The 111,374-nt window shown below is 66.2% G+C and carries 104 protein-coding genes and 1 tRNA gene (1 of these 105 running past the window's edge); 60 read left to right on the plus strand and 45 right to left on the minus strand.

Translation table 11 applies throughout. From position 1 onward, the window contains the following. Positions 1 to 157: 157 nt before the first annotated feature. Complete coding sequence (locus ACSFBF_RS20265) at positions 158 to 1,084, minus strand: LysR family transcriptional regulator (protein ID WP_435470081.1); 927 nt, start codon at positions 1,082 to 1,084, stop codon at positions 158 to 160. 96 nt (positions 1,085 to 1,180) lie between these two features. Here ACSFBF_RS20265 and ACSFBF_RS20270 point away from each other — a divergent pair, with 96 nt between their 5' ends. The 4 genes from ACSFBF_RS20270 to ACSFBF_RS20285 are packed head-to-tail and all read left to right on the plus strand — an operon-like array spanning position 1,181 to position 5,603. Beyond that, positions 1,181 to 2,152 carry a Bug family tripartite tricarboxylate transporter substrate binding protein gene (locus ACSFBF_RS20270; RefSeq protein WP_435470083.1) on the plus strand — a complete coding sequence of 324 codons (972 nt, stop codon included), beginning with the start codon at positions 1,181 to 1,183 and terminating at the stop codon, positions 2,150 to 2,152. Between the two features lie 25 nt (positions 2,153 to 2,177). Continuing rightward, positions 2,178 to 3,791 carry a gamma-glutamyltransferase family protein gene (locus tag ACSFBF_RS20275; protein WP_435470085.1) on the plus strand — a complete coding sequence of 538 codons (1,614 nt, stop codon included), beginning with the start codon at positions 2,178 to 2,180 and terminating at the stop codon, positions 3,789 to 3,791. Between the two features lie 33 nt (positions 3,792 to 3,824). Next, positions 3,825 to 4,772 carry a DMT family transporter gene (locus tag ACSFBF_RS20280; RefSeq protein ID WP_435470087.1) on the plus strand — a complete coding sequence of 316 codons (948 nt, stop codon included), beginning with the start codon at positions 3,825 to 3,827 and terminating at the stop codon, positions 4,770 to 4,772. A gap of 39 nt (positions 4,773 to 4,811) precedes the next feature. After that, positions 4,812 to 5,603, plus strand: coding sequence for an SDR family oxidoreductase (locus ACSFBF_RS20285; protein WP_435470089.1), 792 nt, complete (start codon positions 4,812 to 4,814; stop codon positions 5,601 to 5,603). Positions 5,604 to 5,678: 75 nt separating this feature from the next. On the opposite strand, the gene ACSFBF_RS20290 is transcribed toward ACSFBF_RS20285, so the two are convergent. Further along, a complete protein-coding gene (locus ACSFBF_RS20290; RefSeq protein WP_435470091.1) occupies positions 5,679 to 6,587 on the minus strand; it encodes a DMT family transporter in 909 nt (302 codons plus the stop codon). 107 nt (positions 6,588 to 6,694) lie between these two features. Here ACSFBF_RS20290 and ACSFBF_RS20295 point away from each other — a divergent pair, with 107 nt between their 5' ends. From ACSFBF_RS20295 to ACSFBF_RS20305, 3 genes are all read left to right on the plus strand, one after another. Beyond that, complete coding sequence (locus ACSFBF_RS20295) at positions 6,695 to 7,678, plus strand: quinone oxidoreductase family protein (RefSeq protein WP_435471228.1); 984 nt, start codon at positions 6,695 to 6,697, stop codon at positions 7,676 to 7,678. A gap of 101 nt (positions 7,679 to 7,779) precedes the next feature. Continuing rightward, positions 7,780 to 8,181, plus strand: a complete 402-nt coding sequence (locus ACSFBF_RS20300) for a response regulator (RefSeq protein ID WP_435470093.1) — start codon at positions 7,780 to 7,782, stop codon at positions 8,179 to 8,181. Between the two features lie 184 nt (positions 8,182 to 8,365). Then, positions 8,366 to 9,370 carry a bile acid:sodium symporter family protein gene (locus ACSFBF_RS20305; RefSeq protein ID WP_435470095.1) on the plus strand — a complete coding sequence of 335 codons (1,005 nt, stop codon included), beginning with the start codon at positions 8,366 to 8,368 and terminating at the stop codon, positions 9,368 to 9,370. Between the two features lie 46 nt (positions 9,371 to 9,416). Here ACSFBF_RS20305 and ACSFBF_RS20310 read toward each other — a convergent pair whose 3' ends face one another. From ACSFBF_RS20310 to ACSFBF_RS20365, 12 genes are all read right to left on the minus strand, one after another. After that, the gene (locus ACSFBF_RS20310) at positions 9,417 to 11,606 is read right to left on the minus strand and encodes a phosphocholine-specific phospholipase C (protein ID WP_435470097.1); all 2,190 of its coding nucleotides are present in this window, start codon (positions 11,604 to 11,606) and stop codon (positions 9,417 to 9,419) included. Between the two features lie 35 nt (positions 11,607 to 11,641). Next, positions 11,642 to 11,836 carry a hypothetical protein gene (locus ACSFBF_RS20315; RefSeq protein WP_435470099.1) on the minus strand — a complete coding sequence of 65 codons (195 nt, stop codon included), beginning with the start codon at positions 11,834 to 11,836 and terminating at the stop codon, positions 11,642 to 11,644. 402 nt (positions 11,837 to 12,238) lie between these two features. Beyond that, positions 12,239 to 13,900, minus strand: a complete 1,662-nt coding sequence (locus ACSFBF_RS20320) for a Na/Pi cotransporter family protein (protein WP_435470101.1) — start codon at positions 13,898 to 13,900, stop codon at positions 12,239 to 12,241. A gap of 64 nt (positions 13,901 to 13,964) precedes the next feature. Beyond that, positions 13,965 to 14,822, minus strand: a complete 858-nt coding sequence (locus tag ACSFBF_RS20325; protein WP_435470103.1) for a phosphodiesterase — start codon at positions 14,820 to 14,822, stop codon at positions 13,965 to 13,967. Next, positions 14,819 to 15,880, minus strand: coding sequence for an ABC transporter ATP-binding protein (locus ACSFBF_RS20330; protein WP_435470105.1), 1,062 nt, complete (start codon positions 15,878 to 15,880; stop codon positions 14,819 to 14,821). The genes ACSFBF_RS20325 and ACSFBF_RS20330 overlap by 4 nt, the downstream gene beginning before the upstream one ends. After that, positions 15,870 to 16,670: an ABC transporter permease gene (locus ACSFBF_RS20335; RefSeq protein ID WP_435470107.1), complete on the minus strand. Its 801-nt coding sequence runs from the start codon at positions 16,668 to 16,670 to the stop codon at positions 15,870 to 15,872. The genes ACSFBF_RS20330 and ACSFBF_RS20335 overlap by 11 nt, the downstream gene beginning before the upstream one ends. A gap of 11 nt (positions 16,671 to 16,681) precedes the next feature. Then, on the minus strand, positions 16,682 to 17,512 hold the full coding sequence (locus ACSFBF_RS20340; RefSeq protein WP_435470109.1) for an ABC transporter permease: 831 nt from the start codon (positions 17,510 to 17,512) through the stop codon (positions 16,682 to 16,684). Between the two features lie 15 nt (positions 17,513 to 17,527). Continuing rightward, positions 17,528 to 18,538: an ABC transporter substrate-binding protein gene (locus ACSFBF_RS20345; protein WP_435470111.1), complete on the minus strand. Its 1,011-nt coding sequence runs from the start codon at positions 18,536 to 18,538 to the stop codon at positions 17,528 to 17,530. Positions 18,539 to 18,590: 52 nt separating this feature from the next. Beyond that, positions 18,591 to 19,613 (minus strand): LacI family DNA-binding transcriptional regulator, encoded by a 1,023-nt coding sequence (locus tag ACSFBF_RS20350; RefSeq protein ID WP_435470113.1) that lies wholly within the window; start codon positions 19,611 to 19,613, stop codon positions 18,591 to 18,593. Positions 19,614 to 19,761: 148 nt separating this feature from the next. Continuing rightward, on the minus strand, positions 19,762 to 20,277 hold the full coding sequence (lspA, locus tag ACSFBF_RS20355; RefSeq protein ID WP_435470115.1) for a signal peptidase II: 516 nt from the start codon (positions 20,275 to 20,277) through the stop codon (positions 19,762 to 19,764). After that, positions 20,277 to 23,126, minus strand: a complete 2,850-nt coding sequence (gene ileS, locus ACSFBF_RS20360) for an isoleucine--tRNA ligase (protein WP_435470117.1) — start codon at positions 23,124 to 23,126, stop codon at positions 20,277 to 20,279. The genes lspA and ileS overlap by 1 nt, the downstream gene beginning before the upstream one ends. A gap of 122 nt (positions 23,127 to 23,248) precedes the next feature. Further along, positions 23,249 to 24,286, minus strand: a complete 1,038-nt coding sequence (locus tag ACSFBF_RS20365) for a bifunctional riboflavin kinase/FAD synthetase (RefSeq protein ID WP_258350854.1) — start codon at positions 24,284 to 24,286, stop codon at positions 23,249 to 23,251. Positions 24,287 to 24,451: 165 nt separating this feature from the next. Here ACSFBF_RS20365 and ACSFBF_RS20370 point away from each other — a divergent pair, with 165 nt between their 5' ends. Then, positions 24,452 to 25,012: an HNH endonuclease gene (locus ACSFBF_RS20370; RefSeq protein ID WP_093048940.1), complete on the plus strand. Its 561-nt coding sequence runs from the start codon at positions 24,452 to 24,454 to the stop codon at positions 25,010 to 25,012. Between the two features lie 2 nt (positions 25,013 to 25,014). Here ACSFBF_RS20370 and ACSFBF_RS20375 read toward each other — a convergent pair whose 3' ends face one another. The 4 genes from ACSFBF_RS20375 to ACSFBF_RS20390 form a co-directional block, all read right to left on the minus strand. Further along, positions 25,015 to 25,803, minus strand: a complete 789-nt coding sequence (locus ACSFBF_RS20375; RefSeq protein ID WP_435470119.1) for an enoyl-CoA hydratase — start codon at positions 25,801 to 25,803, stop codon at positions 25,015 to 25,017. A 13-nt stretch (positions 25,804 to 25,816) separates the two neighbouring features. Next, the gene (locus ACSFBF_RS20380; RefSeq protein WP_435470121.1) at positions 25,817 to 27,181 is read right to left on the minus strand and encodes an alpha/beta fold hydrolase; all 1,365 of its coding nucleotides are present in this window, start codon (positions 27,179 to 27,181) and stop codon (positions 25,817 to 25,819) included. Between the two features lie 95 nt (positions 27,182 to 27,276). Then, the gene (locus ACSFBF_RS20385; RefSeq protein WP_435470123.1) at positions 27,277 to 28,392 is read right to left on the minus strand and encodes an acyl-CoA dehydrogenase family protein; all 1,116 of its coding nucleotides are present in this window, start codon (positions 28,390 to 28,392) and stop codon (positions 27,277 to 27,279) included. Between the two features lie 12 nt (positions 28,393 to 28,404). Next, positions 28,405 to 29,586 (minus strand): acyl-CoA dehydrogenase family protein, encoded by a 1,182-nt coding sequence (locus ACSFBF_RS20390; protein WP_435470125.1) that lies wholly within the window; start codon positions 29,584 to 29,586, stop codon positions 28,405 to 28,407. Between the two features lie 132 nt (positions 29,587 to 29,718). Here ACSFBF_RS20390 and purN point away from each other — a divergent pair, with 132 nt between their 5' ends. After that, positions 29,719 to 30,315 carry a phosphoribosylglycinamide formyltransferase gene (gene purN, locus ACSFBF_RS20395; RefSeq protein WP_435470127.1) on the plus strand — a complete coding sequence of 199 codons (597 nt, stop codon included), beginning with the start codon at positions 29,719 to 29,721 and terminating at the stop codon, positions 30,313 to 30,315. Between the two features lie 37 nt (positions 30,316 to 30,352). Then, on the plus strand, positions 30,353 to 30,667 hold the full coding sequence (locus tag ACSFBF_RS20400; RefSeq protein WP_435470129.1) for an I78 family peptidase inhibitor: 315 nt from the start codon (positions 30,353 to 30,355) through the stop codon (positions 30,665 to 30,667). 68 nt (positions 30,668 to 30,735) lie between these two features. Here the strand turns inward: ACSFBF_RS20400 and ACSFBF_RS20405 are convergent, their stop codons facing one another. Then, entirely contained in the window at positions 30,736 to 30,969 is a 234-nt protein-coding gene (locus ACSFBF_RS20405; RefSeq protein WP_435470131.1) for a DUF1653 domain-containing protein, read from the minus strand. A 50-nt stretch (positions 30,970 to 31,019) separates the two neighbouring features. Here ACSFBF_RS20405 and ACSFBF_RS20410 point away from each other — a divergent pair, with 50 nt between their 5' ends. From ACSFBF_RS20410 to ACSFBF_RS20420, 3 genes are all read left to right on the plus strand, one after another. Further along, positions 31,020 to 32,873, plus strand: coding sequence for a M48 family metallopeptidase (locus ACSFBF_RS20410; RefSeq protein ID WP_435470132.1), 1,854 nt, complete (start codon positions 31,020 to 31,022; stop codon positions 32,871 to 32,873). 41 nt (positions 32,874 to 32,914) lie between these two features. Beyond that, positions 32,915 to 34,186: an RsmB/NOP family class I SAM-dependent RNA methyltransferase gene (locus tag ACSFBF_RS20415; RefSeq protein WP_435470134.1), complete on the plus strand. Its 1,272-nt coding sequence runs from the start codon at positions 32,915 to 32,917 to the stop codon at positions 34,184 to 34,186. A gap of 132 nt (positions 34,187 to 34,318) precedes the next feature. Next, positions 34,319 to 35,533, plus strand: coding sequence for a DesA family fatty acid desaturase (locus tag ACSFBF_RS20420; protein ID WP_435470136.1), 1,215 nt, complete (start codon positions 34,319 to 34,321; stop codon positions 35,531 to 35,533). A 133-nt stretch (positions 35,534 to 35,666) separates the two neighbouring features. On the opposite strand, the gene rpmG is transcribed toward ACSFBF_RS20420, so the two are convergent. The 3 genes from rpmG to trxB form a co-directional block, all read right to left on the minus strand. Further along, the gene (gene rpmG, locus ACSFBF_RS20425) at positions 35,667 to 35,840 is read right to left on the minus strand and encodes a 50S ribosomal protein L33 (protein WP_007830291.1); all 174 of its coding nucleotides are present in this window, start codon (positions 35,838 to 35,840) and stop codon (positions 35,667 to 35,669) included. A gap of 11 nt (positions 35,841 to 35,851) precedes the next feature. Next, positions 35,852 to 36,085 carry a 50S ribosomal protein L28 gene (rpmB, locus tag ACSFBF_RS20430; RefSeq protein ID WP_007830293.1) on the minus strand — a complete coding sequence of 78 codons (234 nt, stop codon included), beginning with the start codon at positions 36,083 to 36,085 and terminating at the stop codon, positions 35,852 to 35,854. Between the two features lie 172 nt (positions 36,086 to 36,257). Continuing rightward, the gene (gene trxB, locus ACSFBF_RS20435; protein ID WP_093075748.1) at positions 36,258 to 37,217 is read right to left on the minus strand and encodes a thioredoxin-disulfide reductase; all 960 of its coding nucleotides are present in this window, start codon (positions 37,215 to 37,217) and stop codon (positions 36,258 to 36,260) included. 180 nt (positions 37,218 to 37,397) lie between these two features. Between trxB and ACSFBF_RS20440 the strand changes: the two genes are divergently transcribed. From ACSFBF_RS20440 to ACSFBF_RS20475, 8 genes are all read left to right on the plus strand, one after another. Next, positions 37,398 to 38,072 carry a Crp/Fnr family transcriptional regulator gene (locus ACSFBF_RS20440; protein WP_093048975.1) on the plus strand — a complete coding sequence of 225 codons (675 nt, stop codon included), beginning with the start codon at positions 37,398 to 37,400 and terminating at the stop codon, positions 38,070 to 38,072. 100 nt (positions 38,073 to 38,172) lie between these two features. Beyond that, complete coding sequence (locus ACSFBF_RS20445; RefSeq protein ID WP_435470139.1) at positions 38,173 to 40,608, plus strand: DNA translocase FtsK; 2,436 nt, start codon at positions 38,173 to 38,175, stop codon at positions 40,606 to 40,608. Positions 40,609 to 40,763: 155 nt separating this feature from the next. Continuing rightward, positions 40,764 to 41,396 carry an outer membrane lipoprotein periplasmic chaperone LolA gene (gene lolA, locus ACSFBF_RS20450; protein WP_435470141.1) on the plus strand — a complete coding sequence of 211 codons (633 nt, stop codon included), beginning with the start codon at positions 40,764 to 40,766 and terminating at the stop codon, positions 41,394 to 41,396. Between the two features lie 10 nt (positions 41,397 to 41,406). After that, positions 41,407 to 42,699 (plus strand): replication-associated recombination protein A, encoded by a 1,293-nt coding sequence (locus ACSFBF_RS20455; RefSeq protein ID WP_435470143.1) that lies wholly within the window; start codon positions 41,407 to 41,409, stop codon positions 42,697 to 42,699. A 268-nt stretch (positions 42,700 to 42,967) separates the two neighbouring features. After that, entirely contained in the window at positions 42,968 to 43,897 is a 930-nt protein-coding gene (locus ACSFBF_RS20460) for a branched-chain amino acid ABC transporter permease (protein ID WP_258350841.1), read from the plus strand. 10 nt (positions 43,898 to 43,907) lie between these two features. Then, on the plus strand, positions 43,908 to 45,116 hold the full coding sequence (locus ACSFBF_RS20465) for a branched-chain amino acid ABC transporter permease (protein WP_435470146.1): 1,209 nt from the start codon (positions 43,908 to 43,910) through the stop codon (positions 45,114 to 45,116). Between the two features lie 20 nt (positions 45,117 to 45,136). Next, positions 45,137 to 45,910, plus strand: a complete 774-nt coding sequence (locus tag ACSFBF_RS20470; RefSeq protein WP_435470148.1) for an ABC transporter ATP-binding protein — start codon at positions 45,137 to 45,139, stop codon at positions 45,908 to 45,910. Between the two features lie 16 nt (positions 45,911 to 45,926). Beyond that, positions 45,927 to 46,694 carry an ABC transporter ATP-binding protein gene (locus ACSFBF_RS20475; protein ID WP_435471230.1) on the plus strand — a complete coding sequence of 256 codons (768 nt, stop codon included), beginning with the start codon at positions 45,927 to 45,929 and terminating at the stop codon, positions 46,692 to 46,694. 1 nt (position 46,695) lies between these two features. Here the strand turns inward: ACSFBF_RS20475 and ACSFBF_RS20480 are convergent, their stop codons facing one another. Next, the gene (locus ACSFBF_RS20480) at positions 46,696 to 47,673 is read right to left on the minus strand and encodes a Bug family tripartite tricarboxylate transporter substrate binding protein (RefSeq protein ID WP_435470150.1); all 978 of its coding nucleotides are present in this window, start codon (positions 47,671 to 47,673) and stop codon (positions 46,696 to 46,698) included. Positions 47,674 to 47,703: 30 nt separating this feature from the next. Further along, complete coding sequence (locus tag ACSFBF_RS20485) at positions 47,704 to 48,768, minus strand: CDP-6-deoxy-delta-3,4-glucoseen reductase (protein ID WP_435470151.1); 1,065 nt, start codon at positions 48,766 to 48,768, stop codon at positions 47,704 to 47,706. A gap of 77 nt (positions 48,769 to 48,845) precedes the next feature. Here ACSFBF_RS20485 and ACSFBF_RS20490 point away from each other — a divergent pair, with 77 nt between their 5' ends. Next, positions 48,846 to 49,778, plus strand: coding sequence for an NAD-dependent epimerase/dehydratase family protein (locus tag ACSFBF_RS20490; protein WP_435470153.1), 933 nt, complete (start codon positions 48,846 to 48,848; stop codon positions 49,776 to 49,778). Positions 49,779 to 49,908: 130 nt separating this feature from the next. Here the strand turns inward: ACSFBF_RS20490 and ACSFBF_RS20495 are convergent. After that, a tRNA-Leu gene (locus tag ACSFBF_RS20495) sits at positions 49,909 to 49,993 on the minus strand. Between the two features lie 42 nt (positions 49,994 to 50,035). On the opposite strand from ACSFBF_RS20495, the gene cysM reads away from it, so the two are divergent. The 3 genes from cysM to ACSFBF_RS20510 all read left to right on the plus strand — a co-directional run bounded on the left by cysM (position 50,036) and on the right by ACSFBF_RS20510 (position 51,795). Continuing rightward, positions 50,036 to 50,938: a cysteine synthase CysM gene (gene cysM / locus ACSFBF_RS20500; protein WP_435470155.1), complete on the plus strand. Its 903-nt coding sequence runs from the start codon at positions 50,036 to 50,038 to the stop codon at positions 50,936 to 50,938. Positions 50,939 to 51,002: 64 nt separating this feature from the next. After that, complete coding sequence (locus tag ACSFBF_RS20505; protein WP_435470157.1) at positions 51,003 to 51,578, plus strand: NUDIX domain-containing protein; 576 nt, start codon at positions 51,003 to 51,005, stop codon at positions 51,576 to 51,578. Next, positions 51,568 to 51,795: a sulfurtransferase TusA family protein gene (locus tag ACSFBF_RS20510; protein WP_056509850.1), complete on the plus strand. Its 228-nt coding sequence runs from the start codon at positions 51,568 to 51,570 to the stop codon at positions 51,793 to 51,795. The genes ACSFBF_RS20505 and ACSFBF_RS20510 overlap by 11 nt, the downstream gene beginning before the upstream one ends. 87 nt (positions 51,796 to 51,882) lie before the next feature. Here ACSFBF_RS20510 and galU read toward each other — a convergent pair whose 3' ends face one another. Continuing rightward, entirely contained in the window at positions 51,883 to 52,773 is an 891-nt protein-coding gene (galU, locus tag ACSFBF_RS20515; RefSeq protein ID WP_435470159.1) for a UTP--glucose-1-phosphate uridylyltransferase GalU, read from the minus strand. Between the two features lie 96 nt (positions 52,774 to 52,869). Continuing rightward, positions 52,870 to 55,749: a valine--tRNA ligase gene (locus ACSFBF_RS20520; protein WP_435470161.1), complete on the minus strand. Its 2,880-nt coding sequence runs from the start codon at positions 55,747 to 55,749 to the stop codon at positions 52,870 to 52,872. 106 nt (positions 55,750 to 55,855) lie between these two features. Here ACSFBF_RS20520 and yaaA point away from each other — a divergent pair, with 106 nt between their 5' ends. From yaaA to ACSFBF_RS20570, 10 genes are all read left to right on the plus strand, one after another. Next, a complete protein-coding gene (yaaA, locus tag ACSFBF_RS20525; protein ID WP_435470163.1) occupies positions 55,856 to 56,638 on the plus strand; it encodes a peroxide stress protein YaaA in 783 nt (260 codons plus the stop codon). Further along, positions 56,638 to 57,480: a 2OG-Fe(II) oxygenase gene (locus ACSFBF_RS20530; RefSeq protein WP_435470165.1), complete on the plus strand. Its 843-nt coding sequence runs from the start codon at positions 56,638 to 56,640 to the stop codon at positions 57,478 to 57,480. The genes yaaA and ACSFBF_RS20530 overlap by 1 nt, the downstream gene beginning before the upstream one ends. 19 nt (positions 57,481 to 57,499) lie before the next feature. Then, entirely contained in the window at positions 57,500 to 58,411 is a 912-nt protein-coding gene (locus ACSFBF_RS20535; protein WP_435470167.1) for an alpha/beta fold hydrolase, read from the plus strand. Beyond that, positions 58,408 to 59,277, plus strand: a complete 870-nt coding sequence (gene queF / locus ACSFBF_RS20540) for an NADPH-dependent 7-cyano-7-deazaguanine reductase QueF (RefSeq protein ID WP_435470169.1) — start codon at positions 58,408 to 58,410, stop codon at positions 59,275 to 59,277. The genes ACSFBF_RS20535 and queF overlap by 4 nt, the downstream gene beginning before the upstream one ends. Positions 59,278 to 59,393: 116 nt before the next feature. Next, positions 59,394 to 60,323, plus strand: a complete 930-nt coding sequence (locus ACSFBF_RS20545) for an SDR family NAD(P)-dependent oxidoreductase (protein WP_435470170.1) — start codon at positions 59,394 to 59,396, stop codon at positions 60,321 to 60,323. A gap of 79 nt (positions 60,324 to 60,402) precedes the next feature. Beyond that, entirely contained in the window at positions 60,403 to 61,293 is an 891-nt protein-coding gene (locus ACSFBF_RS20550) for a LysR family transcriptional regulator (protein WP_435470172.1), read from the plus strand. Between the two features lie 13 nt (positions 61,294 to 61,306). Further along, on the plus strand, positions 61,307 to 62,194 hold the full coding sequence (locus tag ACSFBF_RS20555) for a LysR family transcriptional regulator (protein ID WP_097199882.1): 888 nt from the start codon (positions 61,307 to 61,309) through the stop codon (positions 62,192 to 62,194). A gap of 99 nt (positions 62,195 to 62,293) precedes the next feature. Then, positions 62,294 to 63,448: a mandelate racemase/muconate lactonizing enzyme family protein gene (locus ACSFBF_RS20560; RefSeq protein ID WP_435470174.1), complete on the plus strand. Its 1,155-nt coding sequence runs from the start codon at positions 62,294 to 62,296 to the stop codon at positions 63,446 to 63,448. A gap of 36 nt (positions 63,449 to 63,484) precedes the next feature. Then, entirely contained in the window at positions 63,485 to 64,468 is a 984-nt protein-coding gene (locus ACSFBF_RS20565) for a Bug family tripartite tricarboxylate transporter substrate binding protein (RefSeq protein WP_435470176.1), read from the plus strand. A gap of 321 nt (positions 64,469 to 64,789) precedes the next feature. Beyond that, positions 64,790 to 65,509, plus strand: coding sequence for an arylmalonate decarboxylase (locus ACSFBF_RS20570; RefSeq protein ID WP_435470178.1), 720 nt, complete (start codon positions 64,790 to 64,792; stop codon positions 65,507 to 65,509). 6 nt (positions 65,510 to 65,515) lie between these two features. On the opposite strand, the gene ACSFBF_RS20575 is transcribed toward ACSFBF_RS20570, so the two are convergent. From ACSFBF_RS20575 to ACSFBF_RS20585, 3 genes are read right to left on the minus strand one after another with little or no spacing between them, the layout of a single operon-like run. Then, positions 65,516 to 66,877 carry an MmgE/PrpD family protein gene (locus ACSFBF_RS20575; RefSeq protein WP_435470180.1) on the minus strand — a complete coding sequence of 454 codons (1,362 nt, stop codon included), beginning with the start codon at positions 66,875 to 66,877 and terminating at the stop codon, positions 65,516 to 65,518. A gap of 14 nt (positions 66,878 to 66,891) precedes the next feature. After that, positions 66,892 to 68,055 carry an acyl-CoA dehydrogenase family protein gene (locus ACSFBF_RS20580; RefSeq protein WP_435470182.1) on the minus strand — a complete coding sequence of 388 codons (1,164 nt, stop codon included), beginning with the start codon at positions 68,053 to 68,055 and terminating at the stop codon, positions 66,892 to 66,894. A 17-nt stretch (positions 68,056 to 68,072) separates the two neighbouring features. Further along, the gene (locus tag ACSFBF_RS20585) at positions 68,073 to 68,858 is read right to left on the minus strand and encodes a citryl-CoA lyase (RefSeq protein WP_435470183.1); all 786 of its coding nucleotides are present in this window, start codon (positions 68,856 to 68,858) and stop codon (positions 68,073 to 68,075) included. A 107-nt stretch (positions 68,859 to 68,965) separates the two neighbouring features. Between ACSFBF_RS20585 and ACSFBF_RS20590 the strand changes: the two genes are divergently transcribed. Genes ACSFBF_RS20590 through ACSFBF_RS20600 form a run of 3 tightly spaced genes read left to right on the plus strand, consistent with a single transcriptional unit; the run spans position 68,966 to position 73,829 of the window. Beyond that, positions 68,966 to 71,293, plus strand: a complete 2,328-nt coding sequence (locus tag ACSFBF_RS20590; protein ID WP_435470185.1) for an acyl-CoA dehydrogenase family protein — start codon at positions 68,966 to 68,968, stop codon at positions 71,291 to 71,293. Between the two features lie 43 nt (positions 71,294 to 71,336). Further along, the gene (locus ACSFBF_RS20595; RefSeq protein ID WP_435470187.1) at positions 71,337 to 72,323 is read left to right on the plus strand and encodes a Bug family tripartite tricarboxylate transporter substrate binding protein; all 987 of its coding nucleotides are present in this window, start codon (positions 71,337 to 71,339) and stop codon (positions 72,321 to 72,323) included. Between the two features lie 3 nt (positions 72,324 to 72,326). Beyond that, positions 72,327 to 73,829, plus strand: coding sequence for a class I adenylate-forming enzyme family protein (locus ACSFBF_RS20600; protein WP_435470189.1), 1,503 nt, complete (start codon positions 72,327 to 72,329; stop codon positions 73,827 to 73,829). Positions 73,830 to 73,834: 5 nt separating this feature from the next. Here ACSFBF_RS20600 and ACSFBF_RS20605 read toward each other — a convergent pair whose 3' ends face one another. Further along, positions 73,835 to 74,251: a nuclear transport factor 2 family protein gene (locus ACSFBF_RS20605; protein WP_435470191.1), complete on the minus strand. Its 417-nt coding sequence runs from the start codon at positions 74,249 to 74,251 to the stop codon at positions 73,835 to 73,837. 220 nt (positions 74,252 to 74,471) lie between these two features. Between ACSFBF_RS20605 and ACSFBF_RS20610 the strand changes: the two genes are divergently transcribed. Continuing rightward, a complete protein-coding gene (locus ACSFBF_RS20610) occupies positions 74,472 to 75,152 on the plus strand; it encodes a hypothetical protein (RefSeq protein WP_435470193.1) in 681 nt (226 codons plus the stop codon). Here ACSFBF_RS20610 and ACSFBF_RS20615 read toward each other — a convergent pair. Next, positions 75,095 to 76,321, minus strand: a complete 1,227-nt coding sequence (locus ACSFBF_RS20615) for a DNA topoisomerase IB (protein ID WP_435470195.1) — start codon at positions 76,319 to 76,321, stop codon at positions 75,095 to 75,097. The two genes, ACSFBF_RS20610 and ACSFBF_RS20615, sit on opposite strands and share 58 nt — an antisense overlap. A 121-nt stretch (positions 76,322 to 76,442) precedes the next feature. On the opposite strand from ACSFBF_RS20615, the gene ACSFBF_RS20620 reads away from it, so the two are divergent. Continuing rightward, complete coding sequence (locus ACSFBF_RS20620; protein ID WP_435470197.1) at positions 76,443 to 77,486, plus strand: purine-nucleoside phosphorylase; 1,044 nt, start codon at positions 76,443 to 76,445, stop codon at positions 77,484 to 77,486. Between the two features lie 10 nt (positions 77,487 to 77,496). Here the strand turns inward: ACSFBF_RS20620 and ACSFBF_RS20625 are convergent, their stop codons facing one another. Genes ACSFBF_RS20625 through ACSFBF_RS20645 form a run of 5 tightly spaced genes read right to left on the minus strand, consistent with a single transcriptional unit; the run spans position 77,497 to position 82,140 of the window. Next, the gene (locus ACSFBF_RS20625; RefSeq protein WP_435470199.1) at positions 77,497 to 78,183 is read right to left on the minus strand and encodes a TIGR02117 family protein; all 687 of its coding nucleotides are present in this window, start codon (positions 78,181 to 78,183) and stop codon (positions 77,497 to 77,499) included. Between the two features lie 7 nt (positions 78,184 to 78,190). Beyond that, positions 78,191 to 79,438 (minus strand): Y-family DNA polymerase, encoded by a 1,248-nt coding sequence (locus ACSFBF_RS20630; RefSeq protein ID WP_435470201.1) that lies wholly within the window; start codon positions 79,436 to 79,438, stop codon positions 78,191 to 78,193. Positions 79,439 to 79,491: 53 nt separating this feature from the next. Continuing rightward, entirely contained in the window at positions 79,492 to 80,100 is a 609-nt protein-coding gene (locus ACSFBF_RS20635; protein WP_435470203.1) for a YiiX family permuted papain-like enzyme, read from the minus strand. Positions 80,101 to 80,130: 30 nt separating this feature from the next. Next, the gene (locus ACSFBF_RS20640) at positions 80,131 to 81,618 is read right to left on the minus strand and encodes a TRAP transporter large permease subunit (protein WP_435470205.1); all 1,488 of its coding nucleotides are present in this window, start codon (positions 81,616 to 81,618) and stop codon (positions 80,131 to 80,133) included. Next, positions 81,619 to 82,140, minus strand: a complete 522-nt coding sequence (locus ACSFBF_RS20645; protein WP_435470207.1) for a C4-dicarboxylate ABC transporter substrate-binding protein — start codon at positions 82,138 to 82,140, stop codon at positions 81,619 to 81,621. It abuts the gene before it with no gap. Positions 82,141 to 82,236: 96 nt separating this feature from the next. Between ACSFBF_RS20645 and ACSFBF_RS20650 the strand changes: the two genes are divergently transcribed. Next, on the plus strand, positions 82,237 to 82,800 hold the full coding sequence (locus ACSFBF_RS20650; RefSeq protein WP_435470209.1) for a putative glycolipid-binding domain-containing protein: 564 nt from the start codon (positions 82,237 to 82,239) through the stop codon (positions 82,798 to 82,800). On the opposite strand, the gene ACSFBF_RS20655 is transcribed toward ACSFBF_RS20650, so the two are convergent. Together ACSFBF_RS20655 and ACSFBF_RS20660 are read right to left on the minus strand one after the other, a co-directional pair. Continuing rightward, entirely contained in the window at positions 82,801 to 83,790 is a 990-nt protein-coding gene (locus ACSFBF_RS20655) for a Bug family tripartite tricarboxylate transporter substrate binding protein (RefSeq protein ID WP_435470211.1), read from the minus strand. It abuts the gene before it with no gap. Beyond that, a complete protein-coding gene (locus tag ACSFBF_RS20660) occupies positions 83,787 to 84,707 on the minus strand; it encodes a LysR family transcriptional regulator (protein WP_435470213.1) in 921 nt (306 codons plus the stop codon). The genes ACSFBF_RS20655 and ACSFBF_RS20660 overlap by 4 nt, the downstream gene beginning before the upstream one ends. Positions 84,708 to 84,825: 118 nt before the next feature. Here ACSFBF_RS20660 and ACSFBF_RS20665 point away from each other — a divergent pair, with 118 nt between their 5' ends. The 4 genes from ACSFBF_RS20665 (at position 84,826) to ACSFBF_RS20680 (ending at position 90,492) form a co-directional block, all read left to right on the plus strand. Next, entirely contained in the window at positions 84,826 to 87,561 is a 2,736-nt protein-coding gene (locus ACSFBF_RS20665; protein WP_435470215.1) for a tannase/feruloyl esterase family alpha/beta hydrolase, read from the plus strand. A 50-nt stretch (positions 87,562 to 87,611) separates the two neighbouring features. Continuing rightward, on the plus strand, positions 87,612 to 88,904 hold the full coding sequence (locus tag ACSFBF_RS20670; RefSeq protein WP_435471232.1) for an alpha/beta hydrolase family protein: 1,293 nt from the start codon (positions 87,612 to 87,614) through the stop codon (positions 88,902 to 88,904). Positions 88,905 to 88,948: 44 nt separating this feature from the next. Further along, complete coding sequence (locus tag ACSFBF_RS20675) at positions 88,949 to 89,926, plus strand: tripartite tricarboxylate transporter substrate-binding protein (RefSeq protein WP_435470217.1); 978 nt, start codon at positions 88,949 to 88,951, stop codon at positions 89,924 to 89,926. A gap of 143 nt (positions 89,927 to 90,069) precedes the next feature. Next, positions 90,070 to 90,492, plus strand: a complete 423-nt coding sequence (locus tag ACSFBF_RS20680) for a hypothetical protein (protein ID WP_435470219.1) — start codon at positions 90,070 to 90,072, stop codon at positions 90,490 to 90,492. A 78-nt stretch (positions 90,493 to 90,570) separates the two neighbouring features. On the opposite strand, the gene ACSFBF_RS20685 is transcribed toward ACSFBF_RS20680, so the two are convergent. Continuing rightward, entirely contained in the window at positions 90,571 to 91,422 is an 852-nt protein-coding gene (locus ACSFBF_RS20685) for a class I SAM-dependent methyltransferase (RefSeq protein ID WP_435470221.1), read from the minus strand. Between the two features lie 75 nt (positions 91,423 to 91,497). Between ACSFBF_RS20685 and ACSFBF_RS20690 the strand changes: the two genes are divergently transcribed. After that, on the plus strand, positions 91,498 to 91,938 hold the full coding sequence (locus ACSFBF_RS20690; protein ID WP_435470223.1) for a helix-turn-helix domain-containing protein: 441 nt from the start codon (positions 91,498 to 91,500) through the stop codon (positions 91,936 to 91,938). 9 nt (positions 91,939 to 91,947) lie between these two features. Here the strand turns inward: ACSFBF_RS20690 and ACSFBF_RS20695 are convergent, their stop codons facing one another. Next, the gene (locus ACSFBF_RS20695) at positions 91,948 to 92,727 is read right to left on the minus strand and encodes an IclR family transcriptional regulator (RefSeq protein ID WP_435471234.1); all 780 of its coding nucleotides are present in this window, start codon (positions 92,725 to 92,727) and stop codon (positions 91,948 to 91,950) included. Positions 92,728 to 92,916: 189 nt separating this feature from the next. On the opposite strand from ACSFBF_RS20695, the gene ACSFBF_RS20700 reads away from it, so the two are divergent. The 8 genes from ACSFBF_RS20700 (at position 92,917) to ACSFBF_RS20735 (ending at position 100,347) form a co-directional block, all read left to right on the plus strand. Next, a complete protein-coding gene (locus ACSFBF_RS20700) occupies positions 92,917 to 93,792 on the plus strand; it encodes an amidohydrolase family protein (protein ID WP_435470225.1) in 876 nt (291 codons plus the stop codon). Positions 93,793 to 93,804: 12 nt separating this feature from the next. Beyond that, positions 93,805 to 95,325 carry a sugar ABC transporter ATP-binding protein gene (locus ACSFBF_RS20705; protein ID WP_435470227.1) on the plus strand — a complete coding sequence of 507 codons (1,521 nt, stop codon included), beginning with the start codon at positions 93,805 to 93,807 and terminating at the stop codon, positions 95,323 to 95,325. Between the two features lie 19 nt (positions 95,326 to 95,344). Further along, complete coding sequence (locus ACSFBF_RS20710) at positions 95,345 to 96,370, plus strand: ABC transporter permease (protein WP_435470229.1); 1,026 nt, start codon at positions 95,345 to 95,347, stop codon at positions 96,368 to 96,370. A gap of 50 nt (positions 96,371 to 96,420) precedes the next feature. Further along, positions 96,421 to 97,374, plus strand: a complete 954-nt coding sequence (locus ACSFBF_RS20715) for an ABC transporter substrate-binding protein (protein ID WP_435470231.1) — start codon at positions 96,421 to 96,423, stop codon at positions 97,372 to 97,374. A gap of 20 nt (positions 97,375 to 97,394) precedes the next feature. Further along, complete coding sequence (locus tag ACSFBF_RS20720; protein ID WP_435470233.1) at positions 97,395 to 98,672, plus strand: L-fuconate dehydratase; 1,278 nt, start codon at positions 97,395 to 97,397, stop codon at positions 98,670 to 98,672. A gap of 25 nt (positions 98,673 to 98,697) precedes the next feature. Further along, a complete protein-coding gene (locus ACSFBF_RS20725) occupies positions 98,698 to 99,474 on the plus strand; it encodes an SDR family oxidoreductase (RefSeq protein WP_435470235.1) in 777 nt (258 codons plus the stop codon). A gap of 29 nt (positions 99,475 to 99,503) precedes the next feature. Beyond that, positions 99,504 to 99,833 carry an L-rhamnose mutarotase gene (locus ACSFBF_RS20730; protein WP_435470237.1) on the plus strand — a complete coding sequence of 110 codons (330 nt, stop codon included), beginning with the start codon at positions 99,504 to 99,506 and terminating at the stop codon, positions 99,831 to 99,833. A gap of 73 nt (positions 99,834 to 99,906) precedes the next feature. Beyond that, the gene (locus ACSFBF_RS20735) at positions 99,907 to 100,347 is read left to right on the plus strand and encodes a helix-turn-helix domain-containing protein (RefSeq protein WP_435471235.1); all 441 of its coding nucleotides are present in this window, start codon (positions 99,907 to 99,909) and stop codon (positions 100,345 to 100,347) included. A gap of 7 nt (positions 100,348 to 100,354) precedes the next feature. On the opposite strand, the gene ACSFBF_RS20740 is transcribed toward ACSFBF_RS20735, so the two are convergent. The 3 genes from ACSFBF_RS20740 to ACSFBF_RS20750 all read right to left on the minus strand — a co-directional run bounded on the left by ACSFBF_RS20740 (position 100,355) and on the right by ACSFBF_RS20750 (position 103,987). Beyond that, positions 100,355 to 101,689, minus strand: a complete 1,335-nt coding sequence (locus ACSFBF_RS20740; protein WP_435470239.1) for an MFS family transporter — start codon at positions 101,687 to 101,689, stop codon at positions 100,355 to 100,357. Between the two features lie 132 nt (positions 101,690 to 101,821). Continuing rightward, a complete protein-coding gene (locus ACSFBF_RS20745; RefSeq protein ID WP_435470241.1) occupies positions 101,822 to 102,979 on the minus strand; it encodes an alpha-hydroxy acid oxidase in 1,158 nt (385 codons plus the stop codon). Between the two features lie 123 nt (positions 102,980 to 103,102). Beyond that, positions 103,103 to 103,987 (minus strand): LysR substrate-binding domain-containing protein, encoded by an 885-nt coding sequence (locus ACSFBF_RS20750; RefSeq protein ID WP_435470243.1) that lies wholly within the window; start codon positions 103,985 to 103,987, stop codon positions 103,103 to 103,105. A 118-nt stretch (positions 103,988 to 104,105) separates the two neighbouring features. Between ACSFBF_RS20750 and ACSFBF_RS20755 the strand changes: the two genes are divergently transcribed. Continuing rightward, complete coding sequence (locus tag ACSFBF_RS20755; protein ID WP_435470245.1) at positions 104,106 to 105,767, plus strand: L-lactate permease; 1,662 nt, start codon at positions 104,106 to 104,108, stop codon at positions 105,765 to 105,767. Here ACSFBF_RS20755 and ACSFBF_RS20760 read toward each other — a convergent pair. Further along, positions 105,745 to 106,368, minus strand: coding sequence for a TetR/AcrR family transcriptional regulator (locus ACSFBF_RS20760; protein ID WP_435470247.1), 624 nt, complete (start codon positions 106,366 to 106,368; stop codon positions 105,745 to 105,747). The genes ACSFBF_RS20755 and ACSFBF_RS20760 overlap by 23 nt on opposite strands. 86 nt (positions 106,369 to 106,454) lie before the next feature. Between ACSFBF_RS20760 and ACSFBF_RS20765 the strand changes: the two genes are divergently transcribed. The 5 genes from ACSFBF_RS20765 to ntrB all read left to right on the plus strand — a co-directional run. Next, positions 106,455 to 106,880, plus strand: coding sequence for a nuclear transport factor 2 family protein (locus ACSFBF_RS20765; RefSeq protein WP_435470249.1), 426 nt, complete (start codon positions 106,455 to 106,457; stop codon positions 106,878 to 106,880). Positions 106,881 to 106,924: 44 nt separating this feature from the next. After that, on the plus strand, positions 106,925 to 108,103 hold the full coding sequence (locus ACSFBF_RS20770; protein ID WP_435470251.1) for a sensor histidine kinase: 1,179 nt from the start codon (positions 106,925 to 106,927) through the stop codon (positions 108,101 to 108,103). 307 nt (positions 108,104 to 108,410) lie between these two features. After that, positions 108,411 to 109,079 carry a response regulator transcription factor gene (locus ACSFBF_RS20775; protein ID WP_354337353.1) on the plus strand — a complete coding sequence of 223 codons (669 nt, stop codon included), beginning with the start codon at positions 108,411 to 108,413 and terminating at the stop codon, positions 109,077 to 109,079. A 208-nt stretch (positions 109,080 to 109,287) separates the two neighbouring features. Next, complete coding sequence (locus tag ACSFBF_RS20780) at positions 109,288 to 110,571, plus strand: CmpA/NrtA family ABC transporter substrate-binding protein (RefSeq protein WP_435471237.1); 1,284 nt, start codon at positions 109,288 to 109,290, stop codon at positions 110,569 to 110,571. A gap of 3 nt (positions 110,572 to 110,574) precedes the next feature. After that, a protein-coding gene (gene ntrB / locus ACSFBF_RS20785; RefSeq protein WP_435470253.1) for a nitrate ABC transporter permease crosses the window boundary here: on the plus strand, positions 110,575 to 111,374 show its 5' portion. It continues 70 nt past the right edge of the window; only the first 800 of its 870 coding nucleotides appear in the window; it begins with the start codon at positions 110,575 to 110,577; the stop codon falls past the right edge of the window.

Here is a 111,374-nt window from a genome sequence, read left to right on the forward strand (position 1 = left end):
GCGGGCTGGACAGCCCAAGGAGGAGAGCGGGGTTTACCGGACGGGCTCCCTTCAGCGCTACGGGAGCGGGAGAAACAATATCAGGAGGAGGCCGAAGGCCGGGGGACATTCGCGGAGCAAGGTACCCCGTCGGCGTGATCGCACCCCGAACAACGCACTAGGACTTGCCGGCCCGCGGCGGCTTCATATGCTGCCGAGCCATCGCCAGAAAGGCCATGGCGGCCGGGTTGAGCGGATGCTTGGCCAGCCGTATGGCGACCACCGGGTACTCCAACGTAGGCCGCACCACGCCCACCGCGCGCAGGTTGGCCGGCATCAGCACTTCTACATAGCGCGGCAGCAACGCGACTCCCGCGCCCGCCTGGATGAGGCCGAAGGCCGTCGACAGCATCGACACGTGATGCACCACACGCGGGTACACATTGGCCGCGCTCGACAGTTGCCGGCTCACGGCCCGCCACACATTGGCGTCGGGGTTGACGTGGATGAAGGGCAGGGCTTCAAGGTGCCGGGCCTCGACCACGGCGTGCTGCGCCAGCGGATGGTCGTCCCGCACGAACAGGGCCATGCGTTCCGTGAACAGCGGCTCCGTCGCGAGTTCCGAATGCTTCTGGCCGATGTCCGAGCCGAAGCCCAAGTCGGCTTCCTGCGAGAGGATGCGCGAGATCATCTGATCCGCCGTGCTGTCGAGCAGCGTGGTCGCGAGCGTCGGGTGCTTCTGCGAAAAGCGGCCGAGCAACGGCGGCAGCAGGGCGCCGGCGGTCAGATGGCCCACCGCCAGCACGATGCGGCCTTCGCGCAGCTGCGATTGCGAGCGGCAGGCATCGACGGATTCATCGATCAGCCGCAGTGCACGCACGGCCGTGTCGACCATCATCTGGCCTGCGTTGGTCATGCGGATACGGCGTCCGCGCACCACCAGTGGCTGCGCCAGCTCTTCTTCCAGGCGCTTGACCAAGTGGCTGATGGCCGGCTGCGTGAGCTGCAGTGCCTCGGCCGCCAGCGTGAAGCTGCCAGTTTCGGCCACCGCCGTCAGCGCCCGCAACTGCTGCAGCGAGATTTCTTCCGCGGTGTTCCTTGCCATAAACAGCGTTGATAGTTGAATAAGCAGAATTATCTGGCTTGATGCGCTGCCGCTGCATAGCATCCTTTTTTTGTTCACAGGCACAGAATTCCGTACATGAAACGCCACCAGTTCCTCCAGGTGCTCGCCGTTGCGCTCGGCATGGCCGCCTCGTCCGCCAGCCTGGCCCAGGGCTACCCGAACAAGCCGATCCGCCTGATCGTGCCGTTCCCGGCGGCCGGTGCCACCGATCTCTTCGCCCGCACGCTGGGGCAGAAGATGGGCGAGAAGCTCGGCACCACGCTGGTGGTCGACAACAAGCCCGGCGCCGGCGGCGCCATCGGCTCCGACCAGGCCGCGAAAGCTCTGCCCGATGGCTACACGATCCTGCTGGCCACCACCAGCACGCACTCCATCGGCCCTGCCGTCAGCAAGCTGCCCTACGACACGGTGCGCGACTTCACGCCCATCGCGCACGTGGGCGACGCGGCCAGCATCATGCTGGTGCCGGTCAATTCGCCCGCGAAGACGGTGCGCGAGTGGATCGACTACGCGAAGAAGAACCCCGGCAAGCTCAATTACGCATCGAGCGGCAACGGCACCATCGTGCAGCTCACGGCCGAGCTGTTCAAGGCGCAGGCCGGCGTGTTCGTCACGCACATTCCCTACAAGGGCACGGCGCTGGCCATTCCCGACCTGATCAGCGGCAAGGTCGACGTGCTGTTCGACTCGCTGCCCACCGGCATGCCGCATGTGCGCGACGGCCGCCTGCGCGCGCTGGGCGTCACTTCGCTCAAGCGCAGCCCGCTGGCGCCCGAGCTGCCGCCGATTGCAGACACGCTGCCGGGCTACGAGTCGAACACGTGGTTCGGCTTCTATGGCCCGAAGGGCCTGCCGGCTGACATCGTCGCGAAGATCAACAAGGCGGCCAACGAAGCACTGGCCGACCCCGAGGTGAAAGAGAAGCTCGCGCGCCTGGGCATCGAAACCGCGACGCCGGGCACGCCCGACCAGTTCGCCAAGATGGTCGCCACCGATGCCGCCAAGTGGAAAAAGATCGTCGTCGACCGCAAGATCACCAACGAATGAAGCAGAGAAAGAAGAGCACGCCGAAATGAACTTCGACTTCAACAACCCCTACCTCTCGACCCGCATCCCGATCTTCGCGCGCAACGTGGTGTCGACCTCGCACCCGCTGGCCTCGCAGGCCGGGCTGCGCATCCTGCAGCAGGGTGGCAACGCGGTCGACGCGGCCATTGCCACTGCCGCCGTGATGACGCTGGTCGAGCCGGTGAGCAACGGCCTGGGCAGCGACGCGTTCTGCATCCTGTGGGACGGCAAGGAGCTGCACGGCCTCAACGCCTCTGGCCCCGCGCCCAAGGCCTGGACGCCCGAGTACTTCAAGGCCAAGTACGGCGCCGACGCCATCACGCCGCCGATGCGCGGCATCGACTCGGTCACGGTGCCGGGCGCGGTGCGCGGCTGGGTCGCCATGAGCGAGCGCTTCGGCAAGCTGCCGTTCGCCGACCTGCTGGCGCCGGCCATCGACATCGCCGAGCGCGGGTACCTCGTGCCGCCGGTGGTGCAGGGCAAGTGGGCCGCGGCCACGCCGCTGCTGGGCTCGCAGCCGGGCTTTGCGCAGACCTTCCTGCCGTGGGGCCGCGCGCCCGAGGTGGGCGAGCTGTTCCGCTTCACGGCCGCCGCGCGCGCGCTCAAGGCCATTGCACGCACCAAGGGCGAGGCCTACTACAACGGCGAGATCGCCGAGGCACTGGCGAAGTTCTCGGCCGAGCAAGGCGGTGCGCTCACGGTGGCCGACCTTGCGGCCTACCAGCCCGAGTGGGTCAAGCCCATTTCGCGCGACTACCGCGGCCACACGCTGCATGAGATTCCGCCGAACGGCCAGGGCATTGCCGCGTTGATCGCGCTCGGCATTCTCGAGAAATTCGACATCGCCTCGCTGCCGGTCGATTCGGTCCAGTCGCAGCACCTGCAGATCGAAGCAATGAAGCTGGCTTTTGCCGACGTGTACCGCTACGTGTCGGAGCGCAAGACGATGGAAGTCACGACCGAGCAGATGCTCGACGATGCGTACCTGGCCTCGCGTGCCCGCCTCATCGACGCTCAGCGCGCACAAGACTTCAAGGCCGGCAACCCCGTGAAGGGCGGCACCATCTACCTCACGGCCGCCGACGAGAGCGGCATGATGGTGAGCTTCATCCAGAGCAACTACATGGGCTTCGGCTCGGGCTGCGTGGAGCCCGAGTTCGGCATCAGCCTGCAGAACCGCGGCCACGGCTTCAGCCTGAAGGCCGAGAGCCCGAACGTGGTGGCCCCGGGCAAGCGCCCGTTCCACACCATCATTCCGGCCTTCCTCACCAAGGACGGCCAGCCGGTGATGAGCTTCGGCGTGATGGGCGGCAACATGCAGCCGCAGGGTCACATGCAGACGCTGGTGCGCATGCTCGACTACAAGCAGAACCCGCAGGCCGCCTGCGACGCGCCGCGCTGGCGTTTCAACGCGGGGCTCGAGATCAACGTGGAGGCCGCGATGAACCCGGCCACGGTGCAGGGCCTGCGCGACCTGGGCCATCACCTGGAAGTGATCAACGACTCGTACCAGGACTTCGGCGCCGGCCAGTTCATCTGGCGCGCGGGCGAACCTTCGGTAGAAGGCTACGTGGCCGCCAGCGATCCGCGCCGCGACGGCGTGGCTGCAGGGTATTGAGCAAGGTCTCGAGGTTCCCGCGATGATCGGGGGATGAACAAGACAGCCGCATCGCTCGGCATCCCCTCTCACGACGGCGCAAGAAAAGGCTATGCGTCCGGTCTGATCCTCGCCACGCTGGGCGCCATCGCGTTCAGCGGCAAGGCCATCATCGTCAAGCTGGCGTACCGCTACGGTGTGGACGCCATCACGCTCATCATGCTGCGCATGCTGTTCGCGCTGCCGCTCTTTGCCGTGATGGCATGGTGGGCGGGGCGCGGCAAGCCAGCGCTTACGGGCCGCGACTGGATCGGCGTGATCGGGCTCGGCTTCTCGGGCTACTACCTCGCGAGCTTTCTCGACTTTGCCGGGCTGGCCTACATCTCGGCCAGCTTCGAGCGGCTGATTCTGTATCTCAACCCCACGCTGGTGCTGCTGTTCGGCTGGCTGATGTACCGGCGGCGCGCCACGCGCCCGCAGGTGCTGGGCATGGTCGTGAGCTATGCGGGCGTGCTGCTGGTGTTCGGCCACGAGCTGTGGACCGGGGGCGGCGGCAAGGGCGGTGGGGCGGCGGCGTGGGGCGCGTTCCTAGTGTTCCTGAGCGCAGTGAGCTATGCGGGCTACCTCGTCTACAGCGGGGAGTTCGTCAAGCGCCTCGGGTCGCTGCGGCTCGTGGGGTTGGCCACCACGGTGGCCTGCGTGCTGTGCATCCTGCAGTTCGTGCTGACGCGGCCGATGAGCGTGGCGATGCAGGTGGCGCCCGAGGTGATCTGGCTGTCGGTGCTCAACGCCACGCTGTGCACGGCCGTGCCCGTCCTGATGGTGATGATGGCCATCGAGCGCATCGGCCCCGCCGTGGCCGCTCAAACCGGCATGATCGGGCCTCTGTCGACCATCCTCATGGGGGTGGTCATACTGGGCGAGCCGTTCACGCCGTGGATCGCCGCCGGCACCGTGCTCGTCATCGCGGGCATTTTCGTTTTCACACGCAAGGGGCGCTGAAGCCCCTTGCCGGACTGACTGACTCACAGGAGCAAAAACATGGATCTGGGTATTGCAGGCAAGACCGCGCTGGTGTGCGGCGCGAGCAAGGGGCTGGGCTACGGCTGCGCCGAGGCGCTGGTGCGCGAAGGCGTCAATGTGGTGATCGTGGCGCGCGGCGCCGAGGCGCTGGAAGCGGCTGCGAAGAAGCTTACGGAAGCCGCGGGCGCATCGGGCCCGTTCGTCAAGCACGTGGCAGCCGATATCACCACCGAAGCCGGCCGCGCCGCAGTGTTCGCGCTGGGCCATGACTTCGACATCGTCGTCACAAACGCAGGCGGCCCGCCGCCCGGCGACTTCCGCAACTGGGATCGCGAGGCGTGGATCAAGGCGGTCGATGCCAACATGCTCACGCCCATCGAGCTCATCAAGGCCACGGTCGACGGCATGGCCAAGCGCGGCTTCGGCCGCATCGTGAACATCACGTCGAGTTCGGTGAAGTCGCCCATCGACATCCTGGGCCTGTCGAATGGTGCGCGCAGCGGCCTCACCGGCTTCGTGGCCGGCGTGGCGCGCACGCCCATCGCGGCGCAGGGCGTGACCATCAACAACCTGCTGCCGGGCTCCTTCGACACCGACCGCCTCAAGGGCACGATGGCCGGCGCCGCGCAGAAGTCGGGCCAGGACTTCGACACCGTGTGGGAAGCCCGCAAGAAGAACATTCCCGCGAAGCGCTTCGGCACGCCGGCCGAGTTCGGCGCCATCTGCGCGTTTCTCTGCAGCGTGCAGGCCGGCTACATGACCGGTCAGAACGTGCTGGCCGATGGCGGGGCCTACCCGGGAACTTACTGAGCTCGCTTCCAGGCTGCGTGAGGCCCGGTAAAGCCTGTTCCTCGACGTTCGCTTGTGAACGGGCGGCTGTGGTCTTCAGCGCCGCGACGCCACCACGATCCCGCCCACGATAAGCAAAAACGCCGCGCCGTGATACCAGTGCGGTGGTTCGCGCAGGAAGGCCGCCGAAAGCACCGCCGCGAACAGCGGCGTGAGGTTCATGAAGATGCTCGCTGCCTGCGGGCCCGCGCGCTGCACACCGGTGCCCCAGCAGCGATACGCCACCACTGCGGGCCCGATGCCGATGAACAGCATCGCTGCGATGAGTGGCCAGCCGAGGTCGATGTGGGCCGGCGTCAGCGTCCATTCGCCGGCGGCCAGTGCGCCCGACCACGCGACGCCGAACACCAGCTGCGACATCAGGAACGCGGCCCAGTCCTGCCGCACGGCCTTGGGCTCATGCGTGCGCGCCAGCAGCCAGCTGTAGAAGGCCCAGGCGATGGTGCCCAGGATCATGTAGAGGTCGCCCGGCACCAGCCGCAGCCCAAGCAGCTGCCGCCATTCGCCGCGGCTGAGCACCAGCAGCACACCCACCATCGACAGCAGCGCCCCGCCGATTTCGCGGGCGCTGATGCGTGCGCCGAAGAACAGGGCGCCGGTCGCGAGCATCCACAGCGGCAGGCTGGAGCCGACCAGCGTGACGTTGATCGGTGTGGAGGTCTGCAGCGCCAGGTACTGGAACGCGTTGTACAGGCCGATGCCCAGTAGCCCGAGCACCGCGTAGCGTTTCCAGTGCGCCCACAGCGGGCTGTTGCGGCGCAGCACCGGCGCGGCCAGCGGCAGCAGCAGCACGAACGCGATGACCCAGCGCACGAAGTTCAGCGTGAGCGGCGACACCATGTCGCGCACCAGCCGGCCGACCACGGCATTGCTGGCCCAGAGCAGCGGTGGAACGACGAGCAGGAGAACGGTGAGGGGAGCGAGGCGCTGCGGCTGTGTCTGCATGGCCGCCGACTCTACCGGGCAATGATGCCCCGCGCCGCCACGGGAAACCCAGACGTGGCAGGATGCCCATCCCTCTTCTTTTCCTGTGTGTGGAGACTGCAACGATGATGAGCAAAGCCGTCCGTATCGACCGCCATGGCGGCCCCGAAGAACTGAAGATCGTCGACGTGGAAGTCGGCGAGCCCGGCCCCGGCGAGATCCGCATCCGCCACAAGGCCGTGGGCCTGAACTTCATCGACACCTATCAGCGCAGCGGGCTCTACCCGTTCGCGATGCCGCTGCAGTTGGGCATGGAAGCCTCGGGCATCGTCGAGGCGGTGGGCGAGGGCGTGACGCACCTGAAGTCCGGCGACCGCGCCGCCTATGCCAGCCCGCCGCCGGGCGCCTATTGCGAGTTGCGCGTGATGCCTGCCAAGTGCGTGTGCAAGCTGCCCGACGACATCTCCTTCGAGACCGGCGCGGCCATGATGCTCAAGGGCCTGACCACGCAGTACCTGCTGAAGAAGACGCTGCCGGCCGAAGGTCTGCAGGCCGGCGACTTCATCCTGTTCCATGCTGCTGCCGGCGGCGTTGGGCTGATCGCCTGCCAGTGGGCCAAAGCGCTGGGCCTGCAGCTGATCGGCACGGCGGGCAGCGACGCCAAGTGCAAGCTCGCGCTGGCGCACGGCGCGGCGCACGCCATCAACTACAGCACCGAGAACTTCGCGGCGCGCGTGAAGGAAATTACCGGCGGCAAGGGCGTGAAGGTGGTGTACGACTCGGTGGGCAAGGACACCTTCGAAGGCTCGATCGACTGCCTACGCCCCTTCGGCCTGCTGGCCATCTTCGGCAACGGCTCGGGCCCGGTGCCGCCGGTCAACCTCGGCTTGCTGGCGTCCAAGGGCTCGCTCTATCTGACGCGCCCGACGCTGTTCACGCACATGGCCACGCGCGAAAGCACGCAGGCGATGGCCGACGACCTGTTCGCGGTGGTGCGAAGCGGCGCGGTGAAGATCCCGATCGACCAACGCTATGCGCTGGCCGACGTGCAACAGGCGCACCGCGACCTGGAAGCGCGCAAGACCACGGGCTGCACGATCCTGACGCTCTGAGCGTCGACAGTCTTGTCCTACCGGCGGTGGGGTGTCATGCCTTCGACTTGTGCCGGGTGCACTTTGTAGCCTGTGAACACAGCGCGGAGACAAGCCAGCCCATGACCACCGTTCGCACCTTCATCGTCGAAGACAACCCCACCATCCGCAAGAGCCTTGTGGGTACGTTGCGCGAGGTGGCGCGGGTCGATCTGGTCGGCGAGGCCGAGTCGGAGGAGGAAGGCTCGCGCTGGCTTTCAGACAACCTGTCGCAATGGGACCTGGCCATCGTCGACCTGTTCCTGAAGGACGGCACCGGCTTTCGCGTGCTCGAAGCGTGTCGCCACCGAGGCCCGTCGCAGAAGATGGTGGTGCTCAGCAACTACGCCACGCCCGATATGCGGCGCAAATGCGTGGACCTCGGTGCCGATGCCGTGTTCGACAAGGCCACCGAAATCGACGACCTGATCGACTACTGCCTGCGCCACCGTCAGGCGCAGTTCAGTTCGCCCGCCGCACACTGAGGCAGGGGCATTTTTCGCCGACCGGCAGCCGATGCCGGACTTCGCCGAAAATGCATCCCCAAAGGCGCGAGGAGCACGCGCCGGGCTCCGCAAATTGGCGACGAGATTCATGCGCGGAAATCACACATTCCCCTGCTGAGTCGGCCTGCGCGCCTGCAACGCGCGTGGCGCCCCAAGTTGCAACATGTCCCGCTCCCGCTTTCTTCCCGACAACTTCACCTTCGCGCTGCTCTCGGTCGTGACCTTTGCCAGTCTGCTGCCCGCAAGCGGCAAAGCTGCACATTTCTTCGAGCTGCTGACGACTGCCGCCATCGGCCTGCTGTTCTTCCTGCACGGGGCGAAGCTGTCGCGCGAGGCGATCGTGAATGGGCTCACGCACTGGCGGCTGCACCTGCTGGTGTTCGGCAGCACCTTCGTGCTGTTTCCGATGCTCGGGCTGGCGCTCAAGCCTTTGCTCTTGCCGCTGGTGACGCCCGAGCTCTACACCGGCGTGCTGTACCTCTGCGTGCTGCCCGCCACGGTGCAGTCGGCTATCGCATTCACGGCGATGGCTCGGGGCAACATGCCCGCCGCCATCTGCAGCGCATCGGCGTCCACCCTGCTGGGTGTGTTCATCACGCCGGTGCTGGTCAATCTGGTGGTACTGCCGAACGGCGGCCATGCAAGCTCTTCGCTGGATTCCATCGGCCGTATCCTGCTGCAGCTGATGGTGCCGTTCGTGGTGGGGCATCTGCTGCGGCCGTTGATCGGCAAGTGGATACAGCGCCGCGCTGCGGTGCTGAAGTTCGTTGACCAGGGATCGATCCTGCTGGTCGTCTACACGGCATTCAGCGCGGCCGTGATCGAGGGGCTGTGGAAGCAGGTGCCCGCGCATGCGCTGGTCGGGCTGCTGGTGGTGTGCGCGGTGGTACTGGGGCTGGCGCTGAGCCTCACCACACTGCTGGCGCGCAAGCTGGGCTTCGATACCGAGGACGAGATCACGATCGTGTTCTGCGGCTCCAAGAAGAGCCTGGCCAGTGGCATACCTATGGCGAAGGTGCTGTTCGCTTCGCATGCGGTGGGCGCGATCGTGCTGCCGCTGATGCTGTTCCATCAGATGCAGCTGATGGTGTGTGCCGTGCTGGCACAGCGCTATGCGCGCAGGGAGATCGAGCCCGCCGGGGCCGGCGGGCTCGTCAAGGCCAAGTAGGCTTCCTGGGGCCTGGCGAGCCGTCGCTTGGCTGGCCCCAGTGGTTTCAGCGGTTGCTGTTCAGCGGGCCAGGGTCGCTGGTACTCGCCATGCCGGTTTCGACATGTCCCGCGAAGCGGCGAAGGAACGGCGCACTTGTCGACGATCCGGCGCCCGAGGTGATCGACAGGTCGTACCAGCCCGAACTGGCATTCAGAACCCAGAGGTCCTGCACCGTCGCTCCGGCAGCCAGGTTGTGGGTGCGCGCGGCCTCCTTGCTGTAGGCATTGCTTACCGTCACCAGGCAGGCTGCCGATCCGCTGTTGGTCAGCGTCAGGGCGACATTGCCGTTGGTGACGTCGTAGCAGACCTTCGCTTCGGGGCTGGCCGTGCCTTGAGCGACTGCGGAGGCATCGCCCTTGTACTGGCACAGGTAGCCATTCGGCCCGTAGACGGCGAAATCGTAGGCGCCCTTCGTGTCCGACAAGAGCCAGTAATCCGAAAGCACATCACCGGGGGAGACGGTGTAGCGGCGCGGGTTGTCGTTGGGCTTCAGGCGGTTGTACGCATAGAACGCGGCGCCCACGGCGCCCGTGTTGGCAAAGTTGAGCCAGAGTTGGACGTTGCGCGTATCGACACGGCTGTGCACGAAGTGCTCGTAGGGCAAGGGCCGTGCCTTGCGCGTGCCCGGCTCCTGGGAGGGCATCAACTGGGGATTCGGCACGTAGTCGGTCCTGGAGCCGACGGTGATCGGTGCGACCGGTGCGATCCTTGGAATCGACGTGTCCTGTTTTCCTGAGAAATCGAAGGCCGAAATCAGGTTTCCGCAAACGGCCCGGCGCCACTGCGAGATGTTGGGTTCGGAGACGCCAAACCGCGCCTCCAGGAATTGCAAGACCGATGTGTGGTCGAAGGTCTGCGAACAGACCCATCCTCCAGTACTCCACGGCGATACAACAAGCATGGGGACGCGCGAACCCAGACCGACAGGCTGCAGTCCGCCGGGGTCTCCACTCGGTACCAGGGACCCCTTTTCGTAGGGGTAGAGATCCAGGTCGAGAAACTCGTTCTTGAGACTGTCGATCAGGCCCTTGGAGACAAGGCCGCTGTCGTTGCTCTTGCTGGCCAGAGACGGCAGCGGCGGCATCGGCGGGACGACATGGTCGAACAGGCCGTCGTTCTCGTCGTAGTTGATCAGAAAGACAGTCTTGCTCCAGACGTCGGGGTTCGATGTCAGGGCGCTCAGTATGGCCTCGATGTAGAGCGCGCCATTGACGCTCGTTGCGCTCGAGTGTTCGCAGAATTTTTGCGGTGCAACGATCCAGCTGACCTGCGGCAGATTGTTCTTGCTGACATCGCTGGCGAATTCCATCAACGTGTGCCTGGATGCACCTTTGTCTCGAAGGACACCGCTTGTCTGGTAGGCCGCGAAGTGCTCCAGCGAATTGTCTGTGAAGTTGTCGGCTTCTCTGCTCAGGCTGTTATAGCCCTCCGAGCCACCTTGGTAGACCTTCCAGCGAATCCCCTTGGCCTCCAGCCGCTCCGGATAGGTCGTCCATGTATAGCCGTTCGATCCGTTTCGTTCCTGCAATCCGGGGCCATTGGGTTGAGTGCCCATGGCATTGCGCGGGTCTATGGTTCCCGTCCACAGGTGCACGCGATTCGGCACGGTGTCGGCGGGGACCGAGGCATGGTACGCATCGCAGATGGTGAACGCATCGGCCAGTGCATAGTGAAATGCGAGATCTCTGCGACGCAGGTATCCCATCGTCATCACGTCCTGCTTCTGGTTCACCCACTGGTTGTTCTTGCCGTTGTTCAAGGCACCGTGACCATCGCTCCATCCGTGCTGTGTGCCCGCATGTCCCCTTGTCGTGCGTGGATCGATATAGAACGGCAACACGTAGGTCGCGTCGCTGGCCAATCCACGCGCGTTGTAGATCCGCTTCGGGTCGACCGGACTTTCATTGGGCGGGGGTTGATACCAGACCGGCCGACCATCCGGCAGGACGTGCGGGCGCGGGTCGTTGAATCCACGTACACCCTGCAGGGTTCCGAAGTAGTGGTCGAAGGAGCGGTTCTCCTGCGTCAGGATCACCACATGTTCGACATCCTCGATGGTGCCTTTCGCGTTGTTCGGTGGGATGGCCAGCGCTCGCTGGATAGAGGGCGGCAGCATCGTGAGTGCGGCGGCGGCACCGGCAGTGGTGGCTGAGCTGCGCAGGAAACGACGGCGGCCGGGATTTGAGGCGGTCATGTTGTGTTGTGTCGGCGAAGGGATGGGGTGCGCCGTCAGGGCGCGCAGTGGAAGACGGCCTTGGTACCGGTGTCCGGTACGGGCGGCTCGGGCGTGACGGCGACGGGCGGCGTTGGCGGCGGTACGAACGACGTTCCTCCGCCTCCGCCTCCGCCGCAAGCCGCGAGCGCGGCAAGCAGGGCCGCACCTGATGTGGCGCGCACCATCCGTTGTTTCTGTTGACTACTCATCATGTGGCTCTCCCTTGAAAAAGTGGATGCCCTTGAGGCAGGCGTTCGGAGCAGAACGCCTTGCAGTCGAAGGGCAGTGTGAAATGACCTGAAGCTGGTCGCGATAAATCGCATTCATGCAAATCGTGTAATTGCACAAATTCACACAAATACAACTTTCGCCTCAGATGCTAGGCAGCCTTCGTGACATCGGGACGACAGGTGTTCGCGCGTCTTTTTCTCAAGACGTCGGGTCGTTCAAGGCAATGGATTGGGGGGCGTCGCTCGTCCTGCCCGGGACGCAGCGAAGCGCAAATGACGAGACCGGCATTCGCGCCGGCAACGACGCAGCCGGCACTTTTCAGCGCGATGCGTCTCAGGCTGATGGAGCTCTGGGGCAGTCGAACGCTGCCCGCGAGAACACTATCCCTCGATCTTGCCCAGTCGAGACTCTCTCAGCCGGCTGGGCGCCAGGGCTCCGGCCGACTCCAGGATCGGATAGGCAATCGAGCAGATGTGCGAGTTGATCCGCTTCAGGTCGCTGATCAGGTCGATGTGTAGCGAACTGGTCTCGATGCTCAGCGTGGTCCGGTCCGACAGCCGGTCCAGGTGGGTCGTGGCATAGGCCCGCTCCAGGTTCCGGAAGCGAACCTTTTCTTCGAGCAGCTTTTGCGCATCGCGTACGTTGCCGTTCAGGAACACGCTCATGCTCAGCCGCAGGTTGGCTATCAGCCGCCCGTGCAGCTCGACGATCTCGGCCATGCCCGCTTCCGAGAAATTGCGCTGCGGTTTGATCTTCTTGTCTTCGACGTCGATGATCACGCGCTCGATGATGTCGCCGATCTGCTCCATGTTGATCGTGAAGCTGATGATGTCGGTCCAGCGCCGGCTTTCCTCTTCGCCCAGCGCCTCGCGCGAGATGCGGGTCATGTAGTACTTGATGGCCGAGTACAGCTCGTCCACCGTGTCGTCGAGCTGCCTCAGCTCCTGCGCCAGCTTCAGGTCGTTGTGTCGGATCACGTCGAGCGTGCCGATCAGCATGGTTTCCACGATGTCGGCCTGGTGCAGCGCCTCGCGCGCGGCATTCGAAATGGCGAGCGAGGGCGTCGACAGCGCTGACGGATCGAGGTGATGCGGCCGTGAGGTGCCGGCCGGCTGCTGCGGCACCGGCAGCATGCGCGTTACCAGCCTGGCGACCAACTGCGTGAGGCCGATGAACCCCACGCTGATTACGACGTTGAACGCCAGGTGGAACAACACCACGCCGTGCGTCTGGTTGGGCAGTTGCGGCTGCACATAGCGGATCCACAGCCCGATGAAGGGTGCGACGACGGCCACGCCCAGCGCCTTGAAGAGCAGGTTGCCCACAGTCACTTGCCGCACGGCTACCGCCGACTTGGCCGTGGTCAGCACCGCGAGCAGGCCGCTGCCCAGGTTGGCACCGAGCACCAGGCCGAGCGCCACGTCCAGCGGCACCACGTTCGACGTGGCCATGGCCGCGACCAGCAGCACCACCGCGAGGCTCGAATAGGCCACGATGGCCAGCACCGAGCCGATGGTGATTTCGAGCAGCACGTCGCTGCTGATCGATGCGAGCAGTGCGCGCACTGCCGGCGAGGAGAACAGCGGCTCGGTCGCCTCCACCACGAGCTGCAGCGCCAGCAGCATCAGCCCGAGCCCGATCAGCACCCGGCCGACGCGCCCCGCCACGGTGGCCGAGCGCGTGATGAACAGCACCACGCCCACGAAGATGAACATCGGCGAAAGCCACGAGAGGTCGGCCGAGAACAGCACCGAGATCAGCGCCGTGCCCACGTCTGCGCCCCGCATCACCGCCAGCGCCGCTGGCAGCGTGACCAGGCCCTGCCCGACGAAGGACGAGGTCATGAGCGAGGTGGCGGTGCTCGACTGCACCAGGGCCGTCACGCCGATGCCCGAGAGGGCGGCCGTGAAGCGGTTGCGCATGCTCTGGACGAGGATCTTGCGCAGATTGGCGCCGAACACACGCAGCACGCCGGTGCGGACCAGGTGCGTGCCCCACACCAGCAGGGCTACGGCCGCCAGCAGATTCAGGAGATGCTTCATGGGGGTCGGGTTCTATCCTTTTCGCTTTGGTTCGTTTCGACCCCATTTTCCACAAGTGAGCGCTTCAGTCGATCAGCGCTCCGTTGTCGTGGAAAGGATAGGGGCCTTCGAAGCTGCCTGATGCCGCGAGATGGGTGACGAGCCGACGGCCGGCCGGGGACCACGCGTGCACCCGGAAAGAAGGCGGCTCTAGCGTCCAGGCCGAGTCAGCGTCCGGGGCCAGATCGAGGCAGACCTGATGGGCTTGCGCCGGCGAGGTCGAGGCGATGGTGCCGCCGAAGCGCACGTCGATCGCGCGGTGCAGGTGGCCGCAGATCACGCGTTCGACATTGCTGTAGCGCGAAAGCAGGGCCTCGAGCGCGTCGTCGCCTTGCAGCAGGCCGATCTCGTCCATGTGGCCGATCAGCGTTTCGAAGGGCGGGTGGTGCATGGCGACGACGATGGGCTCGTCGCGGCAGGCGTCCAGTTGGGCTTCGAGCCAGCCCAGCCGTTTCTCGCAGAGCGAGCCATGGCTGGCGCCAGGCACGCAGGTGTCGAGCGTGAGCAGCCGCAGGTCGCCGACGCGCACCGAGTACTGGATGAAGCCATCGGTGTCGGCGCCCGTGCCTAGGTAGGCATGGCCGGGGAAGCTGCGGCGCAGTTGGTCGCGGTCGTCGTGGTTGCCGGGCATGAGGTAGACCGGCATGGTCAGTGGGGCCAGCAGGCGGGCGAGGTGCTCGTACTCGGCGGCGCGGCCGAAATCGGTGAGGTCGCCGGTGACGACCACCGCGTCGGGCTGCTGGCGCAAGGCCAGCACCGACTGCACGGCGCGTTCGAGGTACGGGGCCGTATCGATGCGGCCGTAGGCCAGCCGGCCCGGCTCGCGGATGTGCAGGTCGGTGAGCTGGACCAGGAAGGTGTTGTTGCTCTGAGTTGTCGTCATGCGCTGGTTTCCTGCGACGTCATCAGCCGGTCGGGGTTAATGCGAAGACCCACCGCGTCGCCCGGTCCGAAGGGATTGTCGCGCCCTACATCGGCCACAAGCACGGGCTGGTCTTGCAGGCGCAGGTGCAGCTGTACGCGGTCGCCGAGGAAGGTGCGGCGCTCGACGGTGGCGGTGCCCCAGTCGGGTTGCGGTGCGCTGACCTCGATGTCTTCAGGCCGCACGAGCAGCATCGCATGGCCTTGCCACGCGCCCGGGCAGGGCACTGTTGACCCGCCGAGTCGGACAACGCCTTGCGCGATGGCATCGGCCTCGCGCTCCAGGCGGTTGACCCGGCCCAGGAACTCGGCCACGAAGGGATGCTCGGGCGCGCGGTACAGGTCTTCGCCGCGGCCCACCTGCACGATGCGGCCGGCGCGCATCACCGCGAGCCGGTCGGCGATGGCCAGAGCCTCCTGCTGGTCGTGCGTGACGTGGATGGCCGTGATGTGCAGGCGGCGCAGCAGCTCGGCCAGCTCGTCGCGCAGCGATTCCTTGAGCTTGGCGTCGAGCGCGGCCAGTGGTTCGTCGAGCAGCAGCACGCGCGGGCGCACGGCCACGGCGCGCGCCAGGGCCACGCGCTGGCGCTGGCCGCCCGAGAGCTCGGCGGGGCGTTTGTTTTCCAGGCCGCCGAGGCGCACCAGATCGACCAGCTCGCCGACGCTGCGCTTTTCCTCATCGGGCGAGACGCCGCGAATGCGCAGGCCGTAGCCGATGTTGGCGGCCACCGTCATCTGCGGAAAGAGCGCGTAGCTCTGGAACACCATGCCCACGCCGCGGTGCTCGACCGGGCGCTGCGTGACGTCTTGCCCGCCGAACACGATGCGGCTGCCCGCGTCGGGCGCCTCGAGCCCGGCGATCAGCCGAAGCAGCGTGGTCTTGCCGCAGCCGGAGGGGCCGAGCAGCGCCAGCACCTCGCCGGCCTCCACGCGCAGGTTGGTGGGTTGCAGGCCGCGCGTGCCGTCTGCGTAAGTCTTCGCGCAGTTCGCGATGTCGATGGGGATGCGTTCAAGTTCCATGGCGTTTCTGCATCAGGTTGGCAAGGTACTGCAGGCCCCACAGCACCGGAAGAATGACGGCGAAGAAGACCAGCGTGTAGGCCGATCCGATCTCGATGCGCATCGAGGCGTAGCTGTCGGCCAGCCCCACGGGCAGCGTGCGGGTGAGTGGCGTGTGCAGCATCCACGTGAGATTGAATTCGCCGACCGACAGCGTGAACACCATCAGGCTGCCCGCCACGATGGCCGGGAACACCGCCGGCACGAGGATGCCCATGAAGCGCTGGCGGAAGTTCGCGCCCAGCGAGCGCGCGGCCTCTTCCAGCGCGAGCAGGTCGTCGCGCTGGAAGGCCGAGCTCACGGTGCGCACCATGAAGGGCAGCGTGAAGATCATGTGCCCGACGAGGATGAAGGCGAAGCTCTGGCGGAAGGCCGTGAGCTGGCCGTAGGCGAGGATCAACGCGAGCGCCGTCGCAAGGCCCGGCACCGCGACCGGCAGCGTCAGCAGCTCTTCGAAGATGCGCGCGGCGCGCGAGCGGCTGCGCGCCAGCGCGTAGGCGCAGGGCACGCCCAGCAGCACGGTGCCGACCACGCAGGCCACCGCCAGCGCGAGCGACCAGCCGACGGTGCCGCCATAGTTCTCCCACACCTCGCCGAGCCAGCGCAGCGTAAGGCCGCTTTTCAACCCGGCGCTGTAGTTGTTGACGAGCCCCGCCATGACCGACAGCAGCATCGGCGCGATCATGAAAAGGCTCACGATCACCGTGACGGCGAGCAGGAAGGGGGCCTTCTGTTGTGTGCTCTTGCGCATGTGCGTGGGCCTCAGCGTGCGACGGGGTTCGCGCCGAAGCGGCGCGCCACGAACAGCACCAGCCAGGTCACGATGCCCAGCGAGATCGACAGCGACGCGGCGAGCGCGAAGTTGGCGTAGTTGGTGAACTCGTTGTAGATGGTGATCGGGATCACCTCGAACTTGCTGGCCAGCGTGAAGGCGGTGCCGAAGGCGCCCATCGACGTGGCGAACAGGATGGCGCCGCAGGCCAAGGTGGTGGGCGCGAGTTCGGGCATCCACACGTCGCGCGCCACGCGCAGTCGCGAGGCACCGAGCGAGCGGGCCGCTTCTTCGAGCTGCGTGTTCATCGATTCGGCCGCCGCCGCGTAGGTAGCGATGGCGCGCGGCAGCGAGAAATACAGGTACGCCAGGAACAGCCCGAGCAAACCGTAGGCGAAGGTGATGCGCTCGCCGAACAGGCTGTCGCCGATGTCGGCCACCACGCCTTGCCGACCGCCGAGCAGGATCACGAAGAAGCCGATGATCACGCCCGGAAACGACAGCGGCAGCGTGAGCAGCGACAGCAGCACGCGCTTGCCGATGAAGGCATGGCGTGCGAGGTAGATGCCCACCGCCGCGCCCAGCACCAGCGTGGCCAGCGTCACGGCCACCGAGAGCGCGACCGTGTTGGCCATGCTGGTGAGATAGCGCGCATCGGTCAGCACGGCGAAGTAGGTGGCCCAGCCCTTGTCGGCGGGCAGCGTGAGCAGGCGCACCACCGGCAGCAGCCAGAAGGCCGCGAAGAAGGCGGCCGCGGGCGCGACGCAGGCCAGCAGGCGCCAGCGCGGGTTCCAGGCGTTGGAGGTGGTGGCTTGCGTCATCTCATGCCGCGCGGGTCAGCGCACTTCCTTCAGGTACTCGTCGGAGAAAGCCTTCTGCGCGGCGGCCATGCGGCCGTAATCCACGCTCTTGGCGCGGGCGTATTCGCTCGCGGGCAGGAACTGCGCCTCGATGTCCTTGGGCATCGCGTTGGCGCGCACCGGCCGCAGGTAGGCCTTGGCCCAGATTGCCTGGCCTTCGTCGGACAGCGTGAAGTCGAGCACCTTCTTCGCGTCAGCCGCGTGCGGGGCCTTGGCGACCAGGCTCATCACGTAGGGCACGGCGAGTGTGCCTTCGCTCGGGATCACGAAGGCGACGTTGGCCTTGTCCTTGTACTTGGCGCGGTAGGCGTTGAAGTCGTAGTCGAGCAGGATCGCGATTTCGCCCGACAGCACGCGCGCGTAGGAGGTTTGCTTCGGCACGATGGGCTCGTTCTTCTGCAGCGCCTTGAAGTAGTCGATGGCCGGCTTGAAGTTGTCGAGCGTGCCGCCGCGCGCTTCGTTCACCGCGACCGCGCCGACATAGCCGACGAAGGCCGAGGCGGGGTCGAGGTAGCCGATGAGGCCCTTGTATTCGGGCTTGAGCAGGTCGGCCCACGACTTCGGAATCGGCTTGCCCTTGAGCGCATCGACGTTGACCATGAAGCCGAGCGTGCCCGAGTGGATGGTGAACCAGTTGCCGGCCGGGTCCTTCAGGCCGTCGGGAATGTCTTTCCATGCGGCTGGCTTGTAGGGCTCGACCAGGCCGTCCTTGGCGGCCTGCACCGCGAAGGTCACGCCGAGGTAGGTGACGTCCGCCACGGGGCTGGCCTTCTCGGCCGCCATCTGCGCGAGCGACTGGCCCGAGTTCTTGTTGTCGGGCGGCACGGTGACGCCGGTCTTGGCCTTGATGGCCTTCAGCTGCGTGCCCCAGTCGGCCCATTCGGTCGGGCAGTTGTAGCAAATGGCGGTCTGCGCCATGGCGCTGCCGGCGACAAGCGTGGCAGCAAGCAAGCCGAGGCGGGCCATGCGGTGAAAGCGAAGAGACATGATGAAGAAGCTCCTTGGATGGATGTAGGCAAAGAACGGGAGGTAGCGAGGGTCAGGAAATGGCGGCGTTGTTGTCGTCTTCGTGCACCGAAGCACACGACTCGCCGTCTCGGAAGGCATGGGGAAGCAGCAGGCTCGCATCGGCCTGCAGCGTGGCGCCACTGGCCATGGCCTGGATCAGCAGCTCGACGCTGTGCCGGCCGATGTCGCTGTTGGGTTGGGCGATGGTGGTGAGCGCGGGCGTGAGGTCTTCACCGAGCGCAATGCCGTCGAAGCCGACCACGCTGAGGTCGCCGGGCACCGACAGGCCGCTGAGATGCGCGGCGCGGATGCTTCGAATGGCCAGCAGGTCGTTGGAGCAGATCAGCGCGGTGGGGCGGTTGCGCGCCTGCAGCTGGCTGGAGAGCGCATCGACGGCCGTTTCGACGAAGGGCACTTCGATGAGCGCGGGCGCGGCGAGCCCGGCCTCGGCCATGCCCTTCAGGTAGCCGCGGTAGCGCTGCTGCGCGCGGTCGGATGCGGCAAGCGTGCCGCTGACCATTGCGATGCGGCGGTGGCCCAGCAGCACGAGGCGCGTGACCGCGTCGGCCACCGCGCCTTCGCTGTCGACCGACACGCAAGGGTGATCTGGGTGCCGGTTGTAGGCGAGCACATAAGGCACGCCGGCTGCCTGGAGGCGGAGCAGGGCGGCCGAAGTGGAAGGGTTCGACACCACGAGGATCAGCCCGTCGACATTGCCGGCCAGCAGCAGATGAACGGCACGCTCTTCTTCGTCGAGCTTGTAGCCCGTGGTGACGGGAATGATCGCGTAGCCACCCGCGACGGCCGCGCGCGCGATTCCTTGCAGGCACTCGGCGAAGGTCGGGTTCAGGAGCGTGGGCAGCACCACGCCGAGCACGCGGCTGCGCTGGGTGCGCAAGGTGCGCGCGCTGGCGTTCGGCACGTAATTGAGTTCGCGCGCCACACGCTCCACCAGCTCGCGCGTGGCAGGCGTCACCTTGCCGGGGAAGTTGAAGGCGCGCGAGACGGTGGCCACGGAGACCCCGGCTTTGGCTGCAACGGCTTGAATGCTCATCGTGCGGTTTTCATGTAATCGATTACATTGAACCGCGGCAGTATGACTTTGTTATGACATCGCTAGAAGGCGGGAGAAACCCGAGGGGCTTTGGCGCGGGTGGGGCGGACCCAAAGAAGAAGGGGGCCCGCGGGCCCCTTGAGAAAACTTACTTGCCCCGGCGAACCCGCCGGATCTCGTCCAGGATCAGGCAGATGGCCCCGAGCGTGATCGCACTGTCAGCAGCATTGAAGGCCGGGAAGTACCAGTTCCCAGCATGAAAGCTCAGGAAGTCGACGACGTAGCCGTGCATCATCCGGTCGACCACGTTCCCGATGGCCCCGCCCAGGATGCAGGCCATGGCGAACGAAAACAGCTTCTGCCCCGCGTGCGACTTCAGCATCCAAATGATGAATACCGCGGCCGCCACGCCGATGATCGTGAACAGCCAGCGCTGCCATCCCGAGTGATCCGCGAGGAATGAAAAAGCCGCCCCCGTGTTGTGCGCGCGCACGACGTTGAAGAAGCTCGTCACGTAGGTCGCGTCGCCGAGCTTGTAGTAGCCCAGGATCAGCGTCTTGGTGAACTGGTCGATGATCACGATGATCACCGCCAGCCCGAGCCAAGGCCAGATGCTGCCGCCGCGCGAACGCGATGCAGAAGACATGGAGCGGGTGGCGGCCATCAGGCAACGCTCCGCGATTCGCCGGCGCCGAACAGATTGCTCGTGCAGCGCCCGCAGATCGTCGGATGGGCTGCATCGTGGCCCACGTCGTCGCGGTAGTGCCAGCAGCGCTCGCACTTCTGCGCGGCGCTCGGCGTTACCACCGTCGACAGCGCTTCGCCGGCGGCCAGCGCAATGGCCGAGGTGATGAAGACGAACTTCAGGTCATCGCCCAACGAACCCAGCAGCGCGAAGTCGTCGGCAGGCGCCGTCAGCTGCAGATTGGCCTGCAGCGACGAGCCGACCTTGCCTTCGGCACGCACGGTTTCGATGTCCTTGTTCACCGCGTCGCGGATCTCGCGGATGCGGCCCCACTTGGCGAGCAGGGCTTCGTCGGGCGCAGCGAACTGGCTGTAGGTTTGCGCGAAGATCGATTCGCCCGGCTTGCCGGTGCTCACGAACTTCCAGGCTTCCTCGGCCGTGAAGCTCAGGAACGGCGCCATCCAGCGCAGCATGGCTTGCGAGATGTGCCACAGCGCCGTCTGCGCGCTGCGGCGCGCCAGCGAGCCCGGGGCCGTCGTGTAGAGACGGTCCTTCAGGATGTCGAGGTAGAAGCCGCCCAAGTCTTCCGAGCAGTAGATCTGCAGCTTTGCCACCACCGGATGGAACTCGTACACCTTGTAGTGCGCGAGTATTTCGGCCTGGAACTGCGCAGCGCGCGACAGCGCATAGCGGTCGATCTCGAACAGCTGGTCGAGCGGCACCGCATCTTTGGTGGCGTCGAAGTCGCTCGTGTTCGCGAGCAGAAAGCGCAGCGTGTTGCGGATGCGGCGGTACGCATCGACCACGCGAGCCAGGATCTTGTCGTCGCCTGCGATGTCGCCCGAGTAGTCGCTCGCGGCCACCCACAGGCGGATGATTTCCGAACCCAGCTTGTTGCTGATTTCCTGCGGATCGATGCCGTTCTTGAGCGACTTGCTCATCTTGATGCCCTTGGCATCGACCGTGAAGCCGTGCGTCAGCAGGCCCCGGTACGGCGCGCGGTCTTCCAGTGCGCAGGCGATCAGCAGCGACGAGTGGAACCACCCGCGGTGCTGGTCGTGGCCTTCGAGGTACAGGTCGGCTTCAGGCCCCGTGTCGTGGTGCACGGTGGGGTGCGTGCCGCGCAGCACGTGGGAGAAGGTCGAGCCCGAGTCGAACCACACCTCGAGGATGTCGGTGCTCTTGGTGTAGTGCGGTGCGTCTTCGGCGCCGAGGATTTCCTCGACCGTGGCGCGGCTCCAAGCCTCGATGCCGCCCTTTTCGACGATGTTGGCAGCCTGGTCGATGATTTCCATCGTGCGCGGATGCAGTTCGCCAGAATCCTTGTGCAGGAAGAACGGGATCGGCACGCCCCAGCTGCGCTGGCGGCTGATGCACCAGTCGGGCCGGCCGGCGATCATGTCGTGCAGGCGCGCCTTGCCGTTCTCCGGATAGAAGCTGGTCTGCTCGATCGCGTCGAGCGCGGTCTGGCGCAGCGTCTTGGGCGCCTTGTCCTTGGTGAACACGCCTTCGCCTTCGTCCATGCGAATGAACCACTGCGCCGCGGCGCGGTAGATCACCGGCGTCTTGTGGCGCCAGCAGTGCGGGTAGCTGTGCGTGATGGTCTCGGTGGTCAGCAGGCGGTTGGCGTCGCGCAGCGCGGCGATGATGACCGGCACGGCCTTCCAGATGTTCTGGCCGCCGAACAGCGGGAAGTCGGCCGCGTAGCTGCCGTTGCCCTGCACCGGGTTCAGGATGTCGTCGTATGCCACGCCGTGGGCGATGCAGGAGTTGAAGTCGTCCAGGCCGTAGGCGGGCGAGGAATGGACCAGGCCCGTGCCGTCGGTGGCGGTGGCGTAGTCGGCCAGGTACACGGGCGACAGGCGCTTGTAGCCCGCGTCCACGTCGTAGAGCGGGTGCTCGAATTCGAGGCCGCCGAGCTTCTCGCCCTTGACCGTGGCCAGCACCTTGCCGTCGAGCGCATAGCGCGTCATGCACATCTCGACCAGCGAGTTGGCCAGGATCAGCAGGCCGCGCTCGGTGTCGACCAGCGAGTACTCAAGGTCGGGGTTCAGGTTGATCGCCTGGTTGGCCGGGATGGTCCAAGCGGTGGTGGTCCAGATCACGGCGAAGATGTCGCCGAGGATCGTGTGGTCGGTGCCGAAGGCCTTGAGCACCTTCTCGCGCTCGTGCGCCTTGAAGGCCACGTCGACGGTCTGGCTCTTCTTGTCGGCATATTCGATTTCGAACTCTGCCAGCGAGGAACCGCAGTCGAAGCACCAGTACACCGGCTTCAGGCCGCGGTAGACAAAACCGCGCTCGATCACGCGCTTGAACGCGCGCAGCTCGCCGGCTTCGTTGGCGAAGTCCATCGTCTTGTAGGGATGGTCCCACTCGCCCAGCACGCCCAGGCGCTGGAAATCGACCATTTGCTGGGCGATCTGCTCGGTGGCGAAGGCGCGGCTCTTGGCCTGCATCTCGTCGCGGCTCAGGTTGCGGCCGTACTGCTTTTCGATGGCGTTCTCGATCGGCAGGCCATGGCAGTCCCAGCCGGGCACGTAGAGCGCGTCGAAGCCTTCGAGCTGGCGCGCCTTGGTGATCATGTCCTTCAGGATCTTGTTCACCGCATGGCCCATGTGGATCTGGCCGTTGGCGTACGGCGGGCCGTCGTGCAGGATGAACTTGGGCGCGCCGTGGCGGGCGTCGCGCAGGCGGTGGTAGCGGCCTTCGTCGTTCCATTCCTTCACCCAGCCCGGTTCGCGCTTGGGCAGATCGCCGCGCATCGGGAAGGGGGTGTCGGGCAGGTTCAGCGTGGAACGGTAATCTTTGGGGGAAGCAGCGTCAGACATGTTGGAGTGCGAAACAGGGGGCTTCGACAGGCTCAGCCCGAACTGCATGAAGCGTGTCGGTGCGGAAGGTAAAGCCGTTCGCCCTGAGCTTGTCGAAGGGCGGCAGCACGGTGCGTGCAGGGCTAAATTCGGTCGCGCGTGGTCTGGCGGTGGGTTTCGGCGTGGGTCGATGCAAAGAACGCGCGCGCATCGCGGCCATCCTTCGCGATGCCCGCAGTAAGGGCCTCGAGGCTGGTGTAGCGCAATTCGTCGTGCAGTTTGTGCAGAAGTTCCACGCGGACGATTTTACCGTAGGCCCCTTCAGCGCCCAGATGGGAGGGCCACTCCAGGCAATGAGTCTCCAGCAAAACCCGCCCGGCGTTGACGTCGTTGGCGTCCAGCGAGGGGCGTACGCCGAGGTTCGCCACGCCCGGCAGCGGCTGGTCGGCCAGGCCGTGCACCAGCACCGCGAAGATGCCGCTGGCGGCCGGTTTCCAATGCTTGAAGCGCAGGTTGAGGGTGCGGAAGCCGTCGTCCTTGCCCGGTGCCGAGGCGCCCAGCGCCCGGCCGAGCTTGCGGCCGTGGACCACGTGGCCCGAGATGGTGTATGGCCGGCCCAGCAGCGTCTGGGCGTCGGCCATGCGGCCCTCGGCCAGCGCTTCGCGCACGGCGGAACTCGAAACCCGCAGGCCGTGCACTTCGTAGCTGTTCATGCGCGCCACGTCGAAGCCGCGCGCGTCGCCGGCTGCGTCGAGCATGGCGTAGTCGCCGGCCCGCTTGGCACCGAAACGGAAGTCGTCGCCCACCAGCACGTAGCGAGCGCCCAGGCCGTCGATCAGCACGTTCTGGATGAATTCCTCGGGCGACCGGGAGGCCAGCCGGCCATCGAATGGCAGCACGATGGTCTGCGCCACGCCGCAGGCAGCCAGCTCGCTGAGCTTGTCGCGCAGCGTGCCGATGCGCGCCGGCGCCAGGTCGGGTTTCTTGGTGATCGCGGCGAAATAGTCGCGCGGATGGGGCTCGAAGGTGAGCACACAGCTCGGCAACCCGCGCTGGCGGGCTTCGGTCTGCAAGAGCGCGAGCATGGCCTGGTGGCCACGGTGCACGCCGTCGAAGTTGCCAATGGTGAGGGCGCAGGCAGGAGCTACGCCCGGGTGCCGGAAGCCGCGAAAAACCTGCATCGGTGAGTATCTTTTTGATAGCGCCTTTCGCCCGTCAAATGGGCGAATCAGGCCGATTTGTCACAAAGCCGGTATATTGTGACGTAGTGCGTTGATTGGCGTGGCCTCCAATGCGCTCCGTGTCCCTGGTCTTTCCGTGTTCTCTCACTTTTCGAGGAGGCGTGTGTGAAGGTCTTGAAGCTGTCGGCCCAAGGGCTGCCCCAGTCATGGATTTCGCTTGAACAGGCGGTGATCCACTACGCGGCGGACGAAGTTCGCTGGGAAGTGGGCGCGCAGGTGGCGGTGTTCCGTGGCGGCCATAACGCGATCACGGGCGAGCAGTCGCAGATTGCGATCAACAGCATCATCGGCACCAAGGGTGTGCCACGCATCAATCCCTTCGCGCAGCGGCCCGGGCTCACCAACAGCAAGTTGTTTTCGCGCGACCGCAACATCTGCGCTTATTGCGGCGGGCACTTCCACGAAGACGAGCTCACGCGCGAGCACATCATTCCGTTCGCCCAGAAGGGCATCGACACCTGGATGAATGTGGTCACGGCCTGCAAGCCGTGCAACCACCGCAAGAGCAGCCGTACGCCGGAGCAGGCGAACATGCCGCTGCTGTATGCGCCCTACGTGCCCAGCCTTTGGGAAGATTTCATTCTGCGAAACAGGCGCATCCTGGCCGACCAGATGGAATTCCTGATGGCGCATCTGCCGCAAAGCTCGCGGCTGCACGACACCTAGCCTCAGCGCTTCCAGTCGGGCGGGCGCTTCTCGATGAAGGCCTGAACGCCTTCCAGCGCGCTCTCGTCCATCATGTTGCAGGCCATGGTCTGGCTTGCGTCGGCCAGAGCGGCCTCGATGCCGGTTTCTAGTTGGCGGTAGAACAGGGCCTTGCCCAGAGCGAGCGCCTGTCGAGGCTTGGCGACGATGCTGGCCACCAGCGCCTCGACGGCCGCGTCGAGTTCTTGGGGCGGCGCCACACGGTTGAGCAGCCCTTTCTCGCGCGCTTCCTGCGCGCTGATGAATTCGCCCGTCACCAGCATCTCGAAGGCTTCCTTGCGACCGAGGTTGCGCGAGAGCGTGACGCTCGGCGTGGCGCAGAACAGCCCCACATTCACGCCGCTGACCGCAAAGCGCGCCTCGCTCGACGCCACCGCCAGATCGCAGACCGCAACCAGCTGGCAGCCTGCCGCCGTCGCGATGCCGTGCACGCGCGCGATCACCGGCACTGGCAGCTTCTGGATCGACAACATCATCGCGCCGCAGCGCTCGAACAGCTGCTGGTAGTAGCCGAGCGAAGGTTCGGCGCGCATTTCCTTCAGGTCGTGGCCCGCGCAGAAAGCCTTGCCCGCCGCCGCGATGATGACGGCGCGCACGGTCTGGTCAGCCGCGATCTCGCCGAGCGCCTGTTCGAGCGCACCCAGCATGCCTTCCGAGAGCGCGTTGAACGAGGCCGGTCGGTTCAGCGTCAGCGTGACCACGCCGCGCTCGTCGCGCGCCTGCAGGACGAAGGAGGTGTCCGTGTCGGTCATGGCCGCCTGTGCCTCAATAGGTCAGCTCGAGCACGGTCGTGTGTTCGCTCGTGGCCGGCCAGGTCAGGCCCGTGATGCGCTCGCCGTTGAACTCACCGCTCACAGCGCGCGGGGCGCCACCGCCCTCGATGCGCAGCCGCGATGTCGACACGCCCGCCCCCTTCGGCGGCACGCCTGCCGGCGGACTCTTGCCGTCGAAGCGCATGGTGTCGCGCTGCGCGTCGAAGTAGCCGCGCGGGCGCGTGAACACGACGACGGCGCTGGCCCCGTTGTCGGCCGGTATGACGCGCTCCGGCCGCAGGTTCACGACACTGCTGCTGCGCGGGAACGGGCTGCGGTAGATGTGCGTGGTGCCGTAGCTGGGCGTGGCCAGGACGAACTCGTAGGCCGCGTCGCCGCGCGCCTTGAAGGGGCCCCACCGGCCATCGGCGCCGACTGACTTGGTGAAGACGGCTTCGCCGAGCCGCGCGCCGGTGGCTGGGTCGACGGCATAGACGGTGACCTTCGCGCCATTCAGCGAAAGGTTTTCCGCGCCGATCGCACGGCCGTTGAGCACCACGTCAGCCTCCGCAGCGACATCCGTGCTGCGCGGCGCCTGCCCGGTCAGAAACTGCCACGTTGCAGCGAATGCGGCGGGCGAGAACGAGGTCTCGCGGTGATCGACGCGCGGCAGCACGATGTTGGTCGCGCCCTTGAGCGCCGGCCCGTCGAAGCCGATGTTCGTCGGCTTGCCGGGCGCGCCGATCCACACGCCGTCGGGCTGCGCGTACTTGTCGTTGTTGTCCGAACGCAGGGTCATCCATTTCACGCCCGGCGTGACTTCCTCGCCGTTCGGCCCCTTCGGCGCATTGAGCTGCTGCATGAAGCCCGACAAGCCCGAGAACTCGTTGTTCTCGCGAAAGCCCTTCACCGCCCAGATGCCGTGCGCCGGATTGCCGCCCAGCACCACGTGGCTCACCACGGCCGAGCCGCCGCCGTTCTGCACGTAGTTGCGGATGGTGTTGCCGCCGCGCGAGTTGCCAATCAGCACGACCTTGCTGGCGCCCGTCGCCTTCAGCACCTTGTCGACTTCCGCCTTGAGGAATACCGCCGACTCGCCGGTCGAGCTGCGCCCGGCCTGGGCCACGGCATCGTCGTCGCGTGCGACCGGGTTCGGCTGGTCGACCGTGAAGAGCCGGTCGCGCGGCCAGCCGTTCGACTCGAAGCGCCAGATCGTCGTCTGCCAGAGCGCGGCCGAGTCGCCGTTGCCGTGCATGAACACGATGGGCGGGCGCTCGGTGTACGAAGGCGTAGGGGAGGTGGCGCAGGCGGTCAGCATGGCGGTTGCGGCTGTCCCGGTGACGGCCATGGCAAGAAGAAGGGTGCGGCGGGATTGCATGTTTCGTTCCTGGGTTCCTGGAGTTTTGGGTTCCAAGTGAAAACGCCCGCCGGCGCGAAGGCGGGCGGGCGTTGGATGCTAGGGGAAAAAGTCCGTCAGGCGAAGACGCCGGCCGTGTCCTGCATGCGAGCCGACACTTCACCCAGGTGGTGCAGTGTGTCGCCGAAAGTCATTTCCATCTGCGTGAGCTTGCGGAAGTAGTGGCTGCCGATGTATTCGTCGGTCACCCCGATGCCGCCGTGCAGCTGCACTGAGTTGGCAGCCACATAGCGCATCGACACGCCGAGCTGGTACTTGGCGCGCGCCAGCGCCTGGCGGCGCTCGTCGGCCGGGGCGTTGAGCTTGAGCGTTGCGTAGTAGCTCATCGAGCGTGCGAGTTCGAGCTGCATCTTCATGTCGGCGATGCGGTGGCGCAGCGCCTGGAAGGTGGAGATCGTCACGCCGAACTGCTTGCGCTGGTTCATGTAGTCGACGGTGACGGCCACGGTCTTGTCCATCACGCCGACCGCTTCGGCGCAGGTGGCGGCAATGCCGACGTCCACGGCGTACTCGAGGGCGGCCAGGCCGTCGAGCGTTACCAGCGTGGCGTCGGCCTTGTCGAAAACGACCTCGGCTGCACGGGCGCCGTCCTGCGTGCCGTAGCCGCGCGCTTCCACGCCGCTGGCGCTGCGCTCGACCAGGAAGAGGGCGATCTTGCCGTCGACCTTGGCGGGCACCAGGAAGGCATCGGCTTCATCGCCCACGGGCACGACGCTCTTGGCGCCGTTCAGCGACCAGCCGGTGCCGGTCTTTGCTGCGTGGGCGTCGCACACGTCGAGGCGGTAACGTGCCTTGCGTTCCTGGTACGCCAGCACCACGATGGCCTGGCCGCCGGCGATGCGCGGCAGCCAGCTGTCCTTGGTGTCGGTGCCGGCATAGCCGCTGAGCACCGCGCCGGCGATCAGCGTCTGCGCGAAGGGCTCCAGCACGATGCCGCGGCCCAGCTCTTCCATCACGACCATGCCGGCCACGGGGCCCATGCCCAGGCCGCCGTCGTCCTCGCTGATGTACAGGCCGCCCAGGCCGAGTTCGGCCAGTTCGTCCCAGGCCTCGCGCGAGAAGCCGCCCTTGGCCTCGATGCCGCGGCGGCGCTCGAAGTCATAGCCCTTGTCGACCCACTTGCGAACAGCGTCGCGCAGCTGTTCCTGATCGTCGGAAAAATTGAAATCCATGTTCTTGTCTCCTCAGCCCAGAACCGTCTGCGCGACGATGTTGCGTTGCACTTCGTTCGAGCCGCCGTAGATGGTGGTCTTGCGCATGTTGAAGAAGGTCGACGTCAGCGGCGCGAGCGCCGGGTTGCCGCCCGGGAAGTTGCCTTGCCAGCCGGCTTCCATCGCTTCGCGGACCAGCGGCAGCGAATAGGGGCCGCCGGCCAGCATCATCAGTTCGCTGTAGCGCTGCTGGATCTCGCTGCCGCGGATCTTGAGCAGGCCGGCCACGTCGAGCGAGTTCTTGCCCGAGGTGGCGGCCGACAGCACGCGCAGCACCATCATCTCGAGCGCGACGATGTCGACTTCGAGTTTGGCGATCTCGTCGCGGAAGCGCTGGTCTTCGTAGACGCCTTCGCTCTTGGCGATGCGCTTGAGGCGCTCGAGCTCGCGCTTGGCGCGGTTCACGTCGGCGATGTTGGTGCGTTCGTGGGAGAGCAGGTGCTTGGCGTAGGTCCAGCCCTTGTTCTCTTCGCCGATCAGGTTCTCGGCGGGCACTTCGACGTTGTCGAAGAACACTTCGTTCACTTCATGGCCGCCGTCGAGCAGCTTGATGGGGCGCACGGTGACGCCGGGCGACTTCATGTCGAGCAGCAGAAAGCTGATGCCGGTCTGGGGCTTGCCTTCGTTGCTGGTGCGCACGAGGTTGAACATCCAGTCGCCGTATTGGCCGAGCGTGGTCCAGGTCTTCTGGCCGTTGACGATGTACTTGTCGCCCTTGCGTTCGGCTTTGGTCTTGACGGAAGCCAGATCCGAGCCCGAACCAGGTTCGCTGTAGCCCTGGCTCCACCAGACTTCGCCGCTGGCGATGCCGGGGAGGAAGCGCTTTTGCTGTTCGGCATTGCCGAAGGCCATGATCACCGGCGCGACCATCACGGGGCCGAACGGGACGATGCGCGGTGCGCCGGCGAGTGCGGTTTCTTCTTCGAACAGGTGGCGCTGCACGGCGGTCCAGCCCGGGCCGCCGAACTCGGTGGGCCAGCCGTAGCCCAGCCAGCCCTTTTTGCCGAGGATCTTGGCCCAGCCTTGCAGATCGTCGCGCGTCAGTTCGAGCGCGTTGTGCACCTTGTGCGAAATCTCCTTGGGGAGGTTTTCTTTGACCCAGGCGCGAACCTCTTCGCGGAACTTCTGTTCTTCGGGTGTGAAGCTCAAATCCATGCGTGCCTCGCTGTGTTGATCGGTTCACCGCAGACGCGGTGTGTCTCCGGAATCGTGAGTTTTAGCACGGTCGTGCTGTGATCTGGTGTCCGCGCCGCGACAAGTGGCGTGCCACGGATAATCCCGCCTCCCATGAAGAACATCGTGATCCTGATCTCCGGCGGCGGCTCCAACATGGCGGCCATCGTGCGCGCCGCCGAGCGCGACCGCTGGGCCGAGCGTTTCGGCGCCCGCATTGCCGCGGTAGTGAGCAACAAGACCGAGGCCGGCGGGCTGGCGATTGCCAAGGCCCACGGCATCGACACCGCGGTGGTTCCACACAAGGATTTCGCCTCCCGCGAGGCTTTCGACGAGGCGCTGGCGAAGGTGATTGACGGCTACGCGCCGGCGCTGGTGGTGCTGGCGGGGTTCATGCGCATTCTGACGCCGGGTTTTGTCGGCCGCTATGCCGGTCGGTTGGTGAATATCCATCCCTCGCTGCTGCCGGCGTTTCCGGGGCTCCACACGCATCAGCGCGCCATCGAGGCGGGCTGCAAGGTGGCGGGAGTGACGGTCCACCAGGTGACCACTGAACTCGACCACGGGCCGATCCTGGCGCAGGCCGTCGTGCCCGTGTTGCCTGATGACACCGCCGCCACCCTGGCCGGGCGGGTTCTGGCGCAGGAACACCTGTTGTATCCGCGTGCCATCGCTGGATGGCTGTCAGATACATCGAGTCACAAACCTTAAAGTTGTTTATATTCGCGGGTTTTCGGGAGTCCAGAAAGTGAAAACCAAATCGTTGCTGTTGGCCGTTGCCGGCGCTGCCCTGATGGCGGGCTGTGCCGCTCCGGCGCCCGCGCCCGCGCCGGCACCTGCGCCGCCGCCTGAACCGGTCTACCAATGCAACGCAGATGGCGCCCGCTTTGCCGTAGGCCAGCCGCTGACGCCCCAGCTCGAAGCCGCCGCCCGCGTGCGTTCGGGCGCCGGAATCTTGCGCGTGCTGAAGCCTGGCGATGCGGCCACGATGGAACTCAATGGCGGACGGCTCAATCTCGATGTCGACGCTCGCGGCCGCGTGACGGAAGTCCGCTGCGGTTGATGGAATGTGGTTGCTACTGAAAATGTAGCGACCTATCGAGCCAGGACGGGCGTGCGCTGCTTGACCGGCTAGATCGGAATAAATCTTCGCCGGGGCATGCCGTCAATCTCGACGGTTTCGCCGAACATGGCGGCTGGCCGGACCCAGAGGCCATGGGCGCCATACAGGGCGCGGTACAGCGTCATCGGCTCCAGTGTTTCGCTATGGCGTACGGTGCCGAGCACTTCGTACTCGCCGCCCTTGTAGTGGCGGTAGCGGCCAAGGGGCGTTTCGATCAGGGGTGGGAGGTCTTCGTCGTTCAACGGGGCTTCTTTCTTCAAAAACTGTCGGGGCTTGATTTGACGGGAGTCGGATGGATCGCGCTGATTTTGTTCACCTGGTTCGACTGAGCGAGCATGCCAGTGCGGACGACAGTGCGCGCTATCGACGCAGCGTCGCGGCCTTTGCCGCGCTCGGCTACCTGTGGGTGCTGGGCTGCCTCGGACTCTCGGTGGGCCTCATCGTCTGGGTGATTTCCTCGATAGGGGAGGAGCGATTCGGCTTCACGCGAGGCTGGCTGCTGCTGTTTGCCGCGGGGTTGCTGTGGGCCACGCTGCGCGCACTCTGGGTGCGCTTCGACGAGCCCGCGGGCGTGGAGCTCCATCGGGAAGATGCGCCGGCGCTTTTCGAGGCGCTGGACCGTATTCGCAGCAAGATCAAGGGGCCGCCGGTCCACCATGTCTATCTCGACGACGAATTCAACGCCAGCATCCGGCAAGTGCCGCGCTTCGGGCTGTTTGGCGGTGCGGTCAACTCGCTGAGCATCGGCCTGCCGCTCTTGATGATGCTCGACCGGCGGCGGCTGCTGTCGGTGCTGGCGCACGAGTACGGTCATCTGCGTGGCAATCATGGCAAGCTGAGCGCGTGGATCTACCGCACCCGGCTGTCATGGCTCAAGCTCGACGCCAATCTGCAGCGCAACGAGGGCGTGATGGCGCTGTTCTCGCAGGCCTTCTTCCGCTGGTACTTCCCGCGTTTCGCGGCCAAGACTTTCGCGCTGGCTCGCCAGGACGAGTACGAGGCCGACCGCATCTCGGGCCGGCTGCTGGGCACCTCCGTGGCGGCGGCCGCGTTGACCGAGATCGCGATCAAGGGCAACTGGTACGCCAACGAGTTCTGGCCCTGGCACTGGGCCCGCGCCGAGCACGAGCCGCAGCCGCCGGGCCCGTTCGCAGCCCTGCGCAAGCGCGTGCGCATGCCGCCTGGCGACGACTTCGCGCGCCAGGCGCTGCGCGAGGCGATGCGCCGCGTCAGCGACCTGGAGGACACCCATCCAGTCTTGCGGGATCGTCTGGAGGCCCTCGGCCAGAAGGCGGCCATGCCCGAGTGGTCGATGCGTCCGGCACTCGAACTGCTGGCCGACCGCAAGAAGTGGATCGAGTATTTCGACAGCCAGTGGCGCCGCGCCCATGCCGCCGACTGGAAGCAGCACCATGCGCACCGGGCACGCATCCGCGAGCGCATCGCGGTGCTGGCCGCGCGCGGTGAGCGCAACACGCCGGACGAGATGGTCGAATGGGCCGATTCCGAGCGGCGGCTCGACCCGGCGGCCCCTGTGCGCTTGCGCTATGAGAGCGCCCTGCAGATCGCGCCGGAGCATCCTGGCGCCCTGCGAGGACTGGCCCAGATGCTGCCCGCAAGCGATCGCGAGGCGCGCCTTGCCGTGCTCGAGCGGCTGCACGGCTCCGGTGCTGCCAGCCGGTGGTGGGCGGCCAGGAGCGCCGTGGCCTCGCTCGAAGATCCAGACGCGGGCCCGCACGATGAAGAGGCGCTGAAGCTGTGGCGCGGCCGCCTCAAGGAAGCGGAAGAGGCCGAGGAGCGCGCCTGGGAGGAGATCACAGGCACGCCGTTCTTCAGCCAGATCTCGCGGCACGACCTCAACGACTACGAACTGGGCGAGCTGCGGGCCGACCTCGTGCGCTGCCTGCCCGCTTCGCGGGCCTGGCTGGTGCGCAAGAACTTGCGCGAATTCCCGTGGCGCCGTGCCTACATCGTGTTTATCGAGCTGCCGGGGCTCGACGACGAAGACCGCTGGAATCTGTGCCGCCAGCTGGAGCAGACCCTCACCCTGCCCGGGGCTGCGCTGGTGCTGTGGGCTGGCCATTCGCCCAAGCTGGAAGACATCGAGCGGGAAGCCTTCGGGGCGGTCTGGACGCGCGGCGTATAGCCCTTCGGGGCGGACGGGGCGGCGGCTGAGACAATCGGGGGATGCACCCCAAAGCCCTGTTGGAGGCCACCGCCGATCTGGTCGGCCTTGTCCTGAAATTCGATCACCCGGCCGACCAGGTCGTTTCGCGGTTCTTCCGCGACCACCGCGAGTTCGGTCCGCGCGAGCGCGCGACGCTTGCAGAAACTGTCTACACCGTGCTTCGCAAGAAGCTGCTGTTCGACCACCTCTCGCCCTCTGGCAGCGGTTCGAAGGAGCGCCGCATGGCGATCCTGGGCTTTCACGGCCCGCGCGACTTCTTGAAGAGCGCACTCAACGACACCGAAAAGCGCTGGCTCGACAACTGCGACGCCGTCAAGCCGGACGACCTGCTGGAGCGCCATCGCCACAACCTGCCCGAGTGGCTGGTGGCCCCGCTGAAGGCGCAACTGGGCGACGGTTTCTGGCCGCTGGTCGAAGCCCTGCAGCAGCCCGCGCCGCTCGACCTGCGCGTCAACGCGCTGACGGACAAGCGCGCCGAGGTGAAGGCTGAGCTTGCCAAGGCTGCTATCAAATCGGAAGCGACTCCGTTCTCGCCCTGGGGCTTGCGCATCGACAGCAAGCCGGCGTTGACCAAGCTGGACGCCTTTGTCCGTGGCGCCATCGAGGTGCAGGACGAGGGATCGCAACTGCTGGCGCTGCTGCTGGATGCCAAGCGCGGCGAGATGGTGGTCGATTTTTGTGCCGGCGCGGGCGGCAAGACGCTGGCCATTGGCGCGACGATGCGCAATACCGGCCGGCTGTATGCCTTCGATACGTCGGCACACCGGCTCGATGCGCTCAAGCCACGGCTGGCGCGCAGCAAGCTCTCGAACGTTCATCCGGCCGCCATTGCCCATGAGCGCGACGACCGCATCAAGCGCCTGGCGGGCAAGATCGACCGCGTGCTGGTCGACGCGCCCTGCTCGGGGCTGGGCACGCTGCGGCGCAATCCCGACCTGAAATGGCGCCAGTCGCTCAAATCGGTCGAGGAATTGACGGTCAAGCAGACTGGCATCCTGCAAAGCGCGGCGCGGCTCGTGAAGTCGGGCGGCCGTCTGGTTTACGCCACTTGCAGCGTGCTGCCGGAGGAAAACGAGGCGATTGCGGAGGCTTTCAGCACCGCCAATCCCGATTTCGTGCCTGTGGATGTGGCGGAATTGCTGCAGGGCCTGAAAGTCGAGGGTTTCGAGGCGCTTTGCGCCGGCGGGGAGGGCGCAAAGCGCTACCTGCGGCTGTGGCCGCACCGCCATTCGACAGACGGTTTCTTTGCCGCTGTGTGGAACCGCAAATAGGGGCGGGACTCCAAACTAGGGTTAATCTGCGCTTTTCTTGAAGGTTTAAAGGCTTTGTTTTAGGCCTGCCGCTTTAAAATCGCGGGTTATCTGAAGGCTGCACCTTCGTGTGGCCATGGAGTACCTGACTCAATGTTGCTTCCTGACTCCGCCGTTTTGAACGCGGCCATCGAATGGCTCGGACACGGCCTGTGGGACATCGCATGGTGGCAAGTCGTGCTGTACACGCTCGTCACCACGCACATCACGATTGCCGCGGTCACGATTTTCCTGCACCGCACGCAAACGCACCGGGCCATGGATCTGGGCCCGATCCCGTCGCATTTCTTCCGCTTCTGGCTGTGGATCGGCACCGGCATGGTGACGAAGGAATGGGTTGCCATTCACCGCAAGCACCACGCCAAGTGCGAAACGCAGGACGACCCGCACAGTCCGCAGGTCAAGGGCATCGACGAAGTGCTCTGGCGCGGCGCCGAGCTGTATCGCGCCGAGTCGAAGAACAAGGAAACGATGGAGCGCTACGGTCACGGCACGCCCGATGACTGGATCGAGCGCAACCTGTATACGCGCTACAGCTGGCAAGGCGTGGGCCTGATGCTGGTGATCAACCTGGCTTTGTTCGGCACGCTCGGCATGGCCGTGTGGGCCGTGCAGATGCTCTGGATCCCCATCACCGCTGCCGGCGTCATCAACGGCATCGGTCACTACTGGGGTTATCGCAACTTCGAGGCGCCCGACGCCAGCCGCAACATCATGCCCTGGGGCCTGATCATCGGCGGCGAAGAGCTGCACAACAACCACCACACCTACCCGACTTCGGCCAAGTTCTCGGTCAAGAAGTACGAGTTCGACATCGGCTGGATCTACATCCAGGCGTTCCAGAAGCTGGGCTGGGCCAAGGTCAAGAAGGTGCCGCCGAAGATGCTGATGGGCGACATCCAGCCTGTAGCCAACGAGAAGACGCTCGAGGCCGTCATCGCCAATCGCTACGAAGTCATGGCAGGCTATGCGCGCGAAATGCGCCGTGCCACCAGCCAGGAGTTGGAGGCGCTGAAGACCAAGGGTGCTGACCTGTCGGTGCTCAAGGCCGCCAAGCGCTGGCTGCACCGCGACGACGACAAGGTGCCTGCCTCGGCCCGCTCGCATGTCGTGCAGGCCCGAGCCGCCCACCCGGTGCTCGACAAGATGGTCACGATGCGCGAAGAGCTGCGTCAGCTTTGGTTGAACACCTCGCAATCGCGTGAGCAGTTGGCTGCAGATCTGGCGGCTTGGTGCCATCGGGCGGAAGCCAGCGGCATTGCCGGTCTGCGCGACTTCTCGACCCGCCTGCGCGCTGCTCGCGCCTGACGCGAGCTACGCTCATCGAAAGCCGGCCTGAGGGCTGGCTTTTTTATGCCTGTCGTATTCCGGGGGGAATGACAGGCAATAAAAAACCCGCTGGGTTAGCAGCGGGTTTTTTATTGGGGAAACCGGTGCTGAATTACTTCAGCTTGATTTCCTTGTATTCGACGTGCTTACGCGCCTTCGGGTCGAACTTCATGATCGACATCTTTTCGGGCATCGTCTTCTTGTTCTTGCTGGTCGTGTAGAAGTGGCCGGTACCCGCGGTGGATTCCAGCTTGATCTTTTCGCGTCCGCCTTTGCTCGTTGCCATGTTTCAGCTCCTTAAGCTTGGCCGCGTGCACGCAGGTCTGCGAGCACGGCGTCGATGCCGTTCTTGTCGATCAGGCGCAGTGCAGCGCTCGAAACACGCAGGCGAACCCAGCGGTTTTCAGTCTCGACCCAGAAACGGCGGTATTGCAGGTTCGGCAGGAACCGGCGCTTGGTTTTGTTGTTGGCGTGGGAAACGTTGTTTCCGACCATCGGGCCTTTGCCCGTTACGTCGCATACGCGTGCCATGAGGACACTCTTTCTTGAACAGCTGGCACCGGCGCAATCAGGGCGATTGCAGGGTGTTTTGCAGCTTGACCTCGCCAGAAACGGGTGGCGGTACCCCGACTTTGCCGCGACTCGTGAGAGAGCCTTGTTTCGGCAAAGCCTTGGATTATAGCCCTTTTGGGGCCTGCATCGTCTACAGGGTGCCGTCCTGCTCCAGGAAGCGCTGGGCGTCGAGTGCTGCCATGCAGCCGGTGCCAGCGCTCGTGATGGCCTGGCGGTACACGTTGTCCTGCACATCGCCAGCGGCAAAGACGCCCGGAATGCTGGTCATCGTGGCAAAACCCTGCAGGCCCGAGCGGGTCAGGATGTAGTTGTCCTTCATCTCCAGCTGGCCCTGGAAGATGTCGGTGTTGGGGTGATGCCCGATGGCGATGAAGCAACCCTTGAGGTCGATCTGCTCGGTGGCGCCGGTTTGCGTGTTCTTGATCCGGATGCCCGTCACGCCTGAGTCGTCGCCCAGCACCTGGTCGAGTTCGTTGTGCAGCTTCAGCACGATCTTGCCTTCGGCGACCTTCTCCTTGACCTTGTCGATCAGGATGGGCTCGGCGCGGAACTTGTCCCGGCGATGGACCAGCGTCACCTTGTTCGCGATGTTGGCGAGATAGAGTGCCTCTTCGACGGCCGTGTTGCCGCCGCCGATCACGCAGACCTCCTGCTCGCGATAGAAGAAGCCGTCGCAGGTCGCGCATGCGGAGACGCCGCGTCCCATGAACTTCTGTTCGGAATCGAGGCCTAGATACTTCGCAGAAGCACCCGTGGCGATGATCAGCGAGTCGCAGGTGTAGGTGCCGCTGTCGCCGGTGAGGGTGAAGGGGCGCTTGCTCAGGTCGACCTTGTTGATATGGTCGAACACGATCTGCGTCTTGAAGCGTTCGGCGTGCTCCAGAAAGCGCTGCATCAGGTCGGGGCCCTGCACGCCATGAACGTCGGCCGGCCAGTTATCGACTTCGGTCGTGGTCATCAATTGCCCGCCCTGGGCGATACCAGTGATGAGCAGGGGCTGAAGGTTTGCGCGGGCTGCGTAGACGGCGGCGGTATAGCCGGCCGGACCGGAGCCGAGAATCAAAACCTTGGCGTGTTGGGAAGCGGACATGGGTAGAAAACCTAGGATATGCGCTGCGTCAGCGTGTACATTTTCAGGGTGGTAGCGATATATATGGAGTATCACTGCCCGGTTCAACACCGGGTGAACGGTGTTTTCAATGCGCGCGATTGTAGTAATCCATTGGCTTGCCTTCTGGAACGCTCCGTGCGCTGTCTCAGGGATTGATAAATGTCGATGCTGTCCAACCTCGAATTGCTTCGGCGCGTTCCTTTGTTCGCGTCGCTGACGGCCACGCAGTCCGCCAGCATCGCGGACGCGATCATCAAGAAGCGCTTCAAGCGCGCAGAAGTCGTCGTGGAGCAGGGCAAGAAGTCCGATGCGCTCTACATCATCCTGACCGGGCGCGCACGCGTCACCAGCGCCGACAGTCGTGGGCGCGAGGTCATCCTTGCCACGCTGCACCCCGGCGACTACCTGGGCGAGATGAGCCTGATCGACGACGAGCCGCACTCAGCCACCGTGCGCACCGAAATCCAGTGCGACGTGCTCATGCTGGGCCGCGACGCCTTCGCGCGTTGCCTGCCCGAGAACTCCTCGATGGCCTACAACATCATGCGCGGCCTGGTGCAGCGCCTGCGCCATGCCGACCGCAAGATCGAGTCGCTGGCGCTGATGGACGTCTACGGACGCGTGGCCCGTTCGCTGCTCGAATTCGCCATCGACGACGGTGCCGGCAATCTCAAGGTGCGCGACAAGATCTCCCGCCAGGACCTGGCCAAGATGGTCGGTGCCTCACGCGAAATGGTGAGCCGCGTGATGAAGGATCTCGAAGAGCGCGGCTTCGTGCAGACCATGGACGACGGATCGATGATCGTCAAGGAACGGCTCCTGTCACTGGCTTGAGCCTCCGGGGCCGGGCCCGCCGTTGCCGGCGGTCCCGGCCTTTTGTTGTAGTGTTCGTGCCTCCGGCTCTCGATTTCCCGGGCCGGGTGCCGTGTTTTTCATGACCTATTCGCTCAATACGCTTCAATCTTCTTCTGCTGCCGAGGGGCAACCCGTGCGCATGCGCGCGATGCGCTTCGCCCACGAAATCACGCTGATCGCAGGATTTGCCGCGCTGTTGTTCTGGCTGCTCGCAATGCTGAGCTTCACGCCTTCCGACGCCGCCTGGTCGACTTCTGGCACCGGGGGCGAAATCAAGAACTGGGGTGGCCGTATCGGCGCCTGGCTGGCCGATGGCAGCTACTACGTCGCAGGCTATTCCGTCTGGTGGTGCCTGTTCGCCGGGCTGCGCGCCTGGCTGTCGTCGCTGGCCAACTGGCTGCGCGGCGGTGAGCCGTCGTCCGGCGAACAACCGGCGCCGCGTGGTCGCTTCAATCGCAGCCGTCTCGCCTTCTGGTTCGGCCTCATCCTGCTGCTGTGTGCGAGCACCGTGCTCGAATGGTCTCGCCTGTACCGGCTCGAAGCCCACCTGCCGGGCTCCGGCGGCGGTGCACTGGGCTACCTCGTGGGGCCGGCCAGCGTGCGCTGGATGGGCTTCACCGGTTCGGCGCTGGTGGCCATCGCCGGCGGTGTGATCGGCTCGGCGCTGGTGTTCCGCTTCTCCTGGAGCCTGATTGCCGAGCGTATTGGCGCGCATGCCTACTCGCTGTTCGAGTCGCGCCGCGAGAAGCGCGAACTGGCCGCCGACATCGCCATGGGCAAGCAGGCCGCTCGCGAGCGTGCCGAGGCTGATGAACCGGCGTTCACGCGCGGTGGCGATCAGGGCCGGGCCGAGCCGTCGTTGGGGCCGTCGTCCGGCGCCTTCGCCGACGACGAGGAAGAAATCCGTATCGAGCCACGCCCGAAGCGCCGCCCCCCTTCGCCGCCGGTGCAGATCGAGCCCGCGATGACCGAAGTGCCCAGGAGCGACCGCGTCGTCAAGGAGCGCCAGAAGCCGCTCTTCAAGGAACTGCCCGACAGCAAGCTGCCGCAGGTCGACCTGCTCGATGCTGCGCAGACGCGCCAGGAAACGGTGTCGGCCGACACGCTCGAGATGACCTCTCGCATGATCGAGAAGAAGCTCAAGGACTTCGGCGTCGAGGTGCGCGTGGTACTGGCCTCGCCCGGCCCGGTGATCACTCGCTACGAGATCGAGCCTGCCACTGGCGTTAAGGGCTCGCAGATTCTTGGCCTGGCCAAGGACCTGGCGCGTTCGCTTTCGCTGGTGTCGATCCGCGTGGTCGAAACCATTCCGGGCAAGAACTACATGGCGCTCGAACTGCCGAACGCCAAGCGCCAGTCGATCAAGCTCAGCGAAATCCTGGGCTCGCAGATCTACAACGAAGGCAAGTCGATGCTCACCATGGGCCTCGGCAAGGACATCATCGGCAACCCCGTGGTGGCCGACCTCGCGAAGATGCCGCACGTGCTGGTGGCCGGCACCACCGGTTCGGGCAAGTCGGTCGGTATCAACGCGATGATTCTTTCGCTGCTCTACAAGGCCGAGGCACGCGACGTTCGCCTGCTGATGATCGACCCGAAGATGCTCGAAATGTCGGTCTACGAAGGCATCCCGCACCTGCTGGCGCCCGTGGTCACCGACATGCGGCAGGCTGCGCACGGCCTGAACTGGTGCGTGGCCGAGATGGAGCGCCGCTACAAGCTCATGAGCAAGCTCGGCGTGCGCAACCTGGCTGGCTACAACACCAAGATCGACGAAGCCAAGGCGCGCGAGGAGTTCATCTACAACCCCTTCAGCCTCACGCCCGACGATCCGGAGCCGCTCAAGCGCGAACCGCACATCGTCGTCGTGATCGACGAGCTGGCCGACCTGATGATGGTGGTCGGCAAGAAGATCGAAGAGCTTATCGCCCGCCTCGCGCAGAAGGCGCGCGCCGCCGGCATTCACCTCATTCTTGCCACGCAGCGCCCCAGCGTCGACGTGATCACCGGCCTCATCAAGGCGAACATCCCGACCCGCATCGCCTTCCAGGTGTCGAGCAAGATCGACAGCCGCACCATCCTCGACCAGATGGGTGCCGAAGCGCTGCTCGGTATGGGCGACATGCTCTACATGCCCAGCGGCACAGGCCTGCCGATCCGCGTGCACGGCGCCTTCGTCAGCGACGAGGAAGTGCACCGCGTGGTGGCCTACCTCAAGAGCCAGGGCGAGCCTGACTACATCGAGGGCGTGCTCGAAGGCGGTACGGTCGATGGCGACGGTGAAGGCGACCTGCTGGGCGGCAGCGACAGCGAGAAAGATCCGATGTACGACCAGGCGGTTGAGGTCGTGCTCAAGAACCGCAAGGCCAGCATCTCGCTGGTGCAGCGCCACCTGAAGATCGGCTACAACCGCGCCGCGCGCCTTGTCGAAGACATGGAAAAGGCCGGCCTCGTCAGCGCCATGAGTGGCAGCGGCCAGCGCGAAATTCTGGTGCCGGCACGCGCAGCGGAGTAATTCGCTGCGAGCTTTCGTAATTCAGGTTACGTGCTGAAAGGCAATTTGCAAAAGCGCCTTGCGGCATTGCAAATCTTCATCAAGGCCTACACCTGCCGCAATTCGCGGCGGGTAGGGTCGAAGCCCGGTGCCACAGCTATTCAGAGGAATCCAAATTGAAATTGCGTCATTGGCTATTGATCGGCCTCCTGAGTTCCGCCAACGCCTGGGCCGGCGGGCTCGAAAGCCTTGAAACCTTCGTGAAGACGGTCAAATCCGGCCGCGCCGATTTCACCCAGACCGTGACCGCCCCGGCGCGCGAAGGGCAACCGGGCCGCACCAAGACATCGACCGGCACCTTCGAATTCCAGCGCCCCGGCAAATTCAAGTTCGACTACCAGAAGCCCTTTGCGCAGAACATCGTGGCCGACGGCAAGACGCTGTGGCTCTACGACGCCGACCTGAACCAGGTCACGCAGCGCGCGCAAGCGCAGGCGCTGGGCTCCACGCCCGCGGCGCTGATTGCCGCCGCGCCCGATCTGCGAGCCTTGCAGGCCGATTTCACGCTCGAAGCCGCGCCGGAGCGCGACGGCCTGCAGTGGGTCAAGGCCACGCCGAAGAACAAGGACGGCCAGTTGCAGAGCGTGCAGGTCGGCTTCCAGGGCGAGGCATTGGCGGCGCTTGAAATCCTCGACAGCTTCGGCCAGCGCTCGGTGCTCAAGTTCAGCAAGGTCGAGGTCAACCCCTCACTGCCGGCCAGCGTGTTCGACTTCAAGCCGCCGGCTGGCGCGGACGTCGTCAAGCAATAAGCCCACAGGCTTGGCCAACACCGCCCATCAACCCCTTGCCGAGCGCCTGCGTCCCAAGACGCTGGGCGAGGTGATCGGCCAGCAGCATCTGCTCGGCCCGGGCATGCCGCTGCGTATTGCCTTCGAGTCGGGCCAGCCGCATTCCTGCATCCTCTGGGGGCCGCCGGGCACCGGCAAGACCACCATCGCGCGGCTCATGGCCGATGCCTTCGATGCGCAGTTTCTGAGTATCAGCGCGGTGCTTGGCGGCGTGAAGGACATCCGCGAAGCCGTCGAGCGCGCCACCGTCGCGCGCGACGGGCTGGAACAGCAACGCACCATCATCTTCGTGGACGAGGTGCACCGCTTCAACAAGAGCCAGCAGGATGCCTTCCTGCCGCACGTGGAGTCGGGGCTCTTCACCTTCATCGGCGCGACCACCGAGAACCCTTCGTTCGAAGTCAACTCGGCCTTGCTCTCGCGCGCCGCCGTCTACGTGCTGCAGTCGCTAGGCGAAGACGACCTCAAGCAGATCGTGGCGCGTGCGCAGGCCATCCAGGCCGTGCCCGCCATCGACGCTGCGGCGGTCGACCGCCTCGTGGCCTACGCTGACGGCGATGCGCGTCGGCTCCTCAACACCCTCGAAACACTCGCGGTAGCGGCCCGTGCCGAAAAGCTCGACCACATCACCGACGAGTGGTTGCTGCGCGTGCTCGGCGAGCGCATGCGGCGCTACGACAAGGGCGGCGAACAGTTCTACGACACCATCAGCGCACTGCACAAATCCGTGCGCGGCAGCGACCCCGATGCCGCGCTCTACTGGTTCGTGCGCATGCTCGACGGCGGCGCCGATCCGCGCTACATGGCGCGCCGGCTGGTGCGCATGGCCAGCGAAGACATCGGCCTGGCCGATCCGCGCGCGCTGCGCCTGGCGCTCGATGCGGCCGAGGTCTACGAGCGCCTCGGCACGCCCGAGGGCGAACTGGCGCTGGCCGAATGCGTGGTCTACCTCGCGATCGCGCCCAAGTCGAACGCCGTCTACAAGGCCTACAACGCGGTGCGCGCCCTCGTGAAGGCGGACAGCACACGCCCGGTGCCCATGCACCTGCGCAATGCACCCACCAAGCTCATGAAGGAGCTCGACTACGGTAAGGGTTATCGCTATGCGCACGACGAGGAGGGCGGTTTCGCCGCCGGCGAGCGCTACCTTCCCGACGGGCTGGAAGGCCAGGTTTTCTACGAACCCGTAGAGCGTGGACTCGAGATCCGCATCGCGGAAAAGCTGCGCGAACTGCGCCGCCGGAATGCCGAAGGCAACGGCTGACAAGATCGTCGATACCAGCATCGATACCGTCTTGCAGCAGCGTGCGCGCAAAGCGTGCATGACCCCACGCGCATACAGCATGACGTGAGCGGGTAAACCCCGGTCCGAGCGCACCAAATCAGCGCTGGTGCGTGCTTACAATCCCGCCCACAAATCCGCCAGCGACACATGTTGGCTGGTTTTTTGCTTGTCAGCTCAGGGGCGCCAAACCGGTGCCCTGGTGGGTGAATGGCACCCCGCAACGGTGCAACACATAGGGAATCGCGATATGGACATTTTGCTGCAGCAGATCATCAACGGTCTGGTTCTCGGCAGCATGTATGCCTTGATAGCCTTGGGCTACACCATGGTGTACGGCATCATCAATCTGATCAACTTTGCGCACGGAGAAGTGCTGATGGTCGGGGCTCTCACGAGCTGGACCATCATCGGGCTCATGAAGGACGGGATGCCCAACACACCGGGCTGGCTGATCCTCCTCATCGCGTTGATCATTGCCTGCGTCGTCGCGGCAACTCTCAACTTCGTGATCGAAAAAGTGGCCTACCGGCCACTGCGCAACAGCCCCAAGCTCGCGCCGCTGATCACCGCCATCGGCATGTCGATCCTGCTGCAGACGCTGGCAATGATCATCTGGAAACCGACCAACAAGGCGTATCCCAACCTGCTGCCGACCGACCCCATCCACGTGGGCGGGGCGGTGATCTCGCCCACGCAGGTGATGATCCTCAGCGTCACGGCGTTCTCGCTCGTGGTGCTCATGTGGCTGGTCAACTACACCAAGCTCGGCCGCGCAATGCGCGCCACCGCCGAGAACCCGCGTGTCGCCGCGCTGATGGGCATCCGCCCCGACATGGTCATCTCGGCCACCTTCATCATCGGCGCCGTGCTCGCGGCCATCGCCGGCGTGATGTATGCGTCCAACTACGGCATCGCGCAGCACGCGATGGGCTTCCTGCCCGGCCTGAAGGCTTTCACCGCGGCTGTGTTCGGCGGCATCGGCAACCTGGCTGGCGCGGTGGTCGGCGGCATCCTGCTCGGTCTCATCGAAGCCATTGGCTCGGGCTATATCGGCACCATCACGGGCGGTGTGCTGGGCAGCAACTACAGCGACATCTTCGCGTTCATCGTGCTGATCGTCATGCTCACGCTGCGTCCGTCCGGCCTGCTCGGCGAACGCGTGGCGGACCGTGCGTAAGGAGCGAGACATGAAGAACAGCAAGAACCTCGCCCTCTACGTCATCGGCATCATCGCCGTGCTCGCGCTGCCCCTGCTGCTGCAGATGCAGGGCAACGCCTGGGTGCGCATCGCCGACATCGCACTGCTCTACGTGCTGCTGGCCCTGGGCCTGAACATCGTGGTCGGCTACGCCGGCCTGCTCGACCTGGGCTACGTCGCCTTCTTCGCGGTGGGGGCCTACCTCTTCGCGCTCATGGGCTCGTCGCACCTGACCGAAACCTTCCCGTGGTTCGCCCAGATGTTCCCGAACGGCATGCACACCTCGCTGCTGATCGTGATACCGCTGGCGCTGGTGGTGGCCGGCTGTCTCGGCGTGCTGCTTGGCGCGCCCACGCTCAAGCTGCGCGGCGACTACCTCGCCATCGTCACGCTCGGCTTCGGCGAAATCATCCGCGTGTTCCTGAACAACCTCGACCAGCCGGTGAACATCACCAACGGACCGAAGGGCATCACCGCCATCGACTCCATCAAGTTCTGGGGCCTCGACCTCGGCAAGGCCTGGAAGTTCGACGGCTTCACGATCTCTTCGGTGTCGCTGTACTACTACCTGTTCCTGGCGCTTGTGGTCGCGACCGTGATCATTTCGCACCGCCTGCAGACCTCGCGCATCGGCCGCGCCTGGATGGCCATCCGCGAAGACGAAATCGCCGCCAAGGCCATGGGCATCAATACCCGCAACATGAAGCTGCTGGCTTTCGGCATGGGCGCGAGCTTCGGCGGCGTGTCGGGTGCGATGTTCGCGGCCTTCCAGGGCTTCGTATCGCCCGAGTCCTTCAGCCTGATGGAGTCGGTGATGATCGTGGCCATGGTCGTGCTTGGCGGCATCGGCCACCTGCCCGGCGTGATCCTGGGTGCCGTGCTGCTGGCAGCGTTGCCTGAAGTGCTGCGCTACGTCGCCGGTCCGCTGCAGTCGCTGACCGGTGGCCGCCTCGACGCGTCGATCCTGCGCCAGCTCTTCATCGCGCTCGCCATGATCATCATCATGCTGGTGCGTCCGCGCGGCCTCTGGCCCTCTCCGGAGCATGGCAAGACGCTGACGAAGAAGGGCGGCGTGCCCGTCGATCCGACTCATGCGGCCGTGGCCCCCGGGTCGCTGCAAACGCATGCGCCGGGCATCGACTCGCCCGCTGACGAACTGCCGGGTGCTGCTTCGCGTCCCATGTCGATCAATCCCTGAACGCCGAAGGAAGAATCAACATGACGACAGAAACCATCCTCGACGTTCGTGGCATCTCCAAGCGCTTCGGTGGGCTGCAAGCCCTGTCCGACGTGGGCATCACCATCAAGCGCGGCCAGGTCTACGGCCTGATCGGCCCCAACGGCGCCGGCAAGACCACCTTCTTCAACGTGATCACCGGCCTGTACACGCCCGACAGCGGCAGCTTCGAGCTGGCCGGCAAGCCCTACCAGCCGACGGCCGTGCACGAAGTGGCCAAGGCCGGCATTGCGCGCACCTTTCAGAACATCCGCCTGTTCGCCGAGATGACGGCGCTCGAGAACGTGATGGTCGGTCGCCACATCCGCACGAACTCGGGCGTGTTCGGCGCGATGCTGCGCACCGGCAGTTTCAAAGCCGAAGAGAAGGCCATTGCCGACCGCGCGCACGAACTGCTCGACTACGTGGGCATTGGCAAGTTCGCCGACTACAAGGCGCGCACGCTGTCGTACGGCGACCAGCGCCGCCTCGAAATTGCACGCGCACTGGCCACCGACCCGCAGCTCATCGCGCTGGACGAACCCGCCGCCGGCATGAACTCGACCGAGAAGGTGCTGCTGCGCGAACTGATCGACCGCATCCGCAAGGACGACCGCACCATCCTGATCATCGAACACGACGTCAAGCTCATCATGGGCCTGTGCGACCGCGTCACCGTGCTGGACTACGGCAAGCAGATTGCCGAAGGTACGCCAGCCGACGTGCAGAAGAATGAAAAAGTGATTGAGGCCTATCTCGGCACGGGAGGCCACTGAAATGAGCACCGCAACCATGACAAGTGCTGAAGAAGCAACCCGAGCCACTGCCGCACAAGCCAAAACCACCGGCAAGACGCTGTTGAAGGTCAACGGTCTGAAGGTCGGCTATGGCGGCATCCAGGCCGTCAAGGGCGTGGACTTCGAAGTGCGCGAAGGCGAACTGGTCTCGCTGATCGGCTCCAACGGCGCCGGCAAGACCACCACCATGAAGGCCATCACCGGCACGCTGCCGGCCGGAGCCGGCAGCATCGAATTCCTGGGCCGCAGCATCAAGGGCCGCGGCGCCTGGGACCTGGTGGAAGAGGGCCTCGTGATGGTGCCCGAAGGTCGTGGCGTGTTCACGCGCATGACCATCACCGAGAACCTGCAGATCGGCGCCTACATCCGCAAGGACAAGGCCGCCATCGCGAGCGACATGGAGCGCGTGTTCGTCACCTTCCCGCGCCTGCGCGAGCGCAAGGACCAGCTGGCCGGCACCATGTCGGGCGGCGAGCAGCAGATGCTGGCCATGGGCCGCGCGCTGATGGCGCGCCCCAAGGTGCTGCTGCTGGACGAACCCACCATGGGCCTGTCGCCGATCATGTGCGACAAGATCTTCGAGGTGGTGCAGACCGTGGCCTCGCAGGGCGTGACCATCCTGCTGGTGGAGCAGAACGCCAACCGCGCGCTGCAGTTGGCCGACCGTGGCTACGTGATGGAGTCGGGGCTCATCACCATGAACGGTGATGCGAAAGAGCTGCTGAGCGACCCGCGCGTGCGGGCCGCTTACTTGGGCGAATAACTCAGTCGACCTTCGCGCCGGTGGCTTTCACCACCGCTTCGTACTTCGAGAGTTCGGTCTTCATGAAAGCGCCGAACTGCTCCGGCGAGCTGGCCACCGGCTCCGCCAGCAGTCCGGCGAAGCGCGTCTTCGTTTCCGGTGCATTCAGCGCTGCCACGAAGGCCTGATTGAGCTTCACGACCACGTCGTGCGGCGTACCCGCCGGCGCGACCAGGCCCCACCATGTGTCGATGGAGAAGCCCTTGAGCGTGTCGGCGATGGGCGGCACGTCGGGCAGCGAGGCGCTGCGCTGCAGCGTCGTCACCGCAATCGCCTTCAGCTTGCCCGAGCGGATGTTCGGTGCGGCGGTGGCGAGGTTGTCGAAGTTGAAATCGACCTGCCCCGAGATCAGCGCCAGCTGCGCCGGGCTGCCGCCGTTGTACGGAATGTGCAGCGCGAAGATGCCCGCTTCCTTCTTGAACAGCTCGCCCGCGAGGTGGCCGGCGCTGCCGTTGCCACCGCTGCCGTAGTTGAGCTTGGCCGGGTTGGCCTTGGCGTAGCGGATCAGGTCGGCCACGCTGTTGATGTTCAGGCGCTTGGCCGTGTCGGCATTCATCACCAGCACGTTGGGCACGCGGACCATCTGCGTGATCGGCGCGAAGTCGGTCGCGGCGTTGAACGGAATCTTGTTGTAGAGCCACGGGTTCACCGCGTTGGTAGCGGTGGCCGCGATGCCGATCGTCAGGCCGTCGGCAGGTGCCTTCGCCACGATGTCGGCGCCGATGTTGCCGCCCGCACCGGGCTTGTTGTCGATGATGACCGGGCCCAGCGTGTCCTTGACGCGTTCGGCAAGGATGCGCGCCGTGTTGTCGATCGGGCCGCCGGCTGCGTAGGGAACGACGAGGCGGATGGGGCGCTGTTGCTGCGCTGTGGCCTGGCCGGCGCCCAGCAGGGCCGTGGCGCTTGCGATCAGGGTGAGAAGGAAGTGTCTCGTTTTCATTTTTCTTGGGGATCTTTTTTGGGGTTTGTCTCAGGGAAGGGCCTTGTCGGCCTCTGTGGTGAACGCGTCGGCAAAAAATTCTTCTTCGGGCAGGCCCGCCAGCGCCACGTAGTCGCGCTTGGCCGAGTCGACCACGATCGGTGCGCCGCAGGCATAGACCTGGTGGCCCGACAGGTCGGCGAAGTCTTCGAGCACGGCCTGGTGGACGAAGCCGGTGCGACCGGTCCAGTTGTCTTCGGGCGTGGCGTTGGAGATGACGGGCACGTAGCGCAGGTTCGGCATTTGCGTCATCTGCTCGCGCACCCAGGCGTCCATGTACAGGTCTTCCGGTCGGCGGCCGCCCCAGTAGAGCGTGGCGGGCCGGTCGATGGCCTTGAACTGCATGTGCTCCAGCAGCGCCTTGATTGGCGCGAAGCCCGTGCCCGAGGCCAGCAGGATCATCGGCTTGGCGGAGTCCTCGCGCAGGAAGAAGCTACCGAAGGGGCCTTCGATGCGCAGGATTTCCTTTTCCTTCATCGTGCCGAACACGTGGTCGGTGAACTTGCCGCCGGGCAGGTGCCGCAGGTGCAGCTCGATGCCCGTGCCAGGCTCGCCCAACGTGTGCGGTGCATTGGCCATCGAGTAGCTGCGGCGCGCGCCGTCGCGCAGGATGAACTCCACATACTGGCCGGCGTAGAACTGCAAGGGCTCGCCAGCCGGCAGCTGCAGGCGCACCATCATCACGTCGTGCGACTGGCGCGTCAGGGCCAGCACCCGCACCGGCATCTTGCGGATCGGCAGCGCTCCGGCCTCTGTGACCTGGCGCGATTCGAGCACCACGTCGCTCTTGGCGTGGGCACAGCAGGTCAGCACGTAGCCTGCAAGCTGTTCTTCGGCGCTCAGGGCCTTGCTCTGGTGCGGGCCCAGGGTGACCTCGCCCGAGAGCTTCTTGCACTTGCACGAGCCGCAGGCGCCGTCCTTGCAGCCATAGGGAAGGCCGATGCCCTGGCGGATGCCGGCCGCCAGGATGGTTTCGTCGCCGTGGACCACGAAATGGCGTCCGCTGGGTTCGACGTGGATGGAAAAGCCCGCTTCGTGCGGCGCTGTAGCAGTCATCGGTATTCTTCGAGGGTGAACTCTGCCCGGGTCGTACATAGCCCGGTGAGCAACTGAATTGGGACAGGAACAGGATTTTGCCTTCAATCAATAGCCCCTCCGGCGCTCTGCCAGCGCGTTTCCGGCGCGAACGCCTGCTGATCGTCGGGTGCGGCGACGTCGGCCAGCGCGTGGCGCGCGACCTGCGCGGCCGCATGCAACTGGTGGCGCTCACTTCGTCGGCCGACCGCGTGGGCACCCTGCGCACCGCTGGCATCCGCCCGTTGATGGGCAACTTGGACGACGCGGCCACCCTGCGCCGCTTGGCGGGCATCGCTACCCGGGTGCTGCACCTGGCGCCGCCCGCCCGCGACGGCGCCGCCGCCTGGTGGCGCGACCAGCGCACCACCGCGCTGGCGCGGGCACTGCGGCTGCGGTCGGTGCCTTCCGCCTTCGTCTACGGCTCGACCAGCGGCGTATACGGCGACTGCGGCGGCGCCCGCGTGAACGAAACCCGCGGCGTGCGCCCCGCCACCCCACGCTCCCACCGCCGCGTGGATGCCGAGCGTGCCGTGCGCTGGCTGGGCCGCAGCGCGGGCGTGCGTGCCACCATCCTGCGCATTCCGGGCATCTACGCCCCCGACCGCGAAAACGGCACGCCGCGCGGCCGCCTGCAGCGCGGCACGCCCGTGCTGCGGCACGAAGACGACGTCTACACCAGCCACATCCACGCCGACGACCTCGCGCGCGCCTGCGTGGCCGCGCTGTTCCGCGGCAAGCCGCAGCGCATCGTGCATGCCTCGGACGACACTGAACTGCGCATGGGCGACTACATAGACCTGGCGGCCGACCTCTACGGCATGCCCCGCCCGCCGCGAGTGGCCCGCGGCGAGGCCGAGCGGCAACTGCCGCTGCAACTGCTGAGTTTCATGGGGGAATCGCGCCGGCTGGACAACACCCGGCTGAAGCGCGAGTTGCGGGTGCGGCTGGCGCACCCCACGGTACACACCGGCCTGCGCGAGCCGGCATAAGAAAGGGACTGAGGCAGGGCCCATTCCAGGGACACCGCGGAACCGGCTTTGCCGGGCCGCCGGTGTCGCCCCCGGTAGGGGGTAGGCGTAGCGACACGAAGTGCGCGAAGCCTGGGGGCGAGCAAAAGTGTGGTGCCCGGGGCCGGAATCGAACCGGCACACCTTTCGGTGGGGGATTTTGAGTCCCCTGCGTCTACCAATTTCACCACCCGGGCAGGGTTCTGAACGAAGCCCAAAATTATGGCACAGTGGCTGCCATGAATTATCCGACGATCGAAGACGCCATTGGCAAGACCCCCCTGGTCGCACTGCAACGCATCAATGCCGCAGAAAACGCCAAGCGCGGCAACGTGATTCTCGGCAAGCTCGAGGGCAACAATCCCGCCGGTTCGGTGAAAGACCGGCCGGCCCTCTCGATGATCAGGCGCGCCGAGGAGCGCGGCGAGATCAAGCCCGGCGACACCCTGATCGAAGCCACCTCCGGCAACACCGGCATCGCCTTGGCCATGGCCGCGGCCATCAAGGGCTACCGCATGGTGCTCATCATGCCGGAGGACCTCTCCGTGGAGCGCGCCCAGACCATGAAGGCTTTCGGCGCCGAACTCGTGCTCACGCCCAAGAGCGGCGGCATGGAATACGCGCGCGACCTCGCCGAGCAGATGGTCGCGCAGGGCAAGGGTCGGGTGCTCGACCAGTTCGCCAACCCCGACAACCCGCGCATCCACTACGAGACCACCGGCCCCGAGATCTGGGCCGACACCAAGGGCAAGGTCACGCACTTCGTGAGCGCCATGGGCACCACCGGCACCATCACCGGCGTCTCGCGCTTCCTCAAAGAAAAGAACCCGGCAGTGCGCATCATCGGCGCGCAGCCGGCCGAAGGCTCGCGCATTCCGGGCATTCGCAAATGGCCTGCCGAATACATGCCGAAGATCTTCGACCCGAGCCGGGTCGACGAAGAAATCAGCGTGAGCCAGGACGACGCGGAAGAAATGTGCCGGCGCCTCGCGCGCGAAGAGGGCATCTTCGGCGGCATCTCGGCCGCAGGTGCGTTGTGGGCTGCGCTCGAAGTGGCGAAGACGGTCGACAACGCCACCATCGTGTTCGTGGTCTGCGACCGGGGCGACCGCTACCTCTCGACCGGCGTCTTCCCCGCATAAGCAACGACCGGCAGCAGCGCCTGCTCAAGGCGCTCAGGCAGCCACAAAAAAGAAAAGAGACCCCATGCCCCATCCCAAGTTCTGCCAGGTCTGTGCCACGCCGCTCGAATGGATCGCGTTGATGGAAGACGGCGGCCCCAAGGAGCGCCTGCGCTGCCCCAACTGCGGCCACACGCACTGGAACAACCCGACTCCGGTGCTTGCGGCCATCGTCGAGTACCGCGGCCAGGTGCTGCTGGCGCGCAATGCGGCATGGCCGTTCAAGATGTATGCGCTGATCACAGGCTTCATGGAAGCCGGCGAGACGCCCGAGGAAGGCGTTGCGCGCGAGGTGAAAGAAGAAACCAACCTCGACGTCAGCGCCACCAAGCTCGTCGGTGCATACGACTTCCAGCGCATGAACCAGATCATCATCGCGTACCACGTGGTGGCTGATGGCGAAGTGAAGCTCTCGCCCGAACTGGTCGACTATCGCCTCTACGACCTGCCCGATCTCAAGTGCTGGCCCGCCGGCACCGGCTATGCGCTGGCCGACTGGTTGCGTACGCGCGGGCACGAGCCCGTGTTCTTCACTGCCGCGGAAAACGAAGAGCGCCGCCGCGGCCTCAACCTGCCGCCGGAGCCAGGCAATGCAAGTTGACCGCGAGCTCGACACGCGAGGGCTGAACTGCCCGCTGCCCATTCTCAAGGCGAAGAAATCGCTCAACGAGATGGCGAGCGGGCAACTGCTGAAGGTGGTGTCGACCGATCCGGGATCGATCCGCGACTTCCAGGCCTTTGCGCGCCAGACGGGCAACGAGCTGATGGAGCAGGAAACTGTCGGCAGCGACTTCATCCACGTGTTGAAGCGCCGCTGACGAAGCAAGAGAAACAAAAGAAAAAGGGCCGCTGTTGCGGCCCTTTGTTCGTGATGGTGGAACCTCGAAGCAGAGGCACCTGCGCAATTACAGCTTCAGGCTCTTGAGGTATTCGCGGAACTCCGCGCCCACTTCGGGATGCGCCAGCGCCAGTTCCACCGACGCCTGCAGAAAGCCTTCCTTGCTGCCGCAGTCGTACCGGATGCCCTTGTACGAATAGGCGTAGACCGATTCCTTCTTCATCAGCGCCGCGATGCCGTCGGTCAGCTGGATCTCGCCGCCCGCGCCCTTGGGCTGGTTGCGGATCTCGTCGAACACGCCCGGCGTGAGGATGTAGCGGCCCGCCACGCCCAGGCGCGAGGGCGCGTCTTCGGGCTTCGGCTTCTCGACCATGCGGTTGACCTTTATCAGGCCTTCTTCGACCACGTCGCCGGCCACGATGCCGTAGCGCTTGACGTGCGCGAGCGGCACTTCCTGCACTGCCAGCAGCGAGCCGCCGAGGCGGGCGAAGGCAGCGGTCATCTGCGCCAGCACGGGCTCGCCGCCATCGGGGCCGACCATCAGGTCGTCCGCCAGCAGCACGGCAAAAGGTTCGTTGCCCACCAGGTGTTCGGCGCACAGCACCGCATGGCCCAGGCCCAGCATGCGCGGCTGACGCACGTACGAGCAGGTCATGTCGTCGGGCATGACCGAACGCGCGATGTTCAGCAGGGCGGTCTTGCCGCTGGCCTCGAGCTGGCTTTCGAGTTCGTAGGCGGTGTCGTAGTGATCCTCGATGGCGCGCTTGTTACGGCCGGTCACGAAGATCATGTCGCGGATGCCCGCGGCATACGCCTCTTCGACGGCGTACTGGATCAGCGGCTTGTCGACCACCGGCAGCATTTCCTTGGGCTGTGCCTTGGTGGCTGGCAAGAAGCGAGTACCAAAGCCTGCAACGGGGAATACGGCCTTGCGGATGCGGGTCGAGGAAGTGGACATGGGCAGCTCAGCGTCTTTCTTGAAGAGGGGAGTTAGGAGGCGCAGCGGCGCGCAGCCGCTCTTGGAATCCTAAACGCCTTCAAAGCCCTGCGTCTGTCAGCCGAGGCGCACAAGCTGGTCGCGCAAACGCTCCAGCATGGCCGTGAAGTCAGTCAGACGTTTACGTTCCTGCTCGATCACGGCCGGCGGAGCCTTCGCGACGAAGGCTTCGTTGCCGAGCTTGCCGTGCACCTTGGCGATCTCGCCTTCGATGCGCGCGATTTCCTTGCCGATGCGAACTTTCTCCGCAGCCTTGTCGATCTCCATGTGCAGGCACAGGCGCGCAGCACCCACCACCGCCACCGGCGCCGCTTCGGCCGCGGCCGACCACGAGGCCTCGTCGTCGAAGACCTTCACTTCCTTCAGCTTGCCGAGCGCCTGCAGCACCGGCGCCGATTCGCGCAGGAAGGCCGCGCCTTCGGCATCGTCGGCCACTGCGTAGAGCGGCAGACGTGTGGCGGGCGAAACATTCATCTCGCCGCGCAGCGTGCGGCACGCATCGACCAGCGCCTTCAGCCGCGCCACATGCGCCTCGGCCGCTTCATCGATCTTCTCCGGCTGGCTCTTCGGATAGGCCGCGATCATGATCGACTCGCCCTCACGTCCTGCAACCTTCGACACCTTCTGCCACAGCTCTTCCGTGATGAACGGAATCACCGGGTGTGCAAGGCGCAGCAGCGTCTCGAGCACGCGGATCAGCGTGCGGCGCGTGGCGCGTTTTTGCGAATCGTCGCCGGTCTGGATCTGCACCTTGGCGATTTCCAGGTACCAGTCGCAGAACTCGTCCCAGGCGAACTGGTAGATCGCATTGGCCACGTTGTCGAGGCGGTACTCCTCGAAGCCCTTGGCCACCTCGGCCTCCACGCGCTGCAGCTGCGACACGATCCAGTAGTCGGCGCGGCTGAACTTCAGGTAGCCGTGCGCAGGCCCGCCGACCTTGCACTCTTCCTTCGTGTGTTCCAGCAGGCCGCAGTCCTGGCCTTCGCAATTCATCAGCACGAAGCGCGTGGCGTTCCACAGCTTGTTGCAGAAGTTGCGATAACCCTCGCAGCGTTTCGAATCGAAATTGATGTTGCGGCCCAGCGAGGCCAGCGAAGCGAAGGTAAAGCGCAGCGCGTCGGCACCGAATGCCGGAATGCCATCCGGAAACTCCTTCTGCGTGTTCTTGCGCACCGCAGGCGCCGTCTCGGGCTTGCGCAGGCCTTGCGCGCGCTTGTCGAGCAGCTCAGGCAGCTCGATGCCATCGATCAGGTCCACCGGGTCGAGTACGTTGCCCTCCGACTTGCTCATCTTCTTGCCCTGCGCGTCGCGCACCAGGCCGTGGATGTACACGTGCTTGAAGGGCACCTTGCCGATGAAGTGCTTGGTCATCATGATCATCCGGGCGACCCAGAAGAAGATGATGTCGTAGCCCGTCACCAGCACCGTGGAGGGCAGGTACAGGTCGAGGTCCTGCGTCTTCGCGGGCCAGCCCAGCGAAGAGAAGGGCACCAGCGCCGCCGAGTACCAGGTGTCGAGCACGTCCTCGTCGCGCACGAGCTTCTTGCCCGGCGCCTTGGCCTGTGCGTCGGCCTCGTTCTCGGCCACGTACACGTTGCCTTCCTCGTCGTACCAGGCCGGGATCTGGTGGCCCCACCACAGCTGGCGGGAGATGGTCCAGTCCTGGATGTTCTCCATCCAGTGGTTGTAGGTGTTGACCCAGTTCTCGGGCACGAAGCGCACTTCGCCCGACTTCACCACGTCGATGGCCTTCTGCGCGATCGACTGGCCGTCGGCGCCGGGGCGCGTCATGGCCACGTACCACTGGTCGGTGAGCATCGGCTCGACGATGGCGCCCGAGCGCGCGCAGCGCGGCACCATCAGCTTGTGCTTCTTCACCTCGACGAGCAGGCCCAGCGCGTCGAGGTCGGCCACGATGGCCTTGCGCGCCACGAAGCGATCGAGGCCGCGGTATTTTTCGGGTGCGTTGTCGTTGATGGTCGCGTCGAGCGTGAGCACGCCGATCATCTCGAGCTTGTGGCGCTGGCCGACGGCGTAGTCGTTGTAGTCATGGGCGGGCGTGACCTTCACCACGCCCGTGCCGAACTCCTTGTCGACGTAGTCGTCGGCAATGATCGGAATCAGCCGGTCCACCAGCGGCAGCTTCACGCGCTGACCGATCAGGTGCTTGTAGCGTTCGTCTTCCGGGTGAACCATCACGGCCGTGTCGCCGAGCATGGTTTCGGGCCGGGTGGTGGCCACGGTCAGCGTGCCGCTGCCGTCTTCCAGCGGGTAGGCGATGTGCCAGAGCGAGCCGTCTTCTTCTTCGCTCTCGACTTCGAGGTCGCTCACCGAGGTCTTGAGCACCGGGTCCCAGTTGCCCAGGCGCTTGCCGCGGTAGATCAGGCCTTCTTCATACAGCTTCACGAAGGTCTGCGTCACGACCGCCGAGAGGTCGTCATCCATCGTGAAGTATTCGCGGCTCCAGTCCACCGTGTCGCCCATGCGGCGCATCTGCTCGGTGATGGTGTTGCCCGACTTTTCTTTCCACTCCCACACGCGCGCGACGAAGTTCTTGCGGCCCAGGTCGTGGCGGCTGACCTTCTGCTCCTGCAGCTGGCGCTCCACCACGATCTGCGTTGCGATGCCGGCGTGGTCGGTGCCCGGCACCCACAGCGTGTTGTCGCCCTTCATGCGGTGGTACCGCGTGAGGCTGTCCATGATCGTCTGGTTGAACGCATGGCCCATATGCAGCGTGCCCGTCACGTTGGGCGGCGGCAGCTGGATCGCGAACGACTCGGCGCCTTCCTTGGGTTGCTGCGTGCCGCGGAAGCCCGCCTTGGCATAGCCGCGCTTTTCCCATTCCGGGCCCCAGTGCGCCTCGATGGCGGCGGGTTCGAACGATTTCGACAGGCTATCGAGGCCGGGCTGGGCGGAAGGGGTGATGGGTTCGCTCATGGGAAATGCAGAACGGCCCTTCAGGGAGCCGTTGGGGGGCAGGGTGGGATAGCCCACGATTTTACCGGGGCCGCCTGGCGTCACGGCAGCCACTGATAATTCCGGGATGCTCTTCCTGCTTTCCCCTGCAAAGTCGCTCGATTACGACACCCCGGTCCCCTCCGAACTCCCTGCCACCCAACCCCATTTCGAATCCCCGCGCGGCCCCTCGGTCGAACTGATCAAGCTGCTGCGCGAGAAGTCGCCCCAGCAGATTTCCGAGCTCATGCACCTTTCGGACAAGCTCTCGGCCCTGAACGTGGCCCGCTACGAGGCATGGTCCAGCAAGAGCAGCGCGAAGAACGCCCGCCAGGCCGCTTTCGCCTTCGACGGCGACGTCTACGGCGGCCTCGACGCCCGCACCCTCACCAGGGCGCAGCTCGACTGGGCACAAGACCACGTCTGCATCCTCAGCGGCCTCTACGGCCTGCTGCGCCCGCTCGACCTGCTGCAGCCCTACCGCCTCGAAATGGGCACCTCGCTGGCCAACCGCCACGGCAAGGACCTGTACGCCTTCTGGGGCTCGCGCATTGCCGAGCACCTGAACGAGCGCCTCGCGGCCGACCGTACCCCGGTGGTCGTCAACGTCGCCTCGCAGGAGTACTTCAAGTCGGTCGACAAAAAGGTGCTCAAGGCCCGTGTGGTCGAATGCGTGTTCGAGGAGTGGAAGGGCGACAAGTACAAGATCGTGAGCTTCTTTGCCAAGCGCGCCCGCGGGCTGCTGGCGCGCTGGGCCGTGCAGCACAAGGCGGCCACGCCCAAGGCACTGGAAAAGTTCGACCTCGAGGGTTATGGTTTCGACGCTCAGGTATCGACAGCCGAAAGGCTGGTGTTCAGGAGAAAAGTCTGATGTCCCAACCAATCAGTCCGGAACTGCGCGAGTGGCTGGTGGCCCAGCTCGCGGCCGGGCACTCGGTGCCGGCGCTGCGTGCGTCCATGCGCGCGGCCGGCTGGCACGATGCCGCCGCAGACACGGCGCTGGCCCAGCTCGAAGCCGGCTTCCCCAACGTGGAGGTGGCCCTGCCGCCCGTGCACACAGAAATGCCCGGCCCCGACCTCGACGGCGCGCCGCTGCACCTCGACGCCGGCGACCGCCGCGTGCAGGTGCTGCAGACCATGCGGCATCCGCGCGTCATCGTCTTCGGCAACCTGCTGTCGGCCGAGGAGTGCGAAGGCTTGATCGCCGCCGCGCGCGTGCGGCTCGCGCGCTCGCTCACCGTCGAGACGCGCACTGGCGGCGAGGTGCTGAACGTCGACCGCACCAGCGACGGCATGTTCTTCGAGCGCGGCGAGAACGAGATCGTCGCGCGCCTGGAGCAGCGCATCGCGATGCTGCTGCGCTGGCCGCTCGAATTCGGCGAAGGCCTGCAGATCCTGCGCTACGCCCCCGGCGCGCAGTACCGCCCGCACTACGACTACTTCGACCCGAACGAGCCGGGCACGCCCACCATCCTCAAGCGCGGCGGCCAGCGCGTTGCCACGCTCGTGATGTACCTGCAGGAGCCCGAAGGCGGCGGCGCCACCACTTTCCCCGACGTGGGCCTCGAAGTGGCGCCCGTGCGCGGCACCGGCGTGTTCTTCAGCTACGACCGGCCCGACCCCGTCACCCGCACCCTGCACGGCGGCGCGCCGGTGCTGGCGGGCGAGAAGTGGGTTGCCACCAAGTGGCTGCGCGAGCGCGAATTCAAGTAGATAAGTAGACAAGGAACCGATGAAAGTCACCGCCAACGGGCTGCAGATCGAAGTCGACGACACCGGAGGCGAGGGACGCCCCGTCATCCTGCTCATCATGGGCCTGGGCATGCAGCTGGTGGCCTGGCCCACCGGCTTCGTGCAGCAACTGGTGGAGGCGGGTTTTCGCGTGGTGCGCCACGACAACCGCGACATCGGCCTGAGCCAGGGCTTCGACCACGCGGGCGTCGGCAACCTAGTGTGGGAAACGATTCGCCACCGCCTCGGCCTGAAGGTGCGCTCGGCCTACACCCTGCAGGACATGACCCTCGATTCGCTCGGCGTGCTCGACGCGCTGGGCATCGACAAGGCCCACATCGTCGGCGCCTCCATGGGCGGCATGATCGCCCAGCGCCTGGCCGCCACCGCGCCGCAGCGCGCGACCAGCCTCGTGAGCATCATGAGTTCGAGCGGTGCGCGCGGCTTGCCCGGCCCGCGCCGCGAAGTCACCTCCATGCTCATGCGCCGTCCGTCGGGCAGCAGTGAGGCCGAGCTGGTCGCGCACAGCATCAAGCTGCTGCGGCTCATCCAGAGCCCCGCCTACCCGCAGACCGACGAAGAACTGGCCGAGCGCCTCACCTTCGGCATGCGGCGCTCGTACCACCCGGCCGGCCTGATGCGGCAGATGCTGCCCATCGGCGCCGATGCCGACCGCCCCCAGGTGCTGCCGCGCATCCAGTCGCCCACGCTGGTGCTGCATGGCGATGCCGATGCGCTCGTGCCCATCGCCTGCGGCGAGGACACGGCCAAACGCATTCCGGGCTCGAAATTCGTCCCCGTTCCCGGCATGGGCCATGACCTGCCGCCCGAGGTGTGCACCATCCTCGCCCAGCACATTGCTCCGTTCGCACACGCGGCCGAAGCCAGAGAAGCCAGAGAAGTCACACCATGAGCCACGATCCGACGAACCCCAACACGCCCGAGCAATCGCAGCTCGGCCGCGCCTCGGCCTATGCCGACCACTACGACCCCACGCTGCTCTTTCCCATTGCGCGCGCCACGCAGCGCGAGGCCATGGGCATCAAGACCGGCGCGCTGCCTTTCTTCGGCGCCGACCTCTGGAGCGCCTTCGAAGTGAGCTGGCTCAACCTGCGCGGCAAGCCGCAGCTGGCCATCGCGCACTTCACCATTCCGTGCGAGACGCCCAACATCATCGAGAGCAAGAGCTTCAAGCTCTATCTCAACAGCTTCAACAACAGCCAGTTCGCGAGCATCGACGAGGTGCGCGAGCGCCTGCGCGCCGACTTGTCGGAGGCCGCATGGCGCGGCAGTGACCAGTCGGCCGGCATCGGCGTGAAGCTGCTGGCGCCCGACATGTTCGACCGCGAGCCGGTGCACGAACTCGACGGCCTCGACCTCGACCGCCTCGACATCGAGTGCACCCACTACCAGCCCGCGCCCGAACTGCTGAGCAGCGACACCACGCAGGTGCACGTGAACGAAACCCTCACCAGCCGCCTGCTCAAGAGCAACTGCCTCGTCACCGGCCAGCCCGACTGGGGCAGCGTGCAGATCCGCTACAGCGGCCCGCCTATTGACCAGGCCGGGCTGCTCGCGTACATCGTGAGCTTTCGCAACCACAACGAATTCCACGAGCCCTGCGCCGAGCGCATGTTCACGGACATCTGGAGCCGCTGCAAGCCGACCAAGCTCATGGTGTATGCGCGCTACACGCGGCGTGGCGGGCTGGACATCAACCCGTTCCGCACGAGCTCGCCGCAGGCGCTGCCTGGGAATATCCGGACGGCGCGGCAGTAGGCCGAAGCTCCCCTTAAGCCCCTCTTCGGAAACCCGAAACCCGCTCCTGCCCCGCCTGTGGCATTCTGAAATTCGCCCGCGAACCCTGCGGGCGAACATCCGGAGCAGAGACAAACATGGTTGAAGGAAAAGTGGTCGTCGTCACGGGCGCGGGCGGCGGCATCGGGCGCGACATTGCGCTGGCCATGGCGGCCCATGGCGCGAAGGTGGTGGTCAACGACATCGGTGCCGCGCTCGATGGTGCACTCGACGCCGAAGGCGGCGGCCCAACCCGCAGTGCTGGCCCGGCCCAGCAGGTGGTCGACGAGATTCGCGCGGCCGGCGGGCAGGCCGTGCCCAACACCGACAACGTGGCCGACGCCGCCAGCGCGGCGCGCATCGTGCAGTGCGCGGTCGACAGCTTCGGGCGCATCGATGTGGTGGTCAACAACGCGGGCATCCTGCGCGACCGCTTCTTCCACAAGATGTCGGTCGACGAGTGGGACTCGGTGCTCAAGGTGCACCTGTACGGCTCCTACTACGTGAGCCGCGCCGCCGCCACGCATTTCAAGGAGCAGAACGCGGGCGCGCTGGTGCACATGACGTCGACCTCGGGCCTCATCGGCAACTTCGGCCAGGCCAACTACTCGGCGGCCAAGCTCGGCATCGTGGCGCTGTCGAAGTCGATTGCGCTCGACATGCAGAAATTCAACGTGCGCTCCAACTGCATCGCACCCTTCGCCTGGAGCCGCATGATCGGCGCCATTCCCACCGACACCGACGAGCAGCGCGCCCGCGTCGACAAGATCAAGCAGATGACGCCCGCCAAGGTCGCGCCGCTCGCGGTGTATCTCGCGAGCGATGCGGCGGGGGCGGTCAACGGGCAAATCTTTTCGGTGCGCAACAACGAGATCTCGCTCATCAGCCAGCCGCGCCCGGTGCGCTCCATTCACCGCTCCGAGGGCTGGACGCCGCAGAGCATTGCCGAGCACGCCATGCCCGCGATGCGCGCCAGCTTCTTCCCGCTGGACCGCTCAGCCGACGTGTTCAGCTGGGACCCGGTCTGAGGACAAACCCGCAAGAGGGTACGTACGGCGCCATTCGCCGGACAATGCACGTTCCCTTCCTCTTTGATGCCCGCGCCCGGTGAACCTGCATTTCGACCTGTTCGACCTGAAACTGTTCGTCTACGTGGCGGACGCGCGCAGCCTCACGCGCGGCGCCGAGAAGGCCTGCATCTCGCTGGCTGCCGCCTCCACCCGCATCAAGCAGATGGAAGAGGCCGTGGGCGGCAAGCTGTTGCACCGCAGTGCGCAGGGCGTGAGTCTCACGGCCGCCGGGCAGGCGGTGCTGTACCACGCCAAGCGCGTGATGCAGCAGATGGAGCACCTGCGCTGCGACATGCAGGACTTCGGCAAGGGCATCAAGGGCCACGTGCGGGTGTTCGCCAACACCACCTCGATCACCGAATACCTGCCGCAGAAGCTGGCCGGCTTTCTCACGCAGCATCCCGCCGTGCAGGTCGACCTGCGCGAGTACCTCAGCGAAGAGATCGTGCGTGCGGTGGCCGATGGCGAGGCCGACATCGGCATCCTGGCCGGCGACGTGCACACGGGCGACTTCGACGCGCGCCCCTTCGGCAGCAATCAGCTCGTGCTGGTCGTGCCCACCACGCACCATCTTGCTGGCGCGCCTTCGGTGGCCTTTGCCGACACGCTCGACGAGCAGCACGTAGGCCTGCACCACGGCAGCGCCATCCACCGCTTCCTGCAGCGCCGCGCGGAGCTGGCGGGCCGGGGCTTCAACCCGCGCATCCAGGTCAGCAGCTTCGAGGCCATCTGCCTGATGATCGAAGCGGGCGTGGGGGTCGGCGTGCTGCCGGCGTCTTCCGCACAGCGGTTGTCGATGGCGATGCGCATCTCGACCGTGGCGCTCAGCGATGCATGGGCCGAGCGCGAGCTGAAGCTGATCGCGCGCAACCGCGAGCAGTTGCCCGCCTCGGCGCGCGAACTGTTCGACCACCTCGTTGCGCATTGAGGGCGCGGCCATCATGTCCGCCGACCTGAAGTCGCTGCGTCTGTTCGTGGCCGTGGCCGACCATGGCAGCATCAGCGAGGGCGCCAAGCGTTGCCACATCGCGCTCGCGGCGGCCAGCAAGCGCATCTCCGATCTCGAAGCCCGCGCCCGGCTGCCGCTACTGGTGCGCCATGCGCGCGGCGTCACGCTCACGTCGGCGGGGCATGGCCTGCTGCTGCATGCGCGCGCAGTGCTCTCGGCGATGGACCGGCTCGGCGCCGAACTGGACGATTTCCAGAACGGCGTGGCGGGCGTGGTCAGCATCACGGCCAATGCATCGACCATCGCGCAGTTTCTGCCGGCGCAGATCGGCTCCTTCCTGCGCCTGCACCCGGTGCTGAAGATCGACCTGCAGGAGCGCGCCAGCACCGAAGTGGTGAAGGCCGTGCAGGCCGGCCTGGCCGACATCGGCGTGATCGAGGGCAACACGCCCGCCGACGGCCTCGAATGCCTGCCCTACCGCAACGACGAGCTGGCCGTGGTGATCGCGCGCGACCACCCGCTGGCGCGGCGCAAGCGCATCGATGTAGACGAAGTGCTGCGCCACGACCATATCGTGGTGCGCGAAGGCACGGCCCTGCACCGCGTGCTGCTGGCCGCCGCGCTGGAGGCGCAGGTGCCGCTCAAGGTGCGCATGCAGGTGGGCAGCTTCGACATGGTGTGCCGTATGGTGGAGCAGGGCGTGGGCATCGGCGTGCTGCCCTATGCGGCCATCCTGCCGCAGCTGCAGATACTGAAGCTGCGCTGCCTGAAGCTCGATGCGCCCTGGGCCATGCGCCGCCACCTGTTGTGCGTGCGCAGGCAGCAAGACCTGACCGTGGCCGCGCGCTCGGTGCTGGAGCACCTCGGCCGGCCAGACTGAGCAAGAGCCTTCGCGCCGCGCGAAGCCTCGCGCCCGCCAAAAACGAATTGTTCTCCCGCGGCCCGCGCGCAAAGATCGCGCAAACCAAAGGAGACACCCTTGAAGATCGTTCGCGTCAGCGCCACGCCGCTGAACATCCCCGTCACCATCGACGTGGTCGGCCTGAACAAGCAGACCTCGCTGTCGCTGTGCCTCATCGAGATCGAGACCGACACCGGCCTCGTCGGCCACGGCATGACAGCCATCACAGAGGAAGAAATCGTCGCCGCAGCCGTGCGCGAAGTGGCCGGCCCTGCACTCATCGGCGAAGACCCGATGGCCACCGAGCGCCTGTGGGAGAAGCTCTATTGGCTGCTCTCGCCGCGCGGCCAGACCGGCTACGCCAGCCACACCATCGCCGCGCTCGACATCGCGCTGTGGGACATCAAGGCCCGCGCGCTGGGCCAGCCGCTGTGGCGCCTGCTCGGTGGTGCGCGCGCCAAGGTGCCGGTCTACGCCACCTTCGGCTTCGGCTTCTTCGAGCGTGACCAGCTCGCGGCCGCCGCGAAGCTGTGGGTCTCGCAGGGCTTCCAGCGCCTGAAGATGACCGTCGGCAACCATGCGCTTGCGCGCCGCGACGAGCCGCGCCCGCTCGACGAAGTCATTGCCGAAGACGTGCGCCGAGTGGCGGCTGTGCGCGAGGCCGTGGGCCCCGACGTGAAGTTGTATGTCGACGCCAACTGCGGCCTCGACCTGTTCCACGCCACCGAACTCGCGCACCGCATCGAGCCCTACGGCATCAGCTTCTTCGAGGAGCCGCTCACGCAGAACGACGTGCGCCAGATGGCCCAGCTGCGTGCACGCACCCGCATTCCGCTCGCCTGCGGCCAGAACGAGGGCCTGGCCTTTCGCTTCCGCGACTTGCTGGTGAACCAAGCGGCCGACGTGCTGCAGCCCAACGTGACCATCTCGGGCGGCTATTCGCAGTGCCTGAAGATCGCGGGCATGGCGCAGGCCTTCAACGTGCCCATCGACAACGGTGGCGCCTGGCCCTTCCACAACATGCATCTGCATGCGGGTGTGTCGAATGGCGGGCTGGTCGAGTACCACTATGTGGCGGTGCAGATGCTCAAGCAGATATTCGACGGCCTGCCAGTGCCCGAGCAGGGCTGGCTCACGCTGCCCGAGACGCCGGGCCTGGGCTTCGCGCCCAACGCCGAGCGCGTGCGAGAGTTGGCGAAGCTGCCGACCTCGCACGGCAAGGGCAAGGCCTGAGCCGCCCTGCGAATCAAAAAATAAAACGGAGACATGATGAAAGCCAGACAAGCGATTCGCGCGGCAATGGCCCTGGGCCTTGCCGGCGCGCTGCTCGCAGCGCCCATGGCCTGGGCCCAGAAGTACCCCGACAAGCCCATCCGCCTCGTGGTCGGCTACTCGGCCGGCGGCGGCGTCGATGCCGCAGCGCGGCTGCTGAGCGCGCGCCTTCCCGCAATACTGGGTCAGCAGGTGATGGTCGAGAACCGCACCGGCGCCACAGGCATCATCGCCGCCGATTTCGTCGCCAAGGCGGCGCCCGATGGCTACACGCTGATGATGGGCGAGAGTGCGCTGCTGATCGCCAAGCTGCTGCAGCCGAAGATCCCGATCGATCCGCTGACCAGCTTCAAGCCGGTGGCGGGCGCGTTCATCGCGCCGCTGATGATTGTCACTGGCAACGACTTTCCCGCGAAGACGCCGGCCGAACTGGTCGCGCAGCTCAAGGCGAATCCAGGCCGCTTCTCTTTCGGCACCTCGGGCGTGGGCACCGTGCAGCACCTGGGCTTCGAGATGCTCAAGCAGTCCACCGGCAGCCTGGCGGTGCATGTGCCGTACCGCGGCGCCGCGCAGATCGTGCCCGACGTGATCGGCGGGCAGATTCCCATCGGCGTGGTGAGTGCCACGGCCGGCATGGCGCAGGCCAAGGCGGGCAAGCTGCGCGCGCTCGCGCTGATGAATACCGCCAAGCTCGAAGGTGTGGAGAGCGTTCCGCCGCTGGCCGATGCGGTGCCGGGCTTCGACGTGGCGCCGCGCATCTTCGTGCTTGCACCGGCCGGGACACCGAACGAGATTGTCGAAAAGCTTTCGGCGGCTGTGAAGGCGGTGCTCGATACGCCCGAGGCCGTCGCTGCCGCCGCTGCACAAGGCACGCTGCGCGCTTACGTCACGCCGGCCCAGCTTGGCAAGGACATGGCCGAGGAGACTGCGCGCTGGAAACGCATCATTGCCGAGCAGCACATCGTGGCGGAAGGGAACTAGGGTGAAACCTTGCCCTTCGATTCGCTGCGTTTTTTCGGGGCGCGCTCACGCCGACGGCGTGCTCTGCTCCGCGAATGTCCCCCGGCCTGCGGCCTCCTCCTTTATTTCGCTGCGCAGAGCACACCATCGACGTGATCGATGGACGCAGCGTTTGATCCGGCGGCACAACGACTGCGCCCATGTGCGAATGGCATCGGGTGCTCCCCGCAGCGAAATAAAGGAGGAGGCCGAAGGCCGGGGGACATTCGCGGAGGGGAGTACCCGGTGTCATTCGCACGCACCCCGAACACAAGCAACACATCACTCCACGGAGCCACAGAAATGAAGCAACCCCACTTGGGCCTGATCGTCCCTCCAGCAGCCGGAGAGGTTCCGGTAGACGGCCCGCTGCTCTACGGCGACCGCATCCGATTCAGCGCGCGCGGCCTCGGCCTCGGAGAAATCTCCACGCGCGGCTACACGGAAGTGATCGACTCCGTGGTCGAGAAGGCGTTGGCGCTCAAGGAGGAGGGCGCGAGCGCGGTGTCGCTCATGGGCACATCGCTGAGCTTCTTTCGCGGCGCAGCCTTCAACCGGCAGCTCGAAGCCGAAATGGCGCGCGCCACCGGCTTGCCCTGTACCACGATGAGCAACGCCATCGTCAACGGCCTGCGCCACATGAAGGTGCGGCGCGTGGCAGTGGCCACTGCCTATATCGATGAAGTCAACGTGCACTTGCGAAAGTACCTGGAGCAGAGCGACTTCGAGCCGCTCGCGCTCGAAGGCCTTTCCATCTCCGACGTGCAGGCGGTCGGCAAAGTGCCGACGCGGGAACTGGTCGACCTGTGCGTCAAGGTGTTCGAGGCGCAGCCCGGCGCCGACGGCATCCTCATCTCGTGCGGCGGGCTCGTAACGCTCGACGCTGTTCGCGAGGTCGAAGCCCGCCTGCAGGTGCCCGTCGTGTCCAGCTCGCCCGCTGGCTTCTGGGATCTGGTGCGCACCGCGGGGCTCGATGCGCGTTCGCCGGGCTGGGGGCGGCTCTTCGCCTGGAGCCTCGTCTGAGCCCTTTCAGGCCAACCAGCGTTCCACGCGCGGCGTATCGGCCAGTTGCCAGATGCGCTGGCAGAGCGCCTTTGCTTCGTCAGCCGTTACGCCTTCGCCGTAGTGCGCCAGGCGCTGCATCTTGTCCTCGATCTCCGCGCGGTTCAGGCTGTTGCCGGGATCGCCCTTGGGTTCGTCCACACGGCCTTGCAGCGTGCGGCCGTCGGTCGTCTGCACACTGACCTTGCCGATCCAGCGGGCGGGGTAGGCGGTGTCGACTTCTTCGTCGAGTTGCATTGCCACCTTGTCGCGGAAGGCCGAGACTTCGGGCGCTAGAAAGTCGCGGTCGAACTCGCCGAGGCCCGCGCGGCCATGCACTGCTATCAGGCCCAGTACTGTGCCCATTGAGAACTTGCCCTGGTGCACGGTGGCCGGCACGGTCACGTTGCCCAGCACGTCGATGGCGCCCTGGTGCACGTGCGTGGTCACGTGCGACACATCGGTGGGCTTCAGCTTGTTCTGCGTCATCACCTGCAGCAGCGCGTCGGCGGCGGGGTGGGTGTGGCGGCAGGAGGCGTGGTATTTGAAGGAAGTTTCGGCCAGCGTCCAGCGCGTGCCGAGGCCGTCGGTGAGCTTTGCAGGGTCTGCATCGCTCGACATGCCGACGCCCAGGCCCTGCGCGCCTTCGAGGATCTTCGCCGCGCCGGTGAAGCCGTCCTGCGCGAGGTAGGCCGACATCAGCCCGCTTGCCGCGGCATGCGCGCAGTGCAGTTGCTTGGAGTCGGCCGCGTCACGCAGAAACTCCCACACGCCGGCCGATTGCGTGCCGGCCGAACCGAAGGCGTGCAGCATCTGCTGTGGCGTGAGGTTCAGCAAACGGCCCACCGCAGCGGCGGCTGCGAGCGTGCCCGCAGTCGCGGTCGTGTGGAAGGTCTTGTAGTGCGAGCGGCCGAGGAATTCGCCAACGCGGATGCCCACCTCGTAGCCCGCGACAACAGCGGTCAGCAGTTGTGCGCCGCTTGCGCCAATGCTCTGCGCCACTGCCAGCGCAGGTGCGATGACGACCGCAGCCGGGTGAAACACCGAACCGTTGTGCACGTCGTCCTGCTCCACAAAATGCGAGGCCGCCGCATTGACCAGCGCCGCGAACACCGGCGAGCTGGTGCGGCGCGAAGTCAGTATTTCGCTGGGTCCGTCGGCGGGGCCCATCATCTGCGCGAAGCGTTCGATGCTGCGCACCGGCCGTGCCGTGCGGGCCGCGAGCACTGAGCCCAGCCAGTCGAGCATCAGGTCTTCGGTGCGGCGCAGCACGGGGTTGGGGATGTCTGCGAACTGCAGCTCGGCGGCGAAGGTCGCGAGCACCTTGCTCGGATGGTCGACTGGGTTCATGGCAATGAAGTCCTTCAGAACGAACGAGGCAGGCCGAGCATGTGCTCAGCCACGTAGCTCAGGATCAGGTTGGTCGAAATCGGCGCGACTTGATACAGCCGTGTCTCGCGGAATTTGCGCTCGATGTCGTATTCGCACGCAAAGCCGAAGCCGCCATGGAACTGCAGGCAAGCATTGGCCGCCTCCCAGCTCGCCTTGGCCGCAAGGTACTTCGCCATGTTGGCCTGCGCGCCGCAGGGCTGGTGCGCGTCGAACAGGCGGCAGGCTTCATAGCGCATCAGGTTTGCTGCTTCCACTTCGATGAACGCCTCGGCAATCGGAAACTGCACGCCCTGGTTCTGCCCGATGGGCCGGCCGAACACCACGCGCTCCTTGGTGTAGGCCGTTACCCGGTCGATGAACCAGTAGCCGTCGCCGATGCATTCGGCCGCGATCAGCGTGCGCTCGGCGTTGAGCCCGTCGAGGATGTACTTGAAGCCCTGGCCTTCCTCGCCGATCAGGTTCTCGGCCGGAATCTCCAGGTTCTCGAAGAACAGCTCGTTGGTCTCGTGGTTCACCATGTTCAGGATGGGCTGCACCGTCAGCCCCTTGCCGATGGCTTCGCGCAGGTCGACGATGAAGATCGACATGCCTTCGGACTTCTTCTTCACGTCCGCCAGCGGCGTGGTGCGCGCCAGCAAAATCATCAGGTCCGAATGCTGGATGCGCGAGATCCACACCTTCTGGCCGTTGATGACGTAGCGGTCGCCCTTCTTCACCGCCGTGGTCTTGATCTTGGTGGTGTCGGTGCCGGTGGTGGGCTCGGTCACGCCCATCGATTGCAGGCGCAGCTCGCCGTTGGCGATCTTCGGCAGGTAGTTGCGCTTCTGCGCCTCGCTGCCGTGTCGCAGCAGCGTGCCCATGTTGTACATCTGGCCGTGGCAGGCGCCGGAGTTGCCGCCGCAGCGGTTGATTTCTTCCATGATGACCGAGGCCTCGGTCAGGCCCAGGCCAGAGCCGCCGTACTCCTGCGGGATCAGCGCGGCCATCCAGCCGGCCTTGGTGAGTGCATCGACGAAATCGGCGGGGTAGCCGCGCGCCTCGTCGATCTTGCGGAAGTAGGCATCGGGAAACTGCGCGCACAGGTCGCGCACGGCGTCGCGGATGTCCGGAAAACTCTTGTCGTTGGCGTTGTTCATTGGTCGTTGCTGCTCAATCAATCCTGGCGGGGGCCGCCGGCTTCTTTCTCCACGCGTTGCCAGATCTCGATGGCCATCGGGTCGTCGATCTCCTCGAGGATGTGGCCCACGAGGCCGATGGCGCGCGCCATCACGCCGAAGCCGCGAATGATCTTCCACGGAAAGCCGAACTCGGCCGCAATCGCGCCGACGGCCCCGGTCGCGTTGATCGGCAGCGACTTGCCCGACACGCGCTCGGCTTCTTCCTGCACCGCCTGCATCAGCGCGACATAGTGCGTGGAGAGCCCGTTCTCCGCCGCAATCTGGAACAGGCGCGGCGTGCGCGGGTCGATGGGCTTGTGCAGCGGATGGCCGAGGCCCGGCACGATCTGCTTGCGTGTGCGGTGGTCGGCCACGATGTCTTTTGCCATGTCGGCGAGCGGGCGCGTCGGCTTCTCGCCGAAGGGAATCGCTTCGTAGAGCATCTTCGCGGCGCCTTCGGTGCTGCCGACGAACACCGTGCCCAGGCCGCAAAGACCGGCTGCCACGGCGGCCTGCAGCGCTTCGGGCGCGCCTGCATAGGTGAGGCGCGCGGCCAGCGCGCTGGGCGTGATGCCGTGCTCCACCAGCGTGACGACGATGGCGTTGAAGGTCACCGATTCCTGCGGCGTCGGGATGCGCCCCGTCAGCTCCAGGAAGGCCATGTCGCCGAGGTTCAGGTGGCCGAGGATTTCCGAAGGCAGGTCGCGCCCGCGCACGGTGATCCTGTCGGGCGTGCTGTGGCCCAGCTCGGTGTGCAGGGATTTCTTGATCTTGGTGGTCATGGCAGCGAATCTAGCCCGCCCTCGCGCGAGGTGGTTCTCTGATTGCGAAACCCTCCCTTCGGCAAATGCAAATGCTCGCTGGCGGGGTCTTCAGGCACGCTGCGGCGATGGACCTTGAATCACTTTCGGCAGTGCGCGAATCGGCGCTCGACTACTTCGTTCGCAGTCGGGCCATCCAACGGCGGCGCGAGCGCATGGAACAACCCGGTGCCGACGAGGCCGAAGGCTGGCGCGACATCGCCGCGCTGGGCTGGCCCGGCATGCTGGCGCCCGAATCGGCCGGTGGTCTCGCGCTGGGGCTCGACGGCGCTGCGGAAATCTTGCGGGCCGCGGGCGAGCATGTGGCGCCTGAGCCGTTGCTGGCCGTGGCCGGCCTCAGTGCGCTGCTGCTGGCGAGGCTTGGCACGCCGGGCGCGGATGCCCTGCTGGCCGAACTGGTCGCGGGCCGCAGCCTGCCCGCGCTGGCATGGCAGGAAAGCGCGGGCGATCTGAGCGCGGTGCCGTTGGCCTGCGGCTGCGAGGCTCGGTCCGGACACACGGGCGGCGTGCTGCTGCAAGGCGAAAAACTCATGGTGCTGCCCGGCGCGGCCGCCAGCGGCTGGCTGGTGTCGGCGCGCGGCGACGACGACGCGGTGCTGCTGTGGGTGCCGCGCGGCACCGAAGGTGTGACTGAAACGCTCGTGCCGCTGGTCGATGGCAGCCAGGCATCGAACCTGCGTTTCGAGCAGGTGGCGTTGCCGGGTAGCGCGGTGCTGGCCGAAGGCCCGGCCGCGCAGGACACCCTGCGTCATGCCCTTGCGGCCGGCCAGATCCTGCAATCGGCCGAGCTGCTGGGCGCGGGGCAGGCCATGCTGGCGCAGACGCTGGCCTACCTGCGCACGCGCTCGCAGTTCGGCAAGCCCATCGGCAGTTTTCAGGCACTGCAGCACCGCTGCGTCGACATGTTCATTCACCTCGAAGTAGCGCAGGCCACGCTGAACGAGGTGCTGGCCCTGGCGGCGCAGGGTCTGACGGCAGATCGGATCGAAGCCGAGGCAAGCCGCGTCAACGCGCGCTGCACCGCCGCCGCGCTGCAGGCCTCCCGTGCGTCCGTGCAGCTGCATGGCGCCATCGGCTACACGCAGGAGTGCGACCTGAGCCTGTTCTACAAGCGCGTGCTGTGTCTCTCGGCCTGGCTGGGCAATGTCAGCGCCCATCAGCGCCGTCATGCGTCGCTGTCGGGTGATGCGGAAGCTGTGGCGGGTGCGGCCGAGTGGCAAGGCGAGTTCCCGCGCACAGCAGATTGGTCCGCCATGACCGAGTCCGACTTCCGCCGCATGGTGCGCGCCTTCCTGCAGCAGCGCTATCCGCAACAGCTGCGCTATCTCTCGCACCGCGCGCGCTGGAGCGAGATGCGCGAGTGGTATCTCACGCTGTCGGCGCAAGGCTGGATCGCACCCGCGTGGCCGCAGGCGCATGGCGGCATGGGCCTGCCGGCGGACAAGCTCATCGCGTGGATCGAAGAGCTGGAGCAGCATGGCGTGGCACGCGCGCCCGACCAGGGCATCGTGATGATCGGTCCGCTGCTCATCCAGCACGGCACGCCCGAGCAGCAGCAGCGCTTTCTGCCGCGCATCCTGAGCGGCGAGCACGTCTGGTGCCAGGGCTACTCCGAGCCCAATGCCGGCTCCGACCTCGCGGGCCTGCGCACCGAGGCACTGCCCGCGCGCGATGCGCAGGGCGATCACTTCGTGGTCAACGGCCAGAAGATCTGGACCACGCTCGCGCAGGACGCCAACCATATCTTCATGCTCGTGCGCACCGACAAGGACGCACGCAAGCAGGAGGGCATCAGCTTCCTGCTGTGCGACCTGCGCACGCCGGGCATCACCATCCGGCCGATTCATACGCTCGCGGGCGAGCCCGAGTTCTGCGAGGTGTTCTTCGACAACGTGCGCGTGCCGGCCGAAAACCTTGTCGGCAAGCTGCATGGCGGCTGGACCATCGCGAAGGCGCTGCTGGGCTTCGAGCGCATCTTTCTCGGCAGCCCCAAGCAGTCGCAGTACGCGCTGGGCCAACTGGCGCGGCTGGCGCAGGCGCGGCGCCTGTTTGCCGACCCGGTGTTCGCGCAGCGCTTCGCGGCGCTGAGGCTCGACGTGCTCGACCTGTCGGCCGCCTACACGGGCTTCGCGAACATCGTGCGCGCCGGCAAGCCGCTGCCGGCTTCGGTGTCGCTGCTGAAGATCTGGGCGAGCGAGACCTATCACCGCATCGGCGCGCTGCTGGTCGAGGCCGGCGAAGAGCAGGGCGCCGTGGCCGGCGACCAGGTGCTCGACGGGCAGAGCTTCAACGTGCTCTCGCCGCTCATCGGCTCCACCGCCGCAATGATCTACGGCGGCACGAACGAGATACAGCGCAACATCCTCGCGCGGCAGGTGCTCGACCTGCCGGCCTGAGCGATGTAGCCGACGAAGAAATACACAACAGGAGACAACGCTCATGACATCGACTCACTTCTCGCGCCGCCACCTCATGGCCGCGATGGCAGGCAGCGCGGCGCTGGCTGCACTGCCGCATCGCGCCTTCGCGCAGCAGCCCCTACCGCCGCTCATCAAGCTGGTGGTCGGCTATTCCGCCGGCGGCCCGGTCGACGGCGCCGCGCGCCTGCTCGCGCCCGCGCTGAGCCAGGAGCTGGGCACGCAGGTCATCGTCGACAACCGTCCCGGCGCCAGCGGCTCGCTCGGCGGCGATGCGGTCGCCAAGGCCGCGCCCGATGGCGCGATGCTGTTCTTCGGCGCGAGCCCGACCATCACCATCAACCCGAACGTGCAGCGCAAGATGGCCTTCGACCCGATGAAGGACCTGACGCCCATCGCGCCGCTGGTGGACTACACCAACGTGCTCGTCATCAACAACGAGGTGCCGGTGCGCAACCTCGCCGAGTTGCTGGCCTACGCGAAGGCGCGGCCCGGCAAGGTGTTCTACGGCTCGGCGGGCGTGGGCGCGTCTAACCACCTGAGCGGCGCGCTGCTCGAGAAGATGACCGGCGTGCAGCTGACGCACGTGCCCTACAAGGGCAGCGCGCCGGCGCTCGCCGACGTGATGGGCGGCACCGTGACCATGATGTTCGACATCATCGCCACCTCGAAGCCCTTCATCCAGACGGGCAAGGTGCGCGCGCTGGCCGTTACCTCGCGCCAGCGCAACCGCATGCTGCCCGATGTGCCGACCATGATCGAGTCGGGCGTGCCCGGCTACGACGTGGGCGGCTGGTTCGGCCTCTACGGCCCGGCGCGCATGGACCCGGCGCTGGTCGCGCGCATGAACGCCGCGGCGCAGAAGATGCTGGCGCGCGAGGACATCGCGAACCGGCTGCGCGAGCAGGGCTACGACGTGTGGTCGGGCGCAGCCGACCTGCTGGCGACAAAGGGCAAGTCCGACCGCCAGCTCTGGGCGACGGCGTCCAAGGGCATCGAGGCGGAATAGACGATGCAGAAGATCCACGAGCTGTTGGAGGCGCGCGCAGCGCGCACGCCGGAGGCTGTCTTTCTTTTCGAACCCGGCGGGACGACGACTTACGCGGCGCTGCAGACGATGGTCGATGCAGCAGCACAGGACCTGCTGGCCACCGGCGTGCGGCTGACCGACCGCGTGGTGCTGGTGGCCGAAAACTGCGCTGCGCACATCGCGCTGCTCATGGCCTGCAGCCGCGTCGGGGCGTGGTCGTGCGGCGTGAATGCGCGCATGTCTCCGGGCGAGATCGCGGCCATTGCAGAGCGTGCGGATGCGCGGCTTTGCTATTTCACGACCGGGGCGTCCGAAGCCGCTGAACGGCATGCGCAGAGGGCCGACGCAAAGCCCTCCGCGCTTGCCGGCGTGATGCGTTCGGCTGTGCGTGAAGAAGCACGCACCGAGCCCGACCCGGCGTTGGCCGACACGGCCGCCATCATCTTCACATCCGGCACCTCGGGCACGCCCAAGGGCGTGATGGTCTCGCATCGCGGTCTGCTGCATTTCGGCCGCGTGTCGGCCCAGGTGCGTGCCCTGGGCGAGCGCGACCGCGCCTATGCCTTCCTGCCGATGACGCACATCTTCGGCATCGGCACGGTGCTGATGGCCGCGCTCACGGGCGGCGCCGCGCTGGTGCTGCGCGGCAGCTTCTCGCCGGCCGACATGCTGCAGGCGCTGGCTCACGAGCAGGTGTCGAACCTGCTCGGGCCGCCGACGATGTATGCGCGCCTGCTGGCCCACATCGAGGCGGAGGGGGTGGCACCGCGCTTTCCGCAGCTGCGCTACGTGTACACCGGTTCCGCGCCGCTCGACCCCGCGCTCAAGCAGCGCGTGGAGCAACTGTTCGGCCAGCCGCTGCACTACGGCTACGGGCTGTCGGAGTACGCGGGCTCGGTGTTTCTCACGCGCACCGAGTCGCCGCGCGCGGACACTTCGGCGGGCTATGCGGTGGAAGGCGGCGAGGCCCGCATCGTGACTCTCGACGGCAACGACGCCGCACCCGGCGACGCCGGCGAGATCTGGCTGCGCGGCCCCGGTCTCATGCTCGGCTACTTCCGCGATGCCGCCGCCACGGCGCAGGTGATGCGCCCCGGGGGCTGGTACGCCACCGGCGATCTCGGGCGCTTCAGCCCCGACGGCGCGCTGTTCGTGGTCGGCAGGCTGAAGGAAATGATCATCCGCTCGGGCTTCAACGTGTATCCGGCGGAAATCGAGGCGGTCATCGGCCGTTTCGATGGCGTGCACCTGTGCGCGGTGGTCGGCGTGCCCGAGGCCGATGGCAACGAGCAGGTCGTCGCCTTCGTCGAGCTGAAACCCGGCGCCGTACTCGACGAAGCGGCGCTGCGCGCGCATCTCGTCGAGCACCTGTCGCCCTACAAGCGCCCGGCCCGCATCGAGGTGATCGACGCAATGCCCACCACGGCCAACGGCAAGCTGCTCAAGCGCGAGCTGCAGGTGCGCTGCGCGACGGCCGGGGGCTGACCCGGTCAGCCGAAGATCGCGGCCCGGCCCTTCTGCGTGTCCATGTACTCGCGCACCCGGGCGATGCGGCCTTCGCGCAGCTCGAAGACAAAGCAGTAGTCGTTGTCGTAGTGCCTGCCGTTGGCCAGCGTGGCCTGCATGCGCTCTTCGAGGATCACGGTGTCGCCGTCGCAATACAGGTGGGAAAAGCTCACCTCGACGTCCGAGACGAAGAGTCTGGGAAAGGCCTCGACCAGGAAATGCGTGATCACGGCCGGTCCGATCATGTGGTCGGGCACGTCGAGCGCCACCGCGGTCGCGTTGCCCTTGGGCGCCAGCCATTCGGCGTCTTCGGTGAAGACGGCCTGGATGCGTTGCGGGTCGCGGCTCGCAAAGGCCTTCCAGGCTTCGGTGACGGCGCGCTTGTTCTGTTCTGGGGTCATGGGGCGGGTCGGCGGCGGGAGTGGACGGAAGCCCGAAGGTAGGGGCTGCGCCGCGCGCCGGCGCGCCGGTTCCGGACATCTCCAACCGGCCGCGGCATCGTAGGCACGCTCCTACATCTGCGGCAGGGGGCGGGCACGATACTTGTAAATTGTTAATTCCTCGTTTCAGGAAGCATTTCTTGACCCCGCCGATGAACCCGAAGCCCGTGGGCCCCGCGCAATGAAGTCCTCGCCCAGTGCCCGCAGCTGGATCGCCGCCGGCGTACGCCACGAACTGCTCACACGTGCGTTGCCCGCCCTGCGGCACGACATGGCGGCGCCCGTCTCGGTGATCCGCATGGCGCTGCTGATGCTCAAGCGACAGGTCGGCGCGGCCACCATCGACGCCGCGGCCTGCGAGGAGCGGGTGGCGCTGATCGACAACCAGGTGTCGGAGCTGATCGAAGCCATCCGCTCGCTGCGCGACTGGGAACTGGCCACGACCGACGACGGCATCACCCGCAGCGCGCTGGTAGCGCAATGCGTGGCGCTGATGCGTTCGGCCTTCGACCTGCACGGCGTGTCGCTCGACGCCGATGCCTCGCTCGATCCGCAGGAAGACGAGCACCGCTGGCCCGCCGCGGCCGCGCTGCGCTACCTGTTCCTCGGGGCGCTGGGCTACCTGCACGACGGCGCGGCGGAGGCGGGGGCGATCCGTGTCGAGGCGGATGGTGCGAACGCACTGCGCCTCACGGCCCTGCCGCGCGAACCCGGCGGTACGCCTGCCGTGCTCGACGCGCACCGCGCGCCGCGCGCGCTGGCCATCGACGCCGTCGCGCTGCAGAACCTGGCCGAAGACCTTGGCTACGCCGTGGCGCTGGATGGCGACAGCGTGCGCCTCGTGCTCGCGACCGGCAACTGAGTCTTGCTGTTGCGGCTGGTGCCGCGCACCGCTTGCCTCCGCCGTGGCGCTCGCAGGAAGGCCAGCAGCCGCCGTTCGGCCGCATGCAGCCCGCGCGATGACTTGGCCGTGCCGTGCCCGGCGATCCTCTCGAACAGCGCACCGGTGGCTTCGTCGCCCTCCGAGAGCGCACTGCCCAGCGCCAGCACGGCCGGGTGCACGTACGCCTTCTTGCAGACAGCGGGCGTGTTGCCGAGCTGCCTGGCGACGGCCGCCAGGATGTCCTTTGCGCTGTAGCGATTGCCGTCGGCAGCGGCGCGGCCCGGCTCGCAGGCCAGCCGGGTGAGTTCCAGCGCCTGCACGGTGCCGTGCCAGGTGCGGAAGTCCTTCGCGGTGAAGCGCTCGCCCTGCGTGGCTTCGGCCAGGTAGTCGTTCACGTCGGTGGACGAGACGCTGCGCAGTTCGCCATTTCCGCCTCCGTCTGCATCCTCGTCCACGTACTGGAACAGCGCCTGCCCCGGCAACTGCTGGCATTGCCGCACCACCCTGGCCACGCGTGGGTCGTCGAGCTTCGCCTCGTGCATCACGCCGCTCTTGCCCCTGAAGCGCAGCCGCAGGGCCTGGCCCTGCACGGCCGCGTGCCGGTTGCGCAGCGTGGTGAGGCCGTAGGAGCCGTTGCTGCTCGCGTATTCCTCGTTGCCCACGCGCAGCAGCGTGGTGTCGAGCAGGCGCACCACCGCCGCGAGCACCTGGCTGCGGCCCGGCGCCTTCTGGCCCTTCGGCAGTTGCAGGTCGCGCGCCACACGGGCGCGGATGCGCGGCAGCGCGAGCGCGAAGGCTTCGAGGCGGTCGAACTTGGTCTCGTCCTTCATCGAGCGCCAGTCGGCGTGGTAGCGGTACTGCTTGCGCCCGCGCGCGTCGATGCCGGTGGCCTGCAGGTGGCCGTTGGGCAGCGGGCAGATCCACACCTGGGTGTAGGCCGGCGGAATGGCCAGCATGCGGATGCGCGAGATCTCGTCCACGTCGCGCAGCCATTGCCCCTTGGCATCGCGGTAGCGAAAGCGCTCGCCATGCTTCAGGCGGCGGATGCCGGGCATGTCGGGGTTCACGTAGACGAGGCCATTGGCGATGGGCGTCGGCTTCAAAGGAGGCTTCGAAGAGGGCTTTGCAGGAGTGGAAGAGTCCGGCATGGGGTTTGCGTGATGGCGTTACATCGCGCTTTTGCCAGCACCGACAATCGCCGCTTGTAGGACGCCGGGCGCGCTTGTTGTCCTTGTCCTGCCGTCTTTGTCTCTCTTACCGGGTTCCAGAATGACTTCTTCCAAGTCCTCCCTTTTCACCGCTCGTTGGCTGGCTGTACCTGCCGCGGCGCTGCTGTTCACGGCCTGTGCTTCCACTTTCACCCCGACCGCCTCGGTCCCGTCCGCGCCCGTGAAGGTCAAGGTTTTCGTTGCTGCCATGTTCGAGATCGGCCAGAACACAGGCGACCGCGCCGGCGAGTTCCAGCACTGGTACGAGCGCTACTGGAAGGGCGCCAAACCCATGGCAGTGCCCGGCGCGCTGCAACCCGTGTACTGCAACACCGATGGCGTGTGCGGCGCGGTGCTCGGCATGGGCAAGGTCAACTCGTCGTCGTCGATGCAGGCCATCTTGCTGAACCCGCAGTTCGACTTTTCGCAGAGCTACTACGTGATCTCGGGCGTGGCCGGCACGCCGCCCTCGCGCGGCACCATCGGCGAAGTGAGCTGGGCCACCTGGCTGGTCGACTACGACCTGGGCCACCGCTGGGCCCCCGAAGAGAACAAGCCCGGCGAGCCGACCTTCATGCCGCGCAAGGGCTATGAGGAATACCGTCGCTTCAAGCTCAACTCCGACCTCGTGGGCTGGGCCATGAAGCTCTCGGCCGACACGCCGCTGAAAGACGCCGACTCGGCCCGCAAGTACCGCCTGCGCTACCCCGACGCCGCGGCCCGTCGCGCGCCCTTCGTGGGCACCGGCACGCACATGACCGGCGACACCTTCTTCCACGGCCCCGGCATGTCGAAGCAGGCGCAGTACATCGCCAAGCTCTACGGTGCCGACGACTACGTCATCACCGAAATGGAAGCCGCCGCCATCACCCTCGTGATCAAGCGCACCCACGGCACCGACCGCGTGATGAGCCTGCGCGGCGCCGTCAACTTCGACCAGGGCAGCCCGAAGGAAACCACGCTGCAGCATCTGGACCCGGCACCGGGCGAAACGGCCGGCGGCTTTGCCGAGACGGTGGAAAACATCGAGCTGGTGGGCAGCCGCGTGGTCGATCACATCGTCGCAAATTGGCCGCAGTGGTCGGCCGGCGTGCCCAAGCCCTGAGCTTCGCTGCTCAGGGCCGCGCCGGCTTCAGGTGCCACGTCACCGTGAAGTCGAAGGGCGTCCAGCGGCTGACGGTGACGCCCGAGCGCCGCAGTCCGCGCCCCGTCCAGGTGTTGCAGGTCTCGAAGAGGTTGTAGCCGCCTTCGGCTTCGTAGAAGGCGTCCTGGCTGTCGTAGTGCGCGCCTGCGATGGGCGTGGCCTGGCCCGAGGGCAGGGCGGCGCGCACATAGCCAGCCAGTTGCGCGTACTGCGCCTGCGAGAGCGGCAGGCTGTAGGCGCCGCGCCCCAGCTGGTTGCGCCGCAGGTAGCTCACGTGCATCAGCGCGCGGTTGCCGCCCGACAGCGCCCCGAAGGCGCGCGCCACCGTCAGGTCGCCCCAGGTGGGCGTGTTCAGGTAGAACTCGCGGTCGCCCCAGCCGATGGCGATGAACTCGGCATCGGGCGGCGGCGCCTTGAAATCCTTCAGCGGAAACACCTGCAGCCAGTCGACGGTGGTTGATCGGATGGGGAACACGTAGTCGGTGTGCACGCCGTTGCTCAGCACCCAAGCCTGCACGTTCGCTGCTGCATCGTTCGATGGTTTCGCATTGGCCGGCCAGAACACAAGCACGCAGGCCGTGGCCACGTAGAGGCTGACCAGCGCGACGAAGCCCAGCAGCGTGAAGGCGATGCGCCACAGCCAGCGTTTCAGCGCCATGGCGTGTTCAGAACAGCGACGCGGTGGTCGCTGCCGGTTCCGAGGCGGCGCGGTGCGCACCGGCCCCGGCGGGCGCCAGCGCTTCGGGGCTGCCTGCTTTCGCCAGCGCGCCCACGCGCACGCCCAGGAGGCGCAGCGGCCGCTCCAGCGGCACGCGCTTCAGGCACAGCCCGCCCGTGTGGCGGATGGTCTTCGCGTCGTCCGTGAAGCGGTCGATGGTCTGGTCGCGCGTGGCGATCTTGAAGTCGTCGTAGCGCAGCTTGATGCCGATGGTCTTGCCCACGTAGCCCTTGCGCTGCAGGTCGGCGGCCAACTGCTCGCACAGCTGCGTGAAGATCGCGCCCAGCTCGGCGCGGTCGCGCACCGCGTGCAGGTCGCGGTCGAAGGTGGTCTCGCGGCTCATCGACACGGGTTCGCTTTCGGTCACCACCGGGCGGTTGTCGCGGCCCCAGGCCACCTCGTGCATCCATGCACCGGTGGCCTTGCCGAAGGTGGCAACAAGCCAGTCACGGTCGCGCGCCGCGAGCTGGCCCACGGTCTCGATGCCGAAACGCTTGAGCTTCTCGTCGGCCTTGGGGCCGATGCCGTTCACCTTGCGGCAGGGCAGCGGCCAGATGCGCGATTCGAGATCGTCCTCGTAGACGATGGAGATGCCATTGGGCTTGTTGAACTCGCTCGCCATCTTGGCGATGAGCTTGTTGGGCGCCACGCCGATGGAGCAGGTGAGGCCTGTGGCGTCGACGATGGCTTTCTGCAGCAGCCGCGCCAGCGAGCGCCCGCCGTCGCGCTGGCCGCCGGGTACGTCGGTGAAGTCGATGTACACCTCGTCCACGCCGCGGTCTTCCATGAGCGGTGCGACCTCCAGGATGATGCTTTTGAAGGCGCGCGAATAGCGCCGGTATTCGTCGAAGTCCACCGGCAGGATGATGGCCTGCGGGCACAGCTTGGCAGCCTTCATGAGCCCCATGGCCGAGCCCACGCCGAACTGCCGCGCCGGGTAGGTTGCGGTGGTGATCACGCCGCGGCCCGTGTAGTCCTTCAGCAGCGGGAACGACTCGACCGGAATGTCGGCCAGCGTGCCGCCTTCGGGCAGGTTGCGGATGGCTTCGTCCACGCGCCGCCGCCCGCCGCCGATGACCACCGGCAGGCCCTTGAGCTGCGGATAGCGCAGCAGTTCGACCGACGCGTAGAAGGCGTCCATGTCGAGGTGCGCGATGCGGCGGATCGGCGGTGTTGACGGGGTCTGTGAACTCACGGCCACGATTGTCTCGCGGTCGGGCGGCGCGTGCCCGCGCGGGGGAGATTCGGTCAGCGGGTTTCGACGGTCACGAGCAATGGCGATTCGAACATCGCTACCGGCGAGATCACCGGTTCGTCCATCGGCACCTTGTCGCCATAGCGCTCGCGCATCTTGGCGCGCACGGCGGGGTCGGTGAGGTTGAATTCGCGGATCTTCTGCAGCTCGCCGATGCGCACGCCCAGCGCGCGCTGGTAGAGCTTCCACACCAGCTCGGAGCAGTAGATGCGCTTGTCCGACCATTCGAAGGTCAGGTCGTAGGGGCGGCCCTCGAAGTCAGAGGTGCCCGCGCGCAGCCTGGCCACCGCGCCCGGTGTCAGCAGCGTGTCGGCATTGCGCAGCCGCTTCACCACGTAGTGCCCGCCGTTGCCGCGCGCGGCCCATTGCGCGAGTGGCGTGTAGCGCACCGTCGATACCGCCTCGAACACATAAGGCTTGCCGCCCCGCAGCAGCACGATGCCCATGTGGCTGTAGCGCGAGCCGGTGGCGCGCTGCACGGCGATGCTTTGGGCCGAGCGCGAGGTGTGGAAGATGATGTCGCCGTCTTTCAGCGCCGCCGCCGCGTGGCTGGCGCCGAAGGACAGGACCAGTGCGAGCGCGGCAGGGAGCTTGAAGGTCATACGCCGCGCATTGTGCGGCACGCCGAAGCGCTATTTCTCTTCAGGTGGAGTGGTGCTGTCGCCGGTGTCGGGCGGCGCCATCTCGCGCATCAGGAGGTCCACCGCTTCATCGTTCATCGGCTCGGCGGGCGCGAGCGCGGTGGGCGAGGTGCGCAGCCAGCGCGTGGTCTCGGGCAGCGCCATCACCAGCGCGGTCACGGTGGCGAGCACCGCCAGGTAAGGCGCCAGCGCCCGCGCCACGGCAGCCACCGGCGGGCGCGGCGAGACCTGCCCGCGTGCCAGCACCAGCGCATAGCCGAAAGGCGGCAGCAGGAAGCCGGCCTGCAGCACCAGCAGGGTCAGCGTGGCGATCCAGGCGGCGTCGTCGAGCTGGGCGAGCACCGGCGGCATGACGATGGGCACGATCAGGAAGATCAGCTCGAAGGCGTCGAGCACAAAGGCGCAGGCCAGCAGCACGGCCAGCACCGCCATGAGCCCGACCATCGGGTGGCCCTGCAGCGACAGCATGAGCCGCGCGATCAGCCCGTCGGTGCCGAAGCCGCGCAGCAGCAGCGAGAAAGTGGTGGCCGCCACCAGCAGCGCATACAGCGCGCCGGTGAGCGCCATCGCGTCGTCGAGCACCTGCCACAGCACCGCCCGCGTGAGCTGGCGCGACGCGATGCCCCAGCCGAGCAGCAGCACGCAGGCGGCGGCCGCGCCTTCGACCGCGCGCACCCTGCCCAGCGTGACCAGCACGAGCAGGGCGCCGATCAGCAGGGGCACGAGCAGCAGCGTCCAGCGTTCACGCGGCGCCATCGGTTCGCGCGGCGCTGCCGTTGCGGCGGGCTTGTTGCGCCGTGCGCCGAACCACGCGACCGCGAGCCAGCCGAGCAGTAGCGCCGCCGCAGGCACCAGCGCTGCCTGAAGGATGTCCTGCGTGTTGACGATACGGTTGGCGGCACCCGTGGGCAAGGCCAGCGTGCGCGCCATGTTCACGCCCTCGGTGTGGGCGCGCAGCATCGCGTCGCCGAGCAGCAGCAACACCAGCGAAGGCGGCACGATCACGCCCAGCGTGCTGGTCACGGCCACGAGCGCGGTGCGTTGTGCGGCGGGCAGGCCTTCGGCTGCCCAGCCCTTGCCGGCCGTGCGCGCCAGCGTCAGCAGGCTGGCGCCGACCGAGCCGTTCATCGGCGCGAGCATCAGGCCCAGCACCATGCCGGCCAGCTCCGATGCGGCGCGCGGCGCGACAAAGGCCAGCGCCTTGCGCAGGCCGTTGTACAGGTGCTCGGCCAGCGCCAGCCGGTTGAGCAGCGCGCCCACCAGCGCATAGAGGGCCAGCGCCTGCAGCAGGTCGTGCTCCAGCAGGCCGACGATGCGCCACGGAAGGTTCTGCAGCAGCGCCAGATCGAAGGCGCCGAGTGCCAGCCCGACCACTGCGCCCAGCGTGCACACGCCCAGCAGCACGGCGTAGGTCGGCCAGCCGGTGGTCATCATCAGCGCCAGGGCCAGCGCGAGCAGGGCGAGTCCGAGCCAGGCCATTCAGCGCCCGAGCGGGTGAAGTTCGTGCCAGAGATCGAGCGCGCTTTGCACCGCCAGCAACACCGCGAGCAGCAGCAGCGCCACCTTGACCATGAAATAGCCGGGGTTGAAGGTGTCGGGGAACAGTTCGAACGCGGCCACCGAGCGCCATACCGGCACGGCGGCCGTCACGATCAGGAACAGCGCCCACGGCAGCACGCACAGCGCCGCGCCGATGCGGCGTGCCCGCGCAAAGCGCCCGCCGGTATCGGCAGCCACGTCGGGCCGCGCCACGAGGTGTGCGCCGCGGCGCCCGGCGTGCCGCAGTGCCACCGCCACGTACAGCGCGAACAGCCACTGCGCGAGGTCGTTGGCCTGCGTAGGGCCGTTGCCCGAGCCGGCCAGGTCGCGCAGCGGCCATTGGGCGAACAGCAGCAGGGCGATGGCGATGGCAAAGGGCATCGCCGCGCGGTCGATCCAGTCGAGCCAGCGCGGCGCCGGCGGCGGGGGAGGGGCTGGAAGATCGGCCGGTGGCGGTGTCATGCGACGCCGATCGTCTTCCCGGAACCTGACCACCACCTGCGGGCGTGGCGGGTCATTGCTTGCGCGGTGCAGCATGCCGGTGCCATCATCCGCGCCATGCAAACCGTCGCCTCCATCCTCTGGCGCAGGCTCGATGTACCGGGCCACGACGCCTGCCGTCTAGAACGCAATGCCTCGGCCTGGCAACTCGATGGCGCGGCCGTGTTCCGGCTGGAAGACGGCCGCATCGGCCAGCTGCACTACCGCGTGCGCTGCGACCTGCACTGGCACACCCAATGGGGCACCGTGCGCGGCTGGCTAGGCGACGCGGCCGTCGACCTGTCGATTGCCCGCGACGCGCGCGGCCACTGGAAGCTCAACGACGAGGCCGTGTCCGACCTGTCGCACTGCGTCGATCTCGACCTGGGCTTCACGCCCGCCACCAATCTGCTGCAGCTGCGTCGCCTCAACCTCGCGAAGGGCGAGGGCGCCGATGCACCGGCGGCCTGGGTCGATCTGGACGGTGGCGGCGTGCTGAGCGAGCTGGCGCAGCGCTACGAGCGGCGCAGCGAGAGCGAATACGCCTACGAGGCGAAGCGCTTCGACTATGCGGCTACGTTGAGCGTGACGGAAGACGGCTTCGTGCGCGACTATCCGCGGCTCTGGATCGCCGAGAAGTAATCAGTCGAACTGCGAGCGGTCGCCTGCCACCAGTTCGCGATTGCGCCGCCGGTCGAGCGCTATCTCGTGCGCGAAGTCATCCGTACCGCCACCGGCCGGCAGGTTGTAGGCCCCACGCAACCGCGCGCGCACCACGCTGCTGTCCAGCACGCGATTGATCTCCGCATTGAGCCGCTGCACCACCGCCACCGGCGTGCGTGCCGGCGCGAAGATGCCGAAGAGTGAATCGCGGTTCGCCTTCTCGAAGCCCAGCTCCGCGAGCGTGGGCACCGCGGGCAGCGCCTCGATGCGCGCGGGTGCGCCCACAGCCAGTGCCTGGAAGCGCCCGCCCTCGATGTACTGAAGCTGCTGCGCCGCGACGTTGGTCGATAGCACCTCGAACTGCCCGCTCAGCGCATCGTTGAGCTGCGGTCCGCCGCCCTGGTAGGGGATGTGCGTGATGTCGGTGCGGCTCTGCACGCGCACCTGCGCCAGCACCAGATGGCCGATGGTCGCCACGCCCGAGGTGGCCCAGCGCACCTCGCCCGGCTGCCTGCGCGCCTGCGCGATCAGCTCGCCGAAGCCGTGCCCCGTGAAGGCCGGCGTGCCCACCACCAGCACCGGCGTTCGCATCACGCTGGCCACGGGCACGAAGGCGCGCTGCGGGTCGTAGGGCACGCGCGCCAGCAGCGGGTGCAGGGTGAGCGGGCTGATGGCGGAGAAGGCCAGCGTGCAGCCGTCGGGTGTCGCGCGCGCGAGTGCGTCCATGCCGAGGCTGCCGCCCGCGCCGGGACGGTTTTCGATGAGCACAGGCACGCCGAGCGACTGCGCCAGCGGCTCCGCCAGCACGCGTGCCATGCCGTCGCTCACGCCACCGGGCGGGTAGACCACGATCAGGCGCACCGGGCGGCTTGGCCATGGCGCGGCATGCGACACCCCTGGCAGCGCGCACATCGCCGCGAGCACGCCGCCCGCGCGCTGCATGAAGTGGCGGCGCCGCAGCAAGCTCATGATCCCGGATTCTCGACAGCCAGCCTGCGCAGCAGCTCCGCGAAATGCTGCGCCGGCAGGTTGTCTTCCTCGACGCGCGACACCAGCGTGAGCGGCGCATCGAGCTGGCCGCCGTCGGCCAGCCGCGCATAGGCGATGGCATGCGCGTGCACGCCGGTCATCGAGGCCGGCACCACCGACAGGCCGACTCCGGCTGCAACAAGGTTCAGGTTGGTCATCATGCGATCGACTTCGGCCACCACGCGCGGGCGCAGGCCCTTGGCGTGGCACAGCGCGAGCAGGTCGGCATAGAGGCCGGGCGCGCCCGGGCGGCGCACGAGGATGATGCCTTCCTCGCACAGCTTCGCGAGCGGCAGCGGGCGCGAGGCCTTGTTGCGGCCCAGGGCAAAGCGGTGGTCGCTGGGCATGGCCACGAGCACAGGCTCGCGCAGCAGCGTCTCGAACACCAGCCCCTCGGGCCGCGCGACCGGCACGCGCAGCAGGCCGCAGTGCAGTCGGCCCGCGGCCAGCGCTTCGGTGAGTTCGGCGGCGTTGTCTTCGCGCAGCTGAAGCTCCACCGCAGGGTACGCACGGCGGAACTCACGCAGCGCCTCGGGCATGAAGCGGTGCGCCGCGGCCGAGCTGGTGAAGCCAACTGCGAGCGTGCCGGCCTGGCCCTTGGCTACACGCACCATGCGCTGCTTCATGGCGTCCATGTCCTGCAGCATGCGCAGCGCCTCGGTCTGGAACAGGCGGCCCGCGTCGGTGAGCGCCACGCCGCGCGGATGGCGGCGGAACAGCAGCACGCCCAGCTCGCGCTCGAGCGTCTTGATCTGCTGGCTGAGCGGCGGTTGCTGGATGCCCAGTTGCTCGGCCGCGCGCGTCATGTGGCCGGTCTCCGCGACGGCGGCGAAGTAGCGCAGTGCCCGTATATCCATATTTTTTTCGTATGAAGAGTGCCTTGTTATTTTATTTGACCCTAAGTCACCCTGAACCTATCGTCCGGCCGCCTATTCAAAAAGCGGCCCACCGAGGCCGCATGCCGGAGACAAATCCATGCGCAAAACGCGCCCTGCCTCGATGTTTCGTGCCGTCGTTTGCGCGATCGGTATTTCGCTGATCCTTGCCGCCTGTGGTGGCGGCGGTGGGGGAGGCGGCGGTGCCGGCTTCCTGCCGATCGTGCCCACAACCCCGCCCGCCAGCGACGGCAATAACCCGCCCGCCGACAACCCGCCGGACAACCTGCCGCCCCCGCCCGTGCAGCCGGTTGTCTCCTGTGCCGACCTGTCGGGCAAGAGCCTGCCCGCCTCGCTCATCAGCCTGCCTACGCAAGGCGCCACCGTCACCAGCGCCACGCCCGTGGCCGCGGGCGACGTGGGCAACACGCTCGGCGACTACTGCCGCGTGCGCGGCACCATCCAGCCGGTGGACCCCGCTTCGCAGGTCATCAACTTCGCCGTGAACCTGCCCGAGAAGTGGAACCAGAAAACCATCCACTTCGGCGGCGGCGGCTTCGACGGTGTGCTCATCGACGGCACCGAGGTCATCCGCTTCGGCCCCGCCGACAAGCCCGCGCCGCTCGCGCTGGGCTACGCCACCTACGGCGACGACTCGGGCCACCAGTCGGGCAGCATCACTGACGGCCGGTTCGCGGCCAACGACGAGCAGCTTGCCAACTACGGCGGCCTGTCGCTCAAGAAGACGCGCGACGTGGCGCAGGCGCTGGTGCTCGCACGCTACGGCGTAGCGCCCAAGCACGCCTACTTTCTCGGCACTTCGACTGGCGGGCGCGACGCGCTGAGCTACATCCAGCGCTGGCCGCTGGACTACGACGGCGTGATCGCCAACGAACCCGCGCTCAACTACACCGGCACGCGCCTGTCGAACGTGGCCGTGGGCCGCGCCCTGTACCGCAACGGCGGCGTGGGCTGGATGAACGTGACCAAGACGCTGCTGGTGCAGAAGACCGTGATGAACGCCTGCGACAAGCTCGACGGCGCGGCCGACAACCTCATCAGCAACGTGGAAAGTTGCCGCCTGCTGAACACGCAGATCCTGGCCTCGCTGCGCTGCCCCGGCGGTACTGACACGGGCAACACCTGCCTGTCGGACGCGCAGCTCGACACCGTGCGCGCCATCGAGAACCCGCTGGACTTCACGACCTACTCGCTGGCCAACGGCGTGAAGCGCGCGGGCGGCTACAACATCCTCGAAGGCACGCTGGTGGCCGGCCCGTACACCACGCGCGACCTCGGCACGCGCGCCGTGCCGGGCAACCCGGCCACCTCGCTGGACGCCAACATGTACGTCACCGGCGACCAGTGGGTGAAGTACTTCGTCACGCGCATCGATACCTTCGATTCGCTCACCTTCGATCCGCTCGACCCAGGCGCCTACGCCGCGCGCGTGACCGGGGTATCGAACCTCACGGACGCGACCAATCCCAACCTGGCGCCGTTCTTCGGCCATGGCGGCCGGCTCATCATGCTGCACGGGCTGGCCGACGAGGTGATCAGCAACAACTCGACCATCGACTACTACAAGCAGGTCGTCGCCACGCTGGGCCAGGCGGCGGTCGACCAGGGCATGCGCTTCTACACCGTGCCCGGCATGGGCCACGGCACCGGCAGCTTCATTCCCAATTGGGATTCGCTCGCCGCGCTCGAAGGCTGGGTGGAGGGTGGCCTCGCGCCCGCCACCGGCATCGCCGTCGACGCGGTGGCCGGCACCTACGGCCGCACGCGCCCGCTGTGCCGCTTTCCGGCATGGCCCAAGTACCGCGGCAGCGGCAGCCTGGACGCGGCCGTCAACTACAGCTGCGTGACCGAGGTCGGCGACCCGCTGGCCTGCCCGAACCTGCCCGCCTCCGTCACCAGCTACAAGGGCGGCAACAGCTTCGGCGAAGAGCTGCGCGTGCAGATCGACCCCGCCGCCATGACCTACACCATAACCATCGACGCCAGCCTGCAGCGCACCGTGGGCACGCAGCGCACCGGCTCGCTCATTGCAGAGGGCAACTGCAGCTATTCGAGCGCCGAGAGCGGCGCGGTGTTCAGCTTCGGGCCCGGCGGCGTGGTGTCGGGCGGCGTGAACGCGCCCAGCGGCGGCGGCTTTGCGCCCCTGGTGGCGTTCCAGAACACCTTTGCGGCAGCGCCGGTGTCGGGCGACTTCAAGTCGGTGGCGAACATCTTCAACGCGGTGGGCGTGCAGCAGGGCACGGGCGGCACCAGCGCGCAGTCGCTGGCGGTGCGCCTGCGCAATGCGGGCACCTTCCAGTACTGCCGCGATCCGGTGTCGGGCGGCTTCATGATCTACGACGCCAACTGCACGCAGACCGAGAAGGGCTACGTCGCCTACAACACCACGCGCGCATCGTTCGACCTGTTCACCACCTCGCCCACGGGCAGCGCCGTGACCACTGGCGGCACGCTCACCGGCTCGATGGTGATCGGCCTGGTCAACGGCGTGGCCGTGCCGGTTCACCTGGTGCGCGAGTCGGCCGCGAATGCGGGGCTGCGCGTGTTCGGCCTGCAGCAGAGCCTGATGCCCGGTGCGGCCGACGGGAGCTATGCGCTGGTCAGTGTCAAGGGCGAGAACCACGATGCCACGGTGGCCGGCAACGGTTTCAATCTGGCGGGTGCTGCCGCGGTGCTGAGCTACGACGCGCCCGTGCTGGGCGTGGTGCAGGCCGATGCGGGTCGGCCGGGCAATTTCATCTTCAACAGCGGCGTTCTCGCCTTCGTCTCCGACCCGGGAGCGAACGCGGCGCTCGAATTCGGAGTACGCCATTGAAAAAACGACTGTCCAGCCTCGCGGCATTCGCACTGATCGGCGCGGCGCCGATGCTGTCCGCGCACGCGGCGGCGACTGCACCCAAGGCCGCCACCTGTCCCGCGCCGGTGCCCGAGGCCGCGCGCTGCTACACCGGTGAGGACGGCACGGGCGCCCTCTACTGGATAGCGATCCCGAAGGACTGGAACCGCGTGCTCGTCATGCACGCCCACGGCGGCCCCGAGACCGGCCCACCCAAGCTGGAGCGCAGCGAAGAAGACTTGAAGCGTTGGGCCGTCACCGTGAAGGCCGGCTATGCCTGGGCCGGCTCCACCTACCGGCGCGGTGGCTACGGCGTGACCATGTCGGCTGAAGACACCGAGCGCCTGCGCCAGATATTCGTGCGCCATTTCGGCCAGCCGCGCCGCACGCTGCTGCACGGGCAGAGCTACGGCGCGGGAGTGGCGGCGAAGGCGGCCGAGCTGTATGCGCCGGCCGGCGGCACGAAGAGCCCCTACGACGGCCTGCTGCTCACCAGCGGCGTGCTCGGCGGCGGCAACAGCGCCTACGACTTCCGGCTCGACCTGCGCGTGGTGTACCAGTACGTCTGCCGCAACCATCCGCGCCCCGACGAGCCGCAGTACCCACTGTGGATGGGCCTGCCGATGGACTCGAAGCTCACGCGCGCCGAACTTGCAGAACGCGTGAAGGAGTGCACCGGCGTCGGCCTGCCCGCCGCGCAGCGCACGCCCGAGCAGGCGGCGAAACTGAAGACCATTCTTTCGGTCGTGAAGATCCAGGAACGCTCGTTGGTGGGCCACCTGACATGGGCGACTTGGCTGTTCCAGGACCTGGTGCAGAAACGCCTGAACGGCCGCAACCCCTTCGGCAACATCGGCGTGGTCTACAGCGGCGCGGCCGACGACGCGGCGCTCAATGCCGGCGTGGCGCGCTACGCGGCCGACCCGCAAGCCAAGGGCGCGCTGGCGGCTGACAGCCAGCCCACCGGCCGCACGGCGCTGCCCACCGTGGGCCTGCATGCCATCGACGATCCAACCGCTTTTGTCGAGCTGGAGAACTCCTACCGCCGCATCCGCGACGCGGCCGGCACCGGCGACCTGCTGGTGCAGAGCTTCAGCAACGAGCGCGAGCACAGCTACCTCAGCGATTCGGAATACCCCGCGCTCTTTGCCGCGCTGCTCGACTGGATCGACAAGGGCGAGAAGCCAACGCCCGAAGGCCTCGCGCAACGCTGCAAATCGCTGATGCCACGCTACGATGCCGACGGCAAGAACGGCTGCCACATCCAGCCCACGTGGCAGCCGCCCGCGCTCGAAAGCCGCGTGCCGCAACGCGCGCCTTGATCTACTTTTTTCATCCTCTTTTTTTCCAACGTCTCGGAGATTCCATGAAGAAACTGTTCGCCCTCGCGGCGATCGCCGCTGCCGCCGTCGCTGCCCACGCGCAGGACTTTCCGGGCAGCAAGCCCGTCACCATCGTCGTGCCTTTCGCGGCCGGTGGCCCGACCGACCGCGTGGCGCGCGACTTGGCCGAGGCGCTGCGCAAGCCGCTCGGCGGCAACACCGTCATCATCGACAACGTGCCCGGCGCCGGCAGCTCCATCGGCGCGGCCAAGGTGGCGCGCGCAGCGCCCGACGGCTACACGCTGCTGCTGAACCACATCGCGATGGCCACCGTGCCGAGCCTGGTGCGCAACGTGCCGTTCAAGGTCGAGACCGACTTCGAATACCTGGGCATCGTCAACGACGTGCCGATGACGCTCATCTCCAAGCCCGGCATTCCTGCCAGCAACTACAAGGAACTGAGCGCCTGGATCGCCGCCAACAAGGGCAAGATCAACATCGGCAACGCTGGCGTGGGCTCGGCATCGCACCTGTGCGGCCTGCTGTACCAGAGCGCCACCAAGACCGAGATGACGCCCGTGCCCTACAAGGGCACCGCCCCGGCCATCACCGACCTGATCGGCGGCCAGATCGACTTGCTGTGCGACCAGACCACCAACACCACGCCGCAGATCCAGGCCGGCAAGGTGAAGGCCTTTGCCGTCACCACGCCGAAGCGGCTCGCACTGCCGATGCTGAAAGACTTGCCGACGCTCGACGAAGCCGGGCTGAAGAACTTCCAGGTCACGATCTGGCACGGCCTCTATGCGCCGAAGGGCACGCCCGCGCCGGTGCTGAAGAAGCTCAACGACGCTCTGAAGGTCGCGCTGAAAGACCCGGACTTCATTCATCGTGAAGAGCTGCTGGGCGCAGTGGTGGCAACCGATGGGCGCATCGAACCTGCGGGCCACAAGAAGTTCGTGATCGAAGAGATCGCCAAGTGGACGCCTGTCATCAAGGCGGCTGGGGTTTACGCGGACTGAGGGGCTGCATTCAAGGACTTGCCTATGGGGCAGGCTTGCCGCCTGCTCCATAGGCGCTAGCCGTTCAAGACATGGACGTTGTAAGCTGTGCCACCGCTACCGGGCTGTAAATCCCAAACCCAACGGCATGGAGGTGAATCAAGATGTCTGCTGCCATGTTTGCCGCTCTGTTCTTTACGGTGGCACTCCTCGTCACGACGGCTTACTTCATCATGGGCTCCATCCCGCTTCTGGTTTTGAAGCACGACACGCCGCTTGACGCCCGCTTTGTGCGTGGCTTCTTCAACATCTACTACGTCGCCGCCTTTATTACCGCCACTGCAACGGCGATCAGCTTTGCGTCTGCGGGCCGCCTGTGGATTGCAGCGGGTGCGGCGGCGCTGGCGTTGATTTCCGTCGTCTTGCGCAGAAATGTCATTCCCAAGATGGATGCGCTCGGAGCGCAGATCCAATCGGACTACATGGATGCAATTCCGGGATTCCGCAGGACGCACATCATCGCAATCCTGATCAACATCGCCCAGCTCGCGGCTATCGTCTGGACTCTGATTGCCTTTGGCCGGTAGCTTCGGCAAACGGCCACCCGAGCAGCCGCTTGCGGGCGATGGCCGAGAGGTTCATTACTGCCGTTGCGCCTACGCCGATCAGCAGAGTGCTCGCGAGGAGACCATCCAGCAGGCCGCGGTCAGGCGCACTTCGTTGCCATGCACAAAAGGCTCGAAGGCAGCACGCACCGTGGCGATGACCTGCGAGCGCACGTGCTCGTCTGCCTGCTGAAGCACATTGCCGACAGGGCCGAGCCGGCTCAGGTAGCCGAGCAGTTCTGTCTCTAGCATGGTGCAGGGCACGTCGATGGGCTGGATGTCGATGTCGGCCCAGCCGCTCTCATCGAGGATGGCGTGGACTCGGCGTTTGTCGGCGAAGGCGAACTGGCCCGGCGCATCTGGCCGGCGGGCGGGGAGGTTGGGCAGCAGCGGCGCGGCGGCGCGCTCGGCGGTGGTCATGAACGGGTTCTCCGCCGCGCTGCGCCAGGCGATGAAGCGCAGCTCGGCGTTGTCTCTCGCGGCAGTCCGCAGGTTGGCAAAGGCCCGCACGGGGTCGTCGAAGAACATCACGCCGAAGCGCGACATGATGCTGTCGAAGCTCGCGGGCTCGAAGGCGTGGTTCTGCGCGTTGGCGCAGATGAAGCTCGCCGGCGAGCCTTCGCGCTCGACGCGGCTCCGGGCGACGGCGATCATCGGCTCCGAGATGTCGATGCCGACGCAGCCTGATTCGGCGCCGTGCAGCCGCGCGAAGGCGAGCGTGGTGCTGCCGGTGCCGCAGCCCACGTCGAGCACGCGGCCTCTCGGGCGGGCGGACGCAGCCTCGACGAGCAGGTCTTCGAAGGGCTGGAACAGGCGGTCGAGCGTTGCCTGGGTGTCGACCCAGGCCCGTCCGGCCGAACCGTTCCAGAGCCTTGCCTGTTCGTCGCCGGTCTGCGGGGTGCTGTCGTCCATGATCGTTTCCTTTGGCTTGCCTTCATGAGGCGGAAACCGCACTATGCAAGTTCAAGTCGGCTTGAGGTCAAGAGGGTGAAACAACATCTGGATATTGGCGAGGTGGCGCAACGCTCCGGCGTGCCCGCCTCGACGCTGCGCTATTACGACGAGAAGGGGCTGATCGCCTCGACCGGGCGGCAAGGCCTGCGCCGCCTGTTCGATGCCGGCGTGCTGGAGCGGCTCGCGTTGATCGCGCTGGGGCGCGCCGCCGGCTTTTCGCTGGACGAGATCGCGCGCATGTTCGGGCCCAACGGCCAGCCGCGCATCGACCGGCTGATGCTCACGGCCAAGGCGGAAGAACTCGACAGGACGATCCGCAGCCTGAGCGCCATGCGCGACGGTTTGCGGCACGCGGCCGTGTGTCGCGCGCCAAGCCACATGGAATGCCCCACATTTCGCCGCATCCTCGGGGCTGCGGCGTCCGGAGCCATCGGTGGGCGAAAGAAGAAGGCGCCCAAGCCGCCCGGGAACTAGGCCCGGGAACTAGGCGTTCGCCAGCAGCGACAGGTCGCGCGCGGCCTGCAGCATCAGTTCGCGCGCGCGGTCCAGTGACGGAATGGCATGGCGGTCGATGCGTCGGATGTACGGCGTGGTGAGCACTGCCAGCGCATGCCCGTGCGGGCCGAGGATGGGGCACGAGATGTCGATCACGCCGAAGTACTGCATGCTCTCGCGCTGCCGGTAGCCCGTGGCGCGCACGGCTTCGAGCATGTGCTCCAGCTCGTCGGGCGGTATCTGCACTTCGCCGTCGAGCGCGACGTGCTCGGCCACCATCTGCCTGCGCCGCTCGTCCGATTCGCAGGCCAGCAGCACCTGGCCCGAGCCGGTATCGAGCAGGTTCACGCGGGTGCCGGGCCGCACCGTCATGCCGCAGGTGGCGGGGCTGCTGACCTGCGCCACGATCTGCACGTTGCCCCGGTCGTACACGCCCAGGTGGCATGACTGCTCGGCCTCTTTCACGTAGCGGTCCATCACCGGCAGCGCCTGTGTAACCAGCCGGTGGTTCGGCGGATAGCGGTGCGCCAGGTCGAACATCTTCAGGCTCAGGCTGTAGCGGTCGCCCGCGAGCGAGCGCAGCACGTACTGCCGCGCCACCAGCCGTTCGAGCATGCGGTAGATCTCGCTCGGGCCGCGGTCCAGCGCCTTCACGATCTCGCCGCGCGTCAGGCCCTCGGGCTGGTCGGCCAGCAGTTCGAGGATGTCCAGGCCCTTGTCCAGCGCGGGCGCGCGGTAGCGCTCCGGGTCTTCTGCTGGCTTGCTCAGGATGTCCGATTGAATAGGTTTGTTCACCAATGAATTTCAACAGCAAGCCATACCTTTTGCAAGTTTCGTTCTACGGGTAAGCACCCATGAAGCGAGCTTGACGTTGAAAATTCACATGCAAATACTCTGTTCGCTTATGAACTAGAGAGGCAAGCCGCTCGGCAGCACATCCGCTGCCCGCGACCCGACATGATCCAGCGCATCGACTCGCATCAGCATTTCTGGCGGCCCGCGCGCGGCGACTACACGTGGTTGCGTGCGGACGTGCCGGCGCTGGCGCCATTGCTGCGCGACTTCCTGCCCGAAGACCTGGCGCCGCTGCTGCAGGCGCACGGCGTGGGGCGTACCGTGCTGGTGCAGGCCGCCGAATCGAAGGCTGAAACCGACTTCATGCTCGAGCTGGCCACGGCGCACGACGTCATCGGCGGCGTGGTCGGCTGGGTCGACCTGAGCCGGCCCGGCGCCGTCGCCTCGCTGGAGCGGATGGCGCGGCACCCCAGGTTCAAGGGCGTGCGGCCGATGCTGCAAGACCTGCCCGACGACGACTGGATCGCGCGCCGCCCGCGCCCCGATGCGCTGCGCACCTTGCTGCGGCTCGGCCTGCGCTTCGACGCGCTGGTGAAGCCGAGGCACCTGCCGCCGCTGCTGCACTTCCTGAAGCAATGGCCGGAACTGCCGGTGGTGGTCGACCACGGGGCCAAGCCGCTCGTCGGCGCGCACGGCAGCGAAGAGTTCGAGCGATGGCGCAACGGCATCGCAGCGATCGCGGCACTGCCGCACGTGTGCTGCAAGTTCTCGGGCCTGTGGGGCGAGGCGCCGCCGTCCACGCACGGCAACGTCGATGCGGCAGTGCGCGTGGTGCGCCCGGTGTGGGAGCACCTGCTCGACGTGTTCGGCCCCGATCGCCTGATGTGGGGCAGCGACTGGCCCGTGCTCACGTTGGCCGGCGACTACGCAGGCTGGATCGCAGTGAGCGAGGCCTGCATCGGCAGCCTTTCGCCGAGCGAGCAGGCCAGCGTGTGGCGTGGCACGGCGCAGCGCTTCTACGACCTGTCACTGCACTGAGATCGATTGCCCATGACGCAACCCATCGTCACCCTTCGCGACCTGAGCAAGTCTTTCGCCGGCGTGCGCGCGCTCGACAAGGCGCAGTTCGATCTGCTGCCCGGCGAGGTGCACGCGCTCATGGGCGAGAACGGCGCCGGCAAGTCCACGCTGATGAAGGTGCTGGCGGGCGTGTACCGCAAGGACTCGGGCGAGGTGCTGCTCGACGGCCAGCCGGTGGACATTGCGAGCCCGCGCGCCGCGCAGGCCCTGGGCATCGGCATCATCCATCAGGAGCTCAACCTGATGAACCACCTGAGCGCCGCGCAGAACATCTTCATCGGCCGCGAGCCGCGCGGGCGCTTCGGCCTCTTCATCGACGAAGAAGCCATGTGCGCCGAGACGCAACGCATCTTCGAGCGCATGAACCTGCGGCTCGACCCGCGCACGCCGGTCGGCGAGCTCACGGTGGCCAAGCAGCAGATGGTGGAGATTGCCAAGGCGCTGTCGTTCGACTCGCGCGTGCTCATCATGGACGAGCCCACCGCCGCGCTCAACAACGAGGAAGTGGCCGACCTGTTCCGCATCATCGGCCAGCTCAAATCGCAGGGCGTGGCCATCGTCTACATCTCGCACAAGATGGACGAGCTCAAGCGCATCGCCGACCGCGTGACGGTGATGCGCGACGGCCAGTACATCGCCACCGTGCCGATGGCGGCAACGCCGATGGACTCGCTCATTGCCATGATGGTGGGCCGCCAGCTCGCGGAGGTGGAGACCGACATGCCCGATACCGCGGGCAACGAGATCGTGCTCGAAGCCAGGGGCATCTGCCGCGGCTCGATGGTGCGCAACGCGAGCTTCGTGCTGCGCCGTGGCGAGATCCTCGGCTTCGCGGGCCTCATGGGCGCGGGCCGCACCGAGCTGTCGCGCGCTGTGTTCGGCGCCGACCGCATCGACGCGGGCGAAGTCTTCGTGCATGGCAAGAAGGTGTCGATCAAGTCGCCCGAAGACGCAGTGGCCCACGGCATCGGCTACCTGTCGGAAGACCGCAAGCACTTCGGCCTGGCCACCGGCATGGACGTGGAAGCCAACATTGCGCTGCCGAGCATGAAGAAGTTCCTGTCGATGGGCCTGTTCATCGACCAGGCGGCCATCGAGGCGGCCGGCGAGCGCTATGTGAAGCAGCTCAGCATCAAGACGCCCTCGGTGCGCCAGCAGGTGCGGCTGCTGTCGGGCGGCAACCAGCAGAAGATCGTCATCGCCAAGTGGCTGCTGCGCGACTGCGGCGTGCTCTTCTTCGACGAGCCCACGCGCGGCATCGACGTGGGCGCCAAGGCCGAGATCTACCGCCTGCTCAACGAGCTTGCCGCGCAGGGCAAGGCCATCGTGATCATCTCTTCGGAACTGCCTGAGATATTGCGCATGAGCCACCGCGTGCTCGTGATGTGCGAAGGCCGCATCACCGGCGAGCTGCCGGCGCGCGAAGCCTCGCAGGAAAAGATCATGCAGCTCGCCACCCGGCGTGAAGCTGCCGCTGCCGTCGCCCCATGACCACGATTGGAGACTCCCTTTGACGACCCCGACCGCCACCGCCGTCAGCCCCGGCTTCTCCTCGCTGAAGGCCCGGTTCTTCCGCCCCGCCACCAGGCAGAAGCTGCTGGCCTTTGCCAGCCTCATCGCGCTGATGGTGTTCTTCAGCTTCGCGTCGCCGCAGTTTTTGCAGGCCGACAATCTCGTGAGCATCCTGCAGTCGACAGCGGTGAACGGCGTGCTCGCCATTGCCTGCACCTTCGTCATCATCACCGCCGGCATCGACCTGTCGGTGGGCACGCTGATGACCTTCTGCGCCGTCATGGCCGGCGTGGTGCTCACCTACATGGGCATGCCGCTCGCGCTCGGCATTGCGGCCGCGATTCTCTTCGGCGCGCTGGCCGGCTTCGTCTCGGGCGTGCTGATCGCCAAGCTCAAGATACCGCCCTTCATCGCGACGCTGGGCATGATGATGCTGCTCAAGGGCCTGTCATTGGTGATCTCGGGCACCAAGCCGATCTACTTCAACGACACGCCGGACTTTCCGGCGATCTCGCAAGACTCGCTCATCGGCTACTTCATTCCGGCGCTGCCGATTCCCAATGCGGTGCTGATCCTGTTCCTGGTGGCGGTGGCCGCGAGCATCGTGCTCAACAAGACAATCCTGGGCCGCTACACCTTCGCACTCGGCAGCAACGAAGAGGCGGTGCGCCTGTCGGGCGTGAACACCGATTTCTGGAAGATCGTGGTCTACACAGTGAGCGGCGGCATCTGCGGCATTGCGGGCCTGCTGATTGCTTCGCGCCTGAACTCGGCGCAGCCCGCGCTGGGGCAGGGCTACGAGCTCGATGCCATTGCAGCCGTGGTCATCGGCGGCACATCGCTCAGCGGTGGCACCGGCACCATCGTCGGCACGATCATCGGCGCCTTCATCATGAGCGTGCTCACCAACGGCTTGCGCATTCTCTCGGTCGCGCAAGAGTGGCAGACGGTGGTCACGGGCGTGATCATCATCCTGGCCGTGTATGCCGACATCCTGCGCCGCCGCGGCAGCAAGACGCACTGATTCCCCACGTTTCTGTTTCCGTTTCGCTCTACAACCACAGGAGACTTCGCATGATCCAGAGAAGAACAGCCGTTGCGTGCACGCTGGGCGCGGCGCTCATCGGCCTTGCAGGCATCGCGCAGGGGCAGACGCAAGAGGTCTACATCCCGCTCGTGTCCAAGGGTTTCCAGCATCAGTTCTGGCAGGCCGTGAAGTCGGGTGCAGAGCAGGCCGCGAAAGACTACAAGGTCAAGGTCACTTTCGAAGGCCCCGAGACCGAGGCCATGGTCGACAAGCAGATCGACATGCTCTCGGCCGCGCTCGCCAAGAAGCCGCAGGCCATCGGCTTTGCCGCGCTCGACAGCCAGGCCGCCATTCCGCTGCTGAAGAAGGCACAGGCCGCAAAGATTCCGGTGGTGGCCTTCGACTCGGGCGTGGACAGCGACATTCCCGTGACCACCACAACCACCGACAACAAGGCCGCTGCCGCGCTCGCCGCCGACAAGATGGCCGAGCTGATCGGCAAGAGCGGCGAAGTCGCTCTGGTGGTGCACGACCAGACCAGCCGCACCGGCATCGACCGGCGCGACGGCTTCGTGAACCGCATCAAGTCGACCTACCCGAACATCAAGATCGTGAGCGTGCAGTACGGTGGCGGCGACCAGCTGAAGTCGACCGAGATCACCAAGTCGATATTGCAGGCCTCGCCCAACCTCAAGGGCATCTTCGGCGCCAATGAAGGCTCCGCCATCGGCGTGGTCAACGGCGTGAAGGAGATGAAGCGCAACGGCAAGGTCGTGATCATCGGCTACGACTCGGGCAAGCAGCAGAAGAACGCCATCATGGACGGCAGCATGGCCGGCGCCATCACCCAGAACCCGGTGGGCATGGGCTACAAGACCGTCGAGATGGCGGTGAAGGCGATCAAGGGCGAGAAGCTGCCGAAGGTGGTCGACACCGGGTTCTTCTGGTACGACAAGACAAACATCGCCGATCCGAAGATCGCTTCGGTGCTGTACGACTGATCGCTCGCCTGCAAAGTCCCATGACCATCGTCCGATCCATGCGCGTGCTCGACGTGCGCTTTCCCACCTCGCAGCATCTGGACGGCTCCGATGCGATGAACCCCGACCCGGACTATTCGGCGGCGTACGTCGTGCTCGAAACCGACCAGCCGGGGCTCGAAGGCCACGGCCTCACCTTCACCATCGGCCGTGGCAACGAGATCTGCTGTGCGGCCATCGAGGCGATGCGGCATCTGGTCGTGGGGCTCGACCTGGCATGGGTGGCCGAGGACATGGGGCGCTTCTGGCGGCACGTGACTTCTGACAGCCAACTGCGCTGGATAGGCCCCGACAAGGGCGCGATCCATCTCGCGACCGGCGCGGTGGTCAACGCGATGTGGGACCTGTGGGCCAAGTCCGAAGGCAAGCCCGTGTGGCAGCTGGTGGCCGACATGAGCCCGGAAGAGTTGGTGCGATGCATTGACTTTCGCTACATCACCGACTGCATTGCACCGGACGAGGCGCTGGCCCTGCTGCGCGCGGCAGCCGTCGGCAAGGCCGAACGCATCGCCACGCTGCAGGCCGAGGGCTACCCCTGCTACACCACGTCGGCCGGCTGGCTGGGCTACTCCGACGAGAAGCTGCGGCGCCTCGCGCAAGAGGCAGTAGACGCGGGCTTCAACCACATCAAGCTGAAGGTGGGGCGCGACCTGCAGGACGACATTCGCCGCTTGCGCGTGGCGCGCGAGGTGCTCGGGCCCGACCGGCACCTCATGATCGACGCCAATCAGGTATGGGAGGTCGGCCAGGCCATCGACTGGGTGCGCCAACTGGCGTTTGTCAAGCCGTGGTTCATCGAGGAGCCCACCAGCCCCGACGACGTGGAAGGCCACCGCAAGATCCGCGAAGGCGTCGCACCCGTGAAAGTGGCCACGGGAGAGATGTGCCAGAACCGCATCATGTTCAAGCAGTTCATCATGCGCGGCGGCATCGACGTGGTGCAGATCGACGCGTGCCGGCTAGGCGGCGTGAACGAGATTCTTGCGGTGATGCTGATGGCTGCGAAGTACAAACTGCCCGTGTGCCCGCATGCAGGGGGCGTGGGGTTGTGCGAATACGTGCAGCACCTTTCGATGATCGACTACCTCTGCATCTCGGGCACGCGCGAAGGCCGCGTGGTCGAGTATGTGGACCATCTGCACGAGCACTTCGTCGAGCCCTGCGAGATTCGCAATGCGGCCTACATGCCGCCGAAGGGCGCGGGCTTCTCGATCACGATGAAGCCGGAGTCGCTGGAGCAGTACCGCTTTCGCGGGTAAGAGATTAGGAAAGGCATCGCACAGCATGGACCTGAATCTGAAAGACAAGGTGGTGATCGTTACCGGCGGCGGCAGCGGCATTGGTGCGGCCATTTCGATGACGCTGGCACAGGAGGGCGCGGTGCCCGTGATCTGCGGGAAGAACCCGCTCGAAGCGCCTTTTGAAGAAGCATTGCTTGCATTGCAGCCGCGTGCGCGGTTCTTCCAGTTCGAGCTGATGGAGGAAGCCGCTTGTGCCAAGGCCATCGCCGATACCGCCGCCGAGTTCGGCCGCATCGATGGGCTGGTCAACAACGCGGGTGTGAACGACAGCGTGGGGCTGGAGGCAGGACGCGAAGCCTTCGTCCGTTCACTCGAACGCAACCTGATCCACTGCTATGTGATGGCGCATTACTGCCTGCCGCATCTGAAGGCCAGCCGCGGCGCGATCGTGAACATCTCGTCGAAGACGGCGGTAACGGGGCAAGGCAACACTAGCGGCTACACCGCAGCCAAGGGCGGGCAACTGTCACTGACGCGTGAGTGGGCCGCTTCACTGCTGGAAGACGGCGTTCGCGTGAACGCGGTGATTCCGGCCGAGGTGATGACGCCGCTGTACCAGCGCTGGATTTCCGCGTTCGACGAGCCCGACCGCAAGCTCGCGGAGATCACCGACAAGATTCCACTCGGCCGCCGCATGACGACACCGCAGGAAGTTGCGGACAACGTCGTGTTCCTGCTGTCAGAGCGTGCCGCGCACACCACCGGGCAATGGGTGTTTGTGGACGGCGGCTATACGCACCTGGACCGGGCGCTGACCTGATCGATTACCCGGCTTGATTGGAACGACCCATGCGCCATTTCCTGGCTCTCGATTTGAAAGACAACCCTGCGTTGATCGCCGAATACGAGGCTTATCACCGCGACATCTGGCCCGAGGTGCGCGAGCACCTGAATGCGCACGGCGTAACGGGCATGGAGATCTACCGGCTCGGTACGCGGATGGTGATGCTGATGGAAACGGACGATGCGCGCTACGACGGCCAAGCAATGGCGCTTGCCACGCAGAACAACCCAAAGATCAGGGAGTGGGAAGAACTGATGTGGAAGTTCCAGGCGCCGACGCCCTGGACGCCTGAAGGGGAGAAGTGGGTCGCAATGACGCGGATCTTCGCTTTGTAATCAAAAGATTCAAATTTGATCCAAGATTTGACATTCTTGTCCCGTGTTTACATTTGCTGGGCACAATGCCGGCATGCCAAACATTGCATCCATCCTTAAATCTGAAATCTCGCGCGTCGCCCGCAAGGAAGTCCGCGCAGAAATGGAAACCCTCAAGAAGGCATCGGTTCATCACCGCGCGGCCATAGCGGCATTGCGCCGCCAGGTGAGTTCGCTGGAGAAGGAACTGCGCAACGTTGCCAAAGGCACGGCCCGCAGTGCACGCGCCAGCGAACCCGACGAGTCGGATGAAGGCGGAACCAAGCGCCGGTTCAGTGCCGGGCGCCTGGCTGCACATCGCACGAAGCTGGGTATTTCCGCCGCGTCTTATGGAAAGCTGGTGGGTGTCTCGGGCCAGACGATCTACCACTGGGAACAGGGCAAGGCCCGGCCCAGGGCAGCGCAGCTCGAAAGCCTTGCTTCAGTGCGAGGGCTGAGCAAGCACGAAGTGGCTGAACGACTGGAAGCCGAGTAGTCAGCCCTCAGTGATCGTGATGCAGGTAGCTCGCTTGCCTCGGCAGGCGCAAGCTCACCAGAAACGCGATCACCATCATCGCGCTCACGTACCAGAAGAACGCCGACTCATGTCCCAGTGACTTGAGCCCCAGCGCCACATACTCCGCCGAGCCGCCGAAGATCGCGTTGGCCACGGCGTAGGCCAGCCCCACGCCCAGGGCCCGCACTTCAGGCGGGAACATCTCCGCCTTCACGATCCCGCTGATCGAGGTGTAGAAGCTCACGATGGCCAGCGCCACGATGATGAGCACGAAGGCCATCACCGGGCTCGTCGTGTGCTGCAGCGCAGTGAGAATGGGCACGGTCGTCAGCGCACCGAGCCCGCCGAACAGCAGCATGTTGTTGCGCCGCCCGATGCGGTCCGACAGCGCGCCGAACACCGGCTGCATGCACATGTAGACGAACAGCGCCCCGGTCATCACATAGCTGGCGGTCTTGATCGGCAGATGCACCGTGTTCACCAGGTACTTCTGCATGTACGTGGTGAAGGTATAGAAGATCAGCGAGCCGCCGGCCGTGTAGCCCAGCACCGTGAGAAAGGCGGGCGTGTGGTGTTTGAACAGGCCGGCCATGCTGCCGGCCTCCTTGTTCTTCTTGGCCTCGTCGGTCTGCGTTTCATGCAGCGTGCGGCGCAGTAGCAGCGCCACCACCGCGGCAATGGCGCCGATGACGAACGGAACGCGCCAGCCCCAGGCCTTGAGTTCGGCCTCTGTCAGCAGCTGTTCGAGCACCACGATCACCAGCACCGCGAGCAGTTGCCCGCCGATCAGCGTGACGTACTGGAACGACGAGAAGAAGCCGCGCTGGCCGCGCAGCGCCACCTCGCTCATGTAGGTGGCGGTGGTGCCGTATTCGCCGCCGACCGAAAGCCCCTGGAACAGGCGGCAGATCAGCAGCAGGAAGGGCGCCCACGCACCGATTTGCGCATAGGTCGGCAGGCACGCGATGACGAGCGAGCCGGCGCACATCATCGTCACCGAGATCAGCATCGACGTCTTGCGCCCGAGCCGGTCGGCCACGCGGCCGAAGAGCCAGCCGCCGATGGGCCGCATCAGGAAGCCGGCCGCGAACACACCGGCGGTGTTCAGCAACTGCGCGGTGGGGTCCGATTTGGGAAAGAAGGCCGGCGCGAAGTACAGCGCCGAGAACGCATACACATAGAAGTCGAACCACTCCACGAGGTTGCCGGAAGAGGCCGCCATGATCGCGAAGACGCGGTGGCGCTTTTCTTCGGCTGTGTAGTGCGGGAGAGATGAAGCAGAGGCCGCTGGGCCTCCCGGAACAGGCGTGACTGCGCTCATGGTGCCTTCTTGTGCCGTGCTGGCAATGTTGTTGTTGCCAAAACATTTTGCGCCGGCAAGGGGCTGCGGCGTGTCGGCCAACGCCGCATCGGCCTACCCCCGGAGTGGCCTTCCGGGGGCCTTCGAGCAAGCCTAGAACGTACCCGGCAGCAGGATGCTCGAATCGACCTCGTCGATGTTCGTGCGGCCGCAGAAGGCCATCGTGATGTCGAGTTCTTTGTGAATGAGCTGCAGTGCGCGCGTTACGCCCTCTTGCCCGTAGGCGCCCAGGCCATACAGGAAGCTGCGGCCGATCATGGTGCCGCGTGCGCCCAGCGCGCGGGCCTTGAGCACGTCTTGTCCGCTGCGGATGCCGCCGTCCATCCACACCTCGATCTCGGTGCCCACCGCGTCCACGATGGCGGGCAGCGCCGCGATGGAAGAGGGCGCGCCGTCGAGCTGCCGGCCGCCGTGGTTCGACACGATGAGCGCATCGGCGCCGCTCGAAGCTGCAAGGCGCGCGTCTTCCACGTCCATGATGCCCTTGAGGATGAGCTTGCCGCCCCAGAGCTTCTTGATCCACTCCACGTCGGCCCAGCTCAGCGCGGGGTCGAACTGCTCGGCGGTCCACGACGACAGCGACGACAGGTCTTTCACGCCCTTGGCATGGCCCGCGATGTTGCCGAAGGTGCGGCGCTTGGTGCCCAGCATGCCCATGCACCAGCGCGGCTTGGTCGCGAGGTCGATCAGGTTCTTGATGGTGGGCTTGGGCGGAGCCGTGAGGCCGTTCTTGATGTCCTTGTGGCGCTGCCCGAGGATCTGCAGGTCGAGCGTGAGCTGCAGGGCCGTGACGTTAGCGGCCTTGGCGCGCTCGATCAGGCGTTCGATGAAATCGCGGTCCTTCATCACGTAGAGCTGGAACCAGAAGGGGTGCCGGTCGGTGCCCTCGGCAATGTCTTCGAGCGAGCAGATGCTCATGGTCGAGAGCGTGAACGGAATGCCGAAGGCCTTGGCCGCACGGGCGCCGAGGATCTCGCCGTCGGCATGCTGCATGCCGGTAAGGCCGGTGGGCGCAATGGCCACGGGCATGGCGGTGTCCTGGCCGACCATGGTGGTGCGGGTGGAGCGGCCTTCCATGTTCACGGCCACGCGCTGGCGCAGCTTGATCTTCTGGAAGTCGCTCTCGTTGGAGCGGTAGGTGCCCTCGGTCCAGGCGCCGGAGTCGGCGTAGTCGTAGAACATCTTCGGCACACGCCGCTTGGCGATCACCCGCAGGTCTTCGATGCTGGTGATCTTGGAAAGGTCGGACACGGGCTGTCTCCTGGCTGGTTCTTGTGGGTTGACGAAGGCGAACCGGCCATTATCGGCAGGCGCTCCGGCGCGCCATCTGAAAAAAGCCGGACTCCCGTCTGAAAAAAATTCAGATCGGTCGCCTCACTCGCGCAGAGCCTCGCGCAGCCACTCGACGAAGGTCGCGCACTCCCAGCGCTCCATGGCGCCGGGCCGCCAGCACAGGAAGTAGGCGTTGGGCGAGGGCACGCTGCGCTGCGACAGCCGCACCAGCCGCCCGTTGTCCAGCCAGGCGCTGCCCAGCCGCAGGTGCATCAGCACCACGCCGAAGTCTTCGGCGGCAGCGTCGAGCGCCAGCCCGAGGTCGTTGAACTGGTGCCCCGTGGCCGGCTCCGGCAGGCCCACGCCGCAGGCCTTGAACCAGGTGCGCCACGACTCCAGCGGCGTGCGCAGCAGTTGCGCGCGCGACACCTCGGCGTCGGTGGCAAAGCCGTCGAAGGGGCCGTGGCGCTTCAGGTAGGCGGGGCTGCACACCGGCGAGACCTCGTCGGCCAGCAGCTGGAAGAACTCGCGGTCGTGAAAGGGCCCTGTGCCGAAGCGCAGCTCGATGTCGGCCTCTTCGACCGTGATGTTGCGCACCGGCGTGGTCACCTGCAGCATCAGCTCGATGTTCGGGTACGCATCGCGAAACCGCGCGAGCCTCGGCAACAGCATCTGCCGCGAGAAGGTCGGCGTGACCGCCACGCGCAGCCGTCGCACCTGCGATTCGGGCTCACGACCCGGCACCTGCTGCAGCGCCGCAATGGCCTCGCGCACACGCGCCAGATAGGCCATGCCGTCGGCGCTGAGGCTGAAATCGCTGCCCACGAAGAACTTGAGCCCCAGCAGCAGTTCGAGCTGGCGGATGCGATGGCTCACCGCGCTGGGCGTCACGCTGAGCTCTTCGGCGGCGAGGTTCACGCTGCGCAGGCGTGCAACGGCCTCGAAGGCCTGCAGGCCTTGGGTCGAGGGGAGACGCGGAGAAACCATCTTTTGCTGGCGAAGGGAGCGGGTTAGGATGGTAGCGAACGCTTTCGGCCGCCTGTGGCAGGACCATTCCCGCCTCGTGTTGCCGACTCAAAAAGATTCCAACAACGAGGACAAGCGCATGGTCTGGCAACAGGTTTACAACCCGTTCGGCAACATGATCGTATCGACGGCACTGGCCGCGATACCGGTGGTGGTGATGCTGGTGTCTCTCGGGTTGCTTCACGTCAAGGCGCACTACGCGGCGGGGCTCGGCCTGCTGAGTGCGGTGGTCATCGCGGTGTTTGCGTTCGGCATGCCGGCCGACATGGCGGGCAAGGCGGCCTTTCTGGGCGGCATCACCGGCCTGCTGCCCATCGGCTGGATCGTGCTGAACATCATCTTCCTGCAGCAGCTCACGCAGCAGAACGGCAGCTTCCAGGTACTGCAGGACTCCATTGCCGGCATTACCGAAGACAGGCGCCTGCAGCTGCTGCTCATCGCCTTTGCCTTCGGCGCCTTCTTCGAGGGCGCGGCGGGCTTCGGCACGCCGGTGGCGGTGACGGCGGCCATCCTCATCGGGCTGGGCTTCTCGCCCCTCGCGGCCTCAGGGCTCTCGCTCATCGCCAACACCGCGCCGGTGGCCTTCGGTGCGCTGGGCACGCCGGTCATCACGCTGGCCAAGGTACACGGCTACGACCTGATGGCGGTCACCGCGATGATCGGGCGGCAACTGCCGTTCTTCTCGCTGCTGGTGCCGTTCTGGCTCATCTGGGCCTTTGCGGGGCGCAAGGGAATGGCGGAAGTGTGGCCGGCCATTCTGGTGACGGGCGTGTCCTTTGCGATTCCGCAGTTCCTGGTGTCGAACTACATCGGGCCCGAGCTGGTGGACATCATCGCGGCCATTGTGTCGATGGTGTGCCTGGTGCTGTTCCTGCGTGTGTGGAAGCCGAAGAAGATCTGGACCTCGGTCTCGCTCAAGGGGCACGAAACCGACGGTGGCGAAGCCGGCCCGGCCGTTGCACCCACGAAGCATTCGAGCGCTGCCGTGGTCCGCGCCTGGACGCCGTGGCTCATCCTCACCGTGTTCGTGTTCATCTGGGGCCTGCCTGTGGTGAAGACATGGCTCAACGGCATCTTCGCGCCCAACTTCCCCATCGACGGGCTGCACAACATGATCGAGAAGGTGGCGCCCGTGGTGCCCAAGCCGACGAAGGAGGGCGCTGTGTACCAGTTGCTGCTGCTCTCGGCCACGGGCACCGGCATCCTGTTGTCGGCCGTCGTGGGTGGGCTGGTGATGAAGTACAACCCGATCCAGCTCGTGGCCGCGTATGGCCGCACGCTGTGGCTGGTGAAGTTCTCGCTGCTCACCATCATGCTGATGCTCGCGCTGGGCACGCTCACGCGCTACTCGGGGCTGGACACCACGCTGGGGCTGGCCTTTGCCAACACCGGCGTGTTCTACCCGTTCTTCGGCACGCTGATGGGCTGGCTGGGCGTGGCGCTCACGGGCTCTGACACCGCATCGAACGTGCTCTTCGGCGGCATGCAGAAAGTGGCGGCAGACCAGCTGGGCCTGAGCCCGAACCTGATGGGCGCGGCCAACAGTTCGGGCGGCGTGATGGGCAAGATGATCGATGCGCAGTCGATCGTGGTGGCCTCCACCGCCACGCGCTGGTTCAACCACGAAGGCGAGATCCTTCGCTACGTGTTCTTCCACTCCATCGCGCTGGCCTGCCTCGTGGGCTTCTACGTGACCTTGCAGGCCTATGTGTGGCCGTTCACGCTGATGGTCGTGAAGTAGCAGCGAGCGTGGCCGCCAGCGCCTGAAGCAAGCAGCGGAGGTCGTCGACTGCTTCGCGCGCCAGCGCGGCGCTGCCCATCTGCGCCTTGACGATGGCGCCATCGACGCCCAGCGCGGCCGCCTGCGCAATGGCCATGCGCTGCGGTCCCTCGAGCGATTCCGGCAACAGGCCCGCAATCACCTCGACCATCTCGCGCTTGTGCTCGCGCGCGATGTCGCTGGCACCGGTCACACTCGAGCCCACTTCCACCACCGAGTTGATGAACGCGCAGCCGCGGAACACCGGGTTGGCGAACCACTCGGCCATCGCATCGGCCAGCACCAGCAGCGCCTGTGCGTCGCCGATGCGCTGCTGCGCGCCGAGGCGGCCGAGCGCATCGACGAACCACGACATCCACAGGCCGTGCCGATGATCGAGAAAGGCACGCACCAGATCGTCTTTCGACGGAAAGTGCCGGTAGAAAGTGACCTTGGTAACGCCCGACGCGGCAATGACCCGATCTATGCCGGTGGCGCGAATGCCGTCGGCATAGAAGAGGTCGTGCGCGGTGAGCAGGATGCGTTCGCGTGCGGGGAGCGCGGAGATGGCGGAGATGTCCATGCCGCGATTGTAGGCATGTAGACAGGTCTGTCTACGTGTGGCACATTGCGGCGCATTCCCCTTCACTACCTTCTGGAAAGCCCCTCATGGAATCCCGCCCGCCGCTGCCGCCCTTCACCCTTGAATCGGCCACAAAGAAAGTCCAGGCTGCCGAAGACGCCTGGAATTCGCGCGACCCCGTGCGTGTGAGCCTGGCCTACACGCCCGACACCGAATGGCGCAATCGCGCCGAGTTCGTCAACGGCCGCGAGCAGGTGGTCGAGTTCTTGTCGCGCAAGTGGGTGCGCGAGCTCGACTACCGGCTGAAGAAGCAGTTGTGGGCCTTCATGGACAACCGCATCGCGGTGCGCTTCGAGTACGAATGGCACGACGACGCGGGCCAGTGGTATCGCAGCCACGGCAACGAAAACTGGGAGTTCGCTGAGAACGGCCTGATGCAAAGGCGCTTTGCGAGCATCAACGACCAGCCTATCAAGGAGGCGGATCGCAAGTTCCACTGGGCGCGCACCTGACCCTGCCGGGCGCTCCGGGCACGGCTGTTGCTTGCTTTTGGTGCATGGAGACGCCCGTACTGAATCCCACCGCCAGCCACCCGCTCTGGCAGCACCAGCTTGGCTTGCTGCTGGAGTCGACGGGCGAGGGCATCTTCGGCATCGACCTTGACGGTCATTGCATGTTCATCAACCGGGCCGGCGCGCAGATGCTCGGCCACGAGGTGCGCGACGTGCTCGGCTCGAACATGCATGAGCTCACGCACCACTCGCACCCCGACGGCTCGCACTACGCCGACACCGACTGCCCCATCTTCAACGCCTTTCGCCGCGGCCTGCCGTGCCGCATCGACACGGAGGTGTTCTGGCGCCGCGACGGCAGCGCCTTTGCGGTCGAGTATTCGAGCCACCCCATCATGGACGGCGAGCAGGTGCGCGGTGCCGTCATCACCTTCGTAGACATCACGGAACGCCGCCGCCAGGCCGAGGCCTTGCAGCAGGCCAAGGACGAACTCGGCCTGCGCGTGCAGGAGCGCACCCGCGAACTCAGCGACGCGCTGGTACAACTGCGCGAGCTCTCTGCCTGGCTCGACAAGGTACGAGAAGACGAGCGCACCCGCATCGCGCGCGAGGTGCACGACGAGCTGGGCAGCCTGCTGGTGGCGCTGAAGATGGACGTCAACTGGATCGGCAAGCGCCTGGGCGAACAGCAGGAACGCACTCCCGATGCGGCACAGGCCATGCGCGACCAGATGCGCTGCAAGTGCACGAACATGAGCCAGCTCATCGAGCGGGCGGTAGACAACGTGGGGCGCATCATCACCGACCTGCGCCCCAGCATCCTCGACCATCAGGGCCTCTGGGCCGCACTCGAATGGCAGGCGCACGAGTTCGTGCAGGCGGCGGAGCTGGAACTGGATTGGCGTTTCGACGTGCCGCCCGGCGTGGAGCTGCCGGAGCCTGCAGCCATCGCGGTGTTCCGCATCTTCCAGGAGATGCTGAGCAACGTCGGTCGGCATGCGAAGGCGAGCAGTCTTGATATCCGCATCGGTGTCGAACAAGGGCAGCTGAGCATCAGCGTGCGCGATGACGGAGTTGGTGCGCCAGTGCAGGCCTTCGAGGCCACCACTTCCTATGGTGTGCTCGGCATGCGAGAGCGCGCGCGTCACTTCGGCGGGCGCATCGACATCGAAAGTCGTGTGGGCGAAGGAAGCACCTTCTGCTTGCACCTGCCGCTGCCATGAAGCCTTGTCTTTCGATTTGCAGCGTCGGTTCGGGGCGCGCTCTCGCCGACGGGGTACCTTGCTCCGCGAATGTCCCCCGGCCTGCGGCCTCCTCCTTTATTTCACTGCGCAAGGCACCCCATCGACGTGATCGTTCAGCACAGCGGTTAAACCTCCGGCACAACGGCAGCGCTCATGTGCGAATGGCATCGGGTGCTCCCCGCAGCGAAATAAAGGAGGAGCCGAAGGCGGGGGACATTCGCGGAGGGGAGTACCCGGTGTCATTCGCACGCACCCCGAACAAGAACACAAAACATAGACAAATGAGATGACCGACATCCGCGTACTAATAGCCGACGACCACCGCATCGTGCGCGAGGGCCTGAAGCAAATGCTGGGCGACCTCTCCAACGGCCTCCCCACCATGACCGTGCGCGCCGAGGCCCAGACCGGCCCCGAAGTGCTGGAGACGGTACAGGCGCTCGGCGGTCAGGAAGGCCTAGACGTGGTCCTGCTCGACATCGCGCTCCCGGGCCGTGACGGCCTCGACGTGCTGCAGGCGCTGCGCAAGCAGTGGCCGACGCTCCCGGTGCTGATGCTCAGCACCTACCCCGAGAAACAGTACGCCGTGCGCTGCATCAAGCTAGGCGCCTCGGGCTATCTCAACAAGAGCGCCGACGCCGACGACATGGTCGGTGCGGTGCGCAAGGTAGCGGCCGGCGGGTTGTATGTGTCGGCGGCCACGGCCGAGGCGCTGGCCACCGCCGTGGGCCGTGGCGCCGGGCAGGGCGCCGAGATGCTTTCGCACCGCGAACATCAGGTGTACCGCCTGCTCAGCGCAGGGCACAGCGTGAGCGAAATCGGTGCGCAATTGGGCCTGGCGCCCAACACCGTGAGCACCTACCGCGCACGCATCCTCGAAAAGACCGGCACCAAGAACGATGTGGAACTGGCTCTGTATGCCGAACGCCACGGCAAGCAGGACTCGGCCGGCTGAAAACACGGCCGGCTTGTAGTGCCAGCCCTACAAGGCCTCGACATCGGCGGCACGATCTGAAGCCGCAACGCGCCGGATGGCCGTTGCAGTGCATTTCCGGCCCGGCGCTTGCAACAGCTGCTGCATCTTTCCAACGAGGTGCACCACCATGTCCAGCCCGCGCGAACAGACCGCCTGCGATCCCTACGATGCCGACCGGCCACTGAACATGCGCTGCGCCTGCGGGCGCGTGCACGGCGCGGGTGTGCTGCCTGAAGACAAACTCGAAGCCAGCCTCATGAAGGCGCTGTTCCCCGTCGACAGCGTGCGGCGCGGCTTCCTGCGCGCCGTGGGCGCCAACACCGCGCGCGCCGCCATCGCCTCGGTGTTTCCGCTGGGCGCGCTACAGGCCATGGCGCAGGAGAAAGCGCCGCTGGAGAAGGCCAAGCTCAAGATCGGCTTCATTCCCATTACCTGCGCCACGCCGCTCATCATGGCGCACCCGCTGGGCTTCTATCAGAAGCAGGGCCTCGACGTGGAAGTGGTGAAGACGGCGGGCTGGGCGCTCATCCGCGACAAGATGCTCAACAAGGAATACGACGCCACGCACTTCCTGTCGCCCATGCCGCTGGCCATTTCGATGGGCGCGGGCTCCAACGCCGTGCCCATGAACGTCGCCACCATCCAGAACACCAACGGCCAGGCCATCACCCTGGCCAACAAGCACAAGGACAAGCGCGACCCCAAGACCTGGAAGGGCCTGAAGTTCGCCGTGCCCTTCGAGTACAGCATGCACAACTTCCTGCTGCGCTACTACGTGGCGGAAGCGGGCCTGAACCCCGACACCGACATCCAGATCCGCGTGGTGCCGCCACCCGAGATGGTGGCCAACCTGCGCGCCGGCAACATCGACGGCTACCTCGGCCCCGACCCCTTCAACCAGCGCGCCGTGTTCGAGGAAATCGGATTCATCCACCTGCTCACCAAAGAGCTGTGGAACGGCCACCCGTGCTGCGCCTTCGGCTCTTCGACCGAGTTCATCGAGAAGAACCCCAACACCTTCGCCGCGTTGGTGCGCTCGGTGCTCACCGCATCGGCCATGGCGCGCGACCCGAAGAACCGCGAGCTCATCGCCAAGGTGATCGCGCCCGCGCAGTACCTGAATCAGCCCGAGACCGTGCTCATGCAGGTGCTCACCGGCAAGTTTGCGGACGGGCTGGGCAACATCCGCACCGTGCCCGACCGCGCCGACTTCGACCCCATTCCCTGGCAGTCGATGGCCGTGTGGATGCTCACGCAGATGAAACGCTGGGGCTACGTGAAGGGCGATATCAACTACAAGCAGATCGCAGAAAAGGTCTTCCTGCTCACCGATGCAAAGAAGCGCATGAAAGACTTGGGCCAGGCCGTGCCCGATGGCGCCTATCCCAAGTTCACCATCATGGGCAAGGTGTTCGACCCGGCGAAGCCCGACGACTACGTCAAGAGCTTCGCCATTGCGAAGATGGCCTGAGCCATGCCGAAGAAGGCCCTCTCGCTCAAGGCGGCACTGGTGTCGCTGTTGATGTTCCTGCTGCTGGTCGGCGTGTGGCAGCTGGCGACGGCGCCAGTCGCCGGCACGTCCACCGCTGCGGGCATGACAGCCGAGCAGATCGAATACCAGAAGATGCTCGGCAAGGACCCGACGCAGGGCCAGGTGAAGAGTTCGGGCTTTCCCACGCCGGCCGAGATGGGCGCCACCGCGTGGAAGCACCTGTCGAACCCGTTCTACGACAACGGGCCCAACGACAAGGGCATTGCCATCCAGCTGGCCTATTCGCTGGCGCGCGTGGGCCTGGGCTTTGCGCTGGCGTGCCTCGTTGCGGTGCCGCTGGGCTTCGTCATCGGCATGTCGCCGCTGCTGCACAAGGCCTTCGATCCGTTCATCCAGGTGCTCAAGCCGATCTCGCCGCTGGCGTGGATGCCGCTGGCGCTCTACACCATCAAAGACTCGTCGGTCAGCGGCATCTTCGTGATCTTCATCTGCTCGGTGTGGCCGATGTTGCTGAACACCGCCTTCGGCGTGGCATCGGTCAAGCGCGAGTGGCTCAACGTGGCCAGCACGCTCGAGGTGAAGCCGCTACGCCGCGCGTTCCGCGTGATCTTGCCGGCGGCGGCGCCGACCATCCTCACTGGCATGCGCATCAGCATGAGCATTGCGTGGCTGGTCATCGTGGCGGCCGAGATGCTGGTGGGCGGCACGGGCATCGGCTACTTCGTGTGGAACGAGTGGAACAACCTGTCGCTCACCAACGTGATCTTCGCGATTTTGCTGAT

Origin of the sequence: Variovorax nivicola (genome assembly GCF_051216475.1) — a bacterium.
GTDB lineage: Bacteria > Pseudomonadota > Gammaproteobacteria > Burkholderiales > Burkholderiaceae_C > Variovorax.

What these genes read in the sequence shown, in the direction of transcription:
- ACSFBF_RS20265 (WP_435470081.1), bottom strand. Translation starts at nt 1,084, where the DNA reads ATGGCAAGGAACACCGCGGAAGAAATCTCGCTGCAGCAGTTGCGGGCG.
- ACSFBF_RS20270 (WP_435470083.1), top strand. Translation starts at nt 1,181, where the DNA reads ATGAAACGCCACCAGTTCCTCCAGGTGCTCGCCGTTGCGCTCGGCATG.
- ACSFBF_RS20275 (WP_435470085.1), top strand. Translation starts at nt 2,178, where the DNA reads ATGAACTTCGACTTCAACAACCCCTACCTCTCGACCCGCATCCCGATC.
- ACSFBF_RS20280 (WP_435470087.1), top strand. Translation starts at nt 3,825, where the DNA reads ATGAACAAGACAGCCGCATCGCTCGGCATCCCCTCTCACGACGGCGCA.
- ACSFBF_RS20285 (WP_435470089.1), top strand. Translation starts at nt 4,812, where the DNA reads ATGGATCTGGGTATTGCAGGCAAGACCGCGCTGGTGTGCGGCGCGAGC.
- ACSFBF_RS20290 (WP_435470091.1), bottom strand. Translation starts at nt 6,587, where the DNA reads ATGCAGACACAGCCGCAGCGCCTCGCTCCCCTCACCGTTCTCCTGCTC.
- ACSFBF_RS20295 (WP_435471228.1), top strand. Translation starts at nt 6,695, where the DNA reads ATGAGCAAAGCCGTCCGTATCGACCGCCATGGCGGCCCCGAAGAACTG.
- ACSFBF_RS20300 (WP_435470093.1), top strand. Translation starts at nt 7,780, where the DNA reads ATGACCACCGTTCGCACCTTCATCGTCGAAGACAACCCCACCATCCGC.
- ACSFBF_RS20305 (WP_435470095.1), top strand. Translation starts at nt 8,366, where the DNA reads ATGTCCCGCTCCCGCTTTCTTCCCGACAACTTCACCTTCGCGCTGCTC.
- ACSFBF_RS20310 (WP_435470097.1), bottom strand. Translation starts at nt 11,606, where the DNA reads ATGACCGCCTCAAATCCCGGCCGCCGTCGTTTCCTGCGCAGCTCAGCC.
- ACSFBF_RS20315 (WP_435470099.1), bottom strand. Translation starts at nt 11,836, where the DNA reads ATGAGTAGTCAACAGAAACAACGGATGGTGCGCGCCACATCAGGTGCG.
- ACSFBF_RS20320 (WP_435470101.1), bottom strand. Translation starts at nt 13,900, where the DNA reads ATGAAGCATCTCCTGAATCTGCTGGCGGCCGTAGCCCTGCTGGTGTGG.
- ACSFBF_RS20325 (WP_435470103.1), bottom strand. Translation starts at nt 14,822, where the DNA reads ATGACGACAACTCAGAGCAACAACACCTTCCTGGTCCAGCTCACCGAC.
- ACSFBF_RS20330 (WP_435470105.1), bottom strand. Translation starts at nt 15,880, where the DNA reads ATGGAACTTGAACGCATCCCCATCGACATCGCGAACTGCGCGAAGACT.
- ACSFBF_RS20335 (WP_435470107.1), bottom strand. Translation starts at nt 16,670, where the DNA reads ATGCGCAAGAGCACACAACAGAAGGCCCCCTTCCTGCTCGCCGTCACG.
- ACSFBF_RS20340 (WP_435470109.1), bottom strand. Translation starts at nt 17,512, where the DNA reads ATGACGCAAGCCACCACCTCCAACGCCTGGAACCCGCGCTGGCGCCTG.
- ACSFBF_RS20345 (WP_435470111.1), bottom strand. Translation starts at nt 18,538, where the DNA reads ATGTCTCTTCGCTTTCACCGCATGGCCCGCCTCGGCTTGCTTGCTGCC.
- ACSFBF_RS20350 (WP_435470113.1), bottom strand. Translation starts at nt 19,613, where the DNA reads ATGAGCATTCAAGCCGTTGCAGCCAAAGCCGGGGTCTCCGTGGCCACC.
- lspA (WP_435470115.1), bottom strand. Translation starts at nt 20,277, where the DNA reads ATGGCCGCCACCCGCTCCATGTCTTCTGCATCGCGTTCGCGCGGCGGC.
- ileS (WP_435470117.1), bottom strand. Translation starts at nt 23,126, where the DNA reads ATGTCTGACGCTGCTTCCCCCAAAGATTACCGTTCCACGCTGAACCTG.
- ACSFBF_RS20365 (WP_258350854.1), bottom strand. Translation starts at nt 24,286, where the DNA reads ATGCAGGTTTTTCGCGGCTTCCGGCACCCGGGCGTAGCTCCTGCCTGC.
- ACSFBF_RS20375 (WP_435470119.1), bottom strand. Translation starts at nt 25,803, where the DNA reads ATGACCGACACGGACACCTCCTTCGTCCTGCAGGCGCGCGACGAGCGC.
- ACSFBF_RS20380 (WP_435470121.1), bottom strand. Translation starts at nt 27,181, where the DNA reads ATGCAATCCCGCCGCACCCTTCTTCTTGCCATGGCCGTCACCGGGACA.
- ACSFBF_RS20385 (WP_435470123.1), bottom strand. Translation starts at nt 28,392, where the DNA reads ATGGATTTCAATTTTTCCGACGATCAGGAACAGCTGCGCGACGCTGTT.
- ACSFBF_RS20390 (WP_435470125.1), bottom strand. Translation starts at nt 29,586, where the DNA reads ATGGATTTGAGCTTCACACCCGAAGAACAGAAGTTCCGCGAAGAGGTT.
- purN (WP_435470127.1), top strand. Translation starts at nt 29,719, where the DNA reads ATGAAGAACATCGTGATCCTGATCTCCGGCGGCGGCTCCAACATGGCG.
- ACSFBF_RS20410 (WP_435470132.1), top strand. Translation starts at nt 31,020, where the DNA reads ATGGATCGCGCTGATTTTGTTCACCTGGTTCGACTGAGCGAGCATGCC.
- ACSFBF_RS20415 (WP_435470134.1), top strand. Translation starts at nt 32,915, where the DNA reads ATGCACCCCAAAGCCCTGTTGGAGGCCACCGCCGATCTGGTCGGCCTT.
- ACSFBF_RS20420 (WP_435470136.1), top strand. Translation starts at nt 34,319, where the DNA reads ATGTTGCTTCCTGACTCCGCCGTTTTGAACGCGGCCATCGAATGGCTC.
- rpmG (WP_007830291.1), bottom strand. Translation starts at nt 35,840, where the DNA reads ATGGCAACGAGCAAAGGCGGACGCGAAAAGATCAAGCTGGAATCCACC.
- rpmB (WP_007830293.1), bottom strand. Translation starts at nt 36,085, where the DNA reads ATGGCACGCGTATGCGACGTAACGGGCAAAGGCCCGATGGTCGGAAAC.
- trxB (WP_093075748.1), bottom strand. Translation starts at nt 37,217, where the DNA reads ATGTCCGCTTCCCAACACGCCAAGGTTTTGATTCTCGGCTCCGGTCCG.
- ACSFBF_RS20440 (WP_093048975.1), top strand. Translation starts at nt 37,398, where the DNA reads ATGTCGATGCTGTCCAACCTCGAATTGCTTCGGCGCGTTCCTTTGTTC.
- ACSFBF_RS20445 (WP_435470139.1), top strand. Translation starts at nt 38,173, where the DNA reads ATGACCTATTCGCTCAATACGCTTCAATCTTCTTCTGCTGCCGAGGGG.
- ACSFBF_RS20460 (WP_258350841.1), top strand. Translation starts at nt 42,968, where the DNA reads ATGGACATTTTGCTGCAGCAGATCATCAACGGTCTGGTTCTCGGCAGC.
- ACSFBF_RS20465 (WP_435470146.1), top strand. Translation starts at nt 43,908, where the DNA reads ATGAAGAACAGCAAGAACCTCGCCCTCTACGTCATCGGCATCATCGCC.
- ACSFBF_RS20470 (WP_435470148.1), top strand. Translation starts at nt 45,137, where the DNA reads ATGACGACAGAAACCATCCTCGACGTTCGTGGCATCTCCAAGCGCTTC.
- ACSFBF_RS20475 (WP_435471230.1), top strand. Translation starts at nt 45,927, where the DNA reads ATGACAAGTGCTGAAGAAGCAACCCGAGCCACTGCCGCACAAGCCAAA.
- ACSFBF_RS20480 (WP_435470150.1), bottom strand. Translation starts at nt 47,673, where the DNA reads ATGAAAACGAGACACTTCCTTCTCACCCTGATCGCAAGCGCCACGGCC.
- ACSFBF_RS20485 (WP_435470151.1), bottom strand. Translation starts at nt 48,768, where the DNA reads ATGACTGCTACAGCGCCGCACGAAGCGGGCTTTTCCATCCACGTCGAA.
- cysM (WP_435470155.1), top strand. Translation starts at nt 50,036, where the DNA reads ATGAATTATCCGACGATCGAAGACGCCATTGGCAAGACCCCCCTGGTC.
- ACSFBF_RS20505 (WP_435470157.1), top strand. Translation starts at nt 51,003, where the DNA reads ATGCCCCATCCCAAGTTCTGCCAGGTCTGTGCCACGCCGCTCGAATGG.
- ACSFBF_RS20510 (WP_056509850.1), top strand. Translation starts at nt 51,568, where the DNA reads ATGCAAGTTGACCGCGAGCTCGACACGCGAGGGCTGAACTGCCCGCTG.
- galU (WP_435470159.1), bottom strand. Translation starts at nt 52,773, where the DNA reads ATGTCCACTTCCTCGACCCGCATCCGCAAGGCCGTATTCCCCGTTGCA.
- ACSFBF_RS20520 (WP_435470161.1), bottom strand. Translation starts at nt 55,749, where the DNA reads ATGAGCGAACCCATCACCCCTTCCGCCCAGCCCGGCCTCGATAGCCTG.
- yaaA (WP_435470163.1), top strand. Translation starts at nt 55,856, where the DNA reads ATGCTCTTCCTGCTTTCCCCTGCAAAGTCGCTCGATTACGACACCCCG.
- ACSFBF_RS20530 (WP_435470165.1), top strand. Translation starts at nt 56,638, where the DNA reads ATGTCCCAACCAATCAGTCCGGAACTGCGCGAGTGGCTGGTGGCCCAG.
- ACSFBF_RS20535 (WP_435470167.1), top strand. Translation starts at nt 57,500, where the DNA reads ATGAAAGTCACCGCCAACGGGCTGCAGATCGAAGTCGACGACACCGGA.
- queF (WP_435470169.1), top strand. Translation starts at nt 58,408, where the DNA reads ATGAGCCACGATCCGACGAACCCCAACACGCCCGAGCAATCGCAGCTC.
- ACSFBF_RS20545 (WP_435470170.1), top strand. Translation starts at nt 59,394, where the DNA reads ATGGTTGAAGGAAAAGTGGTCGTCGTCACGGGCGCGGGCGGCGGCATC.
- ACSFBF_RS20555 (WP_097199882.1), top strand. Translation starts at nt 61,307, where the DNA reads ATGTCCGCCGACCTGAAGTCGCTGCGTCTGTTCGTGGCCGTGGCCGAC.
- ACSFBF_RS20565 (WP_435470176.1), top strand. Translation starts at nt 63,485, where the DNA reads ATGAAAGCCAGACAAGCGATTCGCGCGGCAATGGCCCTGGGCCTTGCC.
- ACSFBF_RS20570 (WP_435470178.1), top strand. Translation starts at nt 64,790, where the DNA reads ATGAAGCAACCCCACTTGGGCCTGATCGTCCCTCCAGCAGCCGGAGAG.
- ACSFBF_RS20575 (WP_435470180.1), bottom strand. Translation starts at nt 66,877, where the DNA reads ATGAACCCAGTCGACCATCCGAGCAAGGTGCTCGCGACCTTCGCCGCC.
- ACSFBF_RS20580 (WP_435470182.1), bottom strand. Translation starts at nt 68,055, where the DNA reads ATGAACAACGCCAACGACAAGAGTTTTCCGGACATCCGCGACGCCGTG.
- ACSFBF_RS20585 (WP_435470183.1), bottom strand. Translation starts at nt 68,858, where the DNA reads ATGACCACCAAGATCAAGAAATCCCTGCACACCGAGCTGGGCCACAGC.
- ACSFBF_RS20590 (WP_435470185.1), top strand. Translation starts at nt 68,966, where the DNA reads ATGGACCTTGAATCACTTTCGGCAGTGCGCGAATCGGCGCTCGACTAC.
- ACSFBF_RS20595 (WP_435470187.1), top strand. Translation starts at nt 71,337, where the DNA reads ATGACATCGACTCACTTCTCGCGCCGCCACCTCATGGCCGCGATGGCA.
- ACSFBF_RS20600 (WP_435470189.1), top strand. Translation starts at nt 72,327, where the DNA reads ATGCAGAAGATCCACGAGCTGTTGGAGGCGCGCGCAGCGCGCACGCCG.
- ACSFBF_RS20605 (WP_435470191.1), bottom strand. Translation starts at nt 74,251, where the DNA reads ATGACCCCAGAACAGAACAAGCGCGCCGTCACCGAAGCCTGGAAGGCC.
- ACSFBF_RS20610 (WP_435470193.1), top strand. Translation starts at nt 74,472, where the DNA reads ATGAAGTCCTCGCCCAGTGCCCGCAGCTGGATCGCCGCCGGCGTACGC.
- ACSFBF_RS20615 (WP_435470195.1), bottom strand. Translation starts at nt 76,321, where the DNA reads ATGCCGGACTCTTCCACTCCTGCAAAGCCCTCTTCGAAGCCTCCTTTG.
- ACSFBF_RS20620 (WP_435470197.1), top strand. Translation starts at nt 76,443, where the DNA reads ATGACTTCTTCCAAGTCCTCCCTTTTCACCGCTCGTTGGCTGGCTGTA.
- ACSFBF_RS20625 (WP_435470199.1), bottom strand. Translation starts at nt 78,183, where the DNA reads ATGGCGCTGAAACGCTGGCTGTGGCGCATCGCCTTCACGCTGCTGGGC.
- ACSFBF_RS20635 (WP_435470203.1), bottom strand. Translation starts at nt 80,100, where the DNA reads ATGACCTTCAAGCTCCCTGCCGCGCTCGCACTGGTCCTGTCCTTCGGC.
- ACSFBF_RS20640 (WP_435470205.1), bottom strand. Translation starts at nt 81,618, where the DNA reads ATGGCCTGGCTCGGACTCGCCCTGCTCGCGCTGGCCCTGGCGCTGATG.
- ACSFBF_RS20645 (WP_435470207.1), bottom strand. Translation starts at nt 82,140, where the DNA reads ATGACACCGCCACCGGCCGATCTTCCAGCCCCTCCCCCGCCGCCGGCG.
- ACSFBF_RS20650 (WP_435470209.1), top strand. Translation starts at nt 82,237, where the DNA reads ATGCAAACCGTCGCCTCCATCCTCTGGCGCAGGCTCGATGTACCGGGC.
- ACSFBF_RS20655 (WP_435470211.1), bottom strand. Translation starts at nt 83,790, where the DNA reads ATGAGCTTGCTGCGGCGCCGCCACTTCATGCAGCGCGCGGGCGGCGTG.
- ACSFBF_RS20660 (WP_435470213.1), bottom strand. Translation starts at nt 84,707, where the DNA reads ATGGATATACGGGCACTGCGCTACTTCGCCGCCGTCGCGGAGACCGGC.
- ACSFBF_RS20665 (WP_435470215.1), top strand. Translation starts at nt 84,826, where the DNA reads ATGCGCAAAACGCGCCCTGCCTCGATGTTTCGTGCCGTCGTTTGCGCG.
- ACSFBF_RS20670 (WP_435471232.1), top strand. Translation starts at nt 87,612, where the DNA reads ATGCTGTCCGCGCACGCGGCGGCGACTGCACCCAAGGCCGCCACCTGT.
- ACSFBF_RS20675 (WP_435470217.1), top strand. Translation starts at nt 88,949, where the DNA reads ATGAAGAAACTGTTCGCCCTCGCGGCGATCGCCGCTGCCGCCGTCGCT.
- ACSFBF_RS20680 (WP_435470219.1), top strand. Translation starts at nt 90,070, where the DNA reads ATGTCTGCTGCCATGTTTGCCGCTCTGTTCTTTACGGTGGCACTCCTC.
- ACSFBF_RS20685 (WP_435470221.1), bottom strand. Translation starts at nt 91,422, where the DNA reads ATGGACGACAGCACCCCGCAGACCGGCGACGAACAGGCAAGGCTCTGG.
- ACSFBF_RS20700 (WP_435470225.1), top strand. Translation starts at nt 92,917, where the DNA reads ATGATCCAGCGCATCGACTCGCATCAGCATTTCTGGCGGCCCGCGCGC.
- ACSFBF_RS20705 (WP_435470227.1), top strand. Translation starts at nt 93,805, where the DNA reads ATGACGCAACCCATCGTCACCCTTCGCGACCTGAGCAAGTCTTTCGCC.
- ACSFBF_RS20715 (WP_435470231.1), top strand. Translation starts at nt 96,421, where the DNA reads ATGATCCAGAGAAGAACAGCCGTTGCGTGCACGCTGGGCGCGGCGCTC.
- ACSFBF_RS20720 (WP_435470233.1), top strand. Translation starts at nt 97,395, where the DNA reads ATGACCATCGTCCGATCCATGCGCGTGCTCGACGTGCGCTTTCCCACC.
- ACSFBF_RS20725 (WP_435470235.1), top strand. Translation starts at nt 98,698, where the DNA reads ATGGACCTGAATCTGAAAGACAAGGTGGTGATCGTTACCGGCGGCGGC.
- ACSFBF_RS20730 (WP_435470237.1), top strand. Translation starts at nt 99,504, where the DNA reads ATGCGCCATTTCCTGGCTCTCGATTTGAAAGACAACCCTGCGTTGATC.
- ACSFBF_RS20735 (WP_435471235.1), top strand. Translation starts at nt 99,907, where the DNA reads ATGCCAAACATTGCATCCATCCTTAAATCTGAAATCTCGCGCGTCGCC.
- ACSFBF_RS20740 (WP_435470239.1), bottom strand. Translation starts at nt 101,689, where the DNA reads ATGAGCGCAGTCACGCCTGTTCCGGGAGGCCCAGCGGCCTCTGCTTCA.
- ACSFBF_RS20750 (WP_435470243.1), bottom strand. Translation starts at nt 103,987, where the DNA reads ATGGTTTCTCCGCGTCTCCCCTCGACCCAAGGCCTGCAGGCCTTCGAG.
- ACSFBF_RS20755 (WP_435470245.1), top strand. Translation starts at nt 104,106, where the DNA reads ATGGTCTGGCAACAGGTTTACAACCCGTTCGGCAACATGATCGTATCG.
- ACSFBF_RS20760 (WP_435470247.1), bottom strand. Translation starts at nt 106,368, where the DNA reads ATGGACATCTCCGCCATCTCCGCGCTCCCCGCACGCGAACGCATCCTG.
- ACSFBF_RS20765 (WP_435470249.1), top strand. Translation starts at nt 106,455, where the DNA reads ATGGAATCCCGCCCGCCGCTGCCGCCCTTCACCCTTGAATCGGCCACA.
- ACSFBF_RS20770 (WP_435470251.1), top strand. Translation starts at nt 106,925, where the DNA reads ATGGAGACGCCCGTACTGAATCCCACCGCCAGCCACCCGCTCTGGCAG.
- ACSFBF_RS20775 (WP_354337353.1), top strand. Translation starts at nt 108,411, where the DNA reads ATGACCGACATCCGCGTACTAATAGCCGACGACCACCGCATCGTGCGC.
- ACSFBF_RS20780 (WP_435471237.1), top strand. Translation starts at nt 109,288, where the DNA reads ATGCGCTGCGCCTGCGGGCGCGTGCACGGCGCGGGTGTGCTGCCTGAA.